The sequence below is a fragment of the Paenibacillus aceti genome (genome assembly GCF_003614185.1).
Lineage (GTDB): Bacteria > Bacillota > Bacilli > Paenibacillales > Paenibacillaceae > Fontibacillus > Fontibacillus aceti.
Window position 1 is genome coordinate 4415743 of the sequence record NZ_KZ987724.1, and the last position, 115343, is coordinate 4531085.

Annotated in this window: 98 protein-coding genes, 9 tRNA genes, 1 other RNA gene and 4 pseudogenes (1 of these 112 running past the window's edge); 89 read left to right on the forward strand and 23 right to left on the reverse strand. The window is 48.0% G+C overall.

Annotated elements, in window-relative coordinates; all coding sequences use genetic code 11:
• Positions 1-279: 279 nt before the first annotated feature.
• From BFJ94_RS19885 to trxB, 27 genes are all read left to right on the forward strand, one after another.
• Positions 280-371, forward strand: a tRNA-Ser gene (locus tag BFJ94_RS19885).
• Positions 372-398: 27 nt separating this feature from the next.
• A tRNA-Met gene (locus tag BFJ94_RS19890) sits at positions 399-475 on the forward strand.
• An 8-nt stretch (positions 476-483) separates the two neighbouring features.
• A tRNA-Val gene (locus tag BFJ94_RS19895) sits at positions 484-559 on the forward strand.
• A gap of 14 nt (positions 560-573) precedes the next feature.
• Positions 574-649: transfer RNA gene (locus BFJ94_RS19900), tRNA-Thr, on the forward strand.
• 15 nt (positions 650-664) lie between these two features.
• Positions 665-741 (forward strand) — tRNA-Asp (locus BFJ94_RS19905).
• 82 nt (positions 742-823) lie between these two features.
• A tRNA-Phe gene (locus tag BFJ94_RS19910) sits at positions 824-896 on the forward strand.
• A gap of 42 nt (positions 897-938) precedes the next feature.
• Positions 939-1024: transfer RNA gene (locus BFJ94_RS19915), tRNA-Tyr, on the forward strand.
• 7 nt (positions 1025-1031) lie between these two features.
• Positions 1032-1104 (forward strand) — tRNA-Lys (locus BFJ94_RS19920).
• A 279-nt stretch (positions 1105-1383) separates the two neighbouring features.
• On the forward strand, positions 1384-2490 hold the full coding sequence (locus tag BFJ94_RS19925; RefSeq protein ID WP_120464204.1) for a PucR family transcriptional regulator: 1107 nt from the start codon (positions 1384-1386) through the stop codon (positions 2488-2490).
• 126 nt (positions 2491-2616) lie between these two features.
• Positions 2617-3738: an ABC transporter ATP-binding protein gene (locus BFJ94_RS19930; RefSeq protein WP_120464205.1), complete on the forward strand. Its 1122-nt coding sequence runs from the start codon at positions 2617-2619 to the stop codon at positions 3736-3738.
• 242 nt (positions 3739-3980) lie between these two features.
• A complete protein-coding gene (gene hprK, locus BFJ94_RS19935; RefSeq protein WP_120464206.1) occupies positions 3981-4922 on the forward strand; it encodes an HPr(Ser) kinase/phosphatase in 942 nt (313 codons plus the stop codon).
• A gap of 11 nt (positions 4923-4933) precedes the next feature.
• Positions 4934-5989 carry a prolipoprotein diacylglyceryl transferase gene (gene lgt, locus BFJ94_RS19940; RefSeq protein WP_120464207.1) on the forward strand — a complete coding sequence of 352 codons (1056 nt, stop codon included), beginning with the start codon at positions 4934-4936 and terminating at the stop codon, positions 5987-5989.
• 9 nt (positions 5990-5998) lie between these two features.
• Positions 5999-6649 (forward strand): pyrophosphatase PpaX, encoded by a 651-nt coding sequence (ppaX, locus tag BFJ94_RS19945; protein WP_120464208.1) that lies wholly within the window; start codon positions 5999-6001, stop codon positions 6647-6649.
• Positions 6650-7153 (forward strand): acyltransferase, encoded by a 504-nt coding sequence (locus BFJ94_RS19950; protein ID WP_120464209.1) that lies wholly within the window; start codon positions 6650-6652, stop codon positions 7151-7153.
• Between the two features lie 185 nt (positions 7154-7338).
• Complete coding sequence (locus BFJ94_RS19955; protein WP_162944346.1) at positions 7339-8562, forward strand: acyltransferase; 1224 nt, start codon at positions 7339-7341, stop codon at positions 8560-8562.
• A 213-nt stretch (positions 8563-8775) separates the two neighbouring features.
• Positions 8776-10002, forward strand: coding sequence for an ATP phosphoribosyltransferase regulatory subunit (locus BFJ94_RS19960; protein WP_120464210.1), 1227 nt, complete (start codon positions 8776-8778; stop codon positions 10000-10002).
• A gap of 38 nt (positions 10003-10040) precedes the next feature.
• Positions 10041-10670: an ATP phosphoribosyltransferase gene (gene hisG, locus BFJ94_RS19965; protein WP_120464211.1), complete on the forward strand. Its 630-nt coding sequence runs from the start codon at positions 10041-10043 to the stop codon at positions 10668-10670.
• Between the two features lie 61 nt (positions 10671-10731).
• The gene (gene hisD / locus BFJ94_RS19970; RefSeq protein ID WP_120464212.1) at positions 10732-12012 is read left to right on the forward strand and encodes a histidinol dehydrogenase; all 1281 of its coding nucleotides are present in this window, start codon (positions 10732-10734) and stop codon (positions 12010-12012) included.
• A gap of 62 nt (positions 12013-12074) precedes the next feature.
• Positions 12075-12686 (forward strand): imidazoleglycerol-phosphate dehydratase HisB, encoded by a 612-nt coding sequence (gene hisB, locus BFJ94_RS19975; RefSeq protein ID WP_120464213.1) that lies wholly within the window; start codon positions 12075-12077, stop codon positions 12684-12686.
• A gap of 2 nt (positions 12687-12688) precedes the next feature.
• A complete protein-coding gene (hisH, locus tag BFJ94_RS19980) occupies positions 12689-13336 on the forward strand; it encodes an imidazole glycerol phosphate synthase subunit HisH (protein WP_120464214.1) in 648 nt (215 codons plus the stop codon).
• A gap of 27 nt (positions 13337-13363) precedes the next feature.
• A complete protein-coding gene (gene hisA / locus BFJ94_RS19985; protein WP_120464215.1) occupies positions 13364-14104 on the forward strand; it encodes a 1-(5-phosphoribosyl)-5-[(5-phosphoribosylamino)methylideneamino]imidazole-4-carboxamide isomerase in 741 nt (246 codons plus the stop codon).
• Positions 14105-14151: 47 nt separating this feature from the next.
• The gene (hisF, locus tag BFJ94_RS19990; RefSeq protein WP_120464216.1) at positions 14152-14910 is read left to right on the forward strand and encodes an imidazole glycerol phosphate synthase subunit HisF; all 759 of its coding nucleotides are present in this window, start codon (positions 14152-14154) and stop codon (positions 14908-14910) included.
• Entirely contained in the window at positions 14907-15671 is a 765-nt protein-coding gene (hisIE, locus tag BFJ94_RS19995) for a bifunctional phosphoribosyl-AMP cyclohydrolase/phosphoribosyl-ATP diphosphatase HisIE (RefSeq protein WP_120464217.1), read from the forward strand. Before hisF ends, hisIE begins: the two co-directional genes overlap by 4 nt.
• Positions 15672-15691: 20 nt before the next feature.
• A complete protein-coding gene (gene hisJ, locus BFJ94_RS20000) occupies positions 15692-16531 on the forward strand; it encodes a histidinol-phosphatase HisJ (protein WP_120464218.1) in 840 nt (279 codons plus the stop codon).
• A 59-nt stretch (positions 16532-16590) separates the two neighbouring features.
• Positions 16591-17538, forward strand: a complete 948-nt coding sequence (locus BFJ94_RS20005; protein ID WP_120464219.1) for a ribose-phosphate diphosphokinase — start codon at positions 16591-16593, stop codon at positions 17536-17538.
• Between the two features lie 796 nt (positions 17539-18334).
• Positions 18335-20074 carry a tetratricopeptide repeat protein gene (locus BFJ94_RS20015; RefSeq protein WP_438803705.1) on the forward strand — a complete coding sequence of 580 codons (1740 nt, stop codon included), beginning with the start codon at positions 18335-18337 and terminating at the stop codon, positions 20072-20074.
• 167 nt (positions 20075-20241) lie between these two features.
• A complete protein-coding gene (gene trxB / locus BFJ94_RS20020; RefSeq protein WP_120464220.1) occupies positions 20242-21192 on the forward strand; it encodes a thioredoxin-disulfide reductase in 951 nt (316 codons plus the stop codon).
• Between the two features lie 2 nt (positions 21193-21194).
• Here trxB and BFJ94_RS20025 read toward each other — a convergent pair whose 3' ends face one another.
• From BFJ94_RS20025 to BFJ94_RS20040, 4 genes are read right to left on the reverse strand one after another with little or no spacing between them, the layout of a single operon-like run.
• Positions 21195-21797 (reverse strand): response regulator transcription factor, encoded by a 603-nt coding sequence (locus BFJ94_RS20025; protein ID WP_120464221.1) that lies wholly within the window; start codon positions 21795-21797, stop codon positions 21195-21197.
• Positions 21794-22915, reverse strand: coding sequence for a sensor histidine kinase (locus BFJ94_RS20030; protein ID WP_120464222.1), 1122 nt, complete (start codon positions 22913-22915; stop codon positions 21794-21796). The genes BFJ94_RS20025 and BFJ94_RS20030 overlap by 4 nt, the downstream gene beginning before the upstream one ends.
• A gap of 40 nt (positions 22916-22955) precedes the next feature.
• On the reverse strand, positions 22956-23693 hold the full coding sequence (locus BFJ94_RS20035; RefSeq protein ID WP_120464223.1) for an ABC transporter permease: 738 nt from the start codon (positions 23691-23693) through the stop codon (positions 22956-22958).
• The gene (locus BFJ94_RS20040) at positions 23690-24601 is read right to left on the reverse strand and encodes an ABC transporter ATP-binding protein (protein ID WP_229717128.1); all 912 of its coding nucleotides are present in this window, start codon (positions 24599-24601) and stop codon (positions 23690-23692) included. Before BFJ94_RS20040 ends, BFJ94_RS20035 begins: the two co-directional genes overlap by 4 nt.
• A gap of 340 nt (positions 24602-24941) precedes the next feature.
• Here BFJ94_RS20040 and BFJ94_RS20045 point away from each other — a divergent pair, with 340 nt between their 5' ends.
• The 4 genes from BFJ94_RS20045 to BFJ94_RS20060 all read left to right on the forward strand — a co-directional run bounded on the left by BFJ94_RS20045 (position 24942) and on the right by BFJ94_RS20060 (position 33671).
• Positions 24942-27479, forward strand: a complete 2538-nt coding sequence (locus tag BFJ94_RS20045) for a GH39 family glycosyl hydrolase (RefSeq protein WP_240431919.1) — start codon at positions 24942-24944, stop codon at positions 27477-27479.
• Between the two features lie 208 nt (positions 27480-27687).
• Positions 27688-28950, forward strand: a complete 1263-nt coding sequence (locus BFJ94_RS20050) for an MFS transporter (RefSeq protein WP_120464225.1) — start codon at positions 27688-27690, stop codon at positions 28948-28950.
• Positions 28951-29040: 90 nt separating this feature from the next.
• Positions 29041-31350 (forward strand): beta-glucosidase family protein, encoded by a 2310-nt coding sequence (locus BFJ94_RS20055; protein WP_229717130.1) that lies wholly within the window; start codon positions 29041-29043, stop codon positions 31348-31350.
• Between the two features lie 56 nt (positions 31351-31406).
• Entirely contained in the window at positions 31407-33671 is a 2265-nt protein-coding gene (locus BFJ94_RS20060; protein ID WP_120464227.1) for a glycoside hydrolase family 3 protein, read from the forward strand.
• 232 nt (positions 33672-33903) lie between these two features.
• Here the strand turns inward: BFJ94_RS20060 and BFJ94_RS20065 are convergent, their stop codons facing one another.
• The 5 genes from BFJ94_RS20065 to BFJ94_RS20085 form a co-directional block, all read right to left on the reverse strand.
• A complete protein-coding gene (locus tag BFJ94_RS20065; RefSeq protein ID WP_120464228.1) occupies positions 33904-34638 on the reverse strand; it encodes an ABC transporter permease in 735 nt (244 codons plus the stop codon).
• Position 34639: 1 nt separating this feature from the next.
• Complete coding sequence (locus tag BFJ94_RS20070; protein ID WP_120464229.1) at positions 34640-35356, reverse strand: ABC transporter permease; 717 nt, start codon at positions 35354-35356, stop codon at positions 34640-34642.
• Positions 35357-35359: 3 nt separating this feature from the next.
• On the reverse strand, positions 35360-36268 hold the full coding sequence (locus tag BFJ94_RS20075; protein ID WP_120464230.1) for an ABC transporter ATP-binding protein: 909 nt from the start codon (positions 36266-36268) through the stop codon (positions 35360-35362).
• Between the two features lie 99 nt (positions 36269-36367).
• Complete coding sequence (locus BFJ94_RS20080; protein WP_120464231.1) at positions 36368-37771, reverse strand: sensor histidine kinase; 1404 nt, start codon at positions 37769-37771, stop codon at positions 36368-36370.
• Positions 37768-38451 carry a response regulator transcription factor gene (locus tag BFJ94_RS20085; protein ID WP_120464232.1) on the reverse strand — a complete coding sequence of 228 codons (684 nt, stop codon included), beginning with the start codon at positions 38449-38451 and terminating at the stop codon, positions 37768-37770. The genes BFJ94_RS20080 and BFJ94_RS20085 overlap by 4 nt, the downstream gene beginning before the upstream one ends.
• A gap of 246 nt (positions 38452-38697) precedes the next feature.
• On the opposite strand from BFJ94_RS20085, the pseudogene BFJ94_RS20090 reads away from it, so the two are divergent.
• From BFJ94_RS20090 to BFJ94_RS20140, 11 genes and pseudogenes are all read left to right on the forward strand, one after another.
• Positions 38698-38832, forward strand: a pseudogene (locus tag BFJ94_RS20090) (DUF438 domain-containing protein); the annotation flags it as partial.
• Positions 38833-39088: 256 nt separating this feature from the next.
• Entirely contained in the window at positions 39089-40039 is a 951-nt protein-coding gene (locus BFJ94_RS20095; protein ID WP_120464233.1) for an ROK family glucokinase, read from the forward strand.
• 138 nt (positions 40040-40177) lie between these two features.
• Entirely contained in the window at positions 40178-41071 is an 894-nt protein-coding gene (gene rapZ / locus BFJ94_RS20100; protein ID WP_120464234.1) for an RNase adapter RapZ, read from the forward strand.
• Between the two features lie 15 nt (positions 41072-41086).
• Complete coding sequence (gene mgfK / locus BFJ94_RS20105; protein WP_500690346.1) at positions 41087-42076, forward strand: gluconeogenesis morphogenetic factor MgfK; 990 nt, start codon at positions 41087-41089, stop codon at positions 42074-42076.
• Between the two features lie 5 nt (positions 42077-42081).
• On the forward strand, positions 42082-43011 hold the full coding sequence (whiA, locus tag BFJ94_RS20110; protein WP_120464235.1) for a DNA-binding protein WhiA: 930 nt from the start codon (positions 42082-42084) through the stop codon (positions 43009-43011).
• An 86-nt stretch (positions 43012-43097) separates the two neighbouring features.
• The gene (locus tag BFJ94_RS20115) at positions 43098-43367 is read left to right on the forward strand and encodes an HPr family phosphocarrier protein (RefSeq protein WP_120464236.1); all 270 of its coding nucleotides are present in this window, start codon (positions 43098-43100) and stop codon (positions 43365-43367) included.
• 133 nt (positions 43368-43500) lie between these two features.
• Positions 43501-44250: an SIMPL domain-containing protein gene (locus tag BFJ94_RS20120; protein WP_308424698.1), complete on the forward strand. Its 750-nt coding sequence runs from the start codon at positions 43501-43503 to the stop codon at positions 44248-44250.
• A 446-nt stretch (positions 44251-44696) separates the two neighbouring features.
• Positions 44697-45665, forward strand: a complete 969-nt coding sequence (locus BFJ94_RS20125) for an ABC transporter ATP-binding protein (RefSeq protein WP_120464238.1) — start codon at positions 44697-44699, stop codon at positions 45663-45665.
• Positions 45662-46510 (forward strand): ABC transporter permease, encoded by an 849-nt coding sequence (locus BFJ94_RS20130; protein ID WP_120464239.1) that lies wholly within the window; start codon positions 45662-45664, stop codon positions 46508-46510. The genes BFJ94_RS20125 and BFJ94_RS20130 overlap by 4 nt, the downstream gene beginning before the upstream one ends.
• On the forward strand, positions 46510-47316 hold the full coding sequence (locus tag BFJ94_RS20135) for an ABC transporter permease (protein ID WP_120464240.1): 807 nt from the start codon (positions 46510-46512) through the stop codon (positions 47314-47316). Before BFJ94_RS20130 ends, BFJ94_RS20135 begins: the two co-directional genes overlap by 1 nt.
• 47 nt (positions 47317-47363) lie before the next feature.
• Positions 47364-48404 carry a polyamine ABC transporter substrate-binding protein gene (locus BFJ94_RS20140; RefSeq protein ID WP_188831481.1) on the forward strand — a complete coding sequence of 347 codons (1041 nt, stop codon included), beginning with the start codon at positions 47364-47366 and terminating at the stop codon, positions 48402-48404.
• A 79-nt stretch (positions 48405-48483) separates the two neighbouring features.
• Here the strand turns inward: BFJ94_RS20140 and BFJ94_RS20145 are convergent, their stop codons facing one another.
• On the reverse strand, positions 48484-49677 hold the full coding sequence (locus BFJ94_RS20145; protein ID WP_240431920.1) for a DUF418 domain-containing protein: 1194 nt from the start codon (positions 49675-49677) through the stop codon (positions 48484-48486).
• Between the two features lie 142 nt (positions 49678-49819).
• Here BFJ94_RS20145 and BFJ94_RS20150 point away from each other — a divergent pair.
• The 3 genes and pseudogenes from BFJ94_RS20150 (at position 49820) to BFJ94_RS20160 (ending at position 53506) form a co-directional block, all read left to right on the forward strand.
• Positions 49820-50525 (forward strand): annotated as a pseudogene (locus BFJ94_RS20150) (response regulator transcription factor).
• On the forward strand, positions 50522-52288 hold the full coding sequence (locus BFJ94_RS20155; RefSeq protein WP_120464242.1) for a sensor histidine kinase: 1767 nt from the start codon (positions 50522-50524) through the stop codon (positions 52286-52288). Before BFJ94_RS20150 ends, BFJ94_RS20155 begins: the two are co-directional and overlap by 4 nt.
• Positions 52289-52363: 75 nt before the next feature.
• Positions 52364-53506, forward strand: a complete 1143-nt coding sequence (locus BFJ94_RS20160) for a PdaC/SigV domain-containing protein (protein WP_120464243.1) — start codon at positions 52364-52366, stop codon at positions 53504-53506.
• A gap of 54 nt (positions 53507-53560) precedes the next feature.
• On the opposite strand, the gene clpP is transcribed toward BFJ94_RS20160, so the two are convergent.
• Together clpP and BFJ94_RS20170 are read right to left on the reverse strand one after the other, a co-directional pair.
• On the reverse strand, positions 53561-54148 hold the full coding sequence (clpP, locus tag BFJ94_RS20165) for an ATP-dependent Clp endopeptidase proteolytic subunit ClpP (protein ID WP_120464244.1): 588 nt from the start codon (positions 54146-54148) through the stop codon (positions 53561-53563).
• Between the two features lie 199 nt (positions 54149-54347).
• Positions 54348-54422: transfer RNA gene (locus tag BFJ94_RS20170), tRNA-Arg, on the reverse strand.
• Positions 54423-54633: 211 nt separating this feature from the next.
• Between BFJ94_RS20170 and BFJ94_RS20175 the strand changes: the two genes are divergently transcribed.
• From BFJ94_RS20175 to BFJ94_RS20270, 19 genes are all read left to right on the forward strand, one after another.
• Positions 54634-55653 carry a LacI family DNA-binding transcriptional regulator gene (locus tag BFJ94_RS20175; protein ID WP_120464245.1) on the forward strand — a complete coding sequence of 340 codons (1020 nt, stop codon included), beginning with the start codon at positions 54634-54636 and terminating at the stop codon, positions 55651-55653.
• A 111-nt stretch (positions 55654-55764) separates the two neighbouring features.
• Positions 55765-56724 (forward strand): ABC transporter permease, encoded by a 960-nt coding sequence (locus BFJ94_RS20180; RefSeq protein ID WP_120464246.1) that lies wholly within the window; start codon positions 55765-55767, stop codon positions 56722-56724.
• A 13-nt stretch (positions 56725-56737) separates the two neighbouring features.
• Complete coding sequence (locus BFJ94_RS20185) at positions 56738-57625, forward strand: carbohydrate ABC transporter permease (RefSeq protein ID WP_120464247.1); 888 nt, start codon at positions 56738-56740, stop codon at positions 57623-57625.
• An 85-nt stretch (positions 57626-57710) separates the two neighbouring features.
• Entirely contained in the window at positions 57711-59357 is a 1647-nt protein-coding gene (locus BFJ94_RS20190) for a type 2 periplasmic-binding domain-containing protein (protein ID WP_120464248.1), read from the forward strand.
• A 115-nt stretch (positions 59358-59472) separates the two neighbouring features.
• Complete coding sequence (locus BFJ94_RS20195) at positions 59473-60816, forward strand: glycoside hydrolase family 30 protein (RefSeq protein WP_120464249.1); 1344 nt, start codon at positions 59473-59475, stop codon at positions 60814-60816.
• 261 nt (positions 60817-61077) lie between these two features.
• Positions 61078-62130: a sugar-binding transcriptional regulator gene (locus BFJ94_RS20200; RefSeq protein ID WP_120464250.1), complete on the forward strand. Its 1053-nt coding sequence runs from the start codon at positions 61078-61080 to the stop codon at positions 62128-62130.
• Between the two features lie 84 nt (positions 62131-62214).
• Positions 62215-63225: a type I glyceraldehyde-3-phosphate dehydrogenase gene (gene gap / locus BFJ94_RS20205; RefSeq protein WP_120464251.1), complete on the forward strand. Its 1011-nt coding sequence runs from the start codon at positions 62215-62217 to the stop codon at positions 63223-63225.
• Between the two features lie 260 nt (positions 63226-63485).
• Complete coding sequence (locus BFJ94_RS20210) at positions 63486-64667, forward strand: phosphoglycerate kinase (RefSeq protein WP_120464252.1); 1182 nt, start codon at positions 63486-63488, stop codon at positions 64665-64667.
• Between the two features lie 37 nt (positions 64668-64704).
• The gene (tpiA, locus tag BFJ94_RS20215) at positions 64705-65457 is read left to right on the forward strand and encodes a triose-phosphate isomerase (RefSeq protein ID WP_120464253.1); all 753 of its coding nucleotides are present in this window, start codon (positions 64705-64707) and stop codon (positions 65455-65457) included.
• A 1-nt stretch (position 65458) separates the two neighbouring features.
• Entirely contained in the window at positions 65459-67006 is a 1548-nt protein-coding gene (gene gpmI / locus BFJ94_RS20220; RefSeq protein ID WP_120464254.1) for a 2,3-bisphosphoglycerate-independent phosphoglycerate mutase, read from the forward strand.
• A gap of 73 nt (positions 67007-67079) precedes the next feature.
• On the forward strand, positions 67080-68369 hold the full coding sequence (gene eno, locus BFJ94_RS20225; RefSeq protein WP_120464255.1) for a phosphopyruvate hydratase: 1290 nt from the start codon (positions 67080-67082) through the stop codon (positions 68367-68369).
• Between the two features lie 293 nt (positions 68370-68662).
• The gene (secG, locus tag BFJ94_RS20230) at positions 68663-68896 is read left to right on the forward strand and encodes a preprotein translocase subunit SecG (RefSeq protein ID WP_120464256.1); all 234 of its coding nucleotides are present in this window, start codon (positions 68663-68665) and stop codon (positions 68894-68896) included.
• Positions 68897-69098: 202 nt separating this feature from the next.
• Positions 69099-71894, forward strand: a complete 2796-nt coding sequence (rnr, locus tag BFJ94_RS20235; RefSeq protein WP_120464257.1) for a ribonuclease R — start codon at positions 69099-69101, stop codon at positions 71892-71894.
• A gap of 607 nt (positions 71895-72501) precedes the next feature.
• Entirely contained in the window at positions 72502-72981 is a 480-nt protein-coding gene (gene smpB, locus BFJ94_RS20240) for an SsrA-binding protein SmpB (protein WP_120464258.1), read from the forward strand.
• Between the two features lie 169 nt (positions 72982-73150).
• Positions 73151-73515, forward strand: a transfer-messenger RNA (tmRNA) gene (gene ssrA, locus BFJ94_RS20245).
• 505 nt (positions 73516-74020) lie between these two features.
• A complete protein-coding gene (locus tag BFJ94_RS20250; protein WP_120464259.1) occupies positions 74021-74392 on the forward strand; it encodes a hypothetical protein in 372 nt (123 codons plus the stop codon).
• 76 nt (positions 74393-74468) lie between these two features.
• Positions 74469-75425, forward strand: a complete 957-nt coding sequence (locus BFJ94_RS20255) for an IS30 family transposase (protein WP_120461597.1) — start codon at positions 74469-74471, stop codon at positions 75423-75425.
• A gap of 563 nt (positions 75426-75988) precedes the next feature.
• A complete protein-coding gene (locus BFJ94_RS20265) occupies positions 75989-76216 on the forward strand; it encodes a hypothetical protein (protein ID WP_120464260.1) in 228 nt (75 codons plus the stop codon).
• 92 nt (positions 76217-76308) lie between these two features.
• A complete protein-coding gene (locus BFJ94_RS20270; protein WP_120464261.1) occupies positions 76309-76536 on the forward strand; it encodes a hypothetical protein in 228 nt (75 codons plus the stop codon).
• 141 nt (positions 76537-76677) lie between these two features.
• Here BFJ94_RS20270 and BFJ94_RS20275 read toward each other — a convergent pair whose 3' ends face one another.
• The 5 genes from BFJ94_RS20275 to BFJ94_RS20295 form a co-directional block, all read right to left on the reverse strand.
• Positions 76678-77100: a type II toxin-antitoxin system HicB family antitoxin gene (locus tag BFJ94_RS20275; protein WP_120464262.1), complete on the reverse strand. Its 423-nt coding sequence runs from the start codon at positions 77098-77100 to the stop codon at positions 76678-76680.
• 7 nt (positions 77101-77107) lie between these two features.
• Positions 77108-77326: a type II toxin-antitoxin system HicA family toxin gene (locus BFJ94_RS20280; RefSeq protein WP_120464263.1), complete on the reverse strand. Its 219-nt coding sequence runs from the start codon at positions 77324-77326 to the stop codon at positions 77108-77110.
• 432 nt (positions 77327-77758) lie between these two features.
• Complete coding sequence (locus BFJ94_RS20285; protein WP_162944348.1) at positions 77759-78091, reverse strand: DUF779 domain-containing protein; 333 nt, start codon at positions 78089-78091, stop codon at positions 77759-77761.
• A 1-nt stretch (position 78092) separates the two neighbouring features.
• A complete protein-coding gene (gene exaC / locus BFJ94_RS20290) occupies positions 78093-79613 on the reverse strand; it encodes an acetaldehyde dehydrogenase ExaC (RefSeq protein ID WP_120464265.1) in 1521 nt (506 codons plus the stop codon).
• Positions 79614-79679: 66 nt separating this feature from the next.
• Positions 79680-80837 carry an iron-containing alcohol dehydrogenase gene (locus BFJ94_RS20295; RefSeq protein WP_120464266.1) on the reverse strand — a complete coding sequence of 386 codons (1158 nt, stop codon included), beginning with the start codon at positions 80835-80837 and terminating at the stop codon, positions 79680-79682.
• Positions 80838-81257: 420 nt separating this feature from the next.
• On the opposite strand from BFJ94_RS20295, the gene BFJ94_RS20300 reads away from it, so the two are divergent.
• From BFJ94_RS20300 to BFJ94_RS20335, 9 genes and pseudogenes are all read left to right on the forward strand, one after another.
• Positions 81258-82637 carry a YecA family protein gene (locus BFJ94_RS20300; RefSeq protein ID WP_120464267.1) on the forward strand — a complete coding sequence of 460 codons (1380 nt, stop codon included), beginning with the start codon at positions 81258-81260 and terminating at the stop codon, positions 82635-82637.
• A 1024-nt stretch (positions 82638-83661) separates the two neighbouring features.
• On the forward strand, positions 83662-83835 hold the full coding sequence (locus BFJ94_RS25465) for a hypothetical protein (protein ID WP_162944349.1): 174 nt from the start codon (positions 83662-83664) through the stop codon (positions 83833-83835).
• Positions 83836-84112: 277 nt separating this feature from the next.
• Positions 84113-85429 carry a BaiN/RdsA family NAD(P)/FAD-dependent oxidoreductase gene (locus tag BFJ94_RS20305; protein WP_120464268.1) on the forward strand — a complete coding sequence of 439 codons (1317 nt, stop codon included), beginning with the start codon at positions 84113-84115 and terminating at the stop codon, positions 85427-85429.
• Positions 85430-85461: 32 nt separating this feature from the next.
• Positions 85462-86787, forward strand: a complete 1326-nt coding sequence (locus BFJ94_RS20310; protein ID WP_120465336.1) for a BaiN/RdsA family NAD(P)/FAD-dependent oxidoreductase — start codon at positions 85462-85464, stop codon at positions 86785-86787.
• A 378-nt stretch (positions 86788-87165) separates the two neighbouring features.
• Positions 87166-88006 (forward strand): annotated as a pseudogene (locus BFJ94_RS20315) (sensor domain-containing protein).
• 8 nt (positions 88007-88014) lie between these two features.
• Positions 88015-88569, forward strand: coding sequence for an RQC-minor-1 family DNA-binding protein (locus BFJ94_RS20320; RefSeq protein WP_205571043.1), 555 nt, complete (start codon positions 88015-88017; stop codon positions 88567-88569).
• Between the two features lie 360 nt (positions 88570-88929).
• Positions 88930-90465 carry an extracellular solute-binding protein gene (locus tag BFJ94_RS20325; RefSeq protein ID WP_120464270.1) on the forward strand — a complete coding sequence of 512 codons (1536 nt, stop codon included), beginning with the start codon at positions 88930-88932 and terminating at the stop codon, positions 90463-90465.
• Positions 90466-90557: 92 nt separating this feature from the next.
• Positions 90558-91526, forward strand: coding sequence for an ABC transporter permease (locus BFJ94_RS20330; protein ID WP_229717158.1), 969 nt, complete (start codon positions 90558-90560; stop codon positions 91524-91526).
• A gap of 62 nt (positions 91527-91588) precedes the next feature.
• Positions 91589-92464: a carbohydrate ABC transporter permease gene (locus BFJ94_RS20335; protein ID WP_120464271.1), complete on the forward strand. Its 876-nt coding sequence runs from the start codon at positions 91589-91591 to the stop codon at positions 92462-92464.
• 26 nt (positions 92465-92490) lie between these two features.
• Here BFJ94_RS20335 and BFJ94_RS20340 read toward each other — a convergent pair whose 3' ends face one another.
• Complete coding sequence (locus BFJ94_RS20340) at positions 92491-94845, reverse strand: helix-turn-helix domain-containing protein (protein WP_120464272.1); 2355 nt, start codon at positions 94843-94845, stop codon at positions 92491-92493.
• A 126-nt stretch (positions 94846-94971) separates the two neighbouring features.
• Here BFJ94_RS20340 and BFJ94_RS20345 point away from each other — a divergent pair, with 126 nt between their 5' ends.
• From BFJ94_RS20345 to BFJ94_RS20355, 3 genes are all read left to right on the forward strand, one after another.
• The gene (locus BFJ94_RS20345) at positions 94972-96894 is read left to right on the forward strand and encodes a heparinase II/III domain-containing protein (protein WP_120464273.1); all 1923 of its coding nucleotides are present in this window, start codon (positions 94972-94974) and stop codon (positions 96892-96894) included.
• 194 nt (positions 96895-97088) lie between these two features.
• Positions 97089-97382, forward strand: coding sequence for an AbrB/MazE/SpoVT family DNA-binding domain-containing protein (locus BFJ94_RS20350; protein ID WP_120464274.1), 294 nt, complete (start codon positions 97089-97091; stop codon positions 97380-97382).
• 1 nt (position 97383) lies between these two features.
• Complete coding sequence (locus BFJ94_RS20355; protein WP_120464275.1) at positions 97384-97782, forward strand: type II toxin-antitoxin system death-on-curing family toxin; 399 nt, start codon at positions 97384-97386, stop codon at positions 97780-97782.
• A 97-nt stretch (positions 97783-97879) separates the two neighbouring features.
• Here BFJ94_RS20355 and rnhA read toward each other — a convergent pair whose 3' ends face one another.
• Positions 97880-98530 (reverse strand): ribonuclease H, encoded by a 651-nt coding sequence (gene rnhA / locus BFJ94_RS20360; protein WP_120464276.1) that lies wholly within the window; start codon positions 98528-98530, stop codon positions 97880-97882.
• Positions 98531-98719: 189 nt separating this feature from the next.
• On the opposite strand from rnhA, the gene BFJ94_RS20365 reads away from it, so the two are divergent.
• Positions 98720-99397 (forward strand): uracil-DNA glycosylase, encoded by a 678-nt coding sequence (locus BFJ94_RS20365; RefSeq protein ID WP_120464277.1) that lies wholly within the window; start codon positions 98720-98722, stop codon positions 99395-99397.
• A 78-nt stretch (positions 99398-99475) separates the two neighbouring features.
• Here BFJ94_RS20365 and BFJ94_RS20370 read toward each other — a convergent pair whose 3' ends face one another.
• The gene (locus BFJ94_RS20370) at positions 99476-100240 is read right to left on the reverse strand and encodes an IclR family transcriptional regulator (protein WP_120464278.1); all 765 of its coding nucleotides are present in this window, start codon (positions 100238-100240) and stop codon (positions 99476-99478) included.
• A gap of 371 nt (positions 100241-100611) precedes the next feature.
• On the opposite strand from BFJ94_RS20370, the gene BFJ94_RS20375 reads away from it, so the two are divergent.
• From BFJ94_RS20375 to BFJ94_RS20390, 4 genes are all read left to right on the forward strand, one after another.
• Positions 100612-101796 (forward strand): iron-containing alcohol dehydrogenase, encoded by a 1185-nt coding sequence (locus BFJ94_RS20375; protein ID WP_120464279.1) that lies wholly within the window; start codon positions 100612-100614, stop codon positions 101794-101796.
• 81 nt (positions 101797-101877) lie between these two features.
• Positions 101878-103848 (forward strand): YjhG/YagF family D-xylonate dehydratase, encoded by a 1971-nt coding sequence (locus tag BFJ94_RS20380; RefSeq protein WP_120464280.1) that lies wholly within the window; start codon positions 101878-101880, stop codon positions 103846-103848.
• Positions 103849-103887: 39 nt separating this feature from the next.
• Positions 103888-105234 (forward strand): GntP family permease, encoded by a 1347-nt coding sequence (locus BFJ94_RS20385; RefSeq protein ID WP_120464281.1) that lies wholly within the window; start codon positions 103888-103890, stop codon positions 105232-105234.
• A gap of 45 nt (positions 105235-105279) precedes the next feature.
• Positions 105280-106200: a dihydrodipicolinate synthase family protein gene (locus tag BFJ94_RS20390; RefSeq protein WP_120464282.1), complete on the forward strand. Its 921-nt coding sequence runs from the start codon at positions 105280-105282 to the stop codon at positions 106198-106200.
• 96 nt (positions 106201-106296) lie between these two features.
• On the opposite strand, the pseudogene BFJ94_RS20395 reads toward BFJ94_RS20390, so the two are convergent.
• Together BFJ94_RS20395 and BFJ94_RS20400 are read right to left on the reverse strand one after the other, a co-directional pair.
• Positions 106297-107355 (reverse strand): annotated as a pseudogene (locus BFJ94_RS20395) (C45 family autoproteolytic acyltransferase/hydrolase); the annotation flags it as partial.
• Between the two features lie 77 nt (positions 107356-107432).
• Positions 107433-107717: a hypothetical protein gene (locus tag BFJ94_RS20400; protein WP_120464284.1), complete on the reverse strand. Its 285-nt coding sequence runs from the start codon at positions 107715-107717 to the stop codon at positions 107433-107435.
• A gap of 130 nt (positions 107718-107847) precedes the next feature.
• Here BFJ94_RS20400 and BFJ94_RS20405 point away from each other — a divergent pair, with 130 nt between their 5' ends.
• Positions 107848-108441 (forward strand): TetR/AcrR family transcriptional regulator, encoded by a 594-nt coding sequence (locus tag BFJ94_RS20405; RefSeq protein WP_162944351.1) that lies wholly within the window; start codon positions 107848-107850, stop codon positions 108439-108441.
• Positions 108442-108626: 185 nt separating this feature from the next.
• Positions 108627-109190 (forward strand): tyrosine-type recombinase/integrase, encoded by a 564-nt coding sequence (locus tag BFJ94_RS20410; RefSeq protein ID WP_120464286.1) that lies wholly within the window; start codon positions 108627-108629, stop codon positions 109188-109190.
• 96 nt (positions 109191-109286) lie between these two features.
• On the opposite strand, the gene BFJ94_RS20415 is transcribed toward BFJ94_RS20410, so the two are convergent.
• The gene (locus tag BFJ94_RS20415) at positions 109287-109970 is read right to left on the reverse strand and encodes a universal stress protein (protein WP_120464287.1); all 684 of its coding nucleotides are present in this window, start codon (positions 109968-109970) and stop codon (positions 109287-109289) included.
• 135 nt (positions 109971-110105) lie between these two features.
• Here BFJ94_RS20415 and BFJ94_RS20420 point away from each other — a divergent pair, with 135 nt between their 5' ends.
• The 6 genes in view from BFJ94_RS20420 to BFJ94_RS20445 are tightly spaced (at most 14 nt apart) and all read left to right on the forward strand, a layout consistent with a single transcriptional unit that may run on beyond the window.
• A complete protein-coding gene (locus tag BFJ94_RS20420; protein WP_120464288.1) occupies positions 110106-112517 on the forward strand; it encodes a Na+/H+ antiporter subunit A in 2412 nt (803 codons plus the stop codon).
• The gene (locus BFJ94_RS20425; protein WP_120464289.1) at positions 112504-112926 is read left to right on the forward strand and encodes a Na(+)/H(+) antiporter subunit B; all 423 of its coding nucleotides are present in this window, start codon (positions 112504-112506) and stop codon (positions 112924-112926) included. The genes BFJ94_RS20420 and BFJ94_RS20425 overlap by 14 nt, the downstream gene beginning before the upstream one ends.
• 1 nt (position 112927) lies before the next feature.
• Positions 112928-113266 carry a Na(+)/H(+) antiporter subunit C gene (locus BFJ94_RS20430; protein WP_120464290.1) on the forward strand — a complete coding sequence of 113 codons (339 nt, stop codon included), beginning with the start codon at positions 112928-112930 and terminating at the stop codon, positions 113264-113266.
• Positions 113259-114734, forward strand: coding sequence for a Na+/H+ antiporter subunit D (locus BFJ94_RS20435; RefSeq protein WP_120464291.1), 1476 nt, complete (start codon positions 113259-113261; stop codon positions 114732-114734). The genes BFJ94_RS20430 and BFJ94_RS20435 overlap by 8 nt, the downstream gene beginning before the upstream one ends.
• Before the next feature lie 14 nt (positions 114735-114748).
• Positions 114749-115228, forward strand: coding sequence for a Na+/H+ antiporter subunit E (locus BFJ94_RS20440; protein ID WP_120464292.1), 480 nt, complete (start codon positions 114749-114751; stop codon positions 115226-115228).
• On the forward strand, positions 115225-115343 hold the start of the coding sequence (locus tag BFJ94_RS20445; protein ID WP_120464293.1) for a Na(+)/H(+) antiporter subunit F1. Its footprint extends 163 nt past the window's final position; 119 of the gene's 282 nt are visible here — the first part of the coding sequence; it begins with the start codon at positions 115225-115227; the stop codon falls past the right edge of the window. The genes BFJ94_RS20440 and BFJ94_RS20445 overlap by 4 nt, the downstream gene beginning before the upstream one ends.

Genomic DNA, 115343 nt, shown 5'->3' on the forward strand with positions numbered 1-115343 from the left:
GCTGGTGCACCAGTTGTTCCGCCAGGAGCATAGCTGGGTAGCTAAGTGCGGAAGGGATAAGCGCTGAAAGCATCTAAGCGTGAAGCCCCCCTCAAGATGAGATTTCCCAACTAGTAAGACCCCTTGAAGACGACGAGGTTGATAGGCCTGAGGTGGAAGTGCAGCAATGTATGGAGCTGACAGGTACTAATCGGTCGAGGGCTTATCCAAAAAACATCTAAATGCAAATGTAGTTTCGTATCCAGTTTTCAAGGATTAACACCTTGAATTTATGGCTTTGGAGAGATACCCAAGTGGCTATAAGGGGACCCTCTGCTAAGGGGTTAGACTGCGTAAGCGGTGCGAGGGTTCGAATCCCTCTCTCTCCGCCATTATATACAAGCTATAAATATTAATATGGCGGCGTAGCTCAGCTGGCTAGAGCGTACGGTTCATACCCGTGAGGTCGGGGGTTCGATCCCCTCCGCCGCTACCATATTACCTGGAGGCTTAGCTCAGCTGGGAGAGCATCTGCCTTACAAGCAGAGGGTCAGCGGTTCGATCCCGTTAGCCTCCACCATTTTAATATCATATGCCGGTGTAGCTCAATTGGTAGAGCAACTGACTTGTAATCAGTAGGTTGGGGGTTCAAGTCCTCTCGCCGGCACCATTTATCTCATAGCGCGGAGCCGTGGTGTAGAGGCCTAACATGCCTGCCTGTCACGCAGGAGATCGCGGGTTCGAATCCCGTCGGCTCCGCCATTTATTACAACGTATGTTTCCACACCGAAGTGGGAAAGTTATCAAGACTTAACCGCTTTATTTTTTTGACCAAAATACATATGGCTCGGTAGCTCAGTCGGTAGAGCAGAGGACTGAAAATCCTCGTGTCGGCGGTTCGATTCCGTCCCGAGCCACTTTTGCAAGTTTCAGGACAAGCCTGAAGCTGGCATATATATGGAGGCTTAGCGAAGTGGCCAAACGCAGCAGACTGTAAATCTGTTCTCGTACGAGTTCGGTGGTTCGAATCCATCAGCCTCCACCAGTTATATGAGCCATTAGCTCAGTTGGTAGAGCACCTGACTTTTAATCAGGGTGTCGAAGGTTCGAGTCCTTCATGGCTCATCCCAACAAGGAACCCTTCCAAGTAGTGTAAAGCTACGATGGAGGGGTTCTTTTTGTACAAGCTCAAAACTGCAGAAATGCAGGCTTTGTAGCAGAAAATCATCCGTTCTTAGGGAATTCCTGCAAATGTGCAGGCTTTTCGTAGATATCAAGAGTAGGGGCTGTGTTCAGAAATAGGTGGAGTGCGTCGTCGTAGTCGATTTTTTTACAATAAGGTCTGTGTGATACAATGGGATTATCTAAGTAAAAAAAACATACAGGTCAGAGAGGCAATTGAGGATGGATATGAAAGAGCTGAAGCGACGGGTGGAGGAGATTATCGGTTCACCCCTGTCTTTATCGGAGCTGGATAAGCAGGCTTGGACCAATTTATCGCTTGATCGCGATCATGTTACAGTAAATGCAAGCATCATTCGGGTAAAAGATCAACCTCGTTGGCTATGGAGGACGGATTCCAAAGTATATGGGTTAGTGGCTGAGCAGGGGCAGTTCACCGAACGCGAAATGAAATTGATGGATCTGGTACTGTCAGAGTCGCTTGAGAAGACGGCCCATCGTCCTTCTTCCGGGAAGCGGGATGAAGAGTCCAAGAGCATAGAACTGGGGAGATGGTTGCAGGAACAGATCGATACGAATAGCACGCAGAGTATTGTTCCAGAGGATATGCCCCTGAGATCCAGATTACAGGCGCCATTATTTCCATTTCTCCTCGGACGGGAGGATCGCCAGGCTCATGAGCTTCAGTTCTCTAAATTGAACAAGCTGCTGCGCAGTTATTTTGGTGGAGAGGTCGTGCTTATTCCTCTTGTGGAGTCATGGCTTATTCTGGTCAATGAGAAACTGCTGCTGGATGCTTTGGATGAGAATAATGAAGGAAATGAGACGGAGCGAGATATGCTGGCGGCTCTGGGACAGGGCTTATACGAGCTTATCGCCGATGAATGGGGCGGAGGCGGTTTCCATCTTGCAGCAGGCGACAAATTAACGAGATATGAGCGGCTTGTGCCTGTGGCGATTTCTATGCTGGAGACGCTGCTGCTGGGACGGATATTTCAGGTTGCTGAGCATATTTACTTGCCTTGGGATTTGGAGCTTGAACGGCTTATATATCATATACCAGAGGATCGACGTCAGCAATTTATCCAGGAGAGCGGGGGTGACTCGCATCTAATGGAGGATGAAGAGACGTTGATTACACTGGAAACCTTCTTTCAATTAGACTGTAATGTCAGCGAGACGGCGAAGCGATTGTACATTCACCGCAACACTCTGCTATACCGGATTGATAAGTTCAAACAGGAGACAGGGCTTGATGTGAGAAGTTTTCAGGACGCGGTGCTGGTCAAGCTGAGAATCCTATTGTATAAAGTTACGAAAAGGTCGTAGAAATTTTGTGCAGTTTGTGGATAGTAGTCAGGTAGGCTTATAGGTTACTATATATACAGAAGATGTATACGATTACATTTAACCAAAGACAGTAAATAAATTATCTATTACTTAGGAGGAAAACAAATGGCTGGCGTACGCTTAGAACACATTTACAAGAAATATGCAGGTGCTGAAAAAGCAACCGTTATCGACGTAAACCTTGACATCGCGGATAAGGAGTTCCTCGTACTCGTAGGTCCTTCCGGTTGTGGTAAATCTACGACTCTTCGTATGATCGCGGGTCTTGAGGAAATTACGGAAGGTAAATTATATATCGGCGACCGCGTTGTGAATGACGTAGCTCCGAAAGATCGCGACATTGCGATGGTATTCCAATCCTACGCTCTGTATCCACATATGAACGTGTATCAGAACATGGCATTTGGTTTGAAACTCCGTAAAGTAAAGAAAGAAGAAATCGATCAACGTGTACGCGAAGCTGCGAAGATTCTCGACATCGAGCATCTGCTTGATCGTAAACCAAAGGCTCTGTCCGGTGGTCAACGTCAACGGGTTGCCTTGGGCCGCGCTATCGTCCGCGATCCTCAAGTGTTCCTCATGGACGAACCTCTCTCCAACTTGGACGCTAAACTTCGTGGTCAAATGCGTGCGGAAATTACAAAGCTGGTTAAACGTCTGGAAACCACTTGTATCTACGTAACACATGACCAAATCGAAGCTATGACAATGGGTGACCGGATCGTCGTTATGCAAGACGGTATCATTCAACAAGCTGCTTCTCCTGAAGAGCTGTATAACCAACCGCAAAATATCTTCGTAGCTGGATTTATCGGTTCCCCTACGATGAACTTTGTAAATGGTACTTTGGCTGAAGAAGGCGGGGAAGTTCGCTTCAAAGCAGCTAACCTTAACGTTGTAGTTCCTCAAGGTAAAGCAACGGTCTTGAAGGAAAAAGGATATATCGGTAAAGAAGTAATCTTGGGTATCCGTCCAGAAGACATCCATGAAGAGCCAGTATTCCTGGAAGCTTCACCACAAACTGCCTTCACTGCAGACGTGTATCTGACAGAGAACCTCGGTCATGAAATGCAATTGTACTTGAACGGTGTGGGAGCTGAGTCCTTGATAGCTCGCGTTGACGGTCGTTCCAACACTCGTGAAGGCGACAAGGTTAAACTTGCGATCGATATGAACAAAATTCATATCTTCGACACGGATACTCAATTGAACGTTTTCTATAACTAATAACTAATCGTTAATGACTGGATAATCTGCGGATTTCCTCTTCAAAAAACCGTCCTTCGGGACGGTTTTTTGTTTAGGGATAGAGCCGTGATTGATTTACGAGGCATTTTCCTTTACGATGAATACATTAGCGCGGTATAAAATGGTTTTTGTTGACAGATTAATATAATCGGAAAGCGCATCCTGTACAAATTCAGGTACACTAGAGCGCCAGGATGGCTGGTTAGGAAAGGAAGAACACCATGGCAAAAAAGGTAAAAGTATCAGAATTGGTGGGCCAATTCGGACTTGAGGTCGTCTCCGGTGAGCAGGGGCTTAAACGTGTAATCACGGTTGATGATTTATATCGTCCGGGACTGGAGATGGCCGGTTATTTTGAGTATCATCCGCCGGAGCGTGTACAAATATTAGGTAAGACAGAGTTGGCCTTCTATGAGACATTGACGCTGGAAGAGCGTCGGGAGAGGATGCAGCTATTGTGCAGCAGCGAGGAGACCCCTTGCATTATCGTAACGAGAGCTTGGGAAGTGCCCGAAGAGCTGACCGAGATCAGCGCCGAGAAGAACCTTCCGGTATTGCGCAGTAGCATGGCTACGACGATTCTGTCCAGCCGTATTACGAGCTTCCTGGAGAAGAAGCTGGCTCCTACTGCGACGATTCACGGCGTATTGGTTGACGTATATGGGGTAGGGATGCTGATCACGGGTAGCAGTGGAATCGGTAAGAGTGAGACGGCGCTTGAGCTGGTGAAGCGCGGACATCGTCTTATCGCGGATGACGCGGTGGAGATTCGTCAAACCTCAGACAATCAGCTGCATGGAACGGCGCCGGAATTGATTCGCCATTTGCTTGAAATCCGTGGGGTTGGCATTATTAATGTAATGACATTATTCGGCGCAGGCGCCATTCGTAACAATAAAAGGATTACGCTCGTCGTGAAGCTCGAGGCTTGGCAGCAAGAGAAGCAGTATGATCGGCTGGGGCTGGATGAGGAGACGACGCGCATTATCGATACGGACGTACCTCTGGTGACCATTCCTGTTCGTCCGGGACGTAACCTGGCAGTGATTATCGAAGTGGCGGCGATGAACTTCCGTCTGAAGCGAATGGGCTATAACGCGGCTCTGCAATTTACTTCGAAGCTGACAGAGACGATCGCGGAAGATATAGATGATTTAGATTAGGAGCGTGAATAATGGGTACCTTGGTATTGAACCCGATAGCATTCTCTATCGGTGCTTTGCAAGTGCATTGGTATGGTTTGATTCTAGGCTCAGGTGCATTGGCAGGCCTGCTCTTAGCGATATGGGAAGGGAAAAGATTTAAAATCCCGCAGGAGTTCTTCATGGATCTGCTTCTATTCGGTGTTCCTTCTGCGATTGTCGGGGCGAGGATCTATTTTGTCGCGTTCAAATGGGATGATTATAAGGATAACCTCTGGGATATCTTCAAAATTTGGAATGGTGGTATAGCGATCTACGGAGCGCTCATCGGAGCCATTATATCCGCTGTAATCTTAGTGCGTAAGCGTGGCTATAACTTCTGGAGGATCGCGGATATCAGTGCGCCGTCGCTTTTCATCGGTCAGATCATCGGACGCTGGGGGAACTTCGTGAACCAGGAGGCCTATGGGGGCGAAACTACAGAAGCCTTTCTAAGAGATTACTTGCATCTGCCTACATTTATTGTGAATCAAATGAATATCGAAGGGGTGTTCCGCCACCCTACCTTCTTATATGAATCCGTCTGGAACCTCATAGGTCTGTTCCTGCTCTTGATTCTGCGTAGACGGAAATCTTTACGAGCTGGTGAGCTGTTCTGTTCTTACTTCATCTGGTATTCCATCGGCCGCTTCTTCATTGAGGCGCTGCGTACAGACAGTCTGGCCTTCCAGGGAGCCGATTGGCTCGCATCATTCATTAACGGTCTATGGTCGCCGATGGTCTGGCTTGGGTTCGAGCAGGGGTATCTAGCCCCATCTTATGGGAATGTACGTATATCGCAATTGCTGGCACTTCTGATTGTAGTTGTTGCGGTTCTGTTCATTATCCTTCGGCGTAAGACCATCCCGGATCTGCCGCGTTATCTCGATCCGATTGTATCGACCAAGGCGAGTGAAATGGATAGCTTAGCTGCACCAATGCCTGCTCAAGAGGCGAAGGCAGCTTCGGAGCAAGATAACAAGGCAATCTCGGCTGAAGAGGCAAATTCGCATCCGAAGCCGGATAGCACGGAGGACAAAAAGGAGTAACGAAACTGCATGATAAGCACAGTGTTATTTGATTTGGATGGGACGATTGTAGATACGAATGAATTAATCATTACCACTTTTCTGCGTGTGATTGAGAAGCATCTGGACAAGCCTTATACTCGTGAACAGATCATTCCTTACATGGGTATGACGCTGGAGGAACAATTGCAGATTTTCTCAGGTCAAGCGGAAGTAAGTCATCTGGTCAAGGAATACCGCTCCTTCAACAACGAACATCACGATGAATTGGTCAGGGAGTTTCCCCATGTCCTGGAGGTCATTCGCGAATTGCATCAGAGAGGGATCAAGCTCGGCGTGGTGACGACGAAGATTCGGCTCACGGCGATGCGTGCTCTGGAGCTATTCGGTTTGAAACCCTATATGGATGTGATTATTACGGTGGAGGATGTGAAGCATCCTAAACCGCATGCGGAGCCGATCCTGAAAGCGGTGAACCAATTGAAGGCGGATCCGGACAGCACATTGATGGTGGGCGATAGTCCTGCGGATCTGAAGTCGGCTCATGCGGCTGGCGTCCGCAGCGCGGCCGTAGCCTGGTCGCTGAAAGGCAGCGAGTTCCTGCAGAAATATAATCCTGATTATATCCTTAAGGACATGACCGATCTGTACGGTCTTGTCGGGATGGGAGCCAATAGATAAGTGAGGAAAGTAGAGCGTTATCCGGTGAAGGGTCCGAATGCGCTATGGCAGCTCTATCGGACGGTTAGCCCGTGGAAGGGCGTTAAGAACTTTATCTTCATACAGATCTCCAGATATTGCCCTATATTGCCGATGAAAAACTGGATTTACCGCCGCATCCTCGGGATGAAAGTGGGCGAGCATACCGCCTTTGGCCTGATGGTGATGGTCGATGTCTTCTTCCCTGAGATGATTAAGATCGGCCAAAATACGGTGATCGGTTATAATACGACGATTCTGGCGCATGAGTATTTGATTCGGGAGTATCGGCTTGGAGAGGTTCATATCGGTGATGAAGTGATGATCGGAGCCAATACGACGATTCTGCCGGGAGTAACGATCGGAGACGGGGCGGTTGTCGCGGCCGGATCTGTAGTTCATAAGAATGTAGCTCCGGGAGCCTTCGTAGGCGGAAATCCGTTGCGTGAAATTAAGCGCAAGAGCCCGGAAGGAGTCTATGAATAACCAAGAACAACGGGAATAGACCGTATATATGGATGGGATAGATAAGCAGTTGGGACAACTCTTTGGTGGGGGTCCCGGCTGCTTATTTTTTATAAGAATAAGGTAATATTGCAAACGACCTCCCCAACTAGTCCTATATAAGGTATCATGGAAAGTGGAAATCAAATATACTAGGAGTTGATTCAGTGAGTCAAAGTATCAAAAAGGAGAGACTGCCGCAGCTCGATCTATTCCGGGCGATTGCGATCTTCTGTGTTATTCAAGTCCACTCTTCATCATTTGCGGCTGCACAGCAAGCCTTGAACTCACCAATCTATTATTTCTATAATTGGATGAATATCTTTTTTAAGATCGGTACTCCGTGTTTTATCTTTTTGAGTAGTTTCGTATTGTTCTATAACTATTATGATCGGCCTGTGAACAAAGAACTGATCGTCCACTTCTATAAGAAGCGTCTTACATATATTATTCTCCCCTATGTGTTGGTCTCATGCTGCTACTTCCTACTGGTCGCTTGGCAGCGGGGTGAATTAGCCAGCAACTCCAAGCTGTATGAACTACAGCAACTTGGGATGAAGCTGTTGACGGGGACATCCTACACGCATTTATATTTTGTGTTTATCAGCATTCAGTTCTATCTGCTGTTCCCGCTGCTGCTGTGGCTGTTCCAATCATTCCGCAAGAGCAGAGTAATGTTGGCCTTAATCATACCTCTTGGTTTGGCGATTCAATGGGGCTTCTATTTCTGGAACAAGGTCGAGCTGCATATTCCGAATAAGGGTAGCTATGCGCCCTCCTACATGGCTTATTATTTCATGGGAGCGGCGATCGCGATCTATTTCGGACATCTCAAAGGTTGGTTTAAGAGCGACTGGAAGGATATGTCCGGTAAGCAGCGGGTATGGGCTGGATTGCTGTGGGGCAGCTGGCTGGCCGTCGCCTTCACTCATGTTCAAATCTGGTTCTCATATCGCCAGGGATGGAGCAGTCCAAATTCGACTTGGTTCGAGGTGTTATGGAATGCGCATACTTTGCTGTCTGCATTGGTCCTGATGCGCGCTTCCTTCCTCATCCAGCGCAGAGGCTCGGCGTTCTGGAACAAGGCGCTTACCCGCTTGGGAGAGCTGTCCTTTGCCGTCTATCTTTTTCACCCGGTTGTCCTGCTCTTCTATCGCAGATTGAGAGATCATTATTCGATTCCGGGCGATTCCGCGCTGTATTTCGTATATATTATCGGCGGTTCGGCGTGCGCGTTGGGGATTTCATGGATTTTTACACAATTCTGCTTCAGACGGGTTCCGTTTGCGTCGTTATTCTTGGGCAATGTGCCATACTCTCTGAAAAAGAAGAAAAAAGCGCCAAGCAGTCATGGCCCTAGCCAAGATCGCACGGTGAAGATGAATGGTTAAAATGTATAGTCGATCGGTATTGCACCGGTCGGCTATTTTTGTTGCCATGTTCGCATTGGTCATTCCTGGATTTATTGGAATTAGTCATTGACGGTTCAAATGGAGGTATGATAAGATATGCCATAATTCTTTATTTTGTTATCGTGGTAGTGCTTTAATGTTATGAAGTAATCGGATTGGATTGCATTTATGTAGCGACGAGGGGTGAAGGTATTGTCTAAACCGAAGGGCTTCGAGAAACCGGCGGGTGTGCGTGATTATTTGCCGTTTGCCGCCGCGAGACTGCGGGAGATTGAGCGCCGTGTACTGGATTGCATGGCGGGATGGGGGTACCGTCAAATCATGACCCCGACGATGGAATATTATGAGACGGTGGGGATGGCTAGTTCCACATCAGATCAGAAGCTATTCAAATTGCTTAATAACCGGGGGACGACGATGGTTCTCCGTTCGGATATGACGACACCGATTGCTCGGGTTGTGTCATCACTATTGAAGGAGGAGCCTCTGCCGCTGCGCCTGTCCTATCACGCGAATGTGTTCCGTTCAATGGAAGAGGAAGCAGGCAAGGAAGCGGAATTCTATCAAACCGGGGTGGAGCTGGTCGGTGACCCTTCAGCGGAGGCGGATGCCGAGGTTGTGGCTCTTGCTGTAGCTTCCTTGCAGGCGGCAGGAGTATCCTCCTTCAAGATCGCGCTCGGCCATGTCGGGTTCCTGAATGGTCTGCTGGAGGAGGCTGTCCCGGGGCGCGAAGAGGTGCAGCAGGAGCTGAAGGATCGGCTGCTCCGGCGTGATTTCGTGGGCTATCGGGAGCTGCTGGTGAGGCTGGATCTGTCTGCGGATCAACGCGAGGAATTGGCGGGGGTGCTCAAGCTGCGCGGTGGCAAGGAAATTTGCCGTCAGGCCATGGAGTTAAGCGATAACGAGTTGGTTCAGAGCTCGATCGAGCATCTGAATGCGGTCTGGGATGCGCTGGAGGATTTTGATGTGGCCAGACACGTCATGATAGATCTGACGATGATCGGAGATTTCTCATATTATACCGGGATGATCTTCGAAGGGTATGCGTCGGACATCGGTTTCCCGGTATGCGCGGGGGGGCGCTATGATAAGCTGCTGCAACAATTTGGCCGCCCTGCTCCAGCGACCGGATTCTCGCTCAAGACGAACCGGATTCTCGATGGGGTCGATGGTTTGAAGCTCCAGCAGGAGCTGCCTATATTGATGCAGTATGATGTGCCCAACCGCAGGAAGGCATATATCGAAGCCGAGCGGCTGCGCAGCGAGGGAAGGAGCGTCAGAATGCGGATTGTATCTGTGCGCTCGGAGCTATGGGAGGCTTGGCCCGGACTGAGATCTCTGAATCCTCAAGGTCCTCAAGATCAGCTAGGTCCTCTGGGGCCTTCATTTGGTGAAGTCATTAACTTGGTAAGCTTCTGAAGCGGGTAGCTTGTAGTGATGAGAGGAGGCTTAACGCCATGAGTGAGATGATTAAGGTAGCCATGCCCAAGGGGCGTATCTATAAAAAAGCTTCAGCCTTGTTCAGGGAAGCCGGCATCGATATCCCGGACGATGTGGATGAGACCCGCAAGCTGGTCATCCCTCTGCCGGAGATCGGCATGGAGTTTATTCTGGCGAAGCCGGTCGATGTGCCTACTTATGTCGAGTACGGCGTAGCCGATATCGGTATCGTCGGCAAGGATGTGTTGCTGGAGGAGGATCGCGATGTCTACGAGCTGCTTGATCTCGGCATTGCGCGCTGCCGGATGTCGGTCATCGCGCTGCCGGACTGGCAGCCTGGCATTCATCAGCGGGTAGCGACGAAATATCCGAATGTGGCGTCGCGATATTTTCGGGAGCAGGGCCAACAGGTAGAGGTGATCAAGCTGAACGGTTCGATCGAGCTTGCACCGCTCATCGGGTTGGCCGATCGGATTGTCGATATGGTGGAGACCGGGCAGACGCTGAGGGAGAATGGTCTGGTTGAAACGGAGAGCCTGTTCGAGATTACGAGCCGGCTGGTGGCTAACCGGGTTAGCTATCGGATGAAGAATGCCGAGATTCAGGCGCTATGCGATACCCTCGCCTCGGTCATCGGTAAGGAGTAGGCAGTTAGGCTTGGAAGATGACGGAATGAGATGGAGCAGGATTGATGAGGAGGGTCCCAGGATGAAGATCGTTAAGGCACAGGATATGGATATGAAGCGGGAGGTCGAGTATGGCTCGGAGGAGCAGAATGCAGCCGTCCGTCAAATTGTAGCGGATGTCAAGCTTGAGGGAGACGCTGCGCTGCTCAGATATACGGAGGAATTTGACCATGTGAAGCTGGATGCAGGGGCGCTCCGGGTCACGGAAGCTGAGCTCAAGGCGGCTTATGATCATGTGGAGCCTTCGTTCATAACCGCGATATCGGCGGCAGCGGACAATATTCGCGCTTTTCATAGCAGACAGAAGAGGAATTCCTGGATGGATCTGCAGCCGGACGGAAGCCTGCTAGGTCAGATAATCCGCCCGCTGAAGCGGGTTGGCGTATATGTACCGGGGGGCACTGCGGCTTATCCGTCTTCCGTACTTATGAATGTCATTCCTGCTCAAGTAGCGGGTGTGCCGGAGATTGTGATGGTTACCCCTCCTGCAACCGCGGGCAAGCAAGGAATCGATCCTTATATTCTCGTAGCCGCGGCCGAAGCGGGAGTGAATGAGATTTATCGGGTGGGCGGAGCGCAGGCGATCGCAGCGCTCGCCTATGGGACGGCTTCGATGGCTCCCGTAGACAAAATCTGCGGCCCGGGCAATATTTATGTAGCTCTGGCCAAGCGCCAGGTATACGGTGTCGTGGATATCGATAGTATCGCTGGTCCGAGCGAGATTGCCGTGCTGGCGGATGATAGCGCCGATCCGGTATATATTGCCGCAGATCTGCTGTCACAGGCGGAGCATGATGTGATGGCATCAGCCGTGCTGGTTACGCCGTCAGCGGAATTCGCCGCAGCTTGCCAAGCTGAGGTAGAGCGTCAATTGGCCGAGCTGCCGCGCCGGGATATTGCTGAGAGATCGATAGCTGATTATGGAGCGATTATTCTGGTCGATTCTATCGACGAAGGGATCGCCGCCATTAATCGGCTAGCACCAGAGCATTTTGAGCTGGTGGTTCAAGACCCGCTTGCCTATCTGGGGAAGATCGAGAATGCGGGCGCTATCTTCCTCGGCCCGTATAGCTCTGAACCGGTGGGCGACTATTTCGCCGGTCCGAATCATATCATTCCGACGAATGGGACGGCTCGTTTCTCTTCGCCGGTCGATGTGGATGATTTCATCAAGAAATCCAGTGTAATTTACTATAGCAAGGAAGCTCTCCAGGCGAACGGAGAGATGATTATAGAGCTGGCGCGCCGCGAAGGGCTGGAGGGCCATGCCCGGGCGATTGAAGTCCGGCTGAGCGGGGACTAAATTCCATCGGGCCAGGACTTAGATTTAGATTCATCGATGAGAAGGAGAGGCGGGGGGATACAATGACGACAAATAACGAGAATGTGGCGGTAAGACAAGGGGCTATCAGCCGAGTCACTCATGAGACGCAGATTCAGCTGGGCTTCGCCATTGATGGCAGCGGCCAATCCCGGTTAGAGACGGATGTACCGTTCCTGAACCATATGCTCGATCTGTTCACGAAGCATGGACAGTTCGACTTGGAGGTTCAGGCGCAAGGGGATATCGACATAGATGATCACCATACGGTGGAGGACATCGGTATCTGTCTGGGGCAATGCTTGTATCAAGCGCTGGGAGACAAGCGGGGCATCAAGCGATATGCCAGTGTGTTCGTGCCGATGGATGAAGCGCTGGCTCAAGTGGTGATCGATGTGAGCAATCGGCCGCATTTCGAATATCGGGCGGAGTATCCTTCGGATCGCGTCGGCAGCTTCGATGTACAGCTTGTGCATGAGTTCCTCTGGAAGCTGGCGCTGGAAGCGCGGATTACGCTGCATGTCATCGTGCATTACGGACAGAACACGCATCATATGATCGAGGCGGTGTTCAAGGCGCTGGGTCGAGCGCTGGATGAGGCGACAAGCATCGATCCGCGAGTGAGCGGCGTGCCTTCGACGAAGGGAGTCCTCTAGTGATGCGGATCGCGATTGTCGATTACGGTATGGGGAATTTGCATAGCGTGGCCAAGGCGATCGAGAGGCTTGGCTATGAGGCCGCGGTAAGCGGTGACGCGGCCGGGATTCTGGAGGCGGACGGCATATTGCTGCCCGGAGTCGGCGCCTTCGGCGACGCGATGGAGCAGCTTGCGGCTTCCGGCCTCGATGGGGTGTTGAGGCAGGCGGCCGGCAGCGGGACACCGCTGCTCGGCATCTGCCTCGGCATGCAGCTGCTCTTCACGGAGAGTGAAGAGCATGGGCTGCACGAGGGCCTGGGCCTGTTGCCCGGCCGGGCCGTGCGCTTCAGCCCAGAGGGCGGCCTGAAGGTGCCGCACATGGGCTGGAACCGGCTGCAATTCAAGCAGCCGGAGCACCCGCTCCTGGCAGGACTTGACGAAGGACATGTGTACTTCGTCCATTCTTATCATGTGCAGTCAGAGCGGGAGGGGGATCTGCTGGCCGTGACCGATTACGGCCAGCCAGTTACCGCGATGGTAGGTCGCGGTAATGTGTTCGGGATGCAGTTCCATCCCGAGAAGAGCAGTGAGCTCGGCCTGGCATTATTGCGCAATTTCCTGACTCTGGTCGAGTCAGGCGCGACAGGCCAGCTAAGCAAGGATGGATAGAATTCTTGAGAGTACGGGGGGAAGGGCATGTCATCATTCATAATATATCCGGCGATCGATATTCGGGATGGAAAATGCGTGCGTCTCGTTCAGGGCGATTACAGCCAGGAGACGATATATAATGATAATCCGCTTGAAGTGGCCAGATCTTGGGAGCTGCAGGGCGGGGAGTTCATCCACTTGGTGGATTTGGATGGAGCCAAGGCGGGTCAGCCTGTGAATGACTTGCTGATCGGAGAGATTGCGCGGACGGTGCAGGTACCGGTTCAGGTAGGTGGCGGGCTGCGCTCCATTCAGGATGTAGAGCGACTGCTGTCCCTCGGGGTCAGCCGGGTCATCATTGGAACGGCAGCGATTGAGGATCGGGCGTTCACCGAAGCAGTGCTAGGTACTTATGGAGATAAGGTAGCGATCGGGATCGATGCCCGGAACGGAAGGGTTGCTACGCGGGGTTGGATGGAGACATCGGAGGTCAAGGCGGAGGAACTGGCCAAGGAGCTGGCGTCCAAGGGGGCGGAGACCTTTATTTTTACGGATATATCCCGGGATGGGATGATGCAGGGGCCGAATGTGGAGGCGATCCGCCGATTGGCGGAGGTGTCCAGACGAACTGTGATCGCTTCGGGCGGAGTGACCGTACAGGATGATCTGTTGAAGCTGGCCGCTTATGCAGGTCAGGGGATTGGCGGAGCGATTGTAGGCAAGGCGTTGTACACAGGGAATATTGACTTAACAGCAGCGATTCAGGTGGTATCAGCGGTTCAATAATGACTTGGTGTGAACTATATTTTTATAGGGAGAGGAAGGCGACGGGCATGCTGGCGAAGCGCATAATACCTTGTCTGGATGTGAAGGATGGACGGGTGGTGAAGGGAGTTAACTTCGTGAATCTTCGCGATGCCGGTGATCCGGTGGAGCTGGCTGCTCTCTATGATCGCGAGGGAGCTGATGAGCTCGTATTTCTCGATATTTCTGCTTCCCATGAGGGCCGGGCTACGATGGTTGAGGTGGTGCGGCAGACAGCGGGGGAGATCGCCATTCCTTTTACGGTGGGCGGCGGGATATCGCAGGTGGATGATATGAAGCGGATACTACGGGCAGGAGCCGATAAAATCGCTATTAACACCGCCGCTATAACGAATCCCGACCTGATCTCCGACGGAGCGAGAAGGTTTGGATCGCAATGCATTGTAGTAGCTGTGGATGCGAAGTACAATGCCGAGTGGGGCGATTGGGAGGTATTCACGCATGGAGGCCGCAAGCCCACGGGAATCCGGGCGGTCGCCTGGGTCCAGGAGGCGGAAGCGAGGGGAGCTGGCGAGATTCTGCTGACGAGTATGGATGCTGACGGCACTAAGGATGGATTCGATTTAGCACTAACTAAGGCGGTTAGCAGTCAGATTCGTATCCCGGTGATCGCCTCTGGCGGGGCGGGGAAGATGAGTGATTTTTACGACGTGTTCACGGAAGGGCAGGCGGATGCTGCGCTGGCGGCGACGATTTTTCATTATAAAGAAATTGCAGTGCCCGAGCTTAAGGCAGATCTGAGGGCCAGAGGGGTGGAAATACGATGACGGTAAAACAGCAGCTGGAATTGTCGCTTCCGTTCGAGGTGTTGAAGCAGCGGGTAAAGTGGGATGCCGATGGCCTCGTTCCTGCAATTGTCCAGGATGTGGTCACGAAGAAGGTGCTGATGCTCGCCTATATGAATGAAGAATCACTGTTGAAGTCGGTGGAGACGGGGCAGACCTGGTTCTGGAGCCGTTCTCGCGCCGAGTTGTGGAATAAGGGGGCTACTTCCGGTAATACGCAGCAAATTATTTCCCTGAGCTATGATTGTGATGGGGATACGCTATTGATGCTGGTTCATCCGCAAGGTCCAGCCTGTCATACTGGGGAGGAGACTTGCTTCTATCGGTTGGCCGCTTCTGTGGAAGAGCAGGTTTTAGCTGATCCGGTGGTAGTTACAGCAGATTCGATGAGAACTGCAACGTCGGATTCGGTGCTGGGATTTGAGAGCAACCCTAATCCTGATAGCCGATTCGCGGTGCTGGCTGAACTGGAGAGCTTGATTGCCAAGCGTTATGAAGAGCGCCCTGAGGGGGCGTACACCACTTACTTATTCGATAAAGGCCTTGATAAAATTCTGAAAAAGGTAGGCGAAGAGACGGCCGAATCCATTATCGCCGCCAAAAATCAGGATAACGACGAGTTAAGATATGAAGTCAGCGACCTGATCTATCATTTACTTGTACTGCTGCGGGAGAGAAATCTGCCGCTGGACGATATTATGGTTGAGCTGGAGCGCCGGCATGAGCGGCCGCGCCGTGATTAACGGATGGAGGTCGGTCTGAAATGCGAATAGATTATCATACGCATCACGCCCGCTGTGGGCATGCCATCGGATCGCTGGAAGAGTATATTCAGCGCGGTATTGACATCGGCCTGTCTCAGATTGGTCTGTCCGATCATATGCCCCTGGTGCATGTAGATCCCTCAACTTACTATCCAGAGATGGCTATGCCGCAGGAGGAATTGCCTCGATACGTGGAGGAAGCATTCCGATTGAAGCAGAAGTATGCCTCGGCTATTTCTGTCCGGGTCGGGCTTGAAGCTGATTATATTGAAGGCTGGGAGAGGGAGATAGAGCAGATCATCAAGGATTATCCGTGGGATTATGTGATCGGATCGGTGCATTTTCTCGGGGAATGGGATGTGTCGGATTTCCGTCAGGTTCATCAGTGGGAGGGCCAGGATATTTTCCAGGTATATCAGAGATACTATGATGCTGTGGAGAAGGCAGCCAGAACCGGATTCTATGATATTATGGGCCATCTGGATGTAATTAAACGGTTCAATTACAGGCCAGAGCAGCAGTGGCAGGAGCAAATCATCGAATTGGAGCTTCAAGTATTGGCGGCGGTGGTTGAATCAGGGATTGCGATGGAGCTGAATGCTTCGGGACTGACGAAGCCATGCGCGGAGATGTTCCCTAGCGAGCGGATACTGACGGCGGCTGTGCTACAAGGCATTCCGTTCACGATCGGCTCTGACGCCCATGATCCGCAGAAATTGGCTGAGAATCTCGATGCTGCTCGCAGCACATTGAATAAGCTTGGGGTCCGTGAATTAGCTACGTTCGAAGGCCGGCATAGAGTGATGGTGCCTCTGCAGCTTGACGGAAAGACAAGCTAAGCCGCATAAGTGGTATAATAGAGCTATAACCTGAATTACTTAGGAGGCCATAATCCATTATGGAAGGCAAGTTAACCATTTTTGCGGGCTCTTCCAGCCCGAGGCTGACGCAGCAAATCTGCGAACGCTTAGGGGTTGAACCGGGCAAAATTACGTTATCCCGCTTCAAGAGCGGAGAGATCTATGTGCATTATGAGCAAAGTGTACGCAATCGCGATGTGTTCCTGGTTCAATCCTTGTCGCATCCGGTCAATGAGATGTTCGTCGAACTGCTTGTGATGATTGATGCCGCCAAGCGCGCATCCGCTCGGACCATTAATATCATCATGCCCTATTATGGCTATGCGAGGCAGGAGCGCAAATCCGCTCCACGTGAACCGATCTCAGCCAAGATGGTCGCCGATGTGCTGACGACAGCTGGTGCGAACCGGGTGGTGACTATTGATCTGCATGCGCCGGCGATTCAGGGCTTCTTCAACATTCCGGTCGATCATTTAACTGCTCTTGATTTAATGACGGAGTATTTGAGATCAAAGGAAATCTACAAGCCTGTTATTGTATCTCCGGATGCTGGACGAGCCTCTATGGCTGAGAAGCTGGCGAGCGGTCTGGACGCACCCTTCGCGATGATGATTAAGAAGCGTCCGGCTCATAATCAGTCGGTGATTACGCATGTTATCGGTGATGTGGCTGATCATACGCCTATTATTATCGAGGATTTAATCGATACAGGATCAACGATCGTCAATTCGGTTGAAGGACTTAAAGAGCGTGGAGCCAGAGAGGCGATTGTGTGCGCGACACACGGTCTATTCTCGGATAACGGCTTGCAGAGACTGCGCCATCCCTCGATTTCACAGGTCGTCATTACGGACTCGATTGCCCAGCCGGAGCCGCATGAGCCCTATGTTCATGTCTTGTCTGTAGCGCCAATGCTGGCGCGGGCGACGCAATATATTCTGGATGGTGGTTCGATCGCTACACTGTTCAAAGACCAGGGGATTTAAGTTGAGGTTGAGTATATATCTGTAGGGTGAAAAGCCTGCAAATATGCAGGAATTTCGCTTATATTCTGATCTGTGATCGTAATTCCTGCGATAATGCAGTTATTTTCTCTGTATTGGCCTGATTCCAAGGGAAAAGGGGAAAAAGCCTGCATATTCGCAGGAATTTCTTAGTAACCGGTGGTTTTGAGCCGAAAAGCCCGCATATTTGCAGGCTTCGAGTTTGTGGTGTGATGCACAAGTGCGTGGGCGATGTGTTCAGAGCGATATTCCGAAAAACAGTGTGTAATTTGCTCTATTCCACTAGCTCCCTGTTCACTAAACTCCAGATTCTGTGGCTCCAAGTTCTCAAACGCTAGGCTCCTTAACCTCAGGATTTTGCTAACTCCATGTTTACTACACTCCTGATCCTCTAGCTTCCAAGTTCTCTAATTCCAAGTTCTCAAACTCCAAGTTCTCAAACTCCATTTTCTCCGGTTCTATGTTTTCTAACTTCAAGTTTCTCAAGCTCTAAGCTCTCAAACTCTAAGCTCTCAAGTGCTAATCCCCAGCCCCCGTATCCCCTTAAAAGTAGATTTTCCAGTCTGGAAGGTTAATTTCCCATTAGAGTAGCTAAAGCGGATTTTCCTCTAGATCCTCGGTTCCCCTTCGATTTTGGAAATATATTTTGATTTTTCCATATACATTGAATTAGATTGCTTCTTCCCAAGGAATGCCGTTATTCCCAAATGGATTTATCATGGGAGGACGGGGATTGCTGTGTTATACTGTGAGTTGGAAGAATGAAATGAAGAAGGAGGTGCCTTGTTTGAAGGAGAATCAACAACCGGGGAAGAGTAAGCAGTCGAAAGTGCTGCCCATATCAATGGATGCTGGCTTTTTCTTCGAGAGAGCCGTCTCTTCGTTGGATCGTTATCACTACGACAAGGCATTGAAATATTTTCGCAAAGCAGTAGAGTATGAGCCGGATAATCCGGTGAATCATTGCAATATGGCAGGCATCCTGTCGGAAATGGGGAATTACGAGGCCTCGAATGCCGCGCTGTCCGTTATATTGGAGAAGATCGACCCTACCATGACAGAGTGCTATTTTTATATGGCAAATAATTATGCGAATATGGATATGTTTGAAGAAGCAGAGAAGGCATTGATTACTTACTTGGAAGAGGACCCAAGCGGTCAATTTCTGATTGAAGCTGAAGAGATGATGGAGCTGCTCCAGTATGAACTGGAACGGCCTACGAAGGTAACGAAGATTAAATCACTGGCCGGCGTGCTGGAGCATGACCGGGCACGTGAGCTGTTGGAGCAGGGCAGATTCACGGAAGCGGTGAAGCTGTTGGAGAGCATTGTGGAAGGGCAGCCTGACTTCTGGGCAGCGCGCAATAATCTGGCTTTGGGCTATTATTATATGGGCCAGTGCTCCAAGGCGATCGATACGATCTATGGTGTGCTTGAGCAGGAACCTGGCAATCTGCACGCCCTGTGCAATCTGGCCATTCTGTATCAACATGAAGGGAAGACTGAATTTCTGCAGGAGCTTAGCGCGCGTCTCCGCAAGATTATCCCCTTCCATCAAGATCATCTATTCAAATTAGCGACGACCATGGGGGTCCTCGGTGCGCATGATATGGCGTACAGACACTTCCGTCGCTTGCTCAAGGACGAAGCTTTAAGGACAGATCCGGCCCTCTATCACTATACCGCTGTGGCTGCCTGTAATATTGAGCGCTTCGCTGAGGCGGAGAACCTATGGCGTCATGTGGGGCGGCTTGATCCAGGCAATGAAGTCTCCGAGTATTATTTGAACCGGATTGAAGAGATGGCTGCCGGGACGAGACCTGTGCCGGTTCACTACCATTATCATCTCCCGTTTGAGGAACAGGTTAAGCAGTGGGAGCTCCCTGGGGAAGGGATACCGACCAACATTGCGGATAATCCGCTGGTCAGATCCTCTTTCTTCTGGGCGCTTCGTTATGGAGATGATGGCACCAAGCTGCAAGTGATCCAGGCCTTTGGCTTGATCGGCGATCATGAAGTGGAGGAAGCTCTGAAGGCTTTTCTGCTCGAGCCGGAAGAAGATCTGTACCTGAAGGATCTGGCGTTATATGTGCTGCGCAGTCTCGGCGTTGATTATGAGCTGCCCGTATGTACTGGCGAAGCTACGCTGATGATTGATCCGAGTCAGACCTGGGCGAAGCTGCCTGTCTGGAAGAGTGAGTGGCAAGCGGTACTGGATCTGGCCTATGAGCAGATGCGCAGCAATACGGATATACAGCAGCAGCATGATATGGAGTCGCTATGGGTGCAATACCTGAACTTATCTTATCCTGATATCCCGGCGATCTCTCATATCGAAGGCTGGGCAGCTGCCTTGGATTATTTGACCGCCAAGGTCAATCATCGTTCTGTGTCCTACGAGAAGGTGGCCGAGCGCTACGGTATCTCCTCCTCGACGGTGAGGAAATACTCCCTACGTATTAATGAAGTATGCGATGCGAAGGATACGGTGAAGATGATCTTTCCTTATGTACAATAACCATTGAATCATTCTTTTGACTTGAATAACCTCTTGAATTCATTCTTATGGGTAAAGCGGGTCCAACAGGGTAAAACTTATCTATAGATGCTCCGGATTATCGGGGACTAGCCTGTTGGACAACCTGTGGGAATGAATTTATTTTTTTGTTGAGAGGAAGAGAGGTTATGTATAAATCTATTGTGGTCGGTACGGGTCCTTCCGGGCTGACAGCAGCGATTTACTTGGCTCGGGCCAATCTGCATCCGTTAGTGATCGAGGGGGCGCAGCCAGGAGGGCAATTGACAACAACTACGGAAGTGGAGAACTTCCCGGGATTTCCGGAGGGGGTTCTTGGGCCTGAGCTGATGGAGCGGATGCGCAAGCAGGCGGAGCGCTTTGGGGCGGAATTCAAGAATGGCTGGGTGGAGGAGGTTGATTTCTCTGGCAGTCCTCTGAAGCTTATCTTGGAGGGCGGGGAAGAATTGACCTCGGAGACGGTGATCCTGTCTACAGGGGCATCGGCGAAGTATCTTGGCATTCCCGGCGAGCAGGAATATGTTGGTCGAGGAGTTAGTACCTGTGCGACCTGTGACGGCTTCTTCTTCCGCGGCAAGCGGATTATTGTCGTCGGTGGCGGTGATTCGGCGATGGAGGAAGCGGGATTTCTAACTCGGTTCGCTTCTAGCGTAACCGTGGTGCATCGGCGTGATGAACTGCGGGCCTCCAAGATTATGCAGGAACGGGTAAGGGAGAATGACAAGGTCAAGTGGGCGCTGAACCGGAGACCACTGGAGATTGCTACGGATGATGGCGGGACTGTCATTGGTCTGAAAGTACGCAATAATGCGAATGGACAGGAAGAATTGATCGAGGCCGAGGGGGTATTCGTCGCGATTGGCCATACTCCGAATACAGGGTTCCTCAGTGGCGCAGTGGCAACGGACGAGCAGGGCTATATTGTGGTTGCGCCGGGAACGACGAGAACCAGTGCTCCAGGTGTATTCGCTTGCGGTGACGTACAGGATACACGTTACCGGCAGGCCATCACCGCGGCTGCCTCTGGCTGTATGGCGGCGATGGACTGTGAGAAGTATCTGGATGGGGATATGGTTCATGATTGGAGCAAAATGCTCTAGCTCTATATCCAGCCTTTCTCCTCGGCAATGCGGACAGCCTCGATCCGGTTCCTGGCTTCAAGCTTATTAATGATCTCTGAAATGTAATTGCGCACCGTTCCATAGGATAGATGCAGAGCCTTCGCAATCTCAGCGGCACTCTGTCCTTGAGCGGCCAGCTTGAGGATGTCCACCTCCCTTGCGGTTAAGGGATTCTCGTCGCGTATGCTGCCGAAGATCAGCTCAGGTGAAATCTCCCGATGTCCAGCCATGACGCGGCGGATGGCTTCAGCCAGTCTATCGCTAGGCTCATCCTTGAGCAAATATCCATGAACATCCGCCTTGATAGCCCGCTCGAAATAACCAGGCCGGGCGAAGGTGGTCAGGATAATAACGCGGCAGGGCAGAGCCCTGGCCTGTATCTCCTCCGCTACATCCAGGCCGCTAAGCTGGGGCATTTCAATGTCTACGAGACAGACATTCGGCTGCAGCTTACAGATCAGCTCCAGCGCTTCCGCTCCATCTGAGGCTTGACCGACGACTTGAATGTCTTCTTCCAGATCGAGCAGGGATGCTAGAGCACCGCGCAGCAGACGCTGGTCTTCAGCAATTATGATCTTGATCATGCAGATTCACCGTCTTCTCTGTCTTTGATGATTAGGGGTACTGTAATTAGCATGTTCGTCCCTTGCTTATTGCCAGGGGAGACTGTCAGGGTGCCCTCGATTAGTGATAGCCGTTCCTTCATGCCGTTCAGTCCGTTACCGTACTGGATGGAGCCCTCCTGTAGTCCAGAGCCCACTCCATTATCTTCGATTCTGATAGTGATCATTCGCTCTGATTTCGCTACGAGGATCTTGCAGTGTGTAGCCTCGCTATGCTTGACGATATTCGTGATTCCTTCCTTAATGCAGAGGCTGAGAATATTCTGCGTTAAGGGGGGGACATCCTCCAGTCTGGCATCTCCTTCAATCTCCAGCTTGATATTCGCCACCTTTAATATCTCGGCCGTCTCTGCCAGCTCTTCGACGACTGTGATGGCTCTCATATCGGAGACAAGCTCTCTCACTTGCCGTAATGCCGCTCGCGAAGTCTGATAGATCTCCCTCGCTTCATTCTGAGCCCGCTGGGGGTCGATCATCGTTAATTTCTCGACCAGTTGGCTCTTCAGAGTAATCAGCGATAAGGTATGTCCGAGTGTATCATGCAGATCACGGGCGATACGGATGCGTTCCTCTCGCTTGACCAGTTCTTTAATCTGCTCATTTGCCTGATCGAGCTCCTTCTCAAGCTGCTGCTTCCGATTCAGAGAGCGAATCCCGAAGGGGGACACCATCATAATCAGGAAGAAGGGAATGATGAACAGAATCTGTTGGATTTGAGTGTCTTTGATCGCGAATAACAGAGGAATTAACTCCACGGCGGCGAATACCGCCATGGAGATGTTGAATCTGCGCTTTTCAGCGTACCATCCGATGAAGTTGGCGGTGTAGAAGCCCATATATAGGTTATAGGGGCCATAGAACAGACTCATCAGGAGGATAATAAGTAATTGCAGACCAAGCCAACAATCGAAGCGTCGACCTGTAGCAAAATATAATTGACGATAGGTAAGGACGAATAAGCCGATCATCAGGTAGCCAAGCCAGAGCTTGACTCCAGATGCACTCTGAATGTTGACGATAGGCAGAATGATGTAGATAAGCCATACATAGGGGAAGAATCCGTATTTTTTAGGGAACATTCAGAGAGAGCTCCTTTCTTTATTAAGCACTGTTAGACCATTATATCGCTTCTTGTCTTCTTCTAGTATATAAGGATATTAGCATAAAAACGATAAAGTAGCCTGCGAGTACAAGGATATCCTCCCATTTCGGCGGGTTGCCCTGGACGAGCTCCCAGGCGCCATTGCCGAAGCGGTAAGACGGCAGCCATTTGCCGATGGCTTGCATCAGCTTGGGAAGTATATCTATCGGCATCCACATGCCGCCCAGTATCGCCATGACAAGATAAAGGGCGTTGCTTACTCCAGAGGCCGTATCTACCCGTTTCATACAGCCGACAAGTGTACCGACGGCCAAGAAGGGCAGGGAGGCGATGAGAATCCATAGTCCGCAATATATCCAGAGGTGAACGGGCATCGTAACGCCGCTAATCAGATATCCGGCTAGGAAGATGCAAATAATGGAGGAGAGATGCATGATCATCTGACCGAACATTTTGCCTAGAAAGAATATCGCTCCGGGCAAGGGGGTTATGCGCATGAAGGTGCTCCAGCCTTGGCTGCGCTCTTGTACAAGCCGTATCCCCAGTGTCATGATTGCCGAGCCCATCACACTAAATGAAGTCATCGACATCAGGTAATGCTTGTTCCAGGCCACCGCATCTGTAGCTCCGGTACTGATGACACGGGTGAAGATGAAGTAGAATACGATCGGCATGGCAAGCGACCAGAAGACATAATACGGATTGCGGAAAATCCGCAGCAGCTCTATTTTGAATTGGGTAAGTACGAGTTTCATTGGGCGATCTCCTCCTGATTTATCGTTAGTTGTTCGAATACTTCATCCAGGCTTCCTGAATGAATCCTTATATCATGGACCGGCAATCCGGCACCGAAGATCGCAGCGAGCGCCAAATCGGTGTCATCGGTCGCGACATAAATTCTCCCATCCTTATCGTAGCAATTGGTGATCGGAGACAGGGAAGCAAGCTTGCGCCGCAGCTCAGGTCCATCTTGATCGGAGAGGAAGGACAGAGAGCTGTGCAGAATTCGGGATTTAATATCTGCTGGCGTCCCGTCAGCGACGATGGAGCCTTGGTTGAATAGGATTATCCGATCGGCGATATCATCAGCCTCCTGCAGATAGTGAGTGGTGAACAGGATGGTCTTGCCTTGGCTCGCCAGCTTATGCACCGTCTCCCAGAAACGGCGTCTTGCCATCGTGTCGAGCCCCACCGTAGGCTCATCGAAGAACAATACATCTGGGTCGCCCGCCAGAGCCATAGCGAAGCCGAGGCTGCGCTTCTGCCCGCCGGACAGCTTCTCCGTATAACGGTTCAAATCTTTAGGAGTCAGTCCGGTCAGATAGATCAGAAACTCCATATCCATCGGGTGCGGATAATAATTGCGGGTTAGCTCGAGGATCTCCTTGACCTTCAGACGATCCATAATGCTAACGTGCTGGAGCATCACACCGATTCGCTCTCGAACATATCGCTCTTTCGGCGAGCGTCCGAACAGCTTAACACTTCCTTGGTTCGGCTCAAGAAGCCCGAGCATCATCGATAAGGTTGTCGTCTTGCCGGCTCCGTTCGGGCCCAGAATGGCGGTAACTGATCCAGATTCGATTTGAAATGAAACGTCATTTACAGCTATTCTATTCTTGAAGGATTTCTTAACATGGTTTAATTCAATGACAGTACTCAAGACATTCGCCTCCATTAACTTAGAGATGTTGAACTAAATGAAAGAACAAGAACTAGGCAAGAGGGTGAAATGATTCTGGAGAAGCGGCAGCGTTCGCCTTTGTGAACGGGTTTCTACCTCTTAGGATTCTGGTAAATCATGAAATCTGTGAGCAACAGCGATCGGAAGAACATTTCACCCGGTTGCTTCTATGCTGTACAATCATTACTTGTAATTTAAAGATATAGAAATTCGGCGGCTCGTAGTAGTAAGTCTTGTCATGACTTGAAAATGACAGATGTCACATGATGATACGGATCGATACTTGTATCCCTGACTAGATCCCGAGGAGGAACCCAGAATGAAGATGAGGAAATCGATATACGAACTGGTGGAGACGACCGATGCTCTGCCCTTTGATGTCTCTCTCCATAGCGTGAATTATGTACCGAGCCATTGGCATAACAGTGTGGAGATCATCTTCGTTCTCCGGGGCAGCCTGGAGGTGACAGTTGGCCATAGGCAGCAGACCTTGTCAGAGGGCGATGTCAAGCTGATTAATTCCGGGCATGTGCATGAGGTGATCGGCTTCCATAACAACATCATCGCGACTTTTCTAATCCCCGATACCTTCATTAAAGGGAATATTAGAGGTGTGGAGCAGGCTTATTTTGAGTGTGATTCCAGTACGGCAGGCAAGGAGCTTCGCCCGGCTTTGGATCGGATTCGTCAGCTGCTAGCGGAGATGGTGCAGATGACTTATAAGCGGGGAGAGGTGTACGAGCTTGAGATGCGGATTCGTATGCTGAGCGTATTCTCGATTCTGATGCAGCGATTCCGGACAGAGGAGCCGGAGGGCGAAGGGGCGATCAAGGAGAAATACATGGATCGCATGCTGCGCATCATTAATTATATCGAAGAGCATTATCAAGAGCCGATTATGCTGCAGGAGATCGCGGAGCAGGAATTTTTGTCGGTGCCCTATTTATCGAAATTCTTCAGTGAGCAGATCGGCCTGAATTTCCAGTCCTTCGTCAGTGGGGTCCGGCTGAAAAATGCGGTAGATGACATGCTTAATCACATCGAGATGCCAATTAGCGAAATTGCTCTGAGGCACGGCTTCCCCAATTCAAAATCATTCTATACCGCGTTCAAAAACCTCTATCATATAACGCCGAACGAGTATCGCAGACAGTACAATCCGGTCATGGACAAGGCTAGTGAGAGAATATCGCAGGGCTATTTTGCCTTCAATAGAGCCAGTGCTTTGGGAATCATCAATCAGTATCTGCAGCGGAGTCAATCGGGTCAGGAGCTTCAGGTTGCGGGAACCAAGGTGATGACCCAGGCTATTGACTTGTCTAAAAAGGGGCGTCAGCTCCGCCATACCTGGAAGAACCTGATTACGATCGGTAAGGCGAAGGAAGGGCTGCATGAGGATGTGCAGAATCAGCTGAGCTATCTGCAGCAGCATTGTCCGTTTCGGGAGGTTCGCTTCCACGGCATATTTGATGACAGCATGATGGTCTACCGCGAGGAGGAGGGGCGTCCCTATTATAATTTTCGCTTTATAGACCAGCTCTTCGACTTCCTGCTATCGATCGGCCTGAAGCCGTTCATCGAGCTAGGGTTCATGCCTTCGGAGCTTGCGGCCGAGCAGGGTAAATCGGTATTCTATATTCCCAGCTATGTGAGCGGGCCGAGCTCTATGGAGCGTTGGTGTGAGCTGTTGGATCGCTTTCTGCGCCACTGCATGAATCGGTATGGTCGTGAAGAAGTGGAGGGCTGGAAGCTTGAATTCTGGAACGAGCCGGAGCTAGCGGTATTCTGGCCGGGCACGGTCGATGAATATAATGAGTTCTATCTCCAGTCCTATCGGGCGGTGAAGCGAGTCTCTGACAGATTGAAGATCGGCGCGCCAGGCCGGATTATTTCGACGGAGACCGCTGCGTATTTTCACAATTTCATAACCTTTTGCCGGGAGCATGGTTGCTTGCCTGATTTTCTACCGATTCATTTCTACCCGCATGAGGATTTGCTCGAGAATGATCATCGGAAGCTAGAGCATCTCTATAAGCTGAGTGACACGTCCTTCCGCGTGGTCATGGAGCAGTTCGTATCCATATCCCCGAATCCGGATATACTTAGGGACATGCTGGCTCAGGAGAAAAGAATGCTGAGGGAGCTGGGCGTCTCCCATCTCGGGCTATATTTGACAGAGTGGAATTCAACGGCATATCATCGTGAACTGACGAATGATACGCTCTATAAAGCGGCTTATATTACGAAGAATATAGCGGAGAATCTGGACAGCATTGAAGGATTCGGATACTGGGTGCTTAGTGACAATATCGAGGAGACGCCGGCGTCGGAGCAATTGTTCCACGGGGGACTTGGCTTGATGGCCCAGCATGGCATTCCCAAAGCGGCGATGACGGCGTATGAGCTTCTGGCAAAGCTCGGGGATCGGCTGCTCGCTCAAGGCGATAGTTATATCGTTACTACTGGTCGGGGCAGCTATCAGGTGCTGAGTTATAATTACTGCCACTTCGATGATTTGTATGCGCTCGGGGACAACTCCTTCATCAATGCGACGAATCGGTATAATGGATTTAAGGGGGAGAAGGTCGTTAAGCTGGAGCTGGATCTTCAAGGCATTCCTCCAGGAAAATATCGGATGGTGACCTATACAGTATCGCGTGAGCAGGGCAGCAGTTATGATGCATGGGTCAGGATGGGGGCGCCGGATGATGTAACAGAAGAGGATGTAGTCTATTTGACCGCTGCTTCACATCCTCGGAAGCATATCCGCGAGGTGGAAATCGAGAGCGGGCTGAGCTATATATCGCAGCTTGAGCCGCATACGGTGGAGTTGATGGTGTTAACAGCGCTGCTGTAATAGATAGAAGGACTTTAATGCCGAGTATCGAGTGCTGTGTCATTATTTAATGTCATTTCCGGTCTGGGATGAAGCGCTTGCATAAAAATCATTAAATAAGGCTATACAAGAGGCTAATATAGCGCCTGTCGCAGGACAGGCGTAATTTTATATTATTATATTATGAAAACGCTAACAAATAATTATTTATCTCAAGGGGGCCTCAATAATGACTGAGTCCAGAATAAAAGGGCAGGTCGTAACACCGTTAGGAAGATTAACATCCGGCATTATGCTCGGTTACGGATTAATGATGTTAGCTCTAATGACTCCGGCAGTGCTGCTGCTGACTTTTAAAATGATAGAGATTGATCCGCAAGGATACACTTCCTCTTACGGTCTTGTCGCGGGCGTCGGGGCTTTCTTCGCCTTGATCGGTAATCCGCTGGGTGGGGCGATTAGTGACCGGACGAATATCGCGTTTGGACGTCGGCGCACCTGGATTTTCATCGGGGCTGTGATCGGAAGTCTGGCCTTGCTATGGGTAGGTATGGCTACTCAGGTATGGCAGGTTGTTATCGGATGGTCGATTGCGCAGCTGTTCTTCAATTTTGCGATGGCGGCCTATACCGCGCTTATTCCTGACCAGGTTAAGCAGGAGAGACAGGGGACGATATCCGGCTTGGTCGGTCTGATCCTGCCGATTGCGATGGCCGTGGGGATGGTACTCATGATGCTCATGCCTAATGCATCCTCGATTACGAAGTGGACGATGTTAAGTATATTGGGAATCATAGGCCCGGTGCTAAGCTGCTTCTTGATCCGGGATGGAAAAGTCGAGATTGAGCGAGTTGCCAAAGAGAAAGTTCCGTTCGGTGAGAAGCTGAGTAGAATTTATCCGAGCCCGCGGAAATTTCCGCATTTCACTTGGGCGCTGATCTCGAAATTCCTGCTGATGATGGGCTATTGCAGTACCTTGTATTTGACGGTGATGCTCGTGAACCGTATGGGCTTTACAGAGACGCAAGCTACGAACAGCGTGGGCACCATTAATATTATTTCAATGCTGGCTATGGCGCTGACAAGCATCTTCGGCGGTGCCCTCTCCGATAAATACCGGAAGCAAAAGCCGTTCCTGTATGGCTCCGCTTTTATTATGATCATCGGGATTGTAATGTTCGCATTTATTCCGAATTACATCGCATTCGTGATCGCTGCGGCGATTATCGGCTTGGGTGCAGGCTGCTTCACGGCGGTGGATATGGCGCTTGTAGCTCGTATTCTGCCTCGCAAGGAGGATTCGGCCAAGGACTTCGGTTTGATGAACGTAGCCAATGCTCTGCCGCAATCGATCGTGCCGGCGATCGCTCCCGTCCTGCTGGCCATCGGCGGTTGGTCCTTCTTCTATATTGCGCTTGCTGTCTGCGTTGTGCTGAGTATGCTAGCAGTGAAGCCGTTGCCGGAGGTTGGACAGAAGGTTGAACAGAGGTAATCAGAAGTAATTCAGAACGTAATCAGGTAAATATACAGCCATGATTGGGTTCAAGAGTTCAAGATGAATACTGAAGGAGGCATGGTAATTATGACACAAACCTTGGACAGAAATATTAAAGCAATCATTTCACAGATGACGACTGAAGAGAAAGCAAGCCTATGCTCTGGATTAAATATGTGGCAGACCAAAGCGGTGGAGAGGGTCGGTATTCCTTCCATCGTGATGACAGATGGTCCGCATGGTCTTCGCAAGCAGGCAAATCCGGGCGATATGTCGAGCAAAAGTGTTCCGGCCACCTGCTTCCCTAGCGGCGCGGCTCTGGCCTCGTCCTGGGATCGTGATCTAATTCAAGAGGTCGGGCGTGCGCTCGGTGAGGAATGCCAGACGGAGGATGTTCAGATTATTCTCGGCCCGGCCGTCAATATTAAGCGTTCACCGCTATGCGGCCGCAGCTTCGAATATTTCTCGGAGGACCCGTTCCTCGCTTCGGAGATGGGAGCCCATCATGTAATGGGGGTGCAGGAGCAGGGCGTCGGCACTTCGGTGAAGCATTTTGCAGCGAATAATCAGGAGACGCTGCGCAATTCGATCAATACGATGGTGGATGAGCGCACACTGCATGAAATCTATCTGCGGGCCTTCGAGGGTCCGATTACCAAGGGTGATGCCTGGACCGTCATGTGCGCCTATAACCTCGTGAATGGAGAGTTCTGCTCCGAGAATGAATATCTGCTCACAGAGGTACTGAAGGAGAGATGGGGGCACAGCGGATTCGTCATGACCGATTGGGGCGCTATCAATGAGCGTGTCAAAGGTCTGCAAGCAGGGCTTGAACTGGAGATGCCCTATAGCGGGCCGGATCGCGATCAGATGATCGTTGACGCTGTGAAGTCGGGCGAGCTGGATGAGACTGTGCTCGATCAAGCGGTCGAACGGCTGCTGAACGTCATCTTCAGAACTTATGATGCGCGGAAGGAAGGCTTCACTTATGACAGACAGGAGCATCATGCTCTGGCCAGACGAACGGCCGCTGAATGCATGGTTCTGCTTAAGAACGCAGACCGCTTGCTGCCGCTTGATCCGAAGCAATCTGTGGCCGTGATCGGAGCCTTCGCTACGAACCCGCGTTATCAAGGCGGGGGTAGCTCGCATATCTCTCCGACCCAGATGGACGTGGCTCTGGATGCGATCCGTGAGGCGGCGCAAGGGGAGGTTGGCTATGCCCAGGGCTATCAGATGAAGGAAGACGTGGTGGACGAAGCTCTGATCGCTGAGGCGGTTCAACTCGCAGCTGGCAAAGATGCCGCGATTATATTCGCAGGGCTGCCGGACAGCTTCGAATCAGAGGGCTTCGACCGTACGCATCTCGATATGCCGAATTCCCATGGCGAATTGATTCGCAGGGTCGCCGAGGTTCAGCCGAATACAATCATTGTACTGTCGAATGGCGCGCCAGTAGTTATGCCTTGGCTGGGCTCCGTCAAAGCCGTCCTGGAAGGCTATTTGGCCGGGCAAGCCGGCGGGGGTGCGGTGGCAGACATTCTATTCGGCAAGGTGAATCCGAGCGGTAAGCTGGCGGAGACCTTCCCGGCTAGTCTGAAGCAGACTCCGGCCTACTTGAACTTCCCTGGTGGGATGAGTGAGGTGAACTACGCTGAGGGCCTATTCGTAGGGTATCGCTATTATGAGGCGAAGGAGGAACAGCCACTGTTCCCGTTCGGATATGGTCTTAGCTATACGAGCTTTGCTTATGAAAATATTAGCTTGAGTAAAGAAGTTATGAAGGACAGCGATATCATCGAGGTTCTCGTTACCGTGCGCAATACTGGAGATCGTGCAGGGAAGGAAATTGTACAGCTCTACGTACAGTCACTGGACAGCTCTGTCATAAGACCTGTGAAGGAGCTTAAGGGCTTCGAGAAGGTGGAATTGCAGGCGGGAGAATCTAAGGAGATTCGCTTTACGCTCGATAAACGCTCCTTCGCCTATTTTAATACGGATATCCATGACTGGTTCGCGGAGACAGGCTCGTATGATATCGTAGTAGGTTCTTCTTCGGCGGATACGCCGCTAAGAGCGACGATAAAAGTGATTTCAACGGCGATTCCGTTCCGGCAAGTGACTCGGAACACGAAATTCTATGAACTGCTGGCCATTCCTGAAACGGCTGAATTTGCAGCGAAGGCGATTGAGGACAGCGCTGAGAGTATTAAGCGTATGGGGGCGCTCTTCGCCGAGAGTATGGATGACGACGGCCTGCTCATGTTATTTGAAGAGGTATACAAATGGAAGAAGTATGATGGATTGCGCTCTCTGATCGGTTTCATGGGTAAAGGCATGACAGAGGCTGAATTCGCGGAGCTGCTCGATGATTTGAATCAGAAGCTGGGATTATAGACAGAGACTAGCGGCTATAAAATAAAGAACCATCCGGGTAGAAGGAGAGAACCGCTATGGGAGAATACAAAGAGAATATAGATCATATCAAGTATGTACAGAATCCGGGGGGACCAACGCTAGGCTATTCCGCCTCGTCAGGTGTACAGATACTGGAGCAGGATGGCCTGTTCTTCAAGGATCTGAGCAAGGATGGCAAGCTGGATAAATATGAGGATTGGAGATTGCCTGCGGAGGTGCGGGCTAAGGATCTGGCCTCAAAAATGGCCGTGGAGCAAATCGCTGGCTTGATGCTGTACAGCAGCCATCAGAATGTTCCTGCCGCGAGCGGCGGCTGGTTCGCAGGCACTTACCGGGGAAAGACCTATGAGGAGAGCGGAGCCAAGCCATGGGAAATGACCGATGAGCAGATGGCCTTCCTGGCCAAGGATCATCTGCGCCATATCCTCGTCGCTGCGGTAGAGAGTCCAGAGGTGGCGGCCCGTTGGAACAACGAGGTTCAGGCCTTTGTCGAGGGAGTCGGCCTGGGTATCCCGGCCAACAACAGCTCTGATCCGCGGCATGGCAGCGAGACGAGCTCCGAATTCAACGCTGGTTCCGGCGGCACCATCTCCATGTGGCCGGAGACGCTGGGGCTTGCGGCCACCTTCAATCCGGAGGTGGTGAAGCGGTTCGGTGAGGTGGCGTCCAAGGAGTACCGGGCGCTGGGCCTGACCACAGCCCTGTCACCGCAGATCGATATTGCGACAGATCCACGCTGGTTCCGCTTCAACGGTACATTTGGTGAAGATTCCAAGCTGGCGACGGACATGGCTCGCGCTTATGTAGATGGCTTCCAGAGCTCCGAGGGCGAGAGCGAGCTGGCTGACGGCTGGGGCTATGATAGCGTGAATGCGATGGTGAAGCATTGGCCTGGCGGCGGCTCCGGCGAGGCTGGCCGGGATGCGCATTTTGGCAGCGGCAAATATGCCGTTTATCCAGGTAATAATTTTGCTGAGCATTTACTGCCTTTCGTAGACGGAGCATTCAAGCTGGATGGCAAGACAGGGATGGCCTCGGCCGTGATGCCGTATTATACGATTTCAACGGATCAGGACCCCGTCTATCATGAGAATGTCGGCAATTCGTTCAGCCGTTATCTAGTTAAGGATCTGCTGCGCGATCAGTATGGATATGATGGCGTGGTGTGCACGGACTGGATGATTACCGCCGATGAGACGAGCCGGGATGAGTTCCTGAGTGGCAAGTCCTGGGGCGTTGAAGGTCTCACAGTGGCTGAACGTCATTATAAAGCGTTAATGGCCGGAGTGGATCAATTCGGCGGGAACAATGATAAAGAGCCGGTGCTGGAGGCTTATCGGATGGGAGTGGCCGAGCACGGCGAGGCTTATATGCGGGAGCGGTTCGAGCAATCGGCGGTGCGGTTATTGCTTAATATTTTTCGGCTCGGTCTATTCGAGAATCCGTATCTTGAACCGGCGCAGAGCTCGGCAACGGTCGGTCGACCGGAATTTATGCTGGCGGGCTATGATGCACAGCTGAAATCCGTCGTTATGCTCAAGAACAAGGACCAGGTGCTTCCGTTGCCTACCAAGAGCAAGGTGTATATTCCAAAGCGCTATATTCCAGCCAGCTTCGATTGGTTCGGTAATCCTGTAGCAGAGAAGCTGGAGGACCCGGTTAATCTCGATATTGTAAGTCGCTACTTTACGGTAACAGAGAATCCGGAGGAAGCGGACTTCGGGCTAGTATTTATCGAGGGCCCAACCTCTGGGATGAGCGGATATAGCCGTGAGGATGTGGAGCAAGGGGGGAACGGATATGTTCCGTTGAGTCTGCAATATCGCCCGTATACGGCGGAGTACGCCCGTGACACGAGTCTGGCAGGCGATGCGCGGGAGAGCGATGTATTGAACCGCTCCTATAAAGGCAAGACCGTAACCGCCAAGATTGAGGTGGATCTGGACCTGGTTCTGGAGACGAGGGAACGGATGAAAGGCAAGCCTGTCATCGTATCCATGCGTCTCTCTAACCCGGCCGTCGTTGCAGAATTCGAGCGTGAAGTCGATGCGATTCTCGTTAATTTCGGCCTGCTGGATCAAGCGATTATGGATATCTTGAGCGGGGCGGTCGAGCCTTCAGGCTTGCTGCCAATGCAGATGCCGGCCCATATGAAGACGGTGGAGGAGCAGCTTGAGGACGTGGCGCATGATATGGAATGTCATATAGACTCAGAGCAGCATACCTATGATTTCGCCTATGGCTTGAACTGGAGCGGTGTGATCCAGGATGAGCGGACGGAGAAATACGGTAAGCGGTAAGCGGTGGTAAGAAAAGCCTGCAGATTTGCAGTTTTCATAAAATAGCCTGTCGCCTCAGCTACTTTTACCGATACCATGAATACCATGGGCAAGTTGTCCCCAAATGTGCAACCCAAAAGACGCTTCCAGTTCCCACTTGTACCGTACAAGAAGGGTTCTGAAAGCGTCTTTGCTGTGTATAGCTATGCTTCAAGTCTCCAAGTAAATATCGTCCTCTGGAGCAAGCCTTCGCTTAAATTTCCTTACGTTGAAAATAGACGAGGCCAACGATCATGAAGATCATCAAGCTACCCAGCACGGTGATCATCAGATTCTCCATAGGGAGATTGAACGCGCCGAAGCTTCCTTGTCCCGTCGGCATCATAGCCAGCAGCGGCTGCGCCCATGGATAGAACGGGCCGTAGGTGGCTGAATTGATGATGAGCATATTCGGAATCGTCAGCGAGACGTTCAAGGCCAGCGGGGCAGCAAAGCTGGACCAGCCCAAGGAGACGCCAAGCTGCAAGGTCGCCAGCGGCAGGCAGGCAACCCATCCGCCGATCAGGCTGGCTACAAGGGTTCCCCATGGGATATCCCCCAATATGCCATGGAAAGCCCCGGCGATGATGAAGGCGCCCAGCATGAGCAGCTGACAGAAGGCCAGCAGCCCGGCTATGATCGATAGCTTGGCGAAGTAGACCGCTGTACGTGATACCGGCATCGAGAGAAGCTGCTTCCAGCCTCCGCTAGTATGTTCATAGCGGCAGATGAAGGAGGACAGCACTCCGGTAATGATCGGCATCAAGAGCAGGCCATGCAGCATCACCATGGCAGCGATCAACATCGGCCAGGCTACCGGGCCTGACGGCAGTTCGGCAAAAACGCCGATGAAACAGGCAAGGATGGGGCTACATATCAGAATGAGCCATAGACGAGATTTGGACATTTTGAGCTGTTCTGATGACAGTATATGAAGAAAGGTCCGCATCTTAATCCACATCCTTTCGATTGAAATGAACCAGACCGATCAGCATGATGATGATCCCTACGCCAATCCCAAAGCCAATGAACCAGAGCTGATGCTCGGAATGAAAGGCCATCAATGGCCAGTTCAACGGGAACCATTCCGATAATTGCATGAAGAATGGTGATACCAGGGAGATCAGTACGCCAAGGGATACAGGAAAGGTCTGGTTCTGGAACGACAGTGACAGCCATAATTGCAGAGACAATACGGGCAAGCTGGCCAAGAACGGGAAGTAACCCATCGTCAGCAGATCCTTCCAAGGCATTGCCGTGCCGAAGCCGAGCGACATCCCCAGGATGATTGTGCCGATAGACAGCACAATGCAGGATACGGCCAGCAGCAGTACACAGAGCGTGAACTTGGCGCTAAATACCGCGGTGCGCGAGATAGGCAGCGCGAGCAGCTGCTTCCATGAACTGAGCTGATGCTCCACATTGGCGATAAGCGAGCTGACTAGCGTGCAGCCCAGATATAATGAGATCGGAACGAATACGGAGGTTTCCTTGATCAAGCCATCCCATAGATTATCAGCATACTGTTTACCTACTAGGTAATCGAAGCGGAGTCCAAAGTTTAATGCCTCTATGCCTACGACACCGAGTGGGGCCAGGAAGATAAGAAGCCAAATTCCTTTGCCGCGAATTTTCAGGAAGTCAGCCGATAGCGAACGCAGCATCATGGCTTAGACCCCCTCCCCGATAACCTGCATGAAGATATCCTCGAGCGATTTCTTCTCTTGCTCTACCCGATAAATATCATGCCCATTCTCTACCAGACGTCTGACCAGCGTAGCGATTTTGGCATCCTGCATGTTCGGGAAGACCAGTGTATTCTCCTGCAGGCTGCCGGTAGAACCGAGATCGCGAGCGATCCAGAGAGCGGATTCCGGCTCTGAGACGACAAGCTTGATATGATGCACTGATTTCTGCTGGAGATTCGCGATTGTATCCTGGAACACCATCTGTCCTTCGCGAATAATGCCGACCGTTCCGGCCATTTGTTCGATCTCGCTAAGTAAATGGCTGGAGACAAGTACGGTGATACCGTACTGCTCAGGCATATTCTTGATCAGCTCACGGATCTCATGAATCCCTGATGGATCGAGGCCGTTGGTCGGCTCGTCCAATATGAGCAGCTCGGGATTACCGAGTAGGGAAGCGGCGATGCCTAGCCGCTGCCTCATACCGAGAGAATACCCTTTGACGGGACGGCGTGCCTCGGAGGTTAAGGAGACGATCTCCAGCACTTCATCGATCCGTGATTTAGGTACATTAAGAATGCGGCGCAGCGCCTCAAGATTGTCGACTGCGTTCAGATGTCCATAATAGGAAGGATATTCGACCAAGGAGCCAATTCGTTTCAGAATCGATAATTTATCTTTGCGCAGATCGCGTCCGAATATGGAGATCGAGCCGGAGGTCGGCTTGATCAGTCCGAGCAGCATACGGATCGTCGTTGTCTTGCCGGCACCGTTCGGCCCGAGGAATCCATAGATATCTCCTTGTTTAATTTCAAGGTTTAATTGATTAACTGCGGCACGACCGCGATATTTCTTCGTAAGTCCATTAGTTTGAATGATCATTTCACTCACGTTTACTCACCTCGGTCATTATATTACCGGAGCAAGTTTAAATGAAAGGGTGCCGAAGTTTAAGAATAGGTTAATTCTCAGATCTCATTCTTATACAGACTAACTAATACGACTCGCCGGGTAAATGTAAATCTTCGTTCCCTCAGACGACGAGTCAATCTCTAACATCAGCTTCATCTGCTTCATCATCAGATCGACGATGGTTAGTCCGAGACCAGCTCCCTTGGATGGGGTCGGGGCATCAAAGCCGGGACCGTGATCCGCGATTAGCAATGCTAACTGACCGTTTCTTAAGACCGTAGATATGCCGACATATTTACCCGAGCTGGCATAGCGGTGTAAATTCTGGAACAGGTTATCCAGCACTCTGCGGAAGGCCTGCTCGTCCACCTCCCAGATTAACGGCTCCTCCGGTAGCTCGATATCTACCTCCAGCTCTGACTTCTCCCAGATCGGATACCATGCCGCCGCACTAACCCGGACGATGCGCAGTACATCCTGTTGCTTGAGCGACATGGCGTAACGTCCGCTGGAGAGCAGATTGTAGGAGAGCAGGTGATCGATAAGATGATCCAGATCGTTCATCTTGGTCTTCATTAAACGCAAGGACTCATGCGCTTCTGACGATAGCGGCTCCTTCTCTAGGGTATAAATATGGCCTGAGAGCACTGTTAAAGGTGTGCGCAGATCATGGGAAAGATTATTGATCAGGTTCTTGCGTAGCTTCTCTTCTTCCTGCTCCCGCTGCTTGCCCAGCTCCAGCTTGTCGACCATGTGGTTGAACGCCTGCTCCAGACGGCCGATCTCATCGGCACGTCCCTGGGCGATGCGCACAGGCAATCCGTTCTTATTCGTCCGTGTCATCCCTGATTCCAGATTGAGCAGACGCTTGCGGATATTACGGAAGAACAGATAGGATAGCAGAATGAAGATCACCAGCATGCAGAACATGAAGAAGCCATAAAAGCTGGCATCGGGGCTGCTGCCACGGCGCAGGTATTCCCGGGAGATTCTAAGTACCATAAATCCTTCCCCGCCGGGTTCATCGGTTTTCTCACTAATGAAGGCAACCACGCCGAAAGTGTTGTTGTTCGAGGCGGTCTTCATATATGAAATAGCATCCTCCGTAGACCAGTTCGCGGGCAGATTAGCTTGCTTGGGGAGCTGCAGCCGTGTTCTCTCTTCACCATCTACCCAGAACAGGGATACTTCCGGATATTTTGCCTTGATCTCCTTGAGCTTGGCATCGATGGTCTCAGGCTGTGGCTGGTGGGCAAGCTCGCGGGCCTCGTTATGCCACATTTCCTCCAGATCAACTGAATTGTACAGCTGCGGCTGTTCAAGCTTCTTCTCCGGGAACAATAAATAGTTCACGCCCAAAGAGAGGAGTAGTCCAGTGGGGACAACCACTGGAATGAACAAAAAGGCAATGGCGATAATCAGCATATACCGTGATAAGAGGGAATTTCGGAATTTCGGCTTGTTCCAGTTAGTTTTCCTCATGCTCTCACCCGGTAGCCGATGCCACGGATGGTCTCAATGATCTCCGGCGATGCGGGATCACGCTCGATTTTCTCCCGTAAATGGCGGATGTGAACCATCAGGGTCTTATCTCCATCGAGGTAGGGCTCTCCCCAGACTCCTTCATATATTTGTTCCTTCGTCAGAATCTGACCGAGATGCTGCAGCAGGAACTGAAAAATATGAAATTGCTTGCCGGTCAGAAGGATCTCCTCTCCGGTATCCTGGTTCATGATGATGTTCTCTTTCTCATGGATCAGTAAATGGCGGATCTGTAGCGGGGTAGACGAGGGCGCACCACTACGGCGCAGCAGTACTTCGATCCGGGCTACCAATTCCTCTGGATGAAAAGGCTTGGTCAAATAATCATCGGCAAATTGCAGCCCCTGCAGCTTATCGTCGATAGAGGCCCGGGCCGATAGCATAAGTATCGGAATATGAGGATACTGTTTCTTCAGTCGTTGTCCCACGGTAAATCCATCCAGACCGGGCAGCATCACGTCCAGGATTACCAGATTACAGCCATTAGCGGCTTCAAGCGCACTGTCCCCATGGGTAAGCCAGGTTACCTCATAACCGCGGCTCTTCAGTTCGCTATGGATGAAGGCTCCGATTTCAGGATCGTCTTCTATATATAGTAGGTTTGCATTCGATAATGTCATGTTTAAAAATCCCTCCCGCATCTATTGTGGCAAAACAAGCTACAAAAATAAACATTCATCTTTCACAATTTAATTTTGTGATTCCAATCACAAGCCCTTTGTACCGCCTATGTTAACTTTTGTTTGAGAACGTTCCTCATTGAAAGTGAAAAGCTGGGTGATGATGGACAGAAGCCTTCAAGAACAGGGGCTATAGCATAGAAGAATAACATTAGATGAAAGTTTAATACAAGCTGGAGGGGAATGCTCAAGGATAAATTCGTGTTGATTCGTTATTTTGCAGTCAGGAACGAGGAGGGAGTCTATATGGGGACGTTAGAATTTACCCAGAATATAGCTCCTATTCAAGACATTATGGGTCAGAAACGGATGATGTCTTAATTCATTAGCTATTCCATATCAAGAGCCGTTTTATCGTGTTCCTTAAGTGCGAACCGTAAGGCGGCTATTCTTTTTTCATAGGATGTGAATTGAATCACTTCGGCTAAAAGCCTTGTCCTTATCGCCTTTTACCAGGCTTGGTTCTCTTGACCGAAAAGGAGGGTTCGCTTATAGTTGGTACGTAGGTATATCTTCACAAAAGTCATAATTTAAATTATTCTTGAGGAACATTATAGAGGAAAAGGTGGCTTGTATCATGTCTGAAAAAATCTACATTGGCGTAGACCTGGGCGGAACGGCGATTAAAGTCGGAATTTGTAATGAAGAAGGGCAACTTCTGCATACGTATGAGGGACCGACTGAAGTGGATAAAGGCCCGGAGACGATTGTAGATAATATCGAGCGTTATGTTCGTCTGGTTGTAGAGCAATCTCCATTCAATTGGGAACAGGTAGCGGGGGTTGGTGCGGGTGTAGCCGGCTTTACCAATGTACGCGAAGGCATCATTATTTTTGCGCCGAATGTAGGTTTGAGAGACTTCCATATTCGCCAAATCTTAGAGGAGCGTCTGGACAAGCCTGTTAAGATAGATAACGATGCCAACGTGGCGGCTCTCGGTGAAGCATGGGGCGGCGCGGGCAAAGGAATTGAGAACTGCGTATGCTATACACTGGGCACAGGCGTCGGCGGCGGCATTATTATCGATGGGAAAATATATCAAGGCTTCTCCGGCTTGGCAGGAGAACTGGGTCATATGTCGGTTGTACCGGACTTGGAAGCGATTCAGTGTGGCTGCGGTAAGATCGGCTGTCTGGAGACGGTCTCTTCGGCGACGGGTATTATACGCATGGCGAAGGATGCGGTAGCCCGCGGCGACCGTACAGAGTTGGCCCTGGTCGAGGATATTACCGCCAAGGATGTATTTGATGCTGCTAAGGTTGGAGACGAGGTGGCTCTGCGTATTGTGAACCGCGCGGCCTTCTATCTGGGCAAGTCGCTCGCAGCTGTGGCTGTCGTGCTGAATCCTGAAGTATTCATTATCGGCGGCGGCGTATCTAAGGCGGGGGATATCCTGTTCAATGAGGTTCGCAGCGTATTTGAGAAGCTTACGCCGGAGCCAGTGCAGGCTGGACTTAGAATCGAGCCTGCTACACTAGGGAATGATGCAGGTATGGTCGGCGCAGCCGGTCTATTTCTCCGTTCATAATTAAATAGGGGAAACATACTTCTATCAGTTGCATAAAATAGCATAAGCAGCTGAGTTTCATATAGAGCAAACCGTACTTTTCTATAGCGTATCATAATAATAGAAAAAGGGACTGGAGAATAGCGAGGAGGGAATTTAATGTCGGATATAGAAGGAGCTTCCGTTGCCAATCTTGTAATCATAACGGGTATGTCGGGGGCAGGAAAGTCACTTGCAGTCCGCAGTCTGGAGGATTTAGGATTCTTCTGTGTGGATAATTTACCTCCGGTACTGATTCCCAAATTTGCCGAATTAATCGAACAATCCAAAGGCAAAATCGCTAAGGTTGCGCTGGTGATTGATTTGCGCGGCCGGGAATTTTTCACAGCCCTGTCGGAGTCGCTTGCATACATTAAAGAGCATTTTACAATGAACAGTGAAATCCTGTTCCTGGATGCAACGGATTCGGTGCTTGTACAGAGGTATAAGGAGAGCCGACGTCGTCATCCGCTCGCGCCGGAAGGGATGCCGCTGGACGGTATCCGACTGGAGCGCAGAATGCTTGATGAATTGAAGGCCTCGGCAACTCAGGTGATCGATACCAGCAACATGAAGCCAGCTCAATTGAAGGAGAAGATCATCTCCCGATTCTCGCATTCGGAGGGTGGCTGTTTATCCGTGAACGTCACTTCCTTCGGATTCAAATACGGGATTCCGATTGACGCTGATCTGGTGTTTGATGTCCGCTTCCTGCCTAATCCTCATTACATTGAACAGCTTCGTCCACACACGGGACAAGACGATGATGTATATGAATATGTTATGAAGTGGCCGGAGACGCAGGCCTTCCTGGCGAAACTGTTAGACCTGCTGCATTTCTTGCTGCCTCAGTATCGAAAAGAGGGTAAGAGCCAGGTGATCATCGGGATTGGCTGTACCGGGGGTAAGCATCGCTCCGTTGCGGTAGCTGAATATTTAGGCCGCATGCTCGGTGCGAGTGAAACAGAAACGGTTCGTGTCAGCCACCGTGATGCAGGTAGGGACCGACAGTAAGAGGTGAGTCAATTAGTGGCCAATCGGACGAAAGAAGGAAGAATTCCACGAATTGTGGTGATGGGCGGGGGGACCGGCCTATCTGTCATGCTTCGCGGATTGAAGCATAAACCTATTGATATTACTGCGATTGTTACGGTTGCCGATGACGGGGGCAGCTCCGGGATTCTCCGTAGCGAGCTGCATATGCCCCCGCCAGGCGATATTCGAAATGTATTAACCGCGCTCGCGGATGTTGAACCGCTGTTGTCCGATATGCTGAATTATCGATTCTCATCGGGATCAGGACTTGCGGGGCATAGTTTGGGGAATCTTATCCTTGCAGCCATTACAGACATCTCTGGAGATTTCGTCACGGCCGTGCGTGAGCTTAGCCGCGTCTTTGCTGTACGCGGTCGGGTGCTCCCCGCTGCGGATCAAGCGGTTGTACTGCATGCGGAGATGGAGGACGGCTCGATCGTCACCGGAGAATCGAAGATTCCCGAGGCTGGCGGCCGGATCAAGCGGATCTTCCTTGAACCAGAGGTCGTCGAGCCATTGCCAGAGGCGGTGGAGGCGATTCTGGAGGCCGATGCGATATTAATCGGTCCAGGTAGCCTATATACGAGCATTATTCCGAATTTGCTCGTACCCAAGCTGGCCGAGGCGGTGCTGGAGAACGACAATGCGATCAAGATCTTCGTCTGTAATGTAATGACCCAGCCAGGCGAGACGGATGACTATACAGTAAGTGATCATCTGAAGGCGATTTATGAGCATGTCGGGCATCATCTGTTCGATTATGTTATCGTGAACGATGGTGAGATTCCAACTCAGGTGCAGGATTACTACGCCGAGAAGGGCGCCAAGCCGGTTCAGATCGATTGGGATGTGGTGACGAGTCGAGGTTATAAGGTGATTGCTGATACTTTGGTGATGTTCCGTAGATACTTGCGTCATGATGCGGATAAGCTAAGCCATCATATATATCAGCTTGTACAGGACTGGATTATACGAAAGAGGTGAGTTCCTTGTCGTTTGCGGCGCAAACCAAAAAAGAATTAACCTTGGTCGAGGCGGAACCCTGCTGTGAGAAGGCTGAATTATCCGCCCTGATTCGGATGAACGGTTCGGTTCAAGTTTCGAATAAGAAGGTAGTTTTGGACATATCCACGGAGAACGCTGCGATTGCCAGGCGAATATATTCTTTGTTGAAGAAGCATTTCCAGATCCATACGGAATTGCTCGTTCGCAAGAAGATGCGGTTGAAGAAGAATAATGTATATATCGTGCGTATTCCGGTTCGAGTGGAAGAGATTCTGAGAGAGCTGCGTATCGTGTCAGAAGGCTTTATTTTTACAGAGGGGATTAATAAGGAGCTTACCCGGAAAAACTGTTGTAAGAGAGCTTATCTGCGCGGTGCCTTCATGGCTGGGGGATCGGTGAATAATCCGGAAGGTTCCTCTTACCATCTGGAGATCTCCTCGATGTATGAGGAGCACTGTCAGGCTCTTGTCGAGTTGGCGAATGAATTCCACCTGAATGCTCGCTGCATCGAGCGCAAGAAGGGCTTCATCTTCTACATTAAGGAAGGCGAGAAAATTATCGAATTGCTGAATATTATCGGTGCGCATCAGGCGTTGTTCAAATTCGAGGATGTGCGGATTATGCGGGATATGCGTAATTCGGTGAACCGGATCGTCAATTGCGAGACGGCGAATCTGAACAAGACGATCGGTGCGGCGGTGAGGCAGATCGATAATATCAAGCTGCTGGAGCGGGAGATCGGCCTGGAGAACTTGCCGGACAAGCTTCGCGAGGTGGCTGAGGTGCGGTTGGCGCATCCGGACATGAATCTGAAGGAAGTCGGCGAGCTACTGAAAGGAACGGTTAGCAAATCAGGCGTGAACCACCGTCTGCGTAAGATTGATGAGATGGCGGAAAAAATTCGGGGTAGCTAATTTGTTTGCTAGTGTGCCACTGGTCTGTATGCTATAATAATATAATAAAAACTGTTGATTGATAATGTAATAGGGGGGTATAGGTTATGGTAAAAAACCCAGTTGTCGTTAAGTTGAAGACGGGTCTCCACGCACGCCCAGCGGCGTTGTTCGTTCAGGAAGCGAATAAATATTCTTCGGAAATTTTCGTTGAGAAAGACGATAAAAAAGTGAATGCTAAGAGTATCATGGGCATTATGAGCCTCGCAATCAGTACCGGTACGGAAATTTACATCAGTGCTGAAGGTGCGGATGCCGAGCAGGCTGCAAACGCTTTAATCAACTTAGTGAGCAAAGAAGAATTGGAGAACCAATAATCTGATATTGTTCCTGAAGAAAGACCTCTGTTCTGTATAATGACGGAGGTCTTTTTTATTTTGTGCGTATACTGCAACATTTCTCTATAAACTTCGTTTAGTAGTTAGAATTTAACCAATACTGGAGGGGTCTATGATGAGGAAATGGTTGAAGCCTGTTGGAGTAATGATGCTTACGGGAACGCTGCTACTGGGGGGGCCGGTATTCGGCGGAGTCTTCCAGGCAACACCAGCTTATGCGGACGAGGTGCAGAAGAATGTGATTAGTGTAGTCGGCAATGGAGAGATCACGGTGAAGCCGGATATCGCTTATCTCTCGATCGGTGTAGAGACCCAGGCTAAGACAGCCAAGGAAGCGCAGAGTGCAAATGCTGCGAAATTCTCTCAAATCAGCAAGCTGCTCAAGGATACATGGAAGATCGATAGCAAGGATCTGAAGACCGGACAGTTCTATGTGCAGCCGAATTATACCTATAATGAAAAAGAGGGACAGAAGCTGACTGGCTATACAGCGACGCATACGTTGAATGTTACTTATCGTGACCTGGAGAAAGTGGGCACCTTGATCGATGCTGTGACGGAAGCCGGGGCGAACCGCATCGACAATATTCGCTTCAGTGTGGAGAATGGGGACCAATATTTAGCAGAAGTGATTCAAAAGGCGATGAACAATGCCAATGTTAAGGCTAGTGCGATTGCCAAAGCCGCGAATCGTCAGCTTGGGGCAGCGCTGAACATTTCTCAATCGGGCGGCAACGTTTCGTTGTACTCAGAGAACTACGCGATGAAGACGATGGCGGTGGCTGCGGATAGCGGAACTTCGGTTGAGCCTGGCGAGATTACGGTGTCCACATCCCTAAGCATCACCTACGAAATGAAGTAATAGAGGTTATAGCTGACTGAATAGTTTATCAATTTGACCGGGGGTACGCGGCGAAGCAGCGCTTGCGTACTCCTTTTTTATTTTGTCCATCGCTGACGCTTATTTTTTGCAGGGACAGGGGATATTATTAACAAACCAACTGGCCGTATCCAATTTGCGTATAAAGTGGAGATATTATTTGTCGATTCGGATAATTATTCGACGAATTGCAGCACAGGGACTTAGAAAAGTGTTGTAACTGTCGCTAAAAAAAGGTATAGTGTATATTGCAAAAATGAATCAATTGACCTGTAAAAGCCATACCAATGGATATGGCTTTTTTTTCTTAAAGAGGCGGTTCAGAAAATCCTTTTTGTGATCATGAGGCGATTCCGGGAGACCTTCTGAACTTTCATTTGAAGAGGACTTTGAGACATTCGATTACTTCAGAAGGAGTTGATGCATACATGATTGAACTGGCTGGGGTTGAAAAGCACTTTGCAGGACAAGTTGTAGTGCATCCGCTATCGCTCACTATTAAGGAAGGGGAATTCCTGACCTTATTGGGTCCGAGCGGCTGTGGCAAGACGACAATTCTGCGCATGCTCGCGGGGTTTGAACAACCTACCAGCGGCAGAATATTACTCGATGGTGCTGATCTGACGAAGCTGCCGCCGAATCGCCGAGATTTGAATCTCGTCTTTCAACATTATGCTCTATTCCCACATATGACGGTGGAGGATAATATTGATTTTGGTCTGAAAATGAAGAAGCTGCCGACGAAAGAACGGCGTGAGCGTATAGAAGAAGCGGTGGCAATGACACAATTGACGCCGCTTATGAAACGTTATCCGCATCAATTATCAGGCGGACAGCAGCAGCGTGTTGCGATCGCCCGCGCGATTGCCAATAAGCCCAAGGTGCTGCTCTTGGATGAGCCGTTGGGGGCGCTGGATCTACAGCTGCGTAAGAATTTGCAGTCTGAATTGAAGCATCTGCAGCGAAGTCTGGGCATTACGTTCGTATATGTAACGCATGATCAGGATGAGGCGATGATGATGTCCGACCGGATCGTGATTATGAACAACGGGCAGGTCGAGCAAATCGGCAGCCCGCGTGAGGTGTATTCCAAACCGACGACGCTCTTCGCAGCTACCTTCATCGGTGAGAATAACATCTTCTCGGAGGAAGGCCGCCTGTTCGCGGTAAGACCTGAGAAGCTTCACGGTATCCGTGATCTCGATGCAGCGAGACGTACGGGTCAGATTATCGATGTTCAGTATCTAGGGAGTATCCATAAGGTCATCGTCCAGCTGGACGAGGAGCCGATGACGGTGTCGATTGTACTCGATTCTTCAGACAATCATATCTGGCAGGTGGGAGAGAGAATCGGAGTTCATTGGGATACCCGGGACGAGGTGAATATCGGGTCATGAGGAAGTCGAACCTAAGCCTCTTGCCGGTATTTTTATGGCTGTTTCTGTTCCTGCTTCTACCGATGCTTATGGTTGTGGGCATTTCCTTTATGGACCGCGATGAGCTCGGGAATGTGGTATACCATTTCAATCTGGACTCTTATGCGACGTTTTTTGATCCTTTATATTTAGGTATCTATTGGGATACGATCGTATTATCGGTGCTGACTACAGCCATTTGTCTGTTGCTCAGCTATCCGCTTGCGTACTATATAGCCAATGCAAGTCCGAGAATGCAGACCTGGGGGCTCGTAATGATCACGATTCCGTTCTGGATCAATTTCCTGATCCGCACGTATGCCTGGGTACTGTTGCTAAGAACGCAGGGTGTCGTCAATTCACTGCTGATCAACTGGGGTTTGATTCAGGAGCCACTGCAAATGCTATATACAAAAGGGGCCGTACTGTTAGGGATGGTATATACCTTCGTCCCGTTCATGGTGCTGCCAATTTATGTGGCGCTGGAGCAGATGGATAAGAAGCTGCTGGAGGCAGCGAGTGACCTCGGGGCGACTCCATGGAGATCGTTCTGGCATATCACTCTACCGCAGACCAAATCGGGGATCATGACTGGCGCGGTGCTTGTCTATGTATCCACGACCGGGATGTTCGTCGTGACGGATATTCTCGGCGGAGCCAAGTCGGCGATGATCAGTAACATTATCCAGAGTCAATTCCTGGGGGCGCGGAACTGGCCGTTCGGGTCGGCCCTATCCGTGATCTTCGTGATTACTTCACTGATTATGATCGCTCTGTTCAATAGGGCGATGACATCAAGACATTTGAAAGTGAAGGAGGGGCGCTAATGAAGAGCAAGAATCATCCGCTTCTCGGTATTCACTCTTTATTGATGATGATCTTTATATACATCCCGATTATCATCATCATTGTATACTCGTTCAATAGCTCTCGTCTGGCAGCAGATTGGAGTGGCTTTACCTTTGACTGGTATCTGTCGCTCTTTGAGAACTCCTATGTGATGGAGGCGTTAACGAACACGCTGATTGTAGCGGTTGTGTCGACTGTGGTATCTACCCTGTTAGGTACGATGTCCGCTCTGGCGATGCGCAAGACAACCAAGAAAATAAAGGCAGGGATGGGCGGTTTATTATACTTGCCAATCATTATTCCTGATATTATTATGGGTTTGTCGTTACTCATGCTGTTCTCGCAGTTCCATATTCCGCTCGGAAGATTGACGATCATCATCGCGCATATTACTTTTAGCATTTCCTATGTGCATGTCGTCGTCTCGACGCGGCTTACAGGAATGAAGGACGGTCTGGAAGAGGCAGCTCAGGATTTGGGGGCGGGAGCTTGGCAGACATTCCGCTTCGTGACGATGCCGCAGATTCTGCCGGGGATTATTTCCGGAGCGATCATTGCGTTTACGATGTCCCTGGATGATTTCATGGTCAGCTTTTTCGTGAGTGGCCCAAATTCGACAACTTTGCCGATTTATATCTACGGCCAGGTGAAACGGGGTATTTCCCCGGAAATTAACGCATTGTGTACGATATTGATCATTGTTAGCGTAACGCTGATTTTACTGGCGCAATTTATCCTCAATAAGGGTAAAGGGCAAAAGAAGCAATCTGTACTTCCCTTCTAAATACAATAAAGTTTCATGAAAGAGAGGAGATAAAGGAATTGAAAAGAATGAAGTGGGCTGGCTTGTTGCTGGCGGTAATGATGGTGGTTGGCTTGCTATCCGGTTGCGGAGGATCGTCCAAGGAGACGCTGAACATTTACAGCTGGGCTGACAACTTTGATATGGACGTCATTAAGGACTTTGAGAAGCAATACAATGTCAAGGTGAAGTATGATGTGTTCGCGAACAACGAGGACCTTCTGGCCAAGATTAAGGCAGGGGGTAATGGGTATGATCTGATTCAGCCATCCGATTATATGGTGGAGATGATGATTAAGCAGGACCTGCTTGCTCCGCTGGACATGAACAACATTCCGAACTTTGAGAATATTGCCGATGTCTATAAGAATCCTACGTTCGATCCTGGGAATAAATATTCCATTGTCTACATGTCAGGGGTAACCGGGATTGCTTACAACAAGAAGTATGTCAAGGATGAGATTGATAGCTGGGAGGATCTCTGGAACCCTGCGTATAAGGGCAAGGTCATCTTGCTTGATGATAACCGCGAGGTGATCGGCATGGCGCTGAAGAAGGCGGGACACTCCAATAGCTCTAAGGACGAGGGAGAAATCACCGCAGCCGTTAACGATCTGAAGACTTTACTGCCAAGCGTGCTCGCTTTTGATACAGATAATATTAAGCAGAAGATGATTCAGGAAGAGGGCTGGATCGCCACCGTATGGTCCGGGGACGCTTCCTTCATCGCCAAGGATAATCCCGATATCGGCTTCGTGATTCCGAAGGAAGGCAGCACGATCTTCGCGGATAATTATGCAATTCCTAAGAATGCAAATCATAAGGAGCTAGCTGAGAAGTTCATCAACTTTATGCTTGAGCCTGAGGTTAGTGCGAAGAACTATGAGTCGATCGGCTATAGCGATCCTAACACGAAATCGGCTCCGTTCCACAGTGCGGAATATAACGCTGATAAAATGATCAATCTGACCGATGAAGAAATGTCGCGTACAGAATGGCTGAGCGATATAGGATCGCAAGTGAGCCTGTACGACCGTTTCTGGACTGAACTGAAGAGTGGTCGGGAATAGATCCGTTGAATAGAGTTTAAGAAAAGAAGGCCTTCCCTTAAGTAGTTTGTCTACTGAGGGAGGCCTTTTGTTTGTGTAGCTATATTTCCGCAGCTGCCAGGTTCTTCTTCCGTTTAGCCTTGCCGCTTAGGGAAAGATAGGTCCACATGCGCAGAATCCGCTCGAACGGACCTGATTTGAAGTAGGAGTTATACCAGCTGCTAAAGAACATCTGCAGGATGTAAATCAAGAGCGCCAGTCCGCAGCCGGCGATGACACCGATTTTGCCGAACCAGCCCAAACCATCTCCGTAGAATATCGCCGTACAGATGACGGTCTGCATGAGATAGTTGGTGAGCGATAGCTTGCCGACAGCTTCAAAATATCCAAACAACCGAGACGAGGAAAATCTGGAGTAAGCGAGGGCGAACGCCATCATATAGCCGATGGATAACAGACTTCCACCGACCAGCATCCCGGTTCCTGAACCGATCTGGTCTGGGAATACAAGACTGTATGATTTGAACAATAATCCTAGCGGCAGGAAAATGAACAGGTATTTACGATAGGTTGCGGTTTTCTGTTCAGGATCGATAAACCATCGTCGCTTCGCGGCGTACATACCGAGCAAAAACAAAGGCATATGCAGCATCGGTGCAATCATAGCTATGACCAGCATAGCCGAAGCCGACTTCGCCATAGGATCAGCGGTCTCCCGATCATGTTTGATCTCTGCATAGCTGCCTCCCGCGTAGAGGGTTACTGTATTTTTGACATAGGCCTCGATGCGCTGGTTCATTTCTTGCGTGCTCTTGGATTGTTTATTCTCAGGAAATATCCCGATGAGCCCCACTAATAACATTAGAATACAAGACCATATAAGCAGCGTCTTAGGCTTGCGGTTCATAAAGATCAGAAGCATAATTCCGATGATCCCGTAATAGAACAGGATATCGCCGTCCCATAGATAGGTGCTGTGCAGGAGACCGATAGCTCCTAGCAAAGCGAATCTGCGCAGTAAAGGCCAGCCCGCTTTTCGATTTCTTGCGTTCAAGCTCTCTTTCATCTTGATCATGCCAAATCCGAACACGAATGTGAAGATCGGCATGAAGCTGCCTTCTACCAGCAGTTGTACGAATTTATGAGCCGTTGATCCGGCGGTCGTTACGTGGAACAGATGCAGCAGATCCTTCCCATGCATTCCGTACTGGAAAATCAGCATATTGGCGAGAAGTATGCCAAGCAGACTGAATCCTCGCAAACAATCGATCAACCGTATCCTTTTACTCTTCAATATTAATCACCTCGAGGATCAGTGTAGCAGTGGAGCTTAAATAGGAACTAAAATCCCGCTTAACATTTGTTGAACAGCTGTAAATATTGTTTAGCTCGAATTAAGATTGGTTTGATACAATGCTGCTGAGGTGGTTTATAGGATGGAGAATGCGAAAATTTTACTCGTCGATGATGAAAAGGCCATTGTGCAATTGATTGAAATGGTGCTGCGTAAGGAAGGATTCAGGCATATTTACACAGCGAATAACGGTAAGGAAGCGCTAGAGCTGATCAAGCGTCATACGATAGATATCATTCTGCTGGACGTCATGCTGCCGGATCAGACAGGCTTCGATTTATGTCCGCAAATTCGCAAGGCTTCGGATGCCCATATTATCTTCTTGACAGCCCGGACTTCGGACCTCGATGTGTTGACGGGTTTTGCAACGGGCGGAGACGATTACGTGACCAAGCCGTTCAATCCGCTGGAGATCGCCGCCCGTGTGAAGGCTAAGCGTGGTAACGCCCGCCACACCGGTTAGACTGGAGGACAGCCGCGGCCGTTATGACTTTGGTCGCTTCGTCCTCGATGAATTCTCGGGCACGCTGCTTGTAGACGGCAAGGAAGTTCCCTGTCCTGCTCTAGCTTATCAGCTGCTATTGTTCTTATGCAAGCATCCTGGCATCGTGTTCTCGAAGGCACAACTCTATGAAGAGGTATGGGGCATGGATGGACTTGGGGATGACAACACCGTGATGGTGCATATCCGCAAAATCCGCGAACGAATCGAGGAAGATCCCGGTAATCCTGAATACCTGCTGACAGTTCGGGGACTGGGATATAAGCTGGTGAAGGTGAGCCCATGAGGAAGATCAGAACCCGCCTAGCCCTGCATTTTACCTATCAGCTTCTGATGCAGTGGGTCTTGATCCTGTTGACGATGATGATCATCTTATTCTCGTTGTTCAATTATATGGCCAACCAGGATTTGAAGCGGACCTTCTCGACAGGGGCCCTGGATGCGATCAAGATCGAGACGATCATCCAGAATGATGAGGTAGAGATGAATCACCGTTGGAAGAAGCTGCTGAAAGAGCAAGGATATTGGCTGCAAATTATCAATGACAGGGGGAGCGTGATTTATTCCTTAAATGCACCGGCAGATCTGAAGAAGACTTATGGAGCAACGGAGCTGCTGAACATTCAGGAGTCTCGTAGGCTCGGCTCCTATCGGGTGTCCGCGGCGCTGGAGCCGGAAGCGGATGGACTGAAATCTGTCGTTTATTTGATGGGAAGGCAGGATCTGGGCACGAAGCTGTTGAATGAATGGTTCCAGAAGTATAACCAGAAAGGACAGATTCGGGCGGATGCCATGGCGGAGCTTGAGCAGCAGCTTCATGGCAAGGATGAGTATTTACAGGTTGTAAATACGGAGGGAGAGATATTGCAGTCTATCGGACAATCCGCTCAAGGCAGCACAGATAAGAGATATCTTCCCCTTGATTTGGTGGCGATACACGCAGAGCCGGGCAGTTATCCGATGGAATTGTCGGTACATTACGATGAGGATAGCGGCAACACCTGGCTTCTGCATCAAGGCAAGCAGGGGAGGACGATAGAGAAGCAGTCGATATTTTATGACCTGATCAAGGGGCTGGTTGTCATTGGGGTTAGTGTCATGGTGGTGACGCTGGCGCTGTCGATCTGGCACGGATATCGCTATGGGCAGCCGCTGACCCTATTCGCTGGTTGGTTTGAACGGATGGGCGAGGGGCGGTATAGCGAAGCGTTGACGGAGAAGGAACGTAAAAAGGTGTTCAAGCGTAATGGCAAGATCCGCATGCGATACCGACTCTATAAAGAGGTTATTGCCGGCTTCTACGAGATGGCGACCCAATTGGATGCTTCACAGCGGGATCGGAAGCTGCTGGAGCAGACCCGGGAGGAATGGATGACAGGCATTTCCCATGATTTGCGGACACCGCTGGCGACGATCCAGGGTTATGGCCATCTGCTGGAGAGCGGGCAATTTAGTTGGGATGAAGCCGAGCTGAAGGAGATGGGCAAGGTCATTCGGGAAAAAGGGGATTTCATGTTGGAGCTGGTTCAGGATTTCTCCCTGACATTTCAGCTGAAGAACAATGCTCTGCGTATTCCGCTAGAGCCGATTGAATTAAATGAGTTCGTCCGACGCTCGGTGCTGCGGTATGTCAATGACGCGACGATTGATACGGCCGTCTTCTCTTATGAGGAGTGGGAGGAAGAGTTGACCATTATGGCGAACCCGAAGTGGTTCCGGCGCATGCTCGACAATATTATCACGAATGCGGTGAATCATAATCCTGAGGGAACGGAGATTACAGTGAGTACCGGTATTGCGGGGGATGCGGCCTGGATCTGTGTCGCCGACAATGGTCAGGGAATGGATGAAGAGACGCGGTGCAATCTGTTCGAGCGGTATTACCGCGGCACAAGCACGGATGAGACAACGGACGGCGCCGGTCTGGGCATGAGCATTGCCCACGCGATCGTGATCGCTCATCAAGGACGGATTCGGGTGGAGTCAGAGCCACAGCAAGGGGCCAAGGTGATCATGGAGTTCCCGTTGATCGCGGTAGGAAACGAATAGTCCAGGCTATTCCTGCATGATTTACAGCAGTTCCGGGAAAAATTGGGGTATCCATGAAAAGGGGGCAATAAGCTAATGACAACGAAGATCTCGAAGATGATAGCTATTGTACTGGCTGCTGTAATCATAGCTTCAGGAATTCCGGCCGGATCTATGCCTGTCTCAGCTGACGAGGGCTATAGTAAGTCAGATAGAGTGGAAGGCGAACCGATAGGAAAGCTGCAGAAGGGCGATCAACCAGCTTCTGACCAGGCTCCGGCTCCTGTGCAAGTGACTCTAAAGGGCAAGCCGATGAAGCTGCATGGGATTCAAGGGCAGGAGGATGTTCTGGTTCCGCTTGAATTAATAGAGAAGGGACTAAAGGTTAAGGTTAAATACGATAAAGGTAGCGACCGTTATTTTCTACGGAGGGACCATGTCGTGGTTCAGCTTACCCCGAAGGAGGATGGGGCTTGGGCGGTTGTGAATGGCAGTACCCAGGTGCTTCCGTATGAGTGGAAAGAGCTGAATGGGGTCCGCTATGTATCGTCCAGAGTGCTGACAGATCATCTTGGATTCAGTTCGACGTATGATGCGGCGAAGAACACGTTGAATCTGGTTCCGCATAAAATGAACAATATTAAAATAACTACGCGACTTGTCGATAAATCTATCCCCGAAGCCTCGATTAAGGTAGAGTATCCTCAGATCAGTGGAGTGAAGAGCAAAGATGCGGAGCGGAAGATCAATGATGTTCTGCAGAGCCGAACGGATGAATTTATTAAGCAGTCGCTGCAAGCCACCAAGGAGGGAGCGCCGCCTAGCGATAAGCCGTATCAATTCCTTGGCAACTATACGGTGACCTTCAATCGCGATGGGCTGTTAAGTATTCTGTTACAATACTACTCTTATACAGGGGGAGCGCATGGCAATCCTACCCGTGAGGGGCTGACTTTCCGTCTCAGCGATGGCAAGCTGCTGACGCTTGATGAGGTACTGAAGGCGAATCCAGACTATCGTCGTATTGTGGACCCGGCAATCACCAAGCAATTGGAAGCAACCGAGGGGTACTTCGGCGGCTTCAAGACGATCGGCAGCAATCCGACCTATTATCTGAAAAATGATGGAGTTGTGATTTACCTGCCACTATACGAGTATTTGCCATATGTGAACGGATTCCCAGAGTTCTATTTTCCCTTCTCTGAGCTCGGGGTGAAAAGCAAGGAGATTGTGAAGTAAAAAGAAGACAGCAGGCCTGGTGCTACCAGGTCTGCTGTCTATTTAGGTTACCTATTATAATGCAGCTTTATCGATCACTTTATCGACCAATCCGTATTCCATCGCTTCAACAGCACTCATGAAATTATCGCGGTCTGTATCTCGCTCGATTTGTTCCAGCGGCTTGCCAGTACGTTCAGCAAGGATTTTGTTCAGATTGTCGCGCATTTTGAGAATGCGGCGGGCGCGGATCTCGATATCCGTCGCTTGACCTTCTGCGCCGCCGAGCGGCTGGTGGATCATGATCTCACTGTTTGGCAGAGCGAAGCGCTTGCCTGGTGCACCCGCATTGAGCAGGAATGCGCCCATGGAAGCAGCTAAGCCTACACAGATCGTAGATACATCGGATTTGATGAATTGCATCGTATCATAAATGGCCATGCCGGCTGTAATTGAACCGCCGGGACTGTTGATATATAGATGAATATCTTTGCCAGGATCTTCGGCATCAAGGAATAGCATTTGCGCGATGATGGAATTGGCAACGACGTCATTAACCTGCGTGCCGAGGAAAATGATCCGGTCTTTCAGCAATCTGGAATAAATGTCGTAAGCTCGTTCGCCACGGTTACTTTGTTCAACAACCATTGGAATATAACTCACCGATAAACCCTCCTTATAATTAGCCCGTACAGGGAATGAAGCCCCTCGTTATCAAGCTGTGTTCATATGCTTCAATCAATTCCAGAATTGACGGAATCGATGATTTGTAACCCCATAATAACTAATTTTTTTTCAAAAGTCAAAGATAGTCAAACTCAAGGCAATAAAAAAGCCCTTAACGGGTTTTATAAATAAAATATGGCGCGCCCGCGAGGAATCGAACCTCGATCTCAGGCTCCGGAGGCCTACGTCATATCCATTGGACCACGGGCGCATGAATTTTGTGCAACAAAGATGATTATACGGTATCTGTTTGCAGATTGCAAGCTAAAAAATTGATCTGTTTATAGGTAATAGTGTATTTTGTGAAAGCTCAAAATTTTTCGTTTTAAACCAAGTAAATTTTCCAATAGCATATTGTGCTGAAAACGTTTTTATGTTATTTTAAATTTATAAAAACGTTTTTGTAAAAAGGACGATCCATAATGGCGAAAGTTACGATTAAGGACGTTGCAAGGGAAGCAGGGGTGTCCATCTCCACTGTCTCCAATGCATTGAATGATGTAGACGTGCTGACTCCGGAGACGAAGTCGCACGTGCTCAAGGTCGCAAAGCGGCTGAATTATGTGCCTAACCTGAACGGGAAGCTTTTAAAGTCAGGCAAGACGAACATGCTTGGTTTCTTCACGACGAGCGTCAAGGGGGCGTATTTCTACATTCTAGTGGAATCGATGGCCCGTGAATGCGAGCGGCTAGGCTACGGGTTAAATGTGTTCGTTACCAAGGATAAGCAGGTTATTATGAGCAATATTCTGGGCGGGCGCGTGGATGGATTGGTTATTTACGAAGAGCTCAAGATTGACGAACATGATATTGCTTCCATGGAGAAGGATAAGATCAAGGCGGTGTTTCTTGACCGAGTGATCGAGAATGAGACGATGGGAAGCGTCATTTTTGATTCTTATGTGGCTGGTTACGATGCAGCGAAATATTTGATCAGCCTAGGGCATAAGAAAATTGCTTACATTTCAGGCGTCGATACGATGTTTGACAGCGTTCAGCGCAAGGAAGGATATTTGGCTGCGCTCAGGGAGCATCAACTTGAGATGGATCAGGATTATATTTTACAGGGTTATTTTGAGGAGGAAGCCTCCTATAATGCTGTGAAATCCTTCCTCCGTATGCACCATGACAAGGTGCCGGATGCCTTTCTGGCCGGGAATGACCTCAGTGCCATCGGATGCATCCGGGCTTTGAAGTCAGAAGGCTACCGGGTTCCCGAGGATATTAGCGTTATGGGGTTCGACGACATTGAAATCGCACAGTATTTCACACCTCCTCTGACGACGGTAAGGAACCAGATCGCCAGGCAGGGAATGCTCGTTATCGATCATCTTGTCCGCATGATTCAGAGGAAAGAACAGGGCAAGCTGCAGAAGCTGTCGAGCGAGATCGTAGTGCGGGGCTCATGCCACATAAAATTAAATCGGGATGATTCTATATAAAAAAGAAATCAGGATCATCCCGGTTTATATCATTACCGGTTAACAGGCCTTTTTTTTGCAGGGAATAAAAACGTTTTTATTTATTTTGCTAACTAGAAAGGGGAGCTGTAAATGGAGAAAATAGCCGGTGTACCAGTTAAAAAGCCTATGGGACAAAGGGTTAAGGAGTTTTGCGTAGATTTTAAAAATCAATGGGAAATCCAGTCGATGATTATCCCGGGCGTCATTTTTATGATTATTTTTTGCTACATCCCGATTTATGGATTAACGATTGCTTTCAAGAGCTACACGGTCATCGATACGCTGGATTCGGCCCCTTGGGTAGGCTTGGAGAATTTCAGGATCATCCTGTCGGATAAATACTTCTGGGACTCCGTAGTGAACACACTGGGCATCAGCTTCCTGAAGCTGTTGATCGGCTTCGTCATCCCGATTATTCTCGCGATTATGATCTACGAACTAGGCATGGGACGGTTCAAAAAAGTAGTGCAGACCATTTCGTATCTTCCGCACTTTTTGTCCTGGATCGTTCTGGGTGGGATGTTGATCACCTGGCTCTCGACCTCGGGGTTGTTCAATCAGATTTTAGTGGGGCTCGGGATTATTTCAACTCCGCAGAATATACTGCTCGATCCAGGCAAGTATTGGTGGATTGCGACGCTGTCGGATATTTGGAAGGAAGCGGGCTGGGGCACGATTCTATATCTGGCGATTATGGCGAAGATCGACCCGACCTATTATGAGGCCGCCAAGATCGATGGTGCAAGCCGCTTAAGGCAGATCTGGAACATTACGCTTCCGAACATGAAGATGATTATCAGCTTGAACCTGATCCTTACTGTAAGCGGTTTATTGGGCTCAAATCTCGATCAGACGCTCGTGCTGATGAACTCGCAGAACCGGGTTAGAGCGGAAGTTATCAACTCCTATGTGTACCGCATGGGGATGACGCAGGGCGACTTCTCGTATGCAACCGCGGTTGGTTTAGGCGTTTCCATCGTCTCTGTCATTCTACTTGTTACCGCCAACAAGGTGACAAGTAAATTAAACGACAACCAATCGGTGTTATAGAGGGGGCATTCTCGTGAATCGGAAAACACTTAAGAGAGACATAGACAGTCAGGTTTTTGACGCCGTTAACGTATCACTGCTCGTTATTTTTACGATCATTATCGTAGTACCGCTGTGGAACGTCATCGTATCGTCTTTTAGCTCTGGCAGATCGCTGGCTGAGGGAGGCTTCATCTTCTGGCCGAAGGAGTTCTCGCTAGAGAATTATGAAGCCGTTTTCAGGGATTCTAGCATATGGCAGTCCTTCTTCATCTCAGTTTCCAAGACGTTCGTCGGGGTCATCACTCACGTATTCTTCTGCGCGATGGTCGGCTATGGCCTTAGCAAGCGGGAGGTCCGAGGCCGCAAGCTGTACGTTACGATGGGCGTCATTACCATGTTCTTCTCCGGCGGGATGATCCCGACCTACTTGCTGATCAAGTCGCTAGGATTGTTGAATAGCTTCTGGGTTTACATTATTCCGGCTCTGTTCAGCTACTATGACGTCATTATTTTGATGAATTTCTTCCGCAATGTCCCGGATTCTCTTGAAGAATCGGCCAAGATCGACGGGGCAGGGGATTGGCGCATATTTCTGAAAATCTTCATCCCTTTGTCCATGCCGGCTATAGCAACCATTGCTTTGTTTAACGGGGTCGGGCAATGGAATGACTTCATGACGACGAAATTGTACATCACTGATAAGAGTCTCTATCCGCTGCAAATGAAGCTGTACGAGATTATCGTTCAGTCGCAAACCCAGTCTATGCAGGACATTGGTGGCTCAGCGGTGATCGAGACAACGACGAAAGGGGTCCAACTAGCAACGATCGTCATTACGACACTGCCGATTGTTGTGATGTATCCAATATTACAGAAGTATTTTATCTCTGGAATGATGCTGGGGGCGGTCAAAGAGTAAAAATTACTTCGTACATGTTATGGAAGAGGGCAGCGATAGATAGGCCGAAGTTCAAAGCATGGTTTATCAAAAGGAGGGTAACGAAATGAAAGAAAGCAAGAAGAGCTTCAGAAAAACGGGAATCAAGCTCTGCGCTGTGTTGATGGCTACGGTACTCATTGTCAGCGGCTGTGGAGGGGGATCCAAGGGCGGCGGCAAGAAAGGCGAGCTGATCTCGATTGAGGACCGCTATACGCCGAATGCCGATACTCCAGCCTGGCAGTTGGACAAGAAAGAAGAAACGACAGAGCTTACCTGGTATGTTAACGCGGACTGGTGGAACAGCGAGTTTGGCAATGATGTAGTGACGAAGAAAATAAAGGAGGATTTGAACGTAAATATCAAGTTCATCACGGGTGATGACACCAAATTGAACACTTTCTTCGCCGGCGGTGAGATGCCGGATCTGATCACCGTGTTCGATTCCAACTCTTCTGTAGTGCAGAAGGCTGATACGTGGGCATATTCCTTAAATGATCTGGCTGAGAAATACGACCCTTACTTCAATAAAGTAGCGGCGCAGGATACGCTGAGCTGGTTCCAATTGAAAGATAGCAAAACATACGGATATCCCAACTATTCCAATACGCAGACCGACTATGAAAGAGGTCAAATTCCAGCCAAAACGGCATTCATTGTCCGTAAAGATGTATACGAAGCATTAGGCAAGCCGAGCATGGGTACGCCGGAGGAATTCCAGAATGTATTGAAGGAGATCAAGTCCAGATTCCCGAGCCTGATTCCTTTCGGATTCAACTCGATTGGTGAGGGCACAGGCTCTTTAGGCGACGTATTTCAGGATTTCATCGGCGTTCCCCTTGAGGATCCGAATGGCGGTTTCTACAACCGCAACCTGGACGAAGACTATTTGACCTGGTTGAAGACGCTGAATGCGGCTTATAGAGACGGCAGCATCAGTGACGACAGCTTTGCCGATGACGGCCCGACCTTTGAGGAGAAGGTCAAATCCGGCAAATACGCGACGATGCTCCTGGACGGAACGCCGCAGCAGGGTGGCAACCTGCAGATCTTTCTGAGTGCTAACCCCGATAAGGAATATATCGCCATCGATGGGCCGCAAAGTACAGTCGGTAACAAGCCGATGCTGAACCAGTCCGGGATTACAGGCTGGATGATTAACTTCATTACGAAGGACTGCAAGGACCCTGCCAAGGCGATTCAAATCTTCACTTATCTGCTTAGCGATGAGGGACAGATGCTGGTCAACTACGGAATCGAAGGTGAAACCTATAAGGCCGCCGGAGAAGGTAAATTTGAATTGCTGCCTGACGTGAAAGAATTGCAATTGAATAATCCGGACAAATTCAAGAAAGATTACCGCATGGGTGAATTCATCTTCTTCGGTCATGACCGTTACAAGGCGCTCAGCGACGATTCCTTCCCGGAAGCGATTAAACAGATGCAGGAATGGGGCAAGGGCAAACTGATGCCACACTTCATATTGGAGAACATCGACCCCGATCAAGGCACGCTGGAGGCCCGTGCGCTGAGCGCGATCAATACGAAATGGAATACAACCATGGTCAGCATGATCCGCTCCAAAAGCGAGGCCGAATTCGACAGCAGCCTGGCAGCCTACAAATCGTTCCTGGACGAGAACAACTGGGATAAGATCGTAAAAGTACGCAGCGAGAAAATGCAAAAGAATAAAGAAAAACTGGGTATGAAATAAGGCTAGATTTGAGAAGGCCCCTCCCTGTAGGGGCCTTCTTCATTAAGCGACATTCGCGGTAAGCGAACCAAGTATAGATAGACATTCATGAATACTGAGAGCGGAGGGAATTGACATGCTGAAACTAAGCGTATATCAATCCAATGGCGAGAATGAACTGTTCGTAAGGAAGGTCCCGGAGCAGCTGACACCTGTCTCAGGGGAACAAGCTATAAACACCATATTAATCGATAAGAGTCACACCTATCAGATGATGGACGGATTCGGCGCTTCTTTTACAGATTCGGCGGCCTATTTGATCCATCAAGTACTGGATGCGGAGCAGAGGGGCGAACTGATGCGCAAACTGTTCGATCCCGAGTCCGGGATCGGATTATCGTTGCTGCGAAATCCGATGGGGGCATCCGACTATGCACGGGAGATATACAGCTACAACGATTTGCCCGAGAATGAGACAGATCTTGAACTGAAGTGGTTCTCCATCGCACATGATGAAGAAGACATTATTCCTTTGCTGCAGGAGGCCGTGAGGCTGAATCCCGAGATCAAGCTAATGGCTTCGCCCTGGAGCGCGCCAGGCTGGATGAAGACGAGCGGCCACATGATCGGTGGGGAGCTGAAGGAGGAGTGCTATCAAGTCTATGCCGATTACTTCGTTCGGTATGTCCAGGCTTATGCGGGGCATGGGCTGCCGATTTATGCGGTAACGCCGCAGAATGAAGCTTTGTTCGTACCCCCGCACTATCCCGGCATGTTAATGCTGCCTGAGGCACAGAGTAAATTAATTAGGGACTACCTGAAGCCAGCGTTCGTGAAGAACAACATCGATACTAAGATATTGTGCTACGATCATAACTGGGACAGGCCTGATTATCCGCTGACCGTGCTGGAGCAAGCGCATAAAGATGTGGATGGTGTGGCATGGCATTGGTACGGGGGCAGCCCGTCGGCGCAGAACGAGGTTTATCAAGCTTTTCCGGAAAAAGAGGTCCATTTCACTGAAGGGTCAGGCGGAGAGTGGATTCCTGCATTTGAACCGGCCTTCTCCAATGTGATGAGAACGGGCATCGAGATTCTGCGAAATCACAGCAAGTCGTTCGTACTGTGGAATATGGCCTTAGACGAGCATAATGGGCCTACCGTACCCGGCTTCGGAAGAAGCACTTGCCGCGGCATTGTGCAGGTGAATCAGCAGACGCGCGAGCTGACCTACACGCTGGATTACTATGCGCTGGCCCATTTCAGCAAGTTCGTCCGTCCGCAGGCGGTGCGCATCGCCTCTTCCAGCTATGACAGCATTCGGTCAGTAGCCTTCAAGAACCCGGATGAATCGGTCGCTGTGATATTGTTCAATGATAGAGATCAAGCGGAAAATGTAGAATTGAAGCTGCAGGGAGAAGACATTCTGAGCTTCCAGCTGCCGCCTAAGAGTGCTATGACCATCGTGATTCATAAATAGCTTATTAGTTTAAAAATAGACGTCTGAAAAAGGCCTTTCTCATTGTGAATAGATGCACAATATATTTGCGATGAAGAGGCTTTTTTTAGAGTTCAAGAATTCGCGTGTATAAGAGGTAAGAGGAATGAGAAATATACGGACGTCAGGCTTGCAACTGGGATAAAAATTGGTTAAAATGACAGTGGGACTTAAAAAGTTAACCCGGGACGTTTTAAGACCAGGAGAAGGAGAGAGAAGACGAAGCTTGCAGGAGTGGAAAGCATGCGAAAAATGTTAGAAATGCAAAGGCAGCTTCTTCCTGATCTCATGGAAATTCTCAAGAAAAGGTATACCATTCTTCACCAGATCATGTTGTCGGATGTGATCGGCCGCAGGACGCTTGCGGTCTCACTGAACATGACAGAGCGTGTGTTGCGGGCCGAGACGGATCTCCTGAAGGCTCAGGGCCTGATAGAAATCGAGAATATAGGCATGAGAATCAGTGATTCGGGCAGAAAACTGCTGGAGGGCTTGGAGCCAGTAGTGAAGGAAATCTTCGGTCTGGCCAATCTGGAGGAGACGATCCGCGAGGCTTACGGGCTTCGCAAGGTTGTAGTGGTTGCCGGTGATAGTGAAGCATCCCCGCTCACGAAGCGGGAGCTAGGGCGAGCCGGAGCGAAGGCGTTGCTCCAGGCGATGCGAGGTGATGATGTGGTCGCTGTAACAGGCGGAACCACACTGGCAGAGGTAGCAGAACAGCTGACTCCGCCTTCAAATACATCACTGAAGCAGAGCTGGTTCGTTCCAGCACGAGGTGGACTTGGTGAGAGTCTGGAAATACAGGCTAACACGATTGCCTCAGGTATGGCTAAGCGTGTCGGAGCCGGATACAGGCTACTGCATGTGCCAGATCTTCTTGGCAGAGATGCCTATGATTCCTTGGTACATGACCCGAACATTCATGATATCGTCGATATGATTCGTCAGGCACGAATTATCGTACATGGGATCGGGGATGCAATGGAGATGGCTCGGCGCCGTAAATTGGAGCAGCCCGTTATTGACGAGCTGCAGAGGGACGGAGCCCTTGCTGAATCTTTTGGCTACTATTTCAATAAGGATGGCGTTGTCGTCCACAGGATGCTTACACTTGGACTTCGCCTCGAGGATATTATGAAGGCTGAGACAGTGGTAGGTATCGCCGGGGGGAAGGCAAAAGCAAGAGCTATTCATGCTGTGCTCAAATTCGGACAGGAAGATATTCTGGTCGTGGATGAAGCGGCAGCGGTTGAAATTGTGAAAGAGATCGAACGGCAGGGACATGGTTCAGAATAATTAGGTAGAATGACTATGGTTTACTCATGACAGGCTTACTTGCCTTGTCTTGATTAATAAAAAAGAACACTGGGAGGATCAATCATGAGTGTAAAAGTAGGTATTAATGGATTTGGACGTATTGGACGTTTGGCTTTCCGTCGTATTCAAAATGTTGAAGGCATCGAAGTAGTAGCAATCAATGACCTGACAGATGCTAAAATGTTGGCTCATTTGTTGAAATATGATACTACGCAAGGAAAATTTGATGGCGAAGTTGAAGTTCATGACGGCTTCTTCAAAGTTAACGGTAAAGAAGTTAAGGTTCTTGCTAACCGCAACCCTGAAGAATTGCCTTGGGCAGAACTTGGCGTAGATATCGTTCTCGAGTGCACAGGCTTCTTCACAACAAAAGAAAAAGCTGAACTTCACCTTAAAGGCGGCGCTAAAAAAGTCGTTATCTCCGCTCCAGCTACTGGCGACATGAAGACAGTTGTATACAACGTTAACCATGAAATCCTTGATGGCTCCGAAACTGTTATCTCCGGTGCTTCTTGCACAACGAACTGTTTGGCTCCTATGGCTAAAGTACTTCAAGACAAATTCGGCATCGTAGAAGGCTTGATGACTACGATCCACGCATATACTGGCGACCAAAACACTTTGGATGCTCCTCATGCGAAAAGTGACTTCCGTCGTGCGCGTGCAGCTGCTGAGAACATCGTTCCTAACACCACTGGTGCTGCTAAAGCAATCGGTCTGGTAATCCCAGAATTGCAAGGCAAATTGGATGGCGCAGCTCAACGTGTACCGGTTCCAACTGGTTCCCTGACTGAGCTTGTAACTGTTCTTGATAAGAACGTTACTGTTGACGAAGTTAACGCAGCAATGAAGGAAGCTTCCGATCCAGAAACTTATGGCTACACTGAAGATCCTATCGTATCTTCCGACATCAAGGGTATGACTTTCGGTTCCCTGTTCGACGCTACGCAAACAAAAGTATTGACTGTTGGCGACAAACAACTCGTTAAAACTGTAGCATGGTACGACAATGAAATGTCCTACACTGCTCAATTGGTTCGTACTTTGGAATTCTTCGCTAAGAAAGTTAAGTAATTTACGCTATTTCCGAATATACAATACCAAAGAGGAGTGACCTGCCTTAAGGACTCCTCTTTGGTTCATGGATTGAATTATTATTATTTTGTAAATCTAAGTTTTTAGATGGACATTCACACACACATAATTAAATTATAGATATAGAGAGCAATACCGCTTAGGAGAGAAATCGAAAGTCATATTAAGATTTGTGAGGGGCTAGCCACGTCATTATGATAGGAGCGGCACCGCGCATATTTAATAGGAGGAACGTGGAGATGAACAAGAAAAGCGTACGTGATGTAGAAGTAACCGGCAAACGTGTATTTGTACGTGTAGATTTTAACGTGCCAATGCAGGACGGCCAAATTACGGATGATACCCGGATTCGTGAAACACTGCCTACTGTGAAGTACCTGATCGACAATGGTGCTAAAGTGATTCTTGCCAGCCACTTGGGTCGTCCAAAGGGTCAAGTGAATGAATCGATGCGTCTTACTGTTCCTGCTCAACGCTTGTCCGAGCTGCTTGGCAAGGAAGTTACCAAGGTAGACGAAGCTGTAGGTGCTGCAGTAAAAGCGAAAGTCGACGCTATGAACAACGGCGATGTACTGGTGCTTGAAAATGTTCGTTTCTATCCAGGGGAAGAGAAGAATGACACTGAATTGGCTAAGCAATTCGCCGAATTGGCTGACTTGTTCGTGAATGATGCTTTTGGCGCGGCTCACCGTGCACATGCCTCGACAGAAGGCATCGCTCATTTCTTGCCTGCTGTATCCGGCCTTTTGATGGAGAAAGAATTGTCCGTACTCGGCAAAGCGTTGTCCAATCCGGATCGTCCTTTCACGGCCATTATCGGTGGGTCCAAGGTTAAGGATAAGATCGATGTAATCGACAACTTGCTTAACATCGCTGACAATGTATTGATCGGCGGCGGCCTGGCTTACACCTTCTTCAAGGCGCAAGGCCATGAAATCGGGAAATCTCTGCTTGATGATACGAAGCTCGATGCATCGCTCGGATTCATCGAAAAAGCGAAGAAGCTCGGTAAGAACTTCTATCTTCCAGTGGATTGTATCGTAGCTGATGATTTCAGCGCTGAAGCGAACCACAAGGCAGTGGATATCGACAGCATTCCTGCAGATTGGGAAGGCGTGGACATCGGGCCGAAGACGCGTGCACTTTATGCGGACGTGATCAAGAATTCCAAATTGGTTGTATGGAACGGACCGATGGGCGTATTCGAAATCGATATCTTCGCTAACGGAACGAAAGAAGTGGCTGAAGCTTGCGCAGCAACTGAAGGCTATACCATTATCGGCGGCGGTGATTCCGCAGCAGCAGCTGAGAAATTCCACCTGGCTGATAAGATGGATCATATCTCCACTGGCGGTGGCGCTTCCCTGGAATTCATGGAAGGCAAGGCGCTTCCAGGCGTAGTGGCTCTGAACGATAAGTAAGCAGAAATAATCAAGGAACAATAAGGAGTTGAGCCGCATGAGAACACCGATTATTGCAGGGAACTGGAAGATGTTCAAGACCGTTCCTGAAGCAAAAGCTTTCTTCGAAGCGGTGAAAGGTAAAGCGGAAGTAGACGGCGTGGAAAGCGTAATTTGCGCTCCATTTACGAATCTTCCGGCTTTGGTGGAAGCAGCCAAAGGAACGTCGATCAAGATCGGCGCTCAAAACCTGCATTTCGAAGATGAAGGGGCATTCACTGGAGAAATTAGCGGAGGAATGCTGAAAGAGCTGGGCGTAGACTATGTTATTATCGGACATTCCGAGCGTCGCGCTTATTTTGCAGAAACTGATGAAATTGTAAATAAAAAAGTACATGCTGCATTCAAGCATGGCTTGACACCGATCCCTTGCGTGGGCGAGAAGCTGGAAGAGCGTGAAGCTGGCAAGACCAAGGATGTAGTTAAGGTGCAAACCGAAGCTGCTCTGAAAGGTTTGACGGCTGAACAAGCTGCTCAAGTCGTTATCGCATATGAACCGATCTGGGCGATTGGTACTGGCAAATCTTCGACTTCTGAAGATGCTAACGAAGTTATCTCCTACATTCGTAGCCTCGTAAAAGGCTTGTACAATGATGAGATTGCTAACAAGATTCGCATTCAATATGGCGGTAGCGTGAAGCCTGAGAATGTGAAGGAATATATGGGCCAAAGCGATATCGACGGCGCGCTTGTTGGCGGTGCTAGCTTGCAGCCAGCTTCATATATTCAATTGGTCGAGGGGGCAAAGTAAGATGACGACTCCAAAACCGGTAGCATTAATCATCATGGACGGCTTCGGACTTCGTAACGAAGTAGAGGGCAATGCGGTTGCACAAGCGACTAAGCCTAACTATGACCGTTATTTGAAGCAATATCCTCATTCGACCTTGACCGCTAGTGGCGAAGCTGTAGGGCTTCCAGAAGGTCAAATGGGGAACTCCGAAGTCGGTCACCTCAACATCGGTGCAGGTCGGATCGTGTATCAAGATTTGACTCGGATTTCCAAATCGATTCGCGAAGGTGAATTCTTTGAGAATGAGACCTTGTTAAACGCGGTACGCAGCGCCAAGAACAAAGGCAAGAAGCTTCATCTATACGGCCTTCTGTCGGATGGCGGCGTCCATAGCCATATTAATCATATGCTGGCGATGCTCGACCTGGCTAAGAAAGAGGGTATGCATGATATATATATTCATGCTTTCCTCGATGGCCGCGACGTAGCTCCAGATAGCGCGAAGAGATATCTTGAGATTCTGATCAATAAAATTAATGAAGTGGGCATCGGCAAGATCGCTACGGTACAAGGCCGTTACTATGCGATGGACCGCGACAAGCGTTGGGAACGGGTGGAGAAATCCTACCGTGCCATCGTATACGGCGAAGGACCAAAATATACCGATCCGATCAAGGCGGTTACGGAATCTTACGAGAAGTCCGTATTTGACGAATTCGTAATGCCTACGGTCATCGTGGATGAGAATGATCAGCCTGTTGGCTTGGTTGAATCGGAAGATTCCGTAATCTTCCTGAACTTCCGTCCTGACCGGGCGATCCAATTGTCCAACGCTTTTACGAATGAAGATTTCCGCGGCTTCGACCGTGGACCGAAATGTCCGAAGGATCTCTACTTCGTATGCTTGACCCTGTTCTCGGAGACCGTGAACGGATTTGTGGCTTATTCACCGAAGAACCTGGATAATACCTTCGGCGAAGTGCTGGTACAGCAAGGTAAGAAGCAGCTTCGTATCGCTGAGACCGAGAAGTATCCACACGTAACCTTCTTCTTCAGTGGCGGACGTGATGTTGAGCTTCCAGGCGAGACACGCGTACTGATCAATTCGCCGAAGGTTGCAACTTATGACCTTAAGCCTGAGATGAGCGCTTATGAAGTGGCCGAGGCTTGTGTGAAGGAAATCGAGAAGGATGTGCATGACGCAATCATTCTCAACTTCGCTAACCCGGACATGGTGGGTCACTCCGGTATGCTGGAGCCAACGATCAAAGCGGTAGAAGTAACTGACGAATGCGTAGGCAAAGTTGTAGATGCAGTCAAAGCTAAGGGCGGCGTAGTTGTTATTATCGCTGACCATGGTAATGCAGATATGGAATTCGACGATCTTGGCCGTCCGCATACAGCTCATACTACTAACCCGGTGCCATTTATCGTGACCGATGAGAACGTAGTGCTTCGCGAAAGCGGCATTCTGGCTGACGTAGCTCCAACGCTGCTTGATCTGATGGGACTTCCTAAGCCGGAAGAAATGACAGGGCAATCGATGATTGCCAGCCGTAAGGCATAATTATTAAGATCTTTTTGCAAGATAGCTAATATAACTTAATTAATCCAAATCACCCATAAAAGGAGATATTTCAATGACGATTATTTCTGACGTATACGCTCGCGAAGTCCTTGACTCCCGCGGTAATCCAACTGTAGAAGTTGAAGTTTATCTGGAATCCGGTGCGATCGGTCGCGCTATCGTTCCATCCGGTGCTTCCACTGGGGCCCATGAAGCTGTTGAGCTTCGCGACGGTGACAACTCCCGTTACCTCGGTAAAGGTGTATTGAAAGCTGTTGAGAACGTAAATGAACATATCGCTCCAGAAGTGATCGGTATGGATGCTCTTGACCAACTTGGCATCGACAAATTGATGATCGCTCTGGACGGAACGCCTAACAAAGGCAAATTCGGCGCTAACGCAATCCTGGCTGTATCGATGGCAGTAGCACGGGCAGCAGCAGACGCTCTGGATCTTCCACTGTATGTATACCTTGGCGGATTCAACGCAAAACAATTGCCAGTTCCTATGATGAACATCGTGAACGGCGGCGCGCATGCGGATAACAACGTTGACGTACAAGAGTTCATGATTCTGCCTGTAGGCGCTCCTAGCTTCAAGGAAGCTCTTCGTACTGGCGCAGAAATCTTCCATAACCTGAAATCCGTATTGAAGGCAAAAGGCCTGAATACTGCAGTTGGTGACGAAGGCGGCTTCGCTCCTAACTTCACTTCCAATGAAGATGCATTGTCCTCCATCATGGAAGCTATCGAAAAAGCGGGTTACAAACCAGGTGTTGATGTATTCCTGGGTATGGACGTAGCTTCGACTGAATTCTTCAAGGATGGCAAATACCATCTCGATGGCGAAGGTAAATCCTTCACTTCCGCAGAATTCGTTGACCTGCTCGCATCTTGGGTTGATAAATATCCGATCATCACGATCGAAGACGGCTGCTCCGAAGACGACTGGGAAGGCTGGAAGCTTCTCACTGAGAAGCTCGGCGACAAGATCCAACTCGTTGGTGATGACTTGTTCGTAACGAACACTGAGCGTCTTGAAAAAGGTATCAACGAAGGAATCGGTAACTCCATCCTGATCAAGGTTAACCAAATCGGTACTTTGACAGAAACCTTCGACGCGATCGAAATGGCAAAACGTGCGGGTTACACAGCTGTTGTCTCCCACCGTTCCGGTGAATCCGAAGACAGCACAATCGCTGACATCGCGGTTGCTACGAACGCTGGCCAAATCAAGACCGGTGCTCCTTCCCGTACAGACCGTATCGCGAAGTACAACCAATTGCTTCGTATCGAAGACCAATTGGGCGAGCTTGCTCAATACAACGGCTTGAAATCCTTCTACAACTTGAAGCGTTCCTAAGATACAGAGGGATTCAACAGAATGCCGCTCAGTTATACACCAAGTCAGTCATCAAGATAAAAGAGGCGGCTTAAGCAACTATACTAGCTAGTTCGAAACATCATAGTCAGTCAATAAGGGAAGGGCCTGTCCGAGACGTCGGCAGGTCCTTTTCTGTTGGCGGCTCTTCCAATTTAGTATATCCAGTTGTTATTCCCTGGGTATTGTGCTACAATAATAGTGCTGTTTTTATATCTAAAATTATGTTGCTAAGGAAATAGATTTCCGCATTTCTACTTAGGAGGTGGATTTGGATGAATGTCTTTTTAGAGGTACTGCTCGTTATTTTCTCTGTGGGTTTGATTGTAGTTGTATTGCTGCAGGAAGGAAAGAGCGCAGGTCTCGCCGGTGCCATCTCCGGGGGTGCAGAACATCTCTTTGGCAAGAAGAAAGCTCGCGGTCTGGAGCTTGTGCTGGAGCGGACTACCATCGCTCTGGCGGTCGGATTCTTCGTTATGGCGATTGTAGTTGCCATCTTTGCGAAGTAACCTGTCAACTCTCATAATGAAATGAAGGGGTTGTCCTTATCGTTAAGATATCAGGGACAATCCTTTTTTGTATATCCTTGTGAGGATTAGCATGGAAGGCAGGGATGTAAAGAACGCAATTCGTGTATACTAAAGTATATACCAAAATACTAATACTTACCGGTAAATGGACAGTGGACAGGCCGGCCTGAGGTGGGAGTTTATGATAACAGAAGCAGAACTGCTTGCATTTATGCGTGAACAGGCATATAAACCGATGACATACCAGGAATTAGAGCAATATTTTCAAATATCCGATGCCGCGGAGTTTAAGGAATTTCTCAAGCTGTTGAACCAGTTGGAGCAGGAAGGGACCATCTTATTAACACGCAGCCAGCGCTATGGAGTGCCTGAGCGGATGAACCTGGTTAGGGGTCGCCTGCAGGCACATGCCAAGGGGTTTGCTTTCCTGATTCCTGAGGATCGCGAGCATCCGGATGTATATATTCATGCGAATGATCTGAAGAGTGCCATGAACGGCGATACGGTGCTGGTGAGGATTAATTCCAAGAGCGTCGCCGGCGGCAAGCTGGAGGGCGAAGTGGTTCGCATCGTCAACCGGGCGGTTGTCCAAGTGGTCGGTGTCTTCCAGAGCTTTGAGGCTTATGGATTCGTACTGCCGGATGATAAGCGGATTAATCGTGATATTTTTATTCCGAAGGAGTCTTTTGCCGGGGCAGTTGATGGGGAGAAGGTCGTCGTTCGGATTGTAAACTATCCTGAGGGAAGGTCGTCGGCGGAAGGCGAGATTATTGAAATTCTCGGGCATAAGGACGATCCGGGCGTGGATATTCTCTCGATTATTCGCAAGCATCAGCTTCCAGAAGCGTTTCCTGATGATGTGATGGCAGAGGCGATGGATGCGCCTGATGAGATTGCGGAGGAAGAGATTGGGAAGCAGGGGCGGCGTGATCTGCGCGATAAGGTGATCGTCACGATTGATGGCGAGGATGCGAAGGACCTGGATGATGCGGTCAATGTAGAGCTGCTGCCCAACGGGCATTACAAGCTCGGCGTGCATATTGCCGATGTAGGCTATTATGTCAGGGAAGGCTCCAAGCTGGATCAGGAGGCTTATAATCGCGGCTGTAGCGTCTATCTGGTCGATCGGGTGATTCCAATGTTGCCGCATCGGCTGTCGAATGGAATTTGCTCCCTGAATCCGAAGGTAGACCGCTTCACGCTGTCCTGTGAGATGGAGTTTGATGAGAAGCTGCATGTGGTGAAGCATGATATTTTTACGAGTGTGATCCGTACAACGGAGCGAATGACTTATACGAATGTCCGCAAGATCCTACAGGATGAAGATGTGGAAGTAACCGAGCGTTACAGCGATCTGGTCGATATGTTCAAGACGATGCGGGATCTGGCTATGAAGCTGCGCTCGAAGCGGATGAAGCGCGGAGCGGTTGATTTCGACTTCGAAGAAGCGAAGGTACTCGTAGATGAGAGCGGCAAGGTCACGGATATTGTCAAAAGAGAGCGCTCGATTGCCGAGCAGATCATCGAGGAATTCATGCTGGCGGCGAATGAGACGGTGGCGGAGCATTTCCACTGGCTGAAGGTGCCGTTCATCTATCGGATTCATGAAGATCCCGATCAGGAGAAACTGATGAACTTCATGGCTTTTGCTGCTAATTTCGGTTACACCGTGAAGGGCGGTAAGAGCAATAAGGTGCATCCGCGTGCGTTGCAGACGCTGTTGGAGGATATTCAGGGCACGAAGGAACAGACGGTGATCAGCACGATGATGCTGCGGTCGATGAAGCAGGCGAAGTATGATGCGGAGAGCACGGGGCATTTCGGTCTGGCTGCAGAGTTCTATACACACTTCACCTCGCCGATCCGTCGGTATCCTGACCTGGTGATCCATCGGATTATCCGTGAGGTGATTGAGCATAACGGGGTGCTGCCTGCGGATCGGCAGGAGTATCTGGTGAGTCGCATGAAGGAGATTGCGCAGCAATCGTCTGAGCGTGAGCGAGTAGCGGTGGAAGCGGAGCGGGATACCGAGCAGCTGAAGAAGGCCGAATATATGCTGGACAAGGTCGGCGAGGTATTCACGGGCATGATCAGCAGTGTGACGAGCTTCGGGATGTTCATCGAGCTGGAGAACACGGTTGAGGGCCTGATTCGCTTGAGCGCGATGACCGATGACTATTATCATTTCCATGAGCAGCATATGGCGCTGATTGGGGAGCGGACTTCGCGGATTTTCCGGATCGGCGATGAGGTCGAGATTCGTGTAGCTCGTGTGAATATGGATGATCATACGATCGATTTCGAGCTGGTAGATATGAAGCCGAGGAAGCGCGGAGATTCCTCCTTTGATGGAGGGCCTGATTCGCGCGGTGGATCCAAAGTGGGGAAACGGCGTGGCGAGCGCGGTGGTTCTGGTGAAGGCTCTGGTGGCAGAGCTAAAACTGGCGTTAGTGCTGGTGCTGGAGGTAAGTCAGGTGGCAAGAAGGGGAAACTCGGTAAGGCTGGAAGTAAGAGCGAGCGCAAAGACAAAGCCAAGGGCGGCGGTAAGAGTGGCAAGTCGGGGAAAGGCTCGACGATTCAAGCTGGTGCGGATCAGCCCGTTGTTGGTGAGGATTGGATCGATAGTATACCTGTTGACAACGGTGTGTATAAGGCGAAGCGGGGCAAGCGCGGTAAGAAGGCGGCTGCTGGTGGTGCAGGCGCAGCAGCCGGGATCGCGCTTGGCGGCGAGAGTAGCAAGCGCAGGGGCTCCACCGCGGGCGATGGCGCAGGTGATGCGCCCGCGGTGAGCTTTGGCTTCGGCTCCGGTAAGGGTGGCTATGCCGCCGGGTCGGTTGCCGTCAGCCGCGATGGTGGTAGTTATCGTGGTGGTGAGAAGCGCTCGCGGAAGGACAAGCCTGGAGGCGATGGCTCCCGCAGCAAAGCCAAGTCCGGCGGCAATAGTACCGCAGCCTTCGTACGTAAGAAGAAGAAGTAAGCAGGTTACAGGTTGCTGCTAAGGTTATTAGGTGGAAGTAAAAGGGCAATTTGATAATTAGAGCGGATGGAGCGGGATGCTGCGTTCGCTCTTTTTCAAATGGTTTTATCATAGTTGCAGCTTAAATTGGAGAATTGTCCTCTGTATAGGGACTTTTTGAAGAATTGTCTTTTAAATAGTGGACATTAATGAAGAATTAAAATCAGCAAACGCCAGCTTCATAAACACAAAATGTAGATTATTTTTATGTAATATAACTATATATTGATTATTGTGTCTTGCCCTCAACATATACCTGGTGTCCACCATTTGAAAAACATTTTACCTGATTTGTCCGTGTAGAGGAGACGGAAGGAGGGGATTGTATAGATTAAGCTATATATAGTTTTATATATTTACTGCAAGTGAATAATATATCAGGAAAATGCAGAGCTAAGTATGCTAATTCTATATGTAAAAGGGGATGTATTCTCTGGAAATTCTGATGTTGATTATGCCGTGGGCCATTTGCGAGAGGGTGCAAAATCTTGATTTTAGACTGCAGAATTGTTACAATTAATCTCTAGCGTAATTGCTCAAATCAGTTGAGGGATGAGGAGGAAAGGACATGGGCAAGAAGAATGATGGCAAGGTTTTGGCGCAGAATAAGAAAGCTTCCCATGACTACTTCATCGAGGAGACTTTTGAGGCAGGTATGGTGCTGACGGGTACGGAGATTAAATCAGTCCGCAATGCCCGGGTGAATATTAATGATGCTTTTGCGACGATTCGTAATGGCGAAATTCATATTCATAATATGCATATCAGTCCTTTTGAGCAAGGGAATCGCTTCAATCCAACCGATCCAACCCGTGCACGTAAGCTGCTGATGCATAAGTCGCAGATTCATAAGCTGCTGGGTCTATCCAAGCAAGAAGGCTATTCGATTGTACCGCTGAAGATTTATGTGCGCAACGGATATGCAAAGCTGTTGATCGGGCTGGGTAAAGGGAAGAAGCAATACGACAAGCGTGAGGCCGCTGCTAAGCGTGATGCTCAGCGCGATATCCAGCGTATTTTGCGGGAGAAGCAGAAAGTCGCCAGATAATTGAGAATTCTTTGTGGCGGTGGCATGTGAGCTTTTTCATAATGATGCCTGTTCTTCCTTCAAGTCCATAGTTAAGATGGATGTGAAGTGTGTTATACTTAGTTATGTAAGATGCAAAATGTATTATGCACCTTTGCCGGATACTCTTGAGATCCAGCCTTTCTATTACGGGGGCGTTTATGGATTCGACGGGGGTAGTTCGAGCATGGGTAGCGGGTAGTGGGGACGCGTCCGCTTCATCAACGCTAAAGCCAATTAAACGGCAAACAACAAAACAACTTCGCATTAGCAGCTTAATAACCTGTTAGCGAGCTCCTCCCTTGCATCGCCCATGTGCCAGGATAGGGGCCCAACTTTAGTGGGATACGCTGTCCAGTCTCCGCCTGGGGCTGGCTGAAGAAGACAATCAGGCTGACCTTAGCGATAGCCGGTTACGGGGCGCTTGCTAAGGTGACATCAAAACCGTGACTACACCCGTAGACACCTATGTGGCGTTGCCTTCGGACAGGGGTTCGACTCCCCTCGCCTCCATATGTAGTACCAGTGACGGACACCATGTTGGTGTCCGTTTTTGCTTGCTCGTATTCTAAGGGGTGGGGTAAACCGCTTCGGCTCTAGGGCTTCAGGCTACTCTGACGTCGAATACGACATATTTCTGATGATGTATATGGCGGTACCTCTGTACGTAGCAGTTTTGATGTCAGCCAAGCAACGCCCCATAATCGGCTTTCGCTAGAACCAGACTACTTGTCTTCTCCTGTTTGCCACAGGCGAAGATGGGACAGCATATCCCACTAAAGTGGCTAGAAGTGTGTAGGTGGAAGACAAGAGGCATAAATAGATGTATCATCGTATAGAATGCAAAAAACCCAACTCTGCTAACGAAGCGGAGAAGGGTTTTAATTGAGTGTAGTCAGCTCTGGCTAACGAAGCGGAGAAGACTGCACTTATCCGTATTATTTCTGTATAATTATGATATTATGTATGTGGATGAAAGTCAAGTCGTACGTTCTTATTTTGGTTATTTGAGATGTGTACAATGATTTATAATATCTATTTCGATGAAGCAAATAAAATTGACCAGCCAGGAAAAGCGAATTCCTATTATGGTGCGTATGGCGGTAGTGAACAGACAATGATTGACATAACGCAGACGATACAACGCATGTATGAAGAACTGGGAACCAAGAGTGAATTGCATTTCCGGGAGTACAATCATGACCAGCACTTGAAGAAATACTTCGAGGTTCTTCATTATATTATCAATCAAGATGTGAATATTAACATACTTATTGTCGATAACACAGAGGCTCATAGTATTGCTGAACAGCTAAAATTGACAATGATGGAGCTACGTAATCTTTTCTATATGACGGATTGTAAAATGAAGTGCGACACCTGCTGGAAATAAATAAAAAAGAGCCCATGGCCGGATTCGTGTAGAATGAAAGTTCCTACACCCTACATTCACACAAGGAGAATCCACCATGAACTACACACATCTTAGCATAATCGAGCGCAGCAAGCTAGAAATCCTCCACCAGCAGGGGAAAAGTGCCAGAGCGATTGCCAGAGAGCTCGGCAGACATCATTCCACCATCAGCCGTGAACTGGAGCGTCACGAGGGTCAGGAGACCTATGGTGCACAGCGAGCCCAGGAGAGCTATACCCAGCGTCGTAAAACCTCGGTTCCCGAAGGCAAGTGGACGCCGGAGCTGGCTAGAGTCATCGAAGAGAAGCTTCAGGCCACCTGGTCTCCGGAGCAGATCACACAGCGGTTTCGGCAGGAGAAGCAAGCCATCGTATGCTTTAAAACGATCTATCGCTGGCTGTACGCGGGCCTGTTGTCCAAAGGCATCCTCACCGTTCTCAGACACAAAGGCAAGCGGCAGAAGCCTGCTGAGACGCGTGGCAAGTTTACCGTGGGCAAGTCTATCTCTCAGCGTCCCAAAGAGGTACGGTCTCGGGAAACGTTTGGTCATTGGGAACTCGATACGGTGGTCTCAGGCCGTGGGAAAAGCAAGGGCTGTGTAGCTACGTTCATTGAGCGTAAAACGCGCTTGTACAAAGCCATTCGGATGCCAGACCGCACAGCGTTGTCTATGGAGATCGCTTTTGGTGTAGTTGCTTCTGAGTATCCTATCGGAGCCTTTCAAACCGCTACAGCAGATCGTGGCAAGGAGTTTGCTTGCTACACCAATCTGGAGGCCACCCATAGCATACAGGTGTACTTTGCTGATCCGTATTCCTCCTGGCAACGAGGCTCCAATGAGAACGCCAACGGCCTCTTGCGAGAGTTTTTTCCCAAAGGAACGGACTTCGCTCAAGTTACGGACGAGGCTTTACACCATGCTCTTGATCTGATTAACCACAGACCACGAAAATGTCTGGGATGGAGAACCGCTCGCGAATCTTTTTCAGAGGAACTGTCGCACTTGCCTTGACAATCCGTCATATCAAAATCCCTGAAAGATTATTCTACGGCGTGACACGTCACTTGCAGGGGCCGATAGATGTCAACATTAAGATTGATCGCAATGATGAGTACGATACATTAGGATTGCATTCAAAGATCAAAGAGCAGATGAATGCTCATTCTGTATATCGGAGCAAAAGCTGCAAAATTGCATCTGTTGAGTCGGAAGAATCACATGAGTCCCAGTATTCTGCATTGTAAGTCATCCTTGTCAGCTTCCGACCCTTAATGTAGGTAAGTTTATTTCTAAAGTGTTCGTGCAGAAGGAGATGCAAAGGTTGTGCTTTATGAAAATTCAGTAATAGTAGAGATCGGGTAAGCCCTTGATTAAGCCGACAACGACTAGACAAGCCTAGGGGGATGTGAGAATATTCCAATATGTCTTATATTCTACAGTGAGGGGAATGACTCTGGTTGTCAGCTGAACTTCGCATATAATTGTATACACAAAGAATATATAAAATCATAATATGTGGGATAGAAATAGATCAGATTTAAATAAAAATATAAATGTATCTGAGGGTGATGATTATGTATGACCCGCAATTTAATGAATTAGTTTCCATTACTTCAGATGACCTATTAAACATGGATAATGACGCAGTACTCTTTGTAATAGGCGTGTTAATTGATCTTTCCTGTGATTATAATAATCGAGCTGGATTGCAGAGAGCATACGAATTTATTAAAGAGCTTCGTCTAAGAGAGTTGACTTCTACTCAAAGAGCGATATTAGACTACTTTGAAGCAAATTATTAGGATGGAGTTCGTTATTTTAATTTTTCATATTGATAATTTCCTCATATCGGGCATATAATACAAACAAATGTTCTTGTATGGAGATGATCGATATGTTGAGTGATTTAGAACGGAAGGTTCTTAGGATTCTGTACAACTATTCTACGCAACGACGAATGCCGACCAAGCCAGAGCTAGAGCGCACCACAGGCCGTAAATACTCGGATATTAAGGCTGCATTAGATGTATTAGTCCAGGAAAGGTATATATTTTGGCCAGACAATCCACGACTTGATACCATTGTGATCCTGGAGGGGGGAGCGGGATACATCTATGCCTAAACCTAAGCCGACGATATTGAGCAATCTAGATTATTGGACTAAGTATTAAAGGGGAAGGAATATACAGGAAATAGTGACGCTGAGCTGAACAATCAGCCCAGCGTCTCAACTGGTTTCCATTAGGGAAACTTCAGGCACAGTTTAAATACGTTGATTATCAATTCCGAGGCTTCTTTTTAAACCTTCCTGAAGTACCTGGCTGAAATTTAGATGTTGCCGTTCAGCCTCATCATTTAACCATTTTGGTACTGTAAGAGTTTTTTTTACCGCCTTCGATTCCATAGCATCTCGAACAGTTGGCATATAAACCTGTACCTCGCAAGCTGCCTCTGTTGAATCTGCTTGCTTCAAAATGGAATCGAGTGGTGATGGATCGGGAATAGAGTCTCCATCTTGCTCCAGCACATAGATAAACCCTTCGAGCGCTTCACGCGCTGCTGAGTGCGCTTCTTCTGCCGTTTCTCCAAAAGTATTACAACCGGGGAGATCGGGAAAACGAACGGAAATTCCCTCTTCCGCTGTGTCGAGTAATGCCCAGAAGCGGTAAATGTCCTTCTTGCTCATATATCTATTACCTCCTTAGGGGAGAGCCTTGCGGCTCTACAAACCCTGCTGATTTAAGAATACTCATTTGCGTCTTGGGAGGAAAGCTTTTCTTAGGATGCGGTACCGTGACTTTCCCGGGTTTTGTCGGATGTTTGAAGTAATGATGGCTACCATGCACTCCGATTAAAAACCATCCGTCCTCTTCAAGAAGTTTTATGATTTCTCTTGAATTATATGCTTTCATTACCGTCCTCCTTATATCTCATTATACACGTATAATAAGTACGTGTAAACGTATAAATAATACGTATTATAAAGTTTGGTTTTTTACTACCTTTCCGCCGATTGATAAGAATAACTGGAAATATACCAGACCTTCATTGATACCCACCAGAATCTTGGTTTCTCAACCAAATCTCTGGTGGGTAATCATTGTGTACTTCAAGGGTAGCGATACCCCTCTTGAAGTGCTCCCTGTCAAGTGCCTCATTGACAGAAATAGTTTGCTCCAGAATATTTAAATCAAAGGACATCGTTGAGGCAGTAGAGTTTGCTGATTCTGATAAAGAGACGATTCAGTCAATCATCTATTAAGTGACAAAAAGAATCCCATGGAAAAGCAAATAAATAAGCTTCCCCGTGGGATTTTGTGCAAATTGGTGAATGATCTAGAATTCTATAAATTATTCAATTGTTTAGCGCGAATGACGAAGGATTTATTTTCTGCACTTTCGAGCGAAAATGAATTTCCAATACCGTCTATTACATCAATGACAATTTGTAGGTGTTGCCAGTAGGACGAGTTTGAGTTATGCATATAATACGGTACGTCTAAAACTACTCCTATTTGCTCATCACGGCTGCTAAGGCAGAAGTAACCTGCTGTCATACAGATCGGTGACGTCCCGTCACAGCAACCCTCAGAATGAATAAATACTAGTTGACCGTGCTGCTCCTGCAATTGTTTGATTAAATCCTGCGCTGCTTCTGTTGCAATGACTTTCTCCAACTTAGAAGAACCCCATTGATTCTTTGTTATAACCAACTAAAATACATTTCGTTTGTTGGTAGTGAGAAAGCATCATTAAGTGGTTTTCACGTCCGATACCAGACTGTTTGTAACCACCGAATGCAGCGTGTGCTGGATATTGGTGATATGTGTTAGTCCATACGCGGCCAGCTTGTATAGCGCGACCTGCACGGTAAGCGGTTTCACCATTACGAGACCAAATACCAGCACCTAAGCCGTATAATGTATCATTTCCGATTTCGATTGCTTCGTCGAAATCTTTGAATGTAGTCACAGATAGTACTGGACCAAAGATTTCTTCTTGGAAGATACGCATTTTGTTATGACCTTTGAATATCGTTGGAGCAACATAGTAGCCTTCTGCTTGGTCACCTTCTAAATGGTTTTGGTAGCCGCCAATCAGTAACTCAGCGCCTTCTTCTTTACCGATTTCGATATAAGAAAGGACTTTATCTAATTGTTGTTTAGAGGCTTGTGCACCCATCATTGTTTCTGTGTCTAAAGGGTTACCTATTTTGATAGCTTTAACGCGTTCTAACACTTTTTCTATAAATCTATCATAGATTGATTCATGTATTAGTGCACGAGTAGGACTTGTACATATTTCACCTGAGTTTAGTGCGAATAATACGAAACCTTCAATCGCTTTATCTAAATACTCATCATCTGCATCCATAATATCGGGGAAGAAGATGTTAGGAGATTTACCACCAAGTTCTAATGTTACTGGAATAATATTTTCAGTTGCATATTGCATAATTGAGCGACCTACTGCTGTTGAACCAGTGAATGCAATTTTTGCGATACGTGGGTTTGTTGCAAGTGGTTTCCCAACTTCTAAACCTGTACCTTGTACGATGTTGAGTACACCTTTCGGTAGTAAGTCCTGGATTAATTCGATTAATACACTGATTGAAGCTGGTGTTTGCTCAGCTGGTTTCATTACGATACAATTCCCAGCTGCTAAAGCTGGAGCAATCTTCCACGCAGCCATAAGAAGAGGGAAGTTCCAAGGGATAATTTGGCCAACCACCCCTAATGGCTCGTTAAAGTGATATGCTACTGTATCACCATCGATTTCACTAATACCACCTTCTTGTGCACGAATAACGCCTGCGAAGTAACGGAAGTGATCCACGACTAAAGGAATATCAGCATTTAGTGTTTCACGCACTGCTTTTCCGTTGTCCCAAGTTTCAGCAACAGCAATCATTTCTAGGTTTTCTTCAATGCGATCAGCAATTTTATTTAAAACTTGTGCACGATATGCAACAGTTGTTTTACCCCAAGTATCTTTAGCTGCATGTGCCGCATCAAGCGCTAGTTCCACGTCTTCTGCTGATGAGCGAGGTATAGAAGTGAATACTTTACCAGTTACCGGAGATATTACATCTAAGTATTGCCCCTTTACGGGTGCAACCCACTCTCCACCGATGAAGTTTTGATATTGTTCTTTAAAGTTAACGACAGCACCTGCTGTATTCGGATTATCATAAATCATGACTTCATTCTCCTTGACGTGATTAATTTAGTAAGCTTATAAATTTTTTCACGAAAACGTTATATTCTACATAGCGTTTTTGATAATTTCCATAACCTCTTGTAATTTAGCTTTACGAGGATTTGTTGCTGCAGTAGCATCTTTCATCGCATTTTCAGCTAATGTTTGAATATCTTCCTCTTTAGCACCTAGCTCAGCAAAACCACTTGGAATATTTAAGTCTCTAGCCATTTGTTCGATTTTTGCGATACCTTTTTCAGCCGCTTCACGAGTGCTTAATCCCTCTATGCTTTCACCTAGTGCAACTGCAATATCGGCGAAGCGTTCTTCTTTCGCAATCAAGTTAAACTTACATACATGCGGAAGTAAAATGGCATTACATACTCCGTGTGGGTAGTTATAGAATCCACCGAATTGGTGGGCAATCGCATGAACATAACCTAGTGAAGCATTATTAAACGCCATGCCAGCTAATGATTGCGCAAATACCATTTGTTCACGAGCTTCGATATCTTGTCCGTTCGCTACTGCTTTTGGCAAATATTTTGGAATGATTTTGATTGCTTGAATTGCAAGCGCATCTGTGATTGGTGTTGCAGCTGTTGAAACGTATGCTTCGATAGCATGAGTCAATGCATCTAGTCCAGTCGCAGCTGTTAATGCAGGTGGCATACCTACCATTAATAGGGGATCATTGATAGATAATGTTGGTGTTACATGCTTATCAACGATGGCCATTTTCACTTTACGTTCAGAATTGGTTATGATTGTAAATTTTGTTACTTCACTACCTGTACCAGCTGTTGTGTTGATAGCAATCAGAGGAACCATCGGTTTCTTTGATTTATCTACACCTTCATAATCGTGAATTCTTCCACCATTAGCAGCGACAATTCCTATACCTTTACCAGCATCATGAGAGCTACCTCCACCTAGTGTTACGATGCCATCACATTTCTCAGCAAAGTATGCTTCAAGACCTTCTTCAACGTTTTTATCTGTAGGATTCGGCTCTGCTTTTGGGAAAATCGATACTTCTACGCCAGCCTCACGAATTATACTTGCTATTTTTTCTGAAAGCCCTAAATTATGCAATCCGGCATCAGTTACTAATAATGCTTTCTTAATACCTAGACCAGCTAATCTAGTTCCTACTTCATTAACTGCTCCTGCTCCAAATAAGTTTACTGATGGCATATAAAATGCACTTTGTTGGTTTGTCATGATAAAACTCTCCTTTGTGTTTTCTGAAAGTAGGTAAAATAAAAAAATAGTTTAATAGGTATTAACATATCTATTATGTAAGTGCTTTCATTCCTATAATTATTATATAGCAGTAAATTTTAATTACAACGAATTTAACCTTTCAAATTTAAACGTTCACATAAGTTTAACAATTACTTCCTCTGATCAGCATGGAATATTCGAAGGAACGCACCGAGGAATGATGGCGTGCCGACAATGCGCGGTCCTTACTTGTTCGATGAAACAAATTCGAATTATAATTGAGTAATGGCCAATCAACATGATAATTTCGTTTCAGGTGGCTTTATCGTTGAAGTTGGGATGAGTGTGTCAGGCCATAGCGGAGATTCTTCTAATGAGAATGGTATGTTCTGATATGGAAGGAAGAGTGAATGGAACATGATAGGAAGAAACGACCCGTGTCCTTGCGGTAGCGGGAAAAAGTATAAGCAATGCTGTTTGGCGAAACAATCGGAAGTACAGGCGGGACAGGTGAAGGAAAGGCATTTTTTCGATCGGAAGTATAAGCTGACAATGGAGCTTTATTCCTTTTTGGCTCAGAAGCATGGTGGGGAGTGGGCATTCGATCGTCAGAAATATAGACCCTTTGATTCTTCATTAGGTATAGCGAGAGAAGGGTACGGCAACATGTGGGCATTCTTCTTTCGTGTGTATGATAACGGTATGCGCGGAATCGACTGGTTTCTGGAAGAGCGGGGCAAGAGGTATTCCGGAGAAGACCGGGAGATGCTTGAAAGATGGAGAATAATGAAGATTTCGTGCTTTCAGTTGGTTGACCAATATGAACAAGGTACGGTTATCGAGGACATATGGTCTGGTGAACGGTTTCGTATGCCTTACTGTGAAACCATGATGGAGGAGCTGCCTCCTTGGTCTACAGCTGTCGGTATGATTGAGCCGTATGCTGAGGATTGGTGCATTCACGGGGCTATGACGTGGGATCACCCGGAAATAAAATCAGTGGTGATGACCCGGGTACAGGAGCTGCAAGAAGAAAAGGCACGAACTTCCGGCAGGAAGCTATCATCTACCGAAATACTAATCGAGAATTACCCGGAGATAATCAATTTGAGCCACAGCGATAATCTTAGAAAGAGTAAGCTTGTTAAGGATCATGAGAGTACGAAAGAACTGATTTATGTGACTTACAGGTATAATTGTGAAGATCCCGAGCTGTTGGTAGATATGTTATTGGATAGAGAGGATGAATATATTCTGATGCCTGGTACGGATCCGGCAGAGAGTAAACTCGTGATAAGCCGGGTAGAAAAGCTGGACGGTTTATTCAATACGATTCCAGCAGACTGTAGGAAACGACTTATGTTGGATGAGATCGATATCTCGTACGATCTGGGCAATATTGTGATCGACAATCAAGAGGTAACGGTTAGCGGTTGGTGGAGCGACGAGATGGAGTCCACACTGAAGCTGCTCGAATCTGATATAGCCTCAGCCGTGGGTCTGTCCCAAGTCGATGAACAAAGGGAGGCACACCAAGTGCCCCAGAATATCGTGTTTAAAAAAAGTAATATCATTACTGAAAAGCCTCTTTCAGAGCAAGAGATTACTGCTTATGGCAATCTTCCACATCTGTTGCAAGGGTTTCGCGATGAACGGGAGAAGCGGCCTGAGGAGAGTGCTGAGACGCTTATGAGAAGCAGGGAATATAAACAATACCGGATGAATCCAACAGTAGCGAATCTGAGTCTCTTGCGCATAGCCTTGGGGATGCCGGAAAGTCCATTTTCCCGGCGATGAGACCTGTGTGTGTCGGGTATTGCAGCCTAGGATAATGATGAATGGAATACAGAATGGGCCAGCCAATATTAACTAAAATACTGCTTCAATCCTCCTGCACCTTGAGCTGTCCAGAACCATACTATTTAAAAGTAATTACACAAATAGTATGGCAATATTTTGAATGCTTATTATGTGTTATGGGTTCTATTATTTGCTGGATATAAAATTATACTTGTACTTTTATGTATGGCGATTGTTCCCGTTTTGGCGAGAAATAACGTTAATCAGAGGAGTGATGTGATCGCAATGCTCTAGCGGTCAAAAATGTCCGTTAGAGCATGAAAACAACACCTACGCTCCTCCAACGGACACTTTTGACCGTTAGAAGCGCAAAATGCAATTTTTCGCGACAATTTCCCTTGTAACGGACATAATTGTCCGTTACAAGGGCTAGGTGCCACAGAATTAACGCTAACGGACAATAATGTCCGAGTGATCGGACCAGAACATGGGGATGTTCACATTTCTGGGCACGCAAAAGTAGACATTAACAATAACGATTATCAATATATAAATAAAAGTGGGAGATGCTCGCAGATTAAGTATGCGAAACTGGGAAAGGTAGCAATTGTTCAGGGGAAGTAACATTCACATCTTTCAATGCAGAATCTTAACTGTATTTGTGTACACTGTGGTATTCAAATAAAAGTGCTTTTTTTATTTCTCAAAGGCGATGATAGATAAAGACCTTAGCAAGGAAAGTGTTAAGCCATTATCTTCGAAAACTGGATTTGTTGTAATGAAAGTCCCTGACACAGTAGCTGAATCAGAAGATGGTTTGATTCTAAGACTGGAAAAAGATGAGGACAAGGTCACTATTAATTTGAGATAGCTGAAGTTGCCACTAGTATGAAAAGAAACCGCAAGCCTTAGGGATTTCTCCCCAGGGTTTGCGGTTTTTGAGTTTCATCGCTTCAAAGAAACTAATATACATCTCCTTTTCGCTAGTAGATCTATCTATGCTAAGGTAGGGGGACTCAAGATGTTTTCAAATCGAGAACAGCTCCAAGAAATTTTGAGAAAAGCGAATCAATATGCACGGAAGCAAGCGAGGGAGTCGGGTGCATCCATTTATTATATGAAGAATAACAAACGAGTTCGTGAAGATGGTGAAGGAAACAAGTTCGAGATCATTTATGATGCCGCCGGAAAGTGACATGAGTTTGAGTATCATGAGTGACACCAAACCGACCATGACGGTATACAGGGGTTTTCGACTCCCCTCTCCTCCACCATGCAAATCCATAATCGCACGAGGTTGTGGTTTTTTTATATTTGGGGTATTACTGTAATGAGACGTGATGTCAGGAGTATTCTATCGGGATTATGCGGTGCATACTCCTATGCTATAATTGAATATAGCGCAGTTTCATTCAGAAAAATTCACATTTCCTATATATAAATCTATTGGACAAGGGGTGCATTGACCAACCATGCACGATTATCAGACTTTCTTGCACCACAAGTTGATTATTATCGGTGCAGGCGCATCAGGACTCATGGCTGCCGTTACAGCACGGGATTTGGGTATCGATACCGCCATTCTAGAGGGTAACGACCGGATTGGGAAAAAAATCGCAATGACAGGTGACGGTCGTTGCAATATTACGAACGATTCCACTATGACGGGTACGGACGACGAAGTGGTGGCCTTATCGCGCAAGTACCATAGCAGTCAGGCTGAATTTCCGTTGCCTGTGTTGCAGCAATTCGGCATCCGTCAAACCATTGATTTTTTCAATATGCTTGGATTGCCGCTTACGAAATTGAAAGAGGGCTTAATGTATCCGATGTCGCTGCAGGCTGCATCCGTGTTGGATATTTTTGAGCTTGCTCTGGAGGAACGGAACGTTCCGGTGTATCTTAACAACAAGGTGCTGGATGTTACCGTATCGACGGATCATCCGCGATTCAAGATTACATGCCGCAACGAGACAGATGAGCAGCAGATTGTCTATACCAGCGAATATCTGTTTATATGTACGGGTGGCCTGACTGGCCAGAATGCGGGGACGGATGGGTCTGGGTATGTGCTTGCTCAAAACATGGGGCATGCGATGGTCGAACCTGTGCCGGCAATAGTGCAATTAAAGGTGCAATACCCATATATGAAGGCTCTATCCGGCATCAAACTTCAGGGACGGGCCCACATCCTTGTAAACGGCGAGATCGTTCGCAGCGAAACCGGTGAAATTCATTTCGCCGATTACGGCTTTTCCGGCCCACCGATTCTTCAACTCAGTCGGATAGCCGCCGTTCATCTCTCGAGAGGGGATTCCGTGACTTTATCCATCGATTTGATGCCGAACCGCACGAAGGAGGAGGTTATCGAATTCCTGGAGATGAACTGGGGAACATTCGCACACCGACCGGTTGCGGAATCCTTCATCGGTTTTTTACACAAGAAGCTGATCCCTGTCATGCTGAAGGAAGCGAGAATCGATCAAGAGCCAAACCTACTTTGCCAGGATCTCTCGTGGAAAACGAAAGGGGTCTTTTATAAAATATTGAAGCGTTGGGACTTTAAAGTAACAGATACCCATAGCTTCGAGAAGGCACAAGCGACAGCCGGTGGCATCGTTACAAAAGATCTCTTCGCGGACACGTTAGAATCCAAGCTCGTGCCTGGGCTCTATTTCGCTGGCGAGGTGATGGATGTCGACGGCGAGTTCGGCGGCTACAACCTGCAATGGGCCTGGAGTTCCGGCTATGCGGCCGCGATGGCGTTAGGGAAACATATTTTCAAATGAAGCCATTAGAAAAAGGAATGAACTCAACACATATGTATAAATCGAAATCTACAATGCACCACGAGCTGTTCATTATCGGTGCAGGTGCTTCTGGTCTTATGGCGGCCGTTACCGCGCGAGACCGAGGGGTCGATGTCGCGATCATTGAAGGCAACGACCGGGTAGGCAAGAAGGTACTAACGACCGGCAACGGTCGCTGTAACATTACGAACCAATCCACGGCGAAGGGGACGGACGAAGCGGTCGCACTATCGCATAAATATCACAGCAATCAAATGGAATTCCCGCTGCCTGTGCTGCAGCAATTCGGCGTCCGGCAAACCGTCGATTTCTTCAACGCACTCGGCCTTCCGTTGATCGCCGTGGAGAATGGCCGGATGTATCCGATGTCGCTGCAGGCAGCATCTGTATTGGAGGTTTTCCGGATTGCGCTAGAGGATCGGTATGTTCCGATACACTTCAAAACCAAAGTATTGGACGTTACCGTATCGAAGGGACATCCGCGATTCACAATTTTGTGTCAAACGGAAGCAGAGGGAGAGGTCGTGTATACCAGTGATTATCTCTTTATCTGTACGGGCGGCCTTACCGCACCAAAGACAGGAACGGATGGATCTGGTTATACGCTTGCCCAGCGACTGGGACACACACTGATCGATCCTGTACCTGGGATCGTACAATTGAAGCTGCAATATCCGAACCTAAAGGAGTTGTCCGGCGTCAAATTCGAGGGATTGGGCCATATCATCGTCAACGGCGAAGTTATCCGCAGCGAATATGGGGAAATCCTGTTTACAGACTACGGCGTCTCCGGCCCACCGATTCTCCAGCTAAGCCGGAAGGCTGCGTATCAGCTCAAAAGAGGAGAAACAGTAACCTTATCGCTTGATTTGATGCCAGACCGCACGGAGGAAGAAGTCGTCGATTTTCTGGATACGCATTGGGGAACGTTCGGATACCGGACGGTTGCAGCTTCCTTGATCGGTATCTTTAACAAGAAGCTGATCCCTATTCTGTTGAAAGAGGCGGGGATCGACCAAGAGCCGAACCTCCTATGTCAGGATTTATCGTGGAAAACCAAGAAAATATTGTGCCAACTCATAAAGCGTTGGAAATTTATCGTAACTGATACCAATGGCTTCACGAATGCACAAACGACGGCCGGCGGGATCGATACAACAGAGTTAAGAGAAGGAACGCTAGAATCGAAGCTAGTACCTGGACTTTATTTTGCCGGTGAAGTGATGGATGTGGATGGAGATTGCGGTGGCTATAACCTGCAATGGGCCTGGAGCTCCGGCTATTCCGCCGCGACGGCACTTGCTGATCAACTTACAGGCATCATGGAAAAAGATTGATAGTTGTTTTGCTCCCCGCACGCAGGGAACACACACCGGTGAATTGTGGATTTGTACAGCCACGGTTTGCCTCCATTTAAAGAACCCGCTCAGTAAGCGGGTTTTTGCTTTGATGGGGGAGGACAAGTGGACGAAATGTAGACATATTGATCTTAAACATATTCGAGATCATTCAATAAATCATCAAATCATCAAATAATCAATCAGGACACCTTAGAAAATAGAAATATACTAATTAAAAGAAAGAGTTAGTGAATCTCCAATCCTAGCCTAAAGTCTAGTTTCAGATACCACCTAAGACGGTTATGTCAGCCGAATAGGGCGGATATAATGGGTTTATAACTCAGAGCGGACTATGAGTCAAAGGAGTGTTTGAATATGAAGGCAACAGAAGCGACTGCACCGGCGCAGACAGGTAAGGTAAGATGGGTGCTTTTTAATCCCAAAACCTATGCAACGATCCTCTATTTACTGCTATCACTCCCGTTAGGGATTCTCTATTTTACAGTGGCGATAACGGGAATTGCACTATCCATCGGTTTAACTCCAATATTTATCGGAATTCCGCTGTTTTTTGGAGTAGCGAAGCTGTTAAATGGGATCGTGAAATTTGAGCAAAACATGATTAGACAAATTTTAGGTTTACCTACTCCTCCTGTTTCGTATAACCAGAACCAACAGTCTGATGCTGAGCAGAACTGGTTGAAGCGAATGATGAAAAATTTTGACGGAGGGTTATTCATTCGAAACTTGATGCTCGTATTACTGAGATTTGTAACAGGCATCGTATTCTTTATTATTATGGTAACGGCGATTTCACTAGGTCTAGGATTGATTGCTCTCCCAGTCGTGCATATCATTTTGATGAATGAAATGCAGCTAGATATATTAGAGAATAGCTTGTTTGGTTATTTCCATATAGATTGGACCTATAATCAGCAATATCTGTTTTACGTAGGAGCTGGCGTTATACTTTTTTGGGTCGCGCTTCGCATTGTGAATGGACTCATGCAAATTCAGCGTAGAATCATGTATGTGGATGAGCCGTATCAGCCGTCAGTGCCCATGGAAACACAAATACATGCAACGGTTCAGCCGCAATATTATGGCTATCAAGAGGATCAGTCTACGCAAGGGATGATACAGTCCAGTCTATAGGGAGCTTAACGAAATTCGTCTGACAGGTTTAAAATATATCTGGAACAGCCCGACCGTGTGAGGCCGGGCTTGGGTCTATGTACGCTCATCATGGACATACTTGAAAATGATTGGGTTCCGATTGAAAATGAAAGGGGAAGCTTCGAATACATGAAAAGGAGAATAAAGCCATTGCCCGATGATGAACTGAGGGCTATTCTGCGAGCGGCAGACGATATCATTGCCGAAGGTGGGAGGACACTTCTCACAAAAATTTTGAAAGGTTCAAAGGAACGGAAGCTATTAGAGCTTGGACTTGATCACAATCCTTCTTATGGCTTTTATAGGCACCTTACATTGGATCAGATTACGGAGAAAGTGGATCATATGATTCAATCAGGTTTTCTGAAGACGGAGGGGAACTGGAAATTCCCCACAATTATTTTTACTCCGCTTGGTTGGGTAATCGAAAAAGATAGGCGTGCTGAAGAGTTTGTGCAAGAATGGGATCGCTGGCTGGATAATAACGTGACTCCGCTTAATATGGAATATTTGAAGGATCGAAACCGCGCTATGATCTTCTTGTTCCTGTATAAAATTTTGTGCTCTCGGGATAATCGGTATATTCCTTTTTTAGCTTTGTGATTATAAAAAAGTGCAGGCTGAAATTCGAAGTGTTATTCAAGCCTTGCAAAAGAGTGAAGACACCGATCAGGTGTCTTTTTGATTCACACAGCTTTATCGATGCCCTAAACCCTTATGACATAAGGAGTTATGGCGATGTGTATCATTTTTTGCAGATATGTAAGGGCTTGCAAAATATGAGCATTAAAAAGTGAACGTTTTCAGTCCATTGTGTTGCTGGGTATGATGTGGAAAAGGGAGGTGCTTGGCTAGGCAGGCAATGAACAAGCAGCACATAGCTAGGCCGTTTTAGAGTATGGGGTTTTGTTATCCGAACTACATTTGAATCAAAGAGAACAAATCAATGGGGAGGTTGTATTCATGAAGAAAATTATGGCCCTGCTGCTCGCAGGTACCATGGCGATGGGGTTGTTGTCCGCATGCGGTTCAGGTTCTGGCAACTCCGAAGCTCAAGGTAACAAATCAGGCAACTCGACAACTCCAGAAAAGAAATACTCTGTAAGCGCGATGAACATCTTGTTTGGTGCAGCACCGCCGACTACGAATAGTTCAGGGATTAAAGCGATTGAAGAACGTTATAACATCGAATATAAATATATTCCGGTTGCGGCTGGCGACTATAACAATAAGATAGGCGTAACGGTTGCTTCTGGCGATATGCCAGATCTTATGCTTCTGGAAGATACTTCACCAAGCTATTTTAACTGGGTGCAGAACGGCATGTTCCTTCCAATAGAAGACTATATCAAGGATTACCCGAATCTCAGCAAGGTTCCACAGAGTGTATGGGAAACGCTTACAACAGACGGACACATCTATGGTATTCCGCGGCTCAGAGGGATTCCGTTCCATACAATGGCCATCCGTCAGGACTGGTTGGATAAGCTGGAACTTCAGATGCCAACGAACTACGATGAGCTTTACAACGTCATGAAAGCGTTCACAGAGAATGATCCGGACGGTAACGGCAAGAAGGATACGTATGGGTACGCGCTCGATGGTGACTTTAGTGGTGCGAATGGCTTGTTCGGGCCGAACCGTGCGCTTCGTACAGGCTGGTATGAAGACGGCAACGGTGGTATTCAGCACGGCTACCTGATGCCAAATGCCAAGACTTCGATTGAGTTTATGATGAAGGCCTATCAGGATGGATTAGTAAGCTCTGACTACACGATCAAGAAAGGGGCTCAAGCGGAAGAAGACTTCCTGACAGGCAAAGCTGGTATTATTGGTAACTGGGCGTATACCGCATTTTCTAAGGCTCGTATGGATAAGGCACTGGCTGTAAATCCAGACTTCAAGGTGGCACCAGTTCCTCCATTAACAGCTGCGGATGGATATAAAGGAAATGGTATGGCGGAAGGCTATTATGGATTCTTCGTTATGCCAGTCACACTGGGCAAAGAGGAAGATAAGGTTAAAAAGTTGTTAAGCATCCTGGATGACATGATGGGCGAAGAGGGCGCTAGTTTTATGCAATGGGGTATCGAGGGAGAGCATTATACGGTTGAAAATGGTGTGAATGTACTGACAGATAAAGGTTCCTCCGAAGGAACAGGTAAGTACTTGCTTACGAACCATGCGGCTGAAGGGGATTGGATCTTTACCCCGGACGACACTGAATTAACAAAGAGCTTGAAGGAGCAAGCATACAAGGTGGCTATGGAGGGTGAGCCGTATCTAGACATGTCTGTAGGCCTCTATTCACCAGCAAACGCAGAGAAGGGCACGGAGCTTCGCCAATATCTATTGGATGAAGTGAACAAGATTGTAATGGGTCAACGTCCGCTTGATGATTATGACAGTATCATTCAAGAATGGAAGAATCGCGGCGGTGAGCAGATCATTCAAGAGATGAATGAGGCGTACAAGAAGCGTCTTGAGCAGCAAAAATAATTGATTCCAAGTCATGGCCCTGGCCTTACCTGGTTAAGGCTGGGGCACATGTCTATGCACCGAGTGGGAAGTACTTAATGGAGGTGGAAGAGATGTCCGTTGAAGCAGCAACCTCTGTGCCTGTTCCGGCGAATAAGCAGAAAAAGCCAAAGAGCGGCATGAGTCGGATCTGGCAAACTTTTTGGAACGAGAAATATCTCTGGTTGATGGCACTGCCGGGAATCCTGTATTTTGTCATCTATAAATATTTACCGATGTTAGGCATAGTTATCGCTTTTAAAGATTACAACCTTATGCTTGGCATCTGGGACAGCAAGTGGGCTGGCCTGAAGCATTTTTACCGTATTTTTGAAAATCCAGATATCTGGCGTATCTTTATCAATACGTTGATTATTAGCTCTTATCAGATTGTATTCGCTTTTACGATTCCGATTGTGCTGGCGATCATGATTTATGAAGTATCGAGGAACACATATCGGCGCATCCTGCAAACTGTATTCTATATGCCTCACTTCTTATCATGGGTTGTGGTGGCAGGGATCTTCTATCTGATCTTCCGTAGTGACGGCGCGATGAATTCGATGCTGGCGGATCTGGGACTTGGCCAGATCAACATCCTGTCGAATCCTGAAAACTTCCGAATCATGCTCGTGCTTCAGGTAATCTGGAAGGAAGCTGGCTGGGGGACCATTATTTATCTCGCGGCATTGTCCAGTATTAATCCATCGTTGTTTGAAGCAGCGAGGATCGATGGAGCCTCTCGTTTTCGCCAAATTTGGCATATAACACTTCCAGGCATCCGCAGTACGATTATCGTTCTCTTTATCCTTCGCTTAGGCAGCGTGCTGGATGTTGGATTCGAGCAGGTGTTCTTGATGCTGAATTCTTCGGTCCGAGAGGTAGGCGAAGTCATAGAAACCTATGTGTATCAGGTAGGGGTTGTGAATAGTAACTTCAGTTTCTCCACGGCGGTTGGCTTAATGAAGGGTCTCATTGGTCTTGTGCTCATATTCGGGGCGAATAAGCTGGCCAAGCGTGTGGGTGAACGTGGTGTATTCTAGGCTTCGAGAAGCGGAATTTCCCCACATCTGTATGCAAAGGCACCATGAAAGGAGCGATTGAGATGATGAAACGGGCAACGATAGGGGATCGTTGGTTCAACGTAATCAACGGCACTTTACTTATATTGTTTGCACTTGTGACGATACTGCCGATCATTCACGTATTCGCGATGTCCTTCGCGACAGTGGAGGAGACATTGTCGGGTAAGTTCATTCTATGGCCATCCGAATGGACGACGGAGGCATATAAATATATTTTTGATACAGGCGTTTTCTTCTTATCGTTAAAAAATACGGTATGGATTACAGTAGTCGGTACCGTAATTAATGTTATTGTTACAGCATTGCTTGCGTATGTTTGTTCGCGGCAGCAATTCAGCGCCCGTCGCGTCGTGATGTTCTTAGTTCTGTTCACGATGCTGTTCGGCGGAGGGATGATTCCTACTTACCTCGTCGTAAAAGGAACAGGACTTATCAACTCACTATGGGCATTGATTCTGCCCGGTGCAGTCTCCGCCTTTAATATGCTTGTCATGCGCGACTTCTTTGAATCACTGCCTGAAGAACTGATAGAGGCATCCCGCATTGATGGCTGCGGCGATTTGCGCATCTTGTGGCGTATTGTCATGCCACTCTCGCTTCCAATCCTGGCGACATTCACGCTGTTCTATGCGGTAGGGAACTGGAACCAGTACTTCTCCGCGATTCTGTATCTCAATGATCCAGACAAGTGGCCGCTCCAAATTTTGCTACGTCAGGTCGTACTGGTCGGACAGGCGGACATCTATTCCAATCTAGACCCAACGGTACCTATTCCACCGTCTTTATCGATTCAGATGGCAACGGTGGTACTGGCTTCCTTCCCGATCGTGGTGCTGTATCCATTTTTGCAGCGATATTTTGTTCAAGGGCTGACGCTAGGTGGCGTTAAAGGTTAAAGGGTAAAATAGTAAATCAAGCTTCTCTATTCTTCGTCCTTATTAAATTGCTTTCGATACTGCCCAGGTGTCATGCCGGTTGTCTTCTTGAAGGTACGAATGAAGCTCTGTACCGAATTGTAGCGCAGTTTGTCAGCGATGTCTTGAATACGCATGTCCGTATCCATGAGCATCGACTTCGCCTGTTCGATTCGATACTGAATTACGTAGTCGACGAAGTTCTGGCCGGTATGCTTTTTGAATAATCGGCTCACTTGGAAAGTATTCATCTCCATCCGGTCCGCGCAATGCTGAAGCGAGATATCCTGATCATAATGCTCGTGAATATACTGAGTAAGCTGGCGGATCTGTTCTGCTTGCGCAGGCTGGGACTTCTCGGTCAGGCACTCGCGGATGACACCGAAGATCGAAGCGCTGAAGAAGGCTTCTACTTCTCCCAGCGTCTGCTGTGCCGATAGACTGCTTAGTAACGCCCGGTGACGCTCAGGAGTTAATACAATACTGTGATGCACCTGTAAACAGCGATAAATGGAGCCGACCAATTGCGAGAAGAAGCCGTGAATGGATTGCACAGGAAACACAGCGCCATCCTTCAATCCTTCCATAAGGTGGATGAATTCGGCCTCGGCTTCATCGATTTGAGCGAGCTTAAGCTTGTCGAGAATCTTATAGGTTAATTCGGCGATATCTTCAAACTGCATGCTCGTAGCCGGGTCCAGCTCATTTATAAAGATGGTCTGCTCTTCGTGAAGCACGAAACGATAGCGAGCCGCTTGATCCGCTTGTTTATAAGCCTCGGGTAGTCCCGTTAGGCCCTGCAGAGAATAGGATACAGACAATGTAGCCGATAGCTTCAAATATTGCTGAATCGTTTCGAGCAGATGGTTACTGGCCTTTCTCAGCTGTTCGGCTTCCAGTACATCACTGTGAGCTACCAGGGTCAGGAAACGGCCCGGATGCATCATAAGAGTGTGAATGTTGCCATAGTTGCCCATGACTTCGTGTGCTATATTTTCTATAGCAAAATAAAGTAAATATTGATCATCCTGCGGATATTGCGCATACAGCTTCCATGGATCGAACTCGAGCAGGATGACGGCTATGTAGGTATCGTTCGGCGAGAATCTAAGATCAGAACGGGCATCCGGCTCTTGTATATTGCCTACCAAGTATTGATGAAGTGTATGAGTCTCCATCTTGTCCTTATAGCGCTCCAGATTCTTCTCGAGCTGCTGAGTATGGCGCAGCATCGTATGTATGGTACGAGTGACTCGTTCGATCTCGTTGCGACCTGTGGCGTTATCGTTATCTTCAGCATCGCCCTGCTTATAAGCTTGGATGGAACGGGTTAAGTTTCGCACTGGTCGATACAGTGAAGTAGCGGCATGTAGGGCAATAATTGAAGCGATTAGCACTAGGAGCGCAGCGACACTGTATACTAATAGCTTTACATGATTCACATTACGGTATAGCTCCGCCTCCGATATCGAAGAGACGTAGTACCAGTTCTGATTACGGGCTGGCTTCACGTTCATGACAGAAGGTGTCCCATTCAGGGACATCTTTATTGGCTCTAGAGTCTCTGCCTGCTTAATCTGTGTAAGGTTTGGCTCGCTTAGACGAGTGCCGATATAGTTACGGTCGTTGTGGAAGACGATCTGCCCGCTCTCATTTACCACGAATATCTCGTGAGTGTCATAGTTGTTTTTTGAAGCAAGCTTGTTGCCAAGAGCATCTGCGTCAAGATAAGCAATAATGGCGCCGGTTATCGACTTCTTCATTGAGGAGTCCTCGGCGACAGGACGAATAAGCGTCAATACATTTTGATTGATTCGTGTATTGGCCGGCAGGCTGGTGCGTGTATCGATCCATACCCCTTGAATGGACAGTTGTCTGGCCTTATCAAGTGATGTGGAGTCGCGGAATTGCTCCTCGGTCAGGAATTGATTGTCCGAGGTCAGAATCTTCCTGGAATGAAAAGAATAGAAGTCGACTTCTATGACGTCCTCCATGCCACTCCGGATATTAGCGAGAATGTTTTTGATCTGACGAAAGGTATCGATATCGTTAGCGGACAGTTCTTTATTGGCGTATTGCGTCAAAATGCCCGTGTAGTCGCTTCGACTAGAGTATGTATATTGGAGCAGCAGCTCATCGATCTTCTTTAACTGATCATGCATCCGATCTTGAGCATTTTGCACCAGCATCTTATTGTACATAGATGCTTGATCCTGAATCGTCGATGTCAGGATGTTGGTAATGAATAACCCGAAGATAAGAACCGGGATCGTAGACAATAGCAGCATATAAATAATGAGTTTCTGCTTATGATAATTCGGTCGTCGAAGCAGAGGGAGTTTAGCGAACATGTGTTGTATCATGAGTGACCCTCCTGTTGAAATTCAAGTCATGCTATGAATTAGTATAAATGGACATGAAACCGCTTGCAATGACATTTTCCAAAGAAGATAGAGATTAACATTTTAACTAGGCAGGAGGACGACGTAATGTTAACAAAAGAGACTAAATTGAGTTCACGTAGATTGTCATTGAGGACAAAGGCTCCATTCGAGCCGTTCCCTAGGGCTGCTGAGCGAGCATCCTGGGAGGGTTTGAGTGAATCGGTACGCAGGCTCTGGATCACGGCAGGCGAGCAGCATCTTCAACAGGATTGGCCTTCTCTTCCGGCGACCTTATATATGGATTATGTACGCACGGGAATTCGAGATCACTATCAAAACCCGGGTTTTATGAGAAGACAGATGCTGCTCAGACTGGTTATGGCCGAGTGCATGGAATATAAAGGCCGGTTTCTCGATGATATTGTAAATGGCGTGTGGGCGATCTGTGAGGAGTCAACCTGGTGTTGGCCGGCGCATCTTAATAATCTGGATACGCATCGTCTGGAGGAACTCCCTGACCTCGACCATCCGATCATCGACCTTGGTGCAGGTGAGACGGCTTCATTGATTGTCTGGACGTGCTATTTGCTGCAGGAAGCACTGGAGCGCCATAGCCCCAATCTTGCGAAGCGGATGCTTCGAGAGCTGAGAGTGCGCATTTTGGAGCCTTACGATCGAGAGGACCGTTTCTGGTGGATGTCTTTTGATGAGCATGAACTCATTAACAATTGGAACCCGTGGTGCAATTCGAATGTGCTTGCGGTAATCCTGATCGCCGAACAGGACATGGCCCGCAAGGAGCGTATGCTTGAGAAGCTGCTTCGCAGTCTGGACCGGTTCATCGGTTCTTATCAAAAGGACGGAGGCTGTGATGAGGGCCCGGCCTACTGGGGACATGCGGCGGGAGCGCTATTCAATGCCTTGCAATTACTGTGTGCGGTCTCTGCGCATTATCAGGAACTGTATCAGGATGAGAAGATCCGGAATATGGCTCGGTATGTGATGAATATGTACATTGGGGAAGGGCAGTTCATTAGTTTTGCTGACTCGTCCGCCAAGCTTACAGTAAAGGCAGAAGTGATCTATCAATTTGCCAAGGCATTGAAAGATGAAGAACTCATGAGCTTCGGGAGGCAGATGTACCTGCGTCAGGGTGGATATGAGCATTGGAATGATGAGGATTTTCTCTCCAACCTGCAAGTGATTCTAGGTGAAACCTTTCAAGTGGAAGAATTATGGCGAAATAGTGGTAAAGAGGATGCCGAGAAGCAGCAGTCGATCCTGCTCCCGATGGACGTATGGATGGAAAGTGTCGAGGTGATGGTTGCTCGTGACACGAAGGAGGGGAATGGCTTCTGTCTCGCGGCCAAAGGAGGCCATAACGATGAGAGCCACAACCATAATGATATTGGGAGCTTTATAGCCTATCTGAATGCAGAGCCTGTGCTGATTGATGCAGGAGTAGGTGTCTATACATTTAAGACCTTTAGCGCGGAACGCTATTCGATATGGACCATGCAATCTGCCTATCATCAGACGCCTACCATTAATGGGTGTATGCAAGCTGCAGGGAAGAATTATCGTGCCCAATCGGTTCATTACGAAGCCGATGGGGTGATAAGCCGCCTTGCTATGAATCTATCGGGCGCCTATCCAGAGGAAGCGGGCGTTATGAGCTGGGAACGTTCCGTTCAGCTTGCTCGTGGAGTCGATGGACAGGAAGGATGCTCTGAAGTTCTGATTTCGGACCAAGTTGAATTTAAAAAGGAGACCCAGGATATCGTTCTCCATTGGATGAGTGCATCTGCACCTGTTATGGAAGCAGACCAGTGGGTGATCTCAACGAGTAAAGGCAGCAAGGTCGCTATGCAGTACGATACAGAGCTTTGGGACGTAGAGATTGAACCGATTACTTTAACGGATAAAAAGTTGATGGGCGTATGGGGATCAACGATTTATCGGACCAATATGCGTATGAAAAAGGCTGTTTTGTGTGGCGGGTGGCAGTTTACGCTGAAGTGTTTGTGATGGTGTGGGAAATAGTAGATGCATTGCTGAAGAACTTGCTTCGTTCCGTCCTCATCGGCGGAGAGAGCAAGTTCTTTTTTAATAACAGTGGGTTACGATGCTAATGCTATTGTTCCCACCAGGTTATAACTGTTTTAATGTTATAAAGGTATAACTTGCTATGTGAAGATCATACTATAGGAGGATGAGATCAAATGAATGGTGTGGTCAAATTGACGAAAGAGAAACCGAATGAAATTCATTATTTCCGTAAAGTGGGACGAATGGGCAATAGTCTTGGGGTAAGCTTGCCTAAATCTCTGGCTGCAAAGCTGAATCTTTTGCAAGGTGATGAAATCGAGTTCATCGAAAATGACCGTGGTGAAGTGGTATTTAAAAAGGCTCGGCAAGGGCAGCTTCCGGATAATATCAGATCAGAAGTGCTTGAGGCGTTCTTTGATGTTTTTGAAGAAGATAAGGGCATCCTTGAGGATTTAAGGGATCGATGATATGACTAAGTTTCTTACCAAGGAAGAAGTTATTTCAGCGCATTATTTCATGATGAAAAGAATGGATGACGCAGACCAAGCGGGTGTTAAGGATCATGGCCTGCTGGAATTTGCGGTACATAGCCCGCAGCAAAGTATTTTTGGAGAGGATGCGTACCCAACTATATTTGATAAGGCCGCTGCTTTGCTGGAATCCTTGATAAAAAACCATTGCTTCCATAATGGAAATAAGCGCACAGCCTATCTGGTCACAAAATCATTTTTAATGTTGAATGGATATCATCTGCGCATGGAACGTAAATATGCAGTAGAGTTTATTGTGGATATAGCAACAGGTTTGCATTCATTTGAGAAGGTAGCTCTTGTTCTGAGGGAATATTCTGAAGAAATGAGTGGCTAAACAAAAATTCACCCCTTCGTCTTCACCATCAAAAACACCATCCGCAGGGAGTGGTGTTCTTGTTCTTACGGGTATTCACTTTTTCACCTGATCTCGCTCATTTTCGGCCGAAATCGGCTTTGATCTCGCCCCAGACTTCGGTGTTCCATTTTAATACTTTGTTTGTATAGGTGTTAGTATGGAGCCATTTCAGGGCTCTGTCGGCAAGCTCCCAGATTTCTTGGGTCGTAGCGTCTCTTACCAAATTCGAACGGATTTCTTTCTTTTTCAGCCAGCTAAGTGCGGTTCTGGAGTCGGAATAGACGGTCCTGGTGCTACCCTTCTTCTTCAGATAGGCAAGACCGTGAACAATTGCGATGAATTCTCCAATATTATTCGTTCCTTTCGATATAGGCCCATGGTAGAAGAGGAGCTCACCGGTTTGTGTATCTACTCCCTTGTATTCTACGATCCCCGGATTTCCACTACAGCCGACGTCGACACTGATGCTATCCATATCAATTTCCTCAAGGGGTTCTGCGGATAAGTCCAGTTTTTTCTGGGCCGACTGGCTTGGTTTCGTCTTGCTGGATTGCCCCCAATGCTTCTTCCACCCATCACGGAAGGCTTGCTCGGCCTCTTTCTTAGAGCCATACGACTTATACTTTGCATCAGGATATTGATTGGTCTGCTGTTGACACTCCGCCCACGTATTATATACTCCAGGCTTATTGCCTACCCATACTACATAAAACTTTTGTTTTGCCATAATGCCACCTTCTCAATTTCGCAATTAGAAAATTAAATCTTGTAAACTTTAGCTTCGACAGAGGCTTTTTGAATTCCTTTTATTAATTTATTGAATCATCTAGAATGCTATACATCAAAGCCGAACGGAAAAGATGTCATATGATATAATTCAGTTATATCTTTTTTACAATGGCAGGGGGCTAGAAATTTGAAGGCTATATTGAAAAATGACTGGGCGTCTGAGCTAGAGCAGGAGTTTGCGAAGTCATATTATCTGAATCTGCGGCAGTTTCTTATTAGTGAGTATCGGACAAAGACCATTTATCCTGATAAATATGATATTTTTAATGCTCTGCACTATACTCCGCTGGCTGACACCAGGGTGGTTATTTTGGGTCAGGATCCCTATCATGGACCAGGACAAGCCCACGGCTTAAGCTTTTCTGTAAAAGAGGGCGTAAATCCGCCTCCATCCCTACAAAATATGTTTAAGGAGCTTCAGAGCGATCTGGGCTGTTACATACCGAATAATGGTCATTTGCTTAAATGGACCCAGCAGGGCGTGCTGCTTCTTAACACCGTGCTCACAGTAAGGGCGCATGAAGCAAATTCTCATAAGAACAAAGGCTGGGAGAATTTTACGGATAAAGTGATTGAGACGATCAACCGGAAAGAGGAGCCCGTCGTGTTCCTGTTATGGGGAAGCCATGCTCAGAAGAAGGCGGAACTGATTACGAACCCACGGCATTTTCTAATTCGTTCGCCGCATCCAAGTCCATTGTCGGCACATAGGGGGTTTTTTGGCAGTCGGCCTTTTTCCCGTACTAACGAATTTCTACGTAAGATAGGCCAACCAGAAATCGATTGGCAAATTCCCAACTTATAGAAGGAAGAGCAAAGACACCTCTCAGGTGTCTTTTTAAGTTTAGGTTCCTTTGAGCAAGGTATATATATAGATAAAATCTTACGGCTCATAATCATATTTCATCTGTTCCGACAATTCCTGGCAGGCAGCCTTGAGTATATCGATGAATATGGCTAGCTCCTCGTCGCTGACCCGCGAGACTAAGGTAGAGATACTAATCGCGGCGAGCACCTTGTTTTTACCCTTAAAGATGGGCACCGCTGCACATTGCACCCCTTGTTCATTCTCCTCATTATCTATTGCAAACCCTTGCTGCTGTATCTTTTCCAGCTCTTTACGGAACACCGCCTCATTGGAGATCGTGCTAGCCGTCTGTTGCTGGTAGGAATAGCCCTGTAGCAGACGCTCGATTTCCTGCGGTTCTTGGTAAGCCAGAAGGACCTTGCCAATGGCCGTTGAGTGGAGAGGGAGTCTCCGGCCTAGTCGAGAATACCGGATGATGGCCTGTTCTCCTTCCACCTTATCGATATAGACCCCTTCCCGTCCATCCAAAATCCCCAAATGAACCGTTTGCCCTGTTTTGGCGGCCAAATCGAGAAGATATTTATGGGCAGCCTTCCTGATATCTATATTGCTAATGACTAAATTTCCTCGTTCTGCTAGCTTTAAGCCCAATCTGTATTTTCCATCCTCAGGATTTTGATCGATGTAAGAGTATTCTCGCAGAGTGCTTAACAAGGAATGCACCGTGCTTTTGTGCAGCTCCATTTTCTCGCTGATCTCTGTAATTCTGAGCTCTGTAGTATGTTCGTCAAATAAATCTAAGATTTTCAAGGCCCTTTCTACCGATTGAATGATTGGCATATGTAACACCTCGTGTTTGTTATTATAAAACTATAGATCATTATATCAAATTTAGTCCGGTTATAAATAAGGAAAATTGTAAAATATTTGATGAGCTAAATAGGTGCTTTGTAACGGAATTGACACAGTGTATTCGCTTACAGCTAAAACAGCTATGCTATAATCAACTCAAAAGTTATGAATAGTAGAACGTAGTTTTATAATGTAAAACAAATTAATCCCGTCAAAGAAAACAAAGGAGCATTTTGGCCGAAGCTAGAGGAACTCGTGGTTGGATTTATGCTCAGAGATCTTCGAAGTTCATCATGTTAATGAATATGTGAACAAATTCACATATTTCTTATATATCAAACACGATAAGGAGAGATGACATGTTAACACCAAGAAAAATTTATTGGCCTGCTATTAATCTTGTCGGTCCTGGAAGTGTGAGGTTCGTCGCAGAGGAAGTAGCAAAATTAAATCTTAAGAAGGCTTTGCTTGTAACAGATAAGGTCTTAAATGAAAACGGTGTTGTGAAGCAGATCACCGATGCATTGGATGAAGGTGGCATTGTTTACAGCATATTTGACGAAGTGAAGCCAAATCCAACTACGACTAATGTTCATGATGGCTTGGCTGTTTTCCAAAAAGAAGGCTGTGACTTTATCATTACGGTCGGCGGTGGCTCCCCGCAAGATACCGGGTCTGCTATAGGGATTTTGGCGACAAATGGTGGTCGTATTGCCGATTATGAGGGGGTTGGAAAGTCTAAGAATAAATCAGTACCGATTGTGGCGATTAGTACAACCGCCGGTACTGCTGCAGAAGTCACGATCAATTATGTAATTACGGATGAAGCGCGAAAGTTAAAAATGATCATGGTTGATCCCAACGCACTGCCGGTTATAGCTGTGAATGATCCGGAATTAATGATGAAAAAGCCAAAGGGGTTAACAGCTGCCACGGGATTGGATGCTCTTACTCACAGTATTGAAGGGTACACTGCTAAAGGTTCCTTCGAGCTCTCTGATGCGATCGCCCATAAATCAATTGAGCTCATTGGAAGATACATCGAAAGAGCAGTGGAGAATGGTTCGGATTTAGAAGCTCGTTCCGGGATGGGGTGGGGCTCCTTTATCGCTGGTCTTTGCTATTCCAATGCCGGACTAGGAATCGTTCATAGCATGGCTCACCAATTAGGAGGAGAGTATGATCTCCCGCATGGGGTTGCCAATGCAATGCTGCTGCCATTCGTCATGGAATTCAATATGGATGCTTGTCCCGATAAATTTGCTGAAATTGCTCGAGCATTAGGCGTAGATACTTCGGCTGCTACGTCAGTAGAAGAAGCCGCCCAAATGGCTATTACTGAAGTCCGGCGGATTTCCAGAGCAGTGGGTATTCCATCCCTTCGCGAATCGGCCTTCAGGGTTGAGGATGTGGAGAAATTGGCCAAGCAGGCATTGAAGGATGCTTGTACAGCGGCTAACCCGAAGCCTGTGACGAAGCAAGATATTATCGCTATTTATATGAAGGCATATGAGGATGAGGCTGGCGCGGCAGTGACACAATAATCAGGAAACGCAGGGACGGAAGAGTAAGATGTTCTCGAAAACCACATTGTTGTTCATTAACTAAACCTGGGAGGGGTTACGATGTCAATAAACACAATTTTCGGTGAAGAAAACGAAACAATCTATGACGTACAGACACATGCAGCTGGACCTGGGGGTTCACTTCCATTAACTCCGGAAATATTGAGAGAGCGGCCGAGCGGCGATATTTTCGGAATGACACTGGATGCCGGGATGGGGTGGGAACCCTCCAAGCTCCTTGGGAAGCAAGTCATGATCCTTGGCACATTAGCTGGGATGCGTGCTGAAGATGGAACACCGATCGCACTCGGCTATCATACTGGCAACTATGAACTAGGCTTGCAAATGAGAGCTGCAGCTGAAGAAATTGCTAAATTAGGTGCTGTCCCTTATGCGTCTTATGTCAGCGATCCATGTGATGGTCGCTCTCAGGGGACAACCGGTATGTTCGACTCACTTCCATATCGCAATGATGCGGCTATGGTAATGCGACGCTTAATCCGTTCCCTGCCACAAAGGAGCGCTGTTATAGGTGTAGCCACTTGTGATAAAGGTCTGCCAGCCACCATGATGGCGTTGGCATCGATGAGAGATCTGGCGACCATCCTGATTCCTGGCGGTTCAACGCTTCCTCCAACCGAAGGCGAGGATGCGGGTAAGGTTCAGACGATTGGCGCGAGATTTAGCAATAACGAGCTGTCATTAGAGGATGCGGCAAGGCTTGGCTGTGCAGCATGCGCCTCGGCTGGAGGAGGCTGTCAGTTCTTGGGTACAGCGGGAACTTCACAGGTCGTCGTGGAGGCCTTGGGACTGGCGTTGCCACACTCGGCCTTGGCACCCTCCGGTCAGCCCGTATGGGAAGAGATCGCCAAGCAGTCAGCCCGGGCCGTGCTGGAGCTGGAGAAGAACGGGATCACGACGAAGGATATTGTGACGGATAAGGCGATTGAAAATGCTATGTTCGTCCATGCGGCATTCGGCGGATCAACGAACCTACTGCTGCATATTCCTGCCGTAGCACATGCGGCTGGCTGCAAAGTGCCAACAGTCGATGATTGGGAGAGAGTTAACAAGCTGGTTCCTCGCCTAGTCAGTGTACTGCCGAATGGACCCGTTAATCATCCGACCGTTCGCGCTTTTCTAGCTGGAGGAGTCCCTGAGGTGATGCTTCATTTAAGGAAGCTTGGCCTGCTGCATGAAGATGTGCTTACAGTGACTGGGGAGACGCTTGGAGCGAACCTGGATTGGTGGGAGAAATCAGAACGACGTGCCAAATTCAGACAGTTATTAGTGGAGCTGGACGGAGTTCATCCGGACGAAGTCATCATGGATCCAACCCAGGCCCAAGAATGGGGATTGACTTCCACGGTCACGTTCCCTAAGGGAAATATCGCACCAGAAGGTTCTGTGATTAAATCTACCTCGATCGATCCATCCGTTGTTGGAGAAGATGGCGTTTATCGTCATACCGGCGTTGCCAAGATCTTCACATCTGAGCAAGCGGCGATCAAGGCGATTAAGACAGGAGGCATTCATGCGGGGGACATTATGGTGGTCATGGGTGGCGGACCGTTAGGAACAGGAATGGAAGAGACCTATCAATTAACATCCGCTTTGAAGCACTTATCCTATGGGAAGCAAGTCTCTCTGATTACAGATGCCCGTTTCTCAGGCGTATCTACTGGAGCCTGTATAGGTCATGTAGGGCCAGAAGCTCTGGCAGGAGGGCCTATTGGAAAATTGCGTGATGGTGATGTTATCGAGATTATCGTTGACCGTAACCATCTGGTCGGCTCCGTTAACTTTATCGGCACGGAGGATAACAGACTGTCCATTAATGAAGCGACTCAGGTGTTGGAGGAACGTGAATTACATCCGCATCTTCAGCCAGAGCCTGCCCTGCCAGAGGATACCCGTCTATGGGCTGCGCTCCAATACGTCAGCGGAGGAACCTGGCGAGGATGTGTCTATGATATCGATCGGATCATTGAAGTTCTGAATGCTGGTATGAAGGCATTGACGAGTAAATAGAAGAATTGACCTACTACAAGCAACTGGAGGCTTGATATTATGCCATTATTTATTGTCGTGCTCGGAATCATCCTGTTACTTGTTTTGATTACTGGCTTTAAACTGAACACATTTGTATCACTGATCATTGTATCCTTCGGAGTGGCGTTAGCTCTTGGAATGCCCCTCGATAAAATCGTGTCATCCATTGAAGGCGGATTAGGAGGAACGCTCGGTCATATTGCCCTGATCTTCGGACTTGGCGCCATGCTCGGTAAATTGATTGCCGATGCCGGAGGGGCGCACCGGATTGCCATGACCTTAATCGACAAATTCGGGGAGAAGAGAATCCAATGGGCTGTAGTTGTCGCTTCATTTATCGTCGGGATTGCCCTATTTTTTGAAGTTGGACTAGTTCTCCTGATTCCGATTGTATTTACGATCGCCAAACAATTGAAGGTACCTATTGTATATTTGGGTATTCCAATGGCTGCTGCTCTACTAGTCACACATGGCTTCTTACCTCCCCATCCAGGCCCGACGGCTATTGCCGGTGAGTATGGTGCTGATATTGGGATGGTCCTGCTCTACGGAATTATCGTTGCCATTCCTGCGGTCATCATAGCAGGTCCAGTCTATACGAAATTGGCTAAGAAGATTGTTCCAGGCGCTTTTGATAAGACAGGTAATATCGATTCCTTGGGCGAGCAAAAAGTGTTTAAACTCGAAGAAACCCCGGGTTTTGGAATTAGCGTCTTAACTGCGATGTTTCCGGTCATTTTAATGTCCATTGCAACCATTATCAATATGGTGCAGACATCAACCGGGATGGAGAATAACACCTTCTTCTCCTTGGTTAATCTCATAGGCAATGCTTCCACTTCAATGCTGATATCACTAATTATAGCGATATTCACGATGGGGATTTCACGAAAGATCCCATTAAAAGAAATTATGAACTCCTGCGCGGTCTCAATTAGCCATATTGGCATGATGCTATTGATCATTGGTGGTGGTGGTGCCTTCAAGCAAGTGCTGATCGATGGCGGTGTCGGCGATTATGTAGCTGAATTATTCACGGGTTCCAATATGTCGCCTATACTATTGGCCTGGATCGTAGCCGCTATCTTGCGCGTCTCTTTAGGATCTGCCACGGTGGCCGCACTATCGACTGCAGGGCTAGTCATACCATTGCTTGGACAATACGATGTCAATCTGGCACTTGTTGTCCTGGCGACGGGGGCAGGCAGCTCAATATGCTCCCATGTCAATGATGCCGGATTCTGGATGATTAAAGAATATTTCGGCCTAAGTATGAAAGAAACCTTCGGTACCTGGACCGTTCTCTCTACTATTGTCTCTGTGGTAGGGTTAGGATCCATTCTATTATTAAGCTTGGTAGTTTAACAGAAAAATACAAAAAAGCTCCATCAGTTAAAGGAGAGAGATTCCATGAAAAAAGCACAATTTCTAACCCCTGTGGTGACGGCCTTTGATGCAGAAGGCAATTTGGATCAACAGGCTAATCGCGATATATATGATTTCTTGATCCGGGGAGGTGTAGATGGCTTAGTAGTCTTGGGTAGCACCGGCGAATTCTTCTCCATGAAGGATGCTCAGAAGAGGGAGTTAATCAATCTTGTAGTGAGCCATGTAAATCATCGAACGAAGGTGTATATCGGGACCGCATGTATGACCGTGGAGGACACGATCGATCTATCTAACTATGCTATTGATGCTGGAGCGGATGGAGTTATGATTGTAAGCCCGTATTATTTTGCACTCTCGGATGAAAGTATTGAATACTATTATGATCAGGTTATAGGGGCGATCCAGGGCGATGTTTATTTATATAATTTTCCGGCTAGAACCGTCCATGATCTAACTCCAGAAATCACGCTCAATCTACTAAGGAAGCATAAAAATATTAAAGGTTATAAAGATACGGTCACGGAGATGGGGCACACTAGAAAATTGATACAAACTGTCCAAAGCGAGTTCTCTGACTTCATCATCTATTCTGGATTCGACGAATACTTTGTTCATAATGTTCTTAGTGGAGGGAATGGATGCATCGGTGGGCTGTCCAACTTGTATCCCGAAGTATTCTCCGAATGGGTGAATGCTATCCATACCCATGATCTTGGAAAGGCCGCTACGATCCAGAGGATTGTCGACAAAATGATGGAGCTTTACGAGATCGGGACCCCGTTTATTCCCGTTCTGAAGAAAGCGATGGTGCTCAGAGAGATCGGTCTACAGGAATTCTGCAATAAGACGTTCATCCAGCTTGATCAAGGACAGACGGAATCCATTCATAATATTTTACAGGAAATCGATGAATTGATTGCTAATCACCACATCTTCAGGTAACAGGATTTACAAGTTACTTCCTGTACTAATTAAGGATATAAGTGAGAAAGACCACCTTCTAGGTGGTCTTTCCACGTTATAGGAGCTTACTAGGGGCTACCTAACTTCTAGTTGAAACTGAAATTCGCTCGAGCGTTTGCAACCGCCCGGGACATCTTTGATATAGAAATTAATGCTCATACTAACGTCATGTGTATTGTAGATGCTATGCCATAAGGTTCTGACCGGATAATCGTTGCATGGCTTGACATACACAAGAGAATTAATATCTCGAATCGACTCATAGGAGAATAACTTGGGGGAGTGGGCAGTGAGTTTCTCTTTTAAAACATTGTATCTATTATACATATCACTATCTGGCAATGTATCGTCGGCGCTATATCTATGTAATAAGAAGTTGGTAATGGGAAGCGGCTCTGTCTCCGCGTCAATGATATAACAACGATTCGTGGTGTAGGAATATTCGAAGACAAAGCTATTACCGCTCCGATCAGCGATCATATAGTGTAACGGGTGAAAGCCATAGTAGATTTTGTGGGAGAGCAGGGCTGCCTTGGCTTCCTCGACAGTTGCACATGTATCCAGAAGATATCTCATAATCTGCAGTTCATGAAGTCCTACACGATGTGTGGTGCAAGGCTCAGGAGGATAGTTTATTTTCGATTCATCATCTGAAAAGACGGCGACGACAAGCCCCTTTTCATTAATGCCATCGAGTACCGCACCGGCCAGATCATAATTGGTGGTACAGAGGGAGGCATAGCCTTCATCAGGATAGAGCTCGATAATGTAGGGTTCACTCAACATAGCTGGATTATCGGGGGAAGCTTCCTGTCCATCCAATGCCAGCAGCCAGTAATCAAAATTTCTGCTTAGCATACCATGGCCTGTTTCGGTCTTTGAAGGAGGATAATAAACGGCAGAGCACCCGAACGGGTCGACACGGTACATGAGTTCATTCAGGTTATAATCATCGTCCTCCAGATGGATATTTAGAGCTTTGGCCATACCACGCATTCTCTCGTAGTAGAGAGGGTAATGGTCAAGAATATATTTTCTCTGGCAGCGATTTGGCAGAGCTTGCTGAGGCTTGCTTGGAATGTGGATGTTATAGCGGGTTTGAGCCATAGCTGCTAAGTGTTGGCCGATTTCATAGTTGCTCCCTTTCTAGCGATTTGGCAGAGCTTGCTGAGGCTTGCTTGACCATTCTCTCGTAGTAGAGAGGGCCATGGTCAAGAATATATTTTCTCTGGCAGCGATATGGCAGAGCTTGCTGAGGCTTGCTTGACCATTCTCTCGTAGTAGAGAGGGTAATGGTCAAGAATATAGTTTCTCTGGCAGCGATTTGGCAGAGCTTGCTGTGGCTTGCTTGGAACGTGGATGTTATAGCGGGTGTGAGCCATAGCTGCTAAGTGTTGGCCGAGTTCATAGTTGCTCCCTTTCAAGGTCAGGTGTCTAACGGTCATGAAGCTATCTGTGCCAAGGGATAGTTGCTGTTCATTAACATACAGAGACATGAATAGGCACTCCTTACTATAGATATTAGGAATATGGATGAATCTCCCGCTTATAATATAACTGATCAGTCAGTTAATGTAAACAAGTAAATATGAACGATGCTATGCTATAATGAATTTGGGTGATGATATGGCAAGAACCGTAAACTTAGCTGTTAAAGAACAGAATAGACGAAAGATACTTGATGCTGCTCTATCCTTATTTTCAATAAAGGGTTTTTTTGCAACTAAGATCACTGAAATCGCCAAGGAAGCAGGCATGAGTCATGCTGCGGTTTTTACGTATTTCGCGAGTAAAGAGGAGATTCTAAATACCGTTATATTAGAGCCTCTGGAAGAGGAACGTGAGCGGTTCAGAGCATGCTTAAGCTATAAAGGGACAACCGGGGAAATCCTGAAACACATCGTTAGAGAGCATGTAACCTCGATTATGAAGAGGAAGGACCTTATACGGGTTATTATGACCGTGATAGGGCAACCGGCTTATTTTGAACATCAATCGGCTGCTGTGTATGATTTCTCTAACCGTTTTGTAGCTGAGATTGCGCAGTTAATTGAGAAGGGACAAGCGTCGAAGGAGATTATGGATGGAGATGCGATGGTAACGAGCTTGGCTTACTATTCTTATGTCAATGGCCTAATCTTTATCGAACCTTTCCCTATTGATCGGATTGAGGAATATGTGAATAGAGGCTGTCGAATCATTGGGATTTTAGAGGGGTAAAAAAGAATACATTCCACATTCATCGTAAACTCGCCTTAACTGGTCGGGTTTTTTTGCTATTCCAGGCGAGGAAACTGCCGTAATTTGTTAATAAAAAACATGAAAATGCGCTGTATTTTGGTTTGTGATGTTACTTAATATATGTTAAACTTCAATTATGTAACATTATTTCGGAGGGATACTCTGTGCAATATGTAAATCCGATTCGAGACGTTGAGACCATTCAAGCGATGAAAGAGGAGTTGAGGAAGAGTTCGATCAGAGACCTGCTACTGTTTGTGCTAGGGATCAATACAGGAATCAGCCTTCTGGATTTGCTGCATCTCACGGTGCAGGATGTATGGGATGGCCAGAGTGCGAAGCAGTACCTCTATATTGAGGATGAGAGGACAGGGGAAGTAAAGGCTTACTACCTTAACGGTAAAATCGCAGAAATTTTAGTCGAGTATTTGTCCAGCATCGATTGGAAGGCAGAGGATTATCTCTTCAAGTCGAAGAAGGACGCTCGGCCCATTACTCGTCAGCAGGTCTATCGGATTATTAATCACGTAGCCAGGGAGGTAGGAATTTCAGAGAAAATCGGGGCGCATACACTGAGGAAGACCTTCGGTTATCATGCGTATCATAAGGGTATTGCCATTTCCATCATCAAGTCGATCCTGAATCATCATTCCACAGCGGAGACGTTAAGATATTTAGGCGTCGAGAAAAGCGAGCAACAGCCGATCAAGGTAGATGTGAACTTATAAGAGTGGCTTTCCGTTTTGTGAAAATAACAACACGAATACTCCCCACATGTAAGGATGCGGAGAGTTTCAATTTGAGGTAAAATATATTTTCTTTATCTACTCATCTGCGGTGCTTAGATTCATTGCCGTTTTGAGATCTACGTTTTTAAGTTCAGTGACCGTTCCATCGGTAACTAGAACTTGCAGAGTTTCAGCGTCTCTCATAAAGCGGAAAATTCCATTATCGAAGTCTGTATTCACTTCTTTGAAGAAGATGCCTTCATATACGGTATCTTTATCATGATTGAAGCTTAGTTGATACTGATCTCCATCCTTGATCAAATAAGCACGAACACCCTTTTCATAAATCCCTTCTTCATCCCGGATGGAACGGGCAACAGAAATAATGTGCAAATCAACGAACGGGACATCACGCACCAAGGAATTAATAATCGATCCTTTGGTGATTTGTTCCCAACGACTGTGTGCGGTCTGGCCGAGAATGATCTGAGTAATATTATGATCTCTAGCTACCTCTGCAATGACCTTGGAGACAGGACGGCTCTCATTATCCTTTATAATGAATTGGGCTGATTCATGAGAGTTAGCGAACTCTTTCCATTGTTCAATATAGAATATCTTCTCGGCATCCAATTCATCGAACGGCTTCGGGTCAATTGTCAATATATAGAGTGGAGCCTGGAGCATGTTTGCGATCTTACAGCCGCGCTTGATTAACCTTTCTCCATTTGGTCCATAATAAACGCAGACAAGAATACTTTCGTTATACAAATTGTTCATTTTTAACCACTTCACCTCAAGTTTAATAGTAGAGCTCCTTTAAACTATGTAAGACTATAATTGATGTTTAGAAAAGAGTCAAACCCTATTTAAGACAGGTAGGATGAATCACAATTATTATTGGGGAGGGATACTTTGATTACGTTCTACATCTTCATTTTTCTTCCGTTTCTGTTTGCTTTCCTAGTCCCCTTTTTGTATAAGTATTTGAATCGCCAAGTACATACAGGATGGTTTGTATTATTTGTGCCACTATCCATCTTTATCTACCTGGTGGAATATATACCTGCTGTTGCGTCGGGGGCAACATTTGAATATACCTTGTCATGGATTCCGAGCTTCGGGATCGATATTACGTCTTATATGGATGGTCTTAGCTTACTGTTCGGTCTGCTCATTACCGGAGTCGGCAGCCTGGTGATCATCTATTCTATTTACTATATGTCCAAGGTCCGGGAGGCTCTCCATAACTTCTATATATATCTGCTCATGTTCATGGGGGCGATGCTAGGGCTGGTATTCTCGGATCATTTGTTGGTTCTGTACGGGTTCTGGGAGTTAACCAGTGTCTCATCCTTCTTGCTGATTGCCTACTGGTACGAGCGGAAGGGTTCGCGTCAGGGCGCACTGAAAGCGCTATTGATTACTGTATTGGGTGGCTTCGGCATGTTAGCCGGGTTCATTATGCTCATCATGATGGGAGATACCTTCAGTATTCGGGAGATCATCGCGAATATGGATGCGATACAGGGGCATGCGCTATTCATTCCTGCGCTGCTTTGTATTTTGTTAGGAGCTTTTACGAAATCCGCGCAGTTCCCATTTGGGATTTGGCTGCCGGATGCGATGGAAGCACCGACTCCCGTAAGTAGTTACCTCCATTCGGCAACCATGGTCAAGGCGGGCATTTATTTAGTCGCGAGAATGACACCGATCTTTGGTGGCAGCGCTGTGTGGTTCTGGCTTGTGGCTGGAATCGGGCTCGTTACCCTGCTCTATGGTTCATTAACTGCTCTGAGACAAACAGATTTGAAGGCGCTCCTAGCCTATTCCACGATTAGCCAACTAGGACTGATCATGAGCCTGTTGGGAATCGGTTCTTTAGCGGTCTATTTTGGGCCTGGCGAGACGGGAACGGTGTTCACGGTGGCTACCTTCGCCGCAGTATTTCATTTATTTAATCACTCTACCTTCAAAGGCAGCTTGTTTATGGTGGTCGGCATTATCGACCATGAGACGGGCCGGCGGGATATCCGCTATTTAGGTGGGCTGATGCAAGTGATGCCAATCACGTTCACGATCGCTTTGATCGGTGGCTTCTCTATGGCCGGATTACCGCCGTTTAACGGATTTTTGAGTAAGGAAATGTTCTTCGCTGCAGTGAATGACGTATCCCATGCCGGTATTTTCGGGTTAAATAAGATAGGGATGCTGTTCCCGATCATCGCTTGGGTAGCCAGCATATTTACGTTTGTATACTGCATGATTTTTATATTCAAAACCTTTGGCGGGGCGTACCGTCCCGAGAGGCTGACGCGAGAAGTGCATGAGGCACCACTCGGTATGCTGATTTCTCCTATCATACTAGGCTTATTGGTAATCCTTATTTTCTTCTTCCCGAATGTGCTGGGGGAATACATTCTTATTCCAGCCTTGACTGCGATTTTACCGGGGATGCCGATCTCCGGCCATGATGTGAAAATAAGTGCCTGGCACGGGCTGAATACGGAGCTCATCATGACGATCGGGGTGGTGGTGATCGGTCTGCTTCTGTTCAGAACAGCGAGGCGCTGGATTCAGGTCATGCGAAATTACCCGCAGGGATTAACGTTAAATCATTTCTATAATCAAGGCTTATCAGGTATGGAAAAACGATCGGCCTCGCTGACTGATCGATATATGACCGGATCGCTGAGGCATTATTTAATATACATTTTCTCGTTCTTCGTCCTATTGCTGATGAGCTCGCTACTGCTGCTCCATGGGATTCAGATCGATTTCTCGAATAACGCAGCCATTAGCATTTATGAAGTCGGTCTTGTGATCGCGATGATTATCGCCGCGTTCACCGTATTACTCGCTAGCAATCGAATCCTGGCTATTGTTTCATTAAGCGTATTAGGCTATATGGTTTCCATGTTCTTTGTGATCTTCCGGGCTCCAGATTTGGCATTGACGCAAATGGTCGTTGAGACAGTAACGACGGTGTTGTTCTTGCTGTGCTTCTATCATCTGCCCAAGATGACGAAGAAGATCGAACGTATACCTTTTAAGCTGACGAATCTGGTCATATCGGTCGCTGTGGGATTGACGGTGACTTTATTGGCTTTGTCCGCGAATGGACATAAGCTGTTTGAACCGATTACATCGTTCTTTGAGAATGCCTATGAGCTGGCAGGGGCCAAGAATATCGTGAACGCCATCCTGGTCGACTTCCGTGGCTTCGATACGATGCTGGAAATATCCGTACTGACGATTGCAGGTCTGGGCGTATATATCCTGGTTCATCAGCGTGTCAAAAGGAGGGGACAACGTGAAATCAAATAATGTGATTTTGAGGAGTGTAGCCCGAGTCGCGGTTGTGATCATTTTGACCTTCTCTTTCTATTTATTCATGAACGGTCACCATAATCCGGGGGGAGGATTTATCGGCGGGCTGAGTACAGCTGCTGCTATCGTTCTGATGTATATCTCCTTTGGTATCGAGAAGGTCAGTGAGAATATTCGGATGGATTTCCGGAAGCTCGCTGCCATCGGCGTGCTGATCGCGATTGGGACCGGAACGGCAGGCGTGCTCTTCGGCAAACCGTTCTTAACCCAGACCTTCGGTCATTTTGATCTGCCCATATTTGGAGATACCGAGCTTGCTTCTGCCATAATTTTTGATACCGGGGTGGCTCTAGCCGTCATTGGCACCGCCGTCAATATTATTCTAAGCATAAGTGAGGATCGCTAATATGGAGACACTCATTGTTATACTCGTCGGTATTCTAATATCCATCGGAACCTATTTAATTCTGTCGCGACAGCTGCTGCGGATTGTGCTCGGGTCCTCTATTATAAGCCATGCTGTGAATTTATTGATCATCACTTCCGGAGGCCTGAAGACGGGGAGCCCTCCTCTGCTTGGAGAGAAGGTAGCTAGCTTCACCGATGCGATCCCGCAAGCCTTGATTTTGACAGCCATCGTCATCAATTTCGCGGTGACAGCGCTAGTATTAGTCTTATGTTATCGTTCCTATCAGAACTTCGGGACAGATGACATGGAGCAATTAAGGGGAAATGAGCATGAATAATTTATTGATTACTCCCGTCGTCATTCCCCTGTTTACGGGAATGGTGTTGATCCTTTTTCAGAGGAATATTAGGCTTCAACGAGTACTTAGCTTGGTGGCCTTACTAGTTACCAGTGTGATCTCTGTTCTATTGATGAATCAGATTAGAAGCGGCGGGATCCAGACCCTCCAGCTAGGTGGCTGGGAAGCGCCGTTTGGTATTAGCTTCGTCGGGGATATGTTCAGCGCAATGCTGTTGCTGGCCACCTCGGTAGTCTCGATATGTTGTCTGCTCTACGCCTTTCCATCGATAGGCCGCAAGCAAGAGAAGCTTTATTTCTATCCTTTGTTCTTATTCCTGGTGACGGGCGTCAACGGCTCGTTTCTAACCGGGGACCTATTTAACTTATACGTCTTTTTTGAAGTGTTCCTGGTCGCTTCCTACGTCTTGATCACCATGGGCGGAGATAAGAGACAGCTGGGGGAGTCGCTCAAATATATTTTTACGAATATTATTTCGTCGGCTTTCTTTCTCATGGGGATTGCTTATCTATACTCCATTACAGGTACGTTGAACCTCGCCCATTTGTCGATTCGCATCGCTGAGGTGGGGCAGGACGGGTTAATTACGACCGTTGCGTTCTTGTTCTTGATTGTGTTCGCTTTGAAGGCTGGGCTGCTGCTTTATTACTGGTTGCCAGGATCGTATAGTGTACCGCCAACGGCCATCGCTGCGATCTTCGCTGCGCTGCTCACCAAGGTGGGCATCTATGCCATCTTCAGAATGTTCACGCTCATCTTCTATCATGAGCCTCAGATTACCCATCTGCTTATAGGGATACTGGCGGCGATTACGATGGTGCTAGGTGGGCTCGGAGCGATTGGTTATTGGGATTTACGAAAAATATTAACGTTCAACGTGGTCATCAGCGTCGGATTTATTATGGCGGGGCTTGTCTCCTTAACACCGGAAGGTATTACAGGGTCTATCTATTATTTAGTTCACGATATGCTGATTAAGGCGCTTGTCTTTTTGGTCGGCGGAACCATTATCCATATCACGGGAACGAGTAATCTGAAGGAGATCAGCGGTTTGATTCGTCACCATCCTCGCTTAGGCTGGATGTTCTTCATCGCCGCATTGTCTATGGTCGGGATACCGCCGCTCAGTGGTTTTCTTGGCAAAGTGTTCATTACACAAGGCAGCTTCGAGGCCGGTTATTACTGGCTCGGAGGAATCGGTCTGCTCGCCAGCTTGTTCATTTTATACTCGATGATCAAGATCTTTATGAACGCCTTTTGGGGAGAGACCACTCTGAGTGTCGAGGAAGAGAAGGGGACGACGAAGGGCTTGCTGCTCCCTATCGCGCTATTGACTATAGCTAGTCTCACATTAGGAATCGGTGCTGAAGGCATCGCGGATTATGTGTCCCAAGCGGCAGAGGAATTGTTGAATCCGAATCTCTATATTCATGCAGTGTTTGACTAAAGGGGGGAATCATTTTGCCCGTTCAGGTATTACTCAATATATTTATAGCCTACTTGTGGATGTTTCTCCAGGATAGCACGAGCATTATTAACTTTATCAGCGGCTATTTCGTCGGCTTGTTCGTTCTGTTCTTTATGCGTCGCTTCTTCAAGAAGCCGTTCTATATTTTCACATTGGCTGCGGTCGGCAAGCTGTTCGTTATCTTCATACAAGAGCTGGCTACCTCCTCGCTGATGGTCATGAAGCATATCCTCCGTCCCAAGATCGATGTCAAACCGGGGATTTTCAGACTGGAGACGGATTTAGAGGGGGATTTGGAGATTACGCTCCTGTCCTTATTGATCTGCTTGACCCCAGGCTCGGTCGTGATGGAGATCACCCCGGATGCCAAAGCGTTGTATGTTCATGGTCTGAATATGCCCGAGTCCCGGGAGTCGGTATTAAAATCAAAGTTAATCTTCGAAAAAGCGATAAAGGATGTGACGAGAAAATGATCTTCGAGATAATATTGACTATCGCTTTATGTCTGTTAATGCTGGCGATTATGGCTAATGTATATAGGGTTATCAAGGGGCCATCCAGCGCGGATCGGGTGCAGGCGCTAGATTC

Bases quoted from the DNA above. Each gene is read 5' to 3' on its own strand.
- smpB (WP_120464258.1), top strand. From the start codon at position 72,502: ATGGGCAAGAAGAATGATGGCAAGGTTTTGGCGCAGAATAAGAAAGCT.
- hisG (WP_120464211.1), top strand. From the start codon at position 10,041: ATGAGTGAGATGATTAAGGTAGCCATGCCCAAGGGGCGTATCTATAAA.
- BFJ94_RS20050 (WP_120464225.1), top strand. From the start codon at position 27,688: ATGACTGAGTCCAGAATAAAAGGGCAGGTCGTAACACCGTTAGGAAGA.
- BFJ94_RS25465 (WP_162944349.1), top strand. From the start codon at position 83,662: ATGTTTTCAAATCGAGAACAGCTCCAAGAAATTTTGAGAAAAGCGAAT.
- BFJ94_RS20190 (WP_120464248.1), top strand. From the start codon at position 57,711: ATGAAAGAAAGCAAGAAGAGCTTCAGAAAAACGGGAATCAAGCTCTGC.
- BFJ94_RS20085 (WP_120464232.1), bottom strand. From the start codon at position 38,451: ATGACATTATCGAATGCAAACCTACTATATATAGAAGACGATCCTGAA.
- BFJ94_RS20390 (WP_120464282.1), top strand. From the start codon at position 105,280: ATGAAAAAAGCACAATTTCTAACCCCTGTGGTGACGGCCTTTGATGCA.
- BFJ94_RS20255 (WP_120461597.1), top strand. From the start codon at position 74,469: ATGAACTACACACATCTTAGCATAATCGAGCGCAGCAAGCTAGAAATC.
- hisIE (WP_120464217.1), top strand. From the start codon at position 14,907: ATGACGGTAAAACAGCAGCTGGAATTGTCGCTTCCGTTCGAGGTGTTG.
- hisJ (WP_120464218.1), top strand. From the start codon at position 15,692: ATGCGAATAGATTATCATACGCATCACGCCCGCTGTGGGCATGCCATC.
- BFJ94_RS20160 (WP_120464243.1), top strand. From the start codon at position 52,364: ATGACAACGAAGATCTCGAAGATGATAGCTATTGTACTGGCTGCTGTA.
- BFJ94_RS20005 (WP_120464219.1), top strand. From the start codon at position 16,591: ATGGAAGGCAAGTTAACCATTTTTGCGGGCTCTTCCAGCCCGAGGCTG.
- BFJ94_RS20340 (WP_120464272.1), bottom strand. From the start codon at position 94,845: ATGATACAACACATGTTCGCTAAACTCCCTCTGCTTCGACGACCGAAT.
- BFJ94_RS20325 (WP_120464270.1), top strand. From the start codon at position 88,930: ATGAAGAAAATTATGGCCCTGCTGCTCGCAGGTACCATGGCGATGGGG.
- BFJ94_RS20115 (WP_120464236.1), top strand. From the start codon at position 43,098: ATGGTAAAAAACCCAGTTGTCGTTAAGTTGAAGACGGGTCTCCACGCA.
- trxB (WP_120464220.1), top strand. From the start codon at position 20,242: ATGTATAAATCTATTGTGGTCGGTACGGGTCCTTCCGGGCTGACAGCA.
- BFJ94_RS20435 (WP_120464291.1), top strand. From the start codon at position 113,259: ATGAATAATTTATTGATTACTCCCGTCGTCATTCCCCTGTTTACGGGA.
- gap (WP_120464251.1), top strand. From the start codon at position 62,215: ATGAGTGTAAAAGTAGGTATTAATGGATTTGGACGTATTGGACGTTTG.
- BFJ94_RS19930 (WP_120464205.1), top strand. From the start codon at position 2,617: ATGGCTGGCGTACGCTTAGAACACATTTACAAGAAATATGCAGGTGCT.
- BFJ94_RS20210 (WP_120464252.1), top strand. From the start codon at position 63,486: ATGAACAAGAAAAGCGTACGTGATGTAGAAGTAACCGGCAAACGTGTA.
- BFJ94_RS20125 (WP_120464238.1), top strand. From the start codon at position 44,697: ATGATTGAACTGGCTGGGGTTGAAAAGCACTTTGCAGGACAAGTTGTA.
- hisH (WP_120464214.1), top strand. From the start codon at position 12,689: ATGCGGATCGCGATTGTCGATTACGGTATGGGGAATTTGCATAGCGTG.
- BFJ94_RS20355 (WP_120464275.1), top strand. From the start codon at position 97,384: ATGACTAAGTTTCTTACCAAGGAAGAAGTTATTTCAGCGCATTATTTC.
- BFJ94_RS20335 (WP_120464271.1), top strand. From the start codon at position 91,589: ATGATGAAACGGGCAACGATAGGGGATCGTTGGTTCAACGTAATCAAC.
- eno (WP_120464255.1), top strand. From the start codon at position 67,080: ATGACGATTATTTCTGACGTATACGCTCGCGAAGTCCTTGACTCCCGC.
- BFJ94_RS20310 (WP_120465336.1), top strand. From the start codon at position 85,462: ATGTATAAATCGAAATCTACAATGCACCACGAGCTGTTCATTATCGGT.
- tpiA (WP_120464253.1), top strand. From the start codon at position 64,705: ATGAGAACACCGATTATTGCAGGGAACTGGAAGATGTTCAAGACCGTT.
- BFJ94_RS20295 (WP_120464266.1), bottom strand. From the start codon at position 80,837: ATGACAAACCAACAAAGTGCATTTTATATGCCATCAGTAAACTTATTT.
- BFJ94_RS20375 (WP_120464279.1), top strand. From the start codon at position 100,612: ATGTTAACACCAAGAAAAATTTATTGGCCTGCTATTAATCTTGTCGGT.
- rnr (WP_120464257.1), top strand. From the start codon at position 69,099: ATGATAACAGAAGCAGAACTGCTTGCATTTATGCGTGAACAGGCATAT.
- BFJ94_RS20280 (WP_120464263.1), bottom strand. From the start codon at position 77,326: ATGAAAGCATATAATTCAAGAGAAATCATAAAACTTCTTGAAGAGGAC.
- BFJ94_RS20035 (WP_120464223.1), bottom strand. From the start codon at position 23,693: ATGAAACTCGTACTTACCCAATTCAAAATAGAGCTGCTGCGGATTTTC.
- BFJ94_RS20380 (WP_120464280.1), top strand. From the start codon at position 101,878: ATGTCAATAAACACAATTTTCGGTGAAGAAAACGAAACAATCTATGAC.
- BFJ94_RS20135 (WP_120464240.1), top strand. From the start codon at position 46,510: ATGAAGAGCAAGAATCATCCGCTTCTCGGTATTCACTCTTTATTGATG.
- exaC (WP_120464265.1), bottom strand. From the start codon at position 79,613: ATGATTTATGATAATCCGAATACAGCAGGTGCTGTCGTTAACTTTAAA.
- BFJ94_RS20140 (WP_188831481.1), top strand. From the start codon at position 47,364: ATGAAGTGGGCTGGCTTGTTGCTGGCGGTAATGATGGTGGTTGGCTTG.
- BFJ94_RS20025 (WP_120464221.1), bottom strand. From the start codon at position 21,797: ATGATCAAGATCATAATTGCTGAAGACCAGCGTCTGCTGCGCGGTGCT.
- BFJ94_RS20385 (WP_120464281.1), top strand. From the start codon at position 103,888: ATGCCATTATTTATTGTCGTGCTCGGAATCATCCTGTTACTTGTTTTG.
- BFJ94_RS20300 (WP_120464267.1), top strand. From the start codon at position 81,258: ATGATAGGAAGAAACGACCCGTGTCCTTGCGGTAGCGGGAAAAAGTAT.
- BFJ94_RS20270 (WP_120464261.1), top strand. From the start codon at position 76,309: ATGTTGAGTGATTTAGAACGGAAGGTTCTTAGGATTCTGTACAACTAT.
- BFJ94_RS20415 (WP_120464287.1), bottom strand. From the start codon at position 109,970: ATGAACAATTTGTATAACGAAAGTATTCTTGTCTGCGTTTATTATGGA.
- BFJ94_RS20370 (WP_120464278.1), bottom strand. From the start codon at position 100,240: ATGCCAATCATTCAATCGGTAGAAAGGGCCTTGAAAATCTTAGATTTA.
- BFJ94_RS20045 (WP_240431919.1), top strand. From the start codon at position 24,942: ATGAAGATGAGGAAATCGATATACGAACTGGTGGAGACGACCGATGCT.
- hisF (WP_120464216.1), top strand. From the start codon at position 14,152: ATGCTGGCGAAGCGCATAATACCTTGTCTGGATGTGAAGGATGGACGG.
- BFJ94_RS20155 (WP_120464242.1), top strand. From the start codon at position 50,522: ATGAGGAAGATCAGAACCCGCCTAGCCCTGCATTTTACCTATCAGCTT.
- secG (WP_120464256.1), top strand. From the start codon at position 68,663: ATGAATGTCTTTTTAGAGGTACTGCTCGTTATTTTCTCTGTGGGTTTG.
- BFJ94_RS20080 (WP_120464231.1), bottom strand. From the start codon at position 37,771: ATGAGGAAAACTAACTGGAACAAGCCGAAATTCCGAAATTCCCTCTTA.
- hisB (WP_120464213.1), top strand. From the start codon at position 12,075: ATGACGACAAATAACGAGAATGTGGCGGTAAGACAAGGGGCTATCAGC.
- BFJ94_RS20130 (WP_120464239.1), top strand. From the start codon at position 45,662: ATGAGGAAGTCGAACCTAAGCCTCTTGCCGGTATTTTTATGGCTGTTT.
- BFJ94_RS20400 (WP_120464284.1), bottom strand. From the start codon at position 107,717: ATGTCTCTGTATGTTAATGAACAGCAACTATCCCTTGGCACAGATAGC.
- BFJ94_RS20405 (WP_162944351.1), top strand. From the start codon at position 107,848: ATGGCAAGAACCGTAAACTTAGCTGTTAAAGAACAGAATAGACGAAAG.
- hisA (WP_120464215.1), top strand. From the start codon at position 13,364: ATGTCATCATTCATAATATATCCGGCGATCGATATTCGGGATGGAAAA.
- BFJ94_RS20200 (WP_120464250.1), top strand. From the start codon at position 61,078: ATGCGAAAAATGTTAGAAATGCAAAGGCAGCTTCTTCCTGATCTCATG.
- rnhA (WP_120464276.1), bottom strand. From the start codon at position 98,530: ATGGCAAAACAAAAGTTTTATGTAGTATGGGTAGGCAATAAGCCTGGA.
- BFJ94_RS20060 (WP_120464227.1), top strand. From the start codon at position 31,407: ATGGGAGAATACAAAGAGAATATAGATCATATCAAGTATGTACAGAAT.
- rapZ (WP_120464234.1), top strand. From the start codon at position 40,178: ATGTCGGATATAGAAGGAGCTTCCGTTGCCAATCTTGTAATCATAACG.
- BFJ94_RS20070 (WP_120464229.1), bottom strand. From the start codon at position 35,356: ATGATGCTGCGTTCGCTATCGGCTGACTTCCTGAAAATTCGCGGCAAA.
- BFJ94_RS20350 (WP_120464274.1), top strand. From the start codon at position 97,089: ATGAATGGTGTGGTCAAATTGACGAAAGAGAAACCGAATGAAATTCAT.
- BFJ94_RS20250 (WP_120464259.1), top strand. From the start codon at position 74,021: ATGATTTATAATATCTATTTCGATGAAGCAAATAAAATTGACCAGCCA.
- hisD (WP_120464212.1), top strand. From the start codon at position 10,732: ATGAAGATCGTTAAGGCACAGGATATGGATATGAAGCGGGAGGTCGAG.
- BFJ94_RS20120 (WP_308424698.1), top strand. From the start codon at position 43,501: ATGATGAGGAAATGGTTGAAGCCTGTTGGAGTAATGATGCTTACGGGA.
- BFJ94_RS20030 (WP_120464222.1), bottom strand. From the start codon at position 22,915: ATGTTCCCTAAAAAATACGGATTCTTCCCCTATGTATGGCTTATCTAC.
- BFJ94_RS20330 (WP_229717158.1), top strand. From the start codon at position 90,558: ATGTCCGTTGAAGCAGCAACCTCTGTGCCTGTTCCGGCGAATAAGCAG.
- gpmI (WP_120464254.1), top strand. From the start codon at position 65,459: ATGACGACTCCAAAACCGGTAGCATTAATCATCATGGACGGCTTCGGA.
- hprK (WP_120464206.1), top strand. From the start codon at position 3,981: ATGGCAAAAAAGGTAAAAGTATCAGAATTGGTGGGCCAATTCGGACTT.
- BFJ94_RS20055 (WP_229717130.1), top strand. From the start codon at position 29,041: ATGACACAAACCTTGGACAGAAATATTAAAGCAATCATTTCACAGATG.
- BFJ94_RS20180 (WP_120464246.1), top strand. From the start codon at position 55,765: ATGGAGAAAATAGCCGGTGTACCAGTTAAAAAGCCTATGGGACAAAGG.
- ppaX (WP_120464208.1), top strand. From the start codon at position 5,999: ATGATAAGCACAGTGTTATTTGATTTGGATGGGACGATTGTAGATACG.
- BFJ94_RS20305 (WP_120464268.1), top strand. From the start codon at position 84,113: ATGCACGATTATCAGACTTTCTTGCACCACAAGTTGATTATTATCGGT.
- BFJ94_RS20275 (WP_120464262.1), bottom strand. From the start codon at position 77,100: ATGAGCAAGAAGGACATTTACCGCTTCTGGGCATTACTCGACACAGCG.
- BFJ94_RS19925 (WP_120464204.1), top strand. From the start codon at position 1,384: ATGGATATGAAAGAGCTGAAGCGACGGGTGGAGGAGATTATCGGTTCA.
- BFJ94_RS20065 (WP_120464228.1), bottom strand. From the start codon at position 34,638: ATGCGGACCTTTCTTCATATACTGTCATCAGAACAGCTCAAAATGTCC.
- BFJ94_RS20195 (WP_120464249.1), top strand. From the start codon at position 59,473: ATGCTGAAACTAAGCGTATATCAATCCAATGGCGAGAATGAACTGTTC.
- BFJ94_RS20345 (WP_120464273.1), top strand. From the start codon at position 94,972: ATGTTAACAAAAGAGACTAAATTGAGTTCACGTAGATTGTCATTGAGG.
- lgt (WP_120464207.1), top strand. From the start codon at position 4,934: ATGGGTACCTTGGTATTGAACCCGATAGCATTCTCTATCGGTGCTTTG.
- BFJ94_RS20265 (WP_120464260.1), top strand. From the start codon at position 75,989: ATGTATGACCCGCAATTTAATGAATTAGTTTCCATTACTTCAGATGAC.
- BFJ94_RS20095 (WP_120464233.1), top strand. From the start codon at position 39,089: ATGTCTGAAAAAATCTACATTGGCGTAGACCTGGGCGGAACGGCGATT.
- BFJ94_RS20175 (WP_120464245.1), top strand. From the start codon at position 54,634: ATGGCGAAAGTTACGATTAAGGACGTTGCAAGGGAAGCAGGGGTGTCC.
- BFJ94_RS20430 (WP_120464290.1), top strand. From the start codon at position 112,928: ATGGAGACACTCATTGTTATACTCGTCGGTATTCTAATATCCATCGGA.